At 36.3% G+C, this 115,343-nt stretch carries 108 protein-coding genes and 1 riboswitch (2 of these 109 cut by a window edge); of the genes, 61 read left to right on the top strand and 47 right to left on the bottom strand.

The features are described from left to right. From C7D53_RS19385 to C7D53_RS19355, 7 genes are all read left to right on the top strand, one after another. Positions 1-161: the 3' portion of a TonB-dependent receptor plug domain-containing protein gene (locus tag C7D53_RS19385; protein ID WP_106918049.1), read on the top strand. The gene continues 2,284 nt to the left of window position 1, outside the view; only the last 161 of its 2,445 coding nucleotides appear in the window; the start codon falls outside the window, past its left edge; its stop codon occupies positions 159-161. 7 nt (positions 162-168) lie between these two features. Next, positions 169-1,497: an APC family permease gene (locus C7D53_RS19380; RefSeq protein ID WP_106918048.1), complete on the top strand. Its 1,329-nt coding sequence runs from the start codon at positions 169-171 to the stop codon at positions 1,495-1,497. 106 nt (positions 1,498-1,603) lie between these two features. Next, a complete protein-coding gene (gene prfA / locus C7D53_RS19375) occupies positions 1,604-2,689 on the top strand; it encodes a peptide chain release factor 1 (RefSeq protein ID WP_106918047.1) in 1,086 nt (361 codons plus the stop codon). Positions 2,690-2,774: 85 nt separating this feature from the next. Further along, positions 2,775-3,440 (top strand): hypothetical protein, encoded by a 666-nt coding sequence (locus C7D53_RS19370; RefSeq protein WP_106918046.1) that lies wholly within the window; start codon positions 2,775-2,777, stop codon positions 3,438-3,440. A 105-nt stretch (positions 3,441-3,545) separates the two neighbouring features. Beyond that, positions 3,546-5,648, top strand: a complete 2,103-nt coding sequence (locus tag C7D53_RS19365) for a prolyl oligopeptidase family serine peptidase (protein ID WP_106918045.1) — start codon at positions 3,546-3,548, stop codon at positions 5,646-5,648. Positions 5,649-5,824: 176 nt separating this feature from the next. Then, positions 5,825-7,945, top strand: coding sequence for a methylmalonyl-CoA mutase (gene scpA, locus C7D53_RS19360; protein WP_106918044.1), 2,121 nt, complete (start codon positions 5,825-5,827; stop codon positions 7,943-7,945). Positions 7,946-7,991: 46 nt separating this feature from the next. Next, entirely contained in the window at positions 7,992-8,975 is a 984-nt protein-coding gene (locus tag C7D53_RS19355) for a M28 family peptidase (protein WP_106918043.1), read from the top strand. A gap of 40 nt (positions 8,976-9,015) precedes the next feature. On the opposite strand, the gene C7D53_RS19350 is transcribed toward C7D53_RS19355, so the two are convergent. Continuing rightward, positions 9,016-9,858 carry a hypothetical protein gene (locus C7D53_RS19350; RefSeq protein WP_106918042.1) on the bottom strand — a complete coding sequence of 281 codons (843 nt, stop codon included), beginning with the start codon at positions 9,856-9,858 and terminating at the stop codon, positions 9,016-9,018. A gap of 434 nt (positions 9,859-10,292) precedes the next feature. Between C7D53_RS19350 and C7D53_RS19345 the strand changes: the two genes are divergently transcribed. The 5 genes from C7D53_RS19345 to C7D53_RS19325 all read left to right on the top strand — a co-directional run bounded on the left by C7D53_RS19345 (position 10,293) and on the right by C7D53_RS19325 (position 14,274). Continuing rightward, entirely contained in the window at positions 10,293-10,889 is a 597-nt protein-coding gene (locus tag C7D53_RS19345) for a hypothetical protein (protein ID WP_106918041.1), read from the top strand. A gap of 166 nt (positions 10,890-11,055) precedes the next feature. After that, positions 11,056-12,447: an RtcB family protein gene (locus C7D53_RS19340; RefSeq protein ID WP_106918040.1), complete on the top strand. Its 1,392-nt coding sequence runs from the start codon at positions 11,056-11,058 to the stop codon at positions 12,445-12,447. 84 nt (positions 12,448-12,531) lie between these two features. Continuing rightward, a complete protein-coding gene (locus tag C7D53_RS19335; protein ID WP_106918039.1) occupies positions 12,532-13,077 on the top strand; it encodes a nucleotidyltransferase domain-containing protein in 546 nt (181 codons plus the stop codon). Between the two features lie 2 nt (positions 13,078-13,079). Further along, positions 13,080-13,778 carry a peptide chain release factor H gene (gene prfH, locus C7D53_RS19330; protein ID WP_106918038.1) on the top strand — a complete coding sequence of 233 codons (699 nt, stop codon included), beginning with the start codon at positions 13,080-13,082 and terminating at the stop codon, positions 13,776-13,778. Continuing rightward, positions 13,765-14,274, top strand: a complete 510-nt coding sequence (locus C7D53_RS19325) for a tetratricopeptide repeat protein (protein WP_106918037.1) — start codon at positions 13,765-13,767, stop codon at positions 14,272-14,274. Before prfH ends, C7D53_RS19325 begins: the two co-directional genes overlap by 14 nt. A 39-nt stretch (positions 14,275-14,313) precedes the next feature. Here C7D53_RS19325 and C7D53_RS19320 read toward each other — a convergent pair whose 3' ends face one another. Together C7D53_RS19320 and C7D53_RS19315 are read right to left on the bottom strand one after the other, a co-directional pair. Further along, complete coding sequence (locus tag C7D53_RS19320) at positions 14,314-14,601, bottom strand: c-type cytochrome (protein WP_106918105.1); 288 nt, start codon at positions 14,599-14,601, stop codon at positions 14,314-14,316. 21 nt (positions 14,602-14,622) lie between these two features. Beyond that, a complete protein-coding gene (locus C7D53_RS19315) occupies positions 14,623-14,916 on the bottom strand; it encodes a c-type cytochrome (RefSeq protein ID WP_106918036.1) in 294 nt (97 codons plus the stop codon). A gap of 197 nt (positions 14,917-15,113) precedes the next feature. Here C7D53_RS19315 and meaB point away from each other — a divergent pair, with 197 nt between their 5' ends. Further along, positions 15,114-16,106 (top strand): methylmalonyl Co-A mutase-associated GTPase MeaB, encoded by a 993-nt coding sequence (meaB, locus tag C7D53_RS19310; protein ID WP_106918035.1) that lies wholly within the window; start codon positions 15,114-15,116, stop codon positions 16,104-16,106. On the opposite strand, the gene C7D53_RS19305 is transcribed toward meaB, so the two are convergent. Then, positions 16,103-16,651: a DUF4251 domain-containing protein gene (locus C7D53_RS19305; protein WP_106918034.1), complete on the bottom strand. Its 549-nt coding sequence runs from the start codon at positions 16,649-16,651 to the stop codon at positions 16,103-16,105. The genes meaB and C7D53_RS19305 overlap by 4 nt on opposite strands. A 106-nt stretch (positions 16,652-16,757) precedes the next feature. On the opposite strand from C7D53_RS19305, the gene C7D53_RS19300 reads away from it, so the two are divergent. Together C7D53_RS19300 and C7D53_RS19295 are read left to right on the top strand one after the other, a co-directional pair. Next, positions 16,758-17,564 (top strand): M48 family metallopeptidase, encoded by an 807-nt coding sequence (locus C7D53_RS19300; RefSeq protein ID WP_076357045.1) that lies wholly within the window; start codon positions 16,758-16,760, stop codon positions 17,562-17,564. Between the two features lie 87 nt (positions 17,565-17,651). Continuing rightward, on the top strand, positions 17,652-17,963 hold the full coding sequence (locus C7D53_RS19295) for a hypothetical protein (RefSeq protein ID WP_076357043.1): 312 nt from the start codon (positions 17,652-17,654) through the stop codon (positions 17,961-17,963). A 37-nt stretch (positions 17,964-18,000) separates the two neighbouring features. On the opposite strand, the gene C7D53_RS19290 is transcribed toward C7D53_RS19295, so the two are convergent. The 12 genes from C7D53_RS19290 to C7D53_RS19235 form a co-directional block, all read right to left on the bottom strand. Then, positions 18,001-18,612: an outer membrane beta-barrel protein gene (locus tag C7D53_RS19290; protein ID WP_106918033.1), complete on the bottom strand. Its 612-nt coding sequence runs from the start codon at positions 18,610-18,612 to the stop codon at positions 18,001-18,003. Continuing rightward, complete coding sequence (locus tag C7D53_RS19285) at positions 18,596-19,405, bottom strand: ABC transporter ATP-binding protein (RefSeq protein WP_106918032.1); 810 nt, start codon at positions 19,403-19,405, stop codon at positions 18,596-18,598. The genes C7D53_RS19290 and C7D53_RS19285 overlap by 17 nt, the downstream gene beginning before the upstream one ends. Next, positions 19,405-20,157, bottom strand: a complete 753-nt coding sequence (locus tag C7D53_RS19280; RefSeq protein ID WP_076357037.1) for an MlaE family ABC transporter permease — start codon at positions 20,155-20,157, stop codon at positions 19,405-19,407. The genes C7D53_RS19285 and C7D53_RS19280 overlap by 1 nt, the downstream gene beginning before the upstream one ends. A gap of 96 nt (positions 20,158-20,253) precedes the next feature. After that, on the bottom strand, positions 20,254-21,624 hold the full coding sequence (locus C7D53_RS19275; RefSeq protein WP_106918031.1) for an exopolysaccharide biosynthesis polyprenyl glycosylphosphotransferase: 1,371 nt from the start codon (positions 21,622-21,624) through the stop codon (positions 20,254-20,256). A 43-nt stretch (positions 21,625-21,667) separates the two neighbouring features. Then, a complete protein-coding gene (locus tag C7D53_RS19270; RefSeq protein WP_106918030.1) occupies positions 21,668-22,297 on the bottom strand; it encodes a 7-carboxy-7-deazaguanine synthase QueE in 630 nt (209 codons plus the stop codon). A gap of 7 nt (positions 22,298-22,304) precedes the next feature. Next, positions 22,305-23,189 (bottom strand): bifunctional 5,10-methylenetetrahydrofolate dehydrogenase/5,10-methenyltetrahydrofolate cyclohydrolase, encoded by an 885-nt coding sequence (locus C7D53_RS19265; protein WP_076357031.1) that lies wholly within the window; start codon positions 23,187-23,189, stop codon positions 22,305-22,307. Between the two features lie 27 nt (positions 23,190-23,216). Then, positions 23,217-24,041 carry a class I SAM-dependent methyltransferase gene (locus C7D53_RS19260; protein ID WP_106918029.1) on the bottom strand — a complete coding sequence of 275 codons (825 nt, stop codon included), beginning with the start codon at positions 24,039-24,041 and terminating at the stop codon, positions 23,217-23,219. A 3-nt stretch (positions 24,042-24,044) separates the two neighbouring features. Further along, positions 24,045-25,685 (bottom strand): glucose-6-phosphate isomerase, encoded by a 1,641-nt coding sequence (gene pgi, locus C7D53_RS19255; RefSeq protein WP_106918028.1) that lies wholly within the window; start codon positions 25,683-25,685, stop codon positions 24,045-24,047. A 205-nt stretch (positions 25,686-25,890) separates the two neighbouring features. After that, positions 25,891-26,496, bottom strand: coding sequence for a hypothetical protein (locus C7D53_RS19250; RefSeq protein ID WP_106918027.1), 606 nt, complete (start codon positions 26,494-26,496; stop codon positions 25,891-25,893). Then, entirely contained in the window at positions 26,486-26,920 is a 435-nt protein-coding gene (locus C7D53_RS19245; protein ID WP_394337090.1) for an RNA polymerase sigma factor, read from the bottom strand. Before C7D53_RS19245 ends, C7D53_RS19250 begins: the two co-directional genes overlap by 11 nt. 99 nt (positions 26,921-27,019) lie before the next feature. Beyond that, entirely contained in the window at positions 27,020-27,895 is an 876-nt protein-coding gene (locus tag C7D53_RS19240) for a TraB/GumN family protein (protein WP_162926224.1), read from the bottom strand. Positions 27,896-28,047: 152 nt separating this feature from the next. Continuing rightward, complete coding sequence (locus C7D53_RS19235) at positions 28,048-28,959, bottom strand: DUF4349 domain-containing protein (protein ID WP_106918024.1); 912 nt, start codon at positions 28,957-28,959, stop codon at positions 28,048-28,050. Positions 28,960-29,168: 209 nt separating this feature from the next. Here C7D53_RS19235 and C7D53_RS19230 point away from each other — a divergent pair, with 209 nt between their 5' ends. Then, positions 29,169-30,527 (top strand): acyl-CoA dehydrogenase family protein, encoded by a 1,359-nt coding sequence (locus C7D53_RS19230; RefSeq protein WP_106918023.1) that lies wholly within the window; start codon positions 29,169-29,171, stop codon positions 30,525-30,527. A gap of 28 nt (positions 30,528-30,555) precedes the next feature. On the opposite strand, the gene C7D53_RS19225 is transcribed toward C7D53_RS19230, so the two are convergent. Beyond that, a complete protein-coding gene (locus tag C7D53_RS19225) occupies positions 30,556-30,933 on the bottom strand; it encodes a DoxX family protein (protein ID WP_106918022.1) in 378 nt (125 codons plus the stop codon). Positions 30,934-31,087: 154 nt separating this feature from the next. Between C7D53_RS19225 and C7D53_RS19220 the strand changes: the two genes are divergently transcribed. Further along, complete coding sequence (locus C7D53_RS19220) at positions 31,088-31,333, top strand: hypothetical protein (protein ID WP_106918021.1); 246 nt, start codon at positions 31,088-31,090, stop codon at positions 31,331-31,333. A 112-nt stretch (positions 31,334-31,445) separates the two neighbouring features. On the opposite strand, the gene C7D53_RS19215 is transcribed toward C7D53_RS19220, so the two are convergent. Beyond that, entirely contained in the window at positions 31,446-32,558 is a 1,113-nt protein-coding gene (locus tag C7D53_RS19215; RefSeq protein ID WP_106918020.1) for an AI-2E family transporter, read from the bottom strand. 217 nt (positions 32,559-32,775) lie between these two features. Further along, positions 32,776-35,181, bottom strand: coding sequence for an endopeptidase La (gene lon / locus C7D53_RS19210; RefSeq protein ID WP_106918019.1), 2,406 nt, complete (start codon positions 35,179-35,181; stop codon positions 32,776-32,778). A 260-nt stretch (positions 35,182-35,441) separates the two neighbouring features. On the opposite strand from lon, the gene C7D53_RS19205 reads away from it, so the two are divergent. The 11 genes from C7D53_RS19205 (at position 35,442) to serS (ending at position 47,342) form a co-directional block, all read left to right on the top strand. Next, positions 35,442-37,595 carry a peptidylprolyl isomerase gene (locus C7D53_RS19205; RefSeq protein WP_106918018.1) on the top strand — a complete coding sequence of 718 codons (2,154 nt, stop codon included), beginning with the start codon at positions 35,442-35,444 and terminating at the stop codon, positions 37,593-37,595. 128 nt (positions 37,596-37,723) lie between these two features. Then, complete coding sequence (locus C7D53_RS19200) at positions 37,724-38,674, top strand: MlaD family protein (RefSeq protein ID WP_106918017.1); 951 nt, start codon at positions 37,724-37,726, stop codon at positions 38,672-38,674. An 8-nt stretch (positions 38,675-38,682) separates the two neighbouring features. Then, entirely contained in the window at positions 38,683-40,020 is a 1,338-nt protein-coding gene (locus tag C7D53_RS19195; RefSeq protein WP_106918016.1) for a (Fe-S)-binding protein, read from the top strand. Positions 40,021-40,188: 168 nt separating this feature from the next. Further along, entirely contained in the window at positions 40,189-40,812 is a 624-nt protein-coding gene (locus tag C7D53_RS19190; protein WP_106918015.1) for a hypothetical protein, read from the top strand. Next, positions 40,802-41,581, top strand: a complete 780-nt coding sequence (locus C7D53_RS19185) for a (Fe-S)-binding protein (protein ID WP_106918014.1) — start codon at positions 40,802-40,804, stop codon at positions 41,579-41,581. The genes C7D53_RS19190 and C7D53_RS19185 overlap by 11 nt, the downstream gene beginning before the upstream one ends. Positions 41,582-41,681: 100 nt before the next feature. After that, the gene (locus C7D53_RS19180) at positions 41,682-42,497 is read left to right on the top strand and encodes an FkbM family methyltransferase (RefSeq protein ID WP_106918013.1); all 816 of its coding nucleotides are present in this window, start codon (positions 41,682-41,684) and stop codon (positions 42,495-42,497) included. Between the two features lie 82 nt (positions 42,498-42,579). Further along, a complete protein-coding gene (locus tag C7D53_RS19175; RefSeq protein ID WP_076356999.1) occupies positions 42,580-43,068 on the top strand; it encodes a hypothetical protein in 489 nt (162 codons plus the stop codon). Between the two features lie 6 nt (positions 43,069-43,074). Then, positions 43,075-44,187 (top strand): glycosyltransferase, encoded by a 1,113-nt coding sequence (locus C7D53_RS19170; protein ID WP_106918012.1) that lies wholly within the window; start codon positions 43,075-43,077, stop codon positions 44,185-44,187. 37 nt (positions 44,188-44,224) lie between these two features. Next, positions 44,225-45,472 carry an oligosaccharide flippase family protein gene (locus C7D53_RS19165; protein ID WP_106918011.1) on the top strand — a complete coding sequence of 416 codons (1,248 nt, stop codon included), beginning with the start codon at positions 44,225-44,227 and terminating at the stop codon, positions 45,470-45,472. Positions 45,473-45,486: 14 nt separating this feature from the next. Further along, the gene (locus C7D53_RS19160; protein WP_106918010.1) at positions 45,487-46,008 is read left to right on the top strand and encodes a hypothetical protein; all 522 of its coding nucleotides are present in this window, start codon (positions 45,487-45,489) and stop codon (positions 46,006-46,008) included. A gap of 65 nt (positions 46,009-46,073) precedes the next feature. Further along, positions 46,074-47,342: a serine--tRNA ligase gene (gene serS / locus C7D53_RS19155; RefSeq protein ID WP_106918009.1), complete on the top strand. Its 1,269-nt coding sequence runs from the start codon at positions 46,074-46,076 to the stop codon at positions 47,340-47,342. A 51-nt stretch (positions 47,343-47,393) separates the two neighbouring features. Here serS and C7D53_RS19150 read toward each other — a convergent pair whose 3' ends face one another. From C7D53_RS19150 to C7D53_RS19110, 9 genes are all read right to left on the bottom strand, one after another. Beyond that, positions 47,394-48,137, bottom strand: coding sequence for a hypothetical protein (locus C7D53_RS19150; RefSeq protein ID WP_106918008.1), 744 nt, complete (start codon positions 48,135-48,137; stop codon positions 47,394-47,396). Between the two features lie 22 nt (positions 48,138-48,159). After that, entirely contained in the window at positions 48,160-48,885 is a 726-nt protein-coding gene (locus tag C7D53_RS19145) for a sulfite exporter TauE/SafE family protein (protein WP_106918007.1), read from the bottom strand. Continuing rightward, positions 48,876-49,328, bottom strand: coding sequence for a FixH family protein (locus tag C7D53_RS19140; protein WP_106918006.1), 453 nt, complete (start codon positions 49,326-49,328; stop codon positions 48,876-48,878). The genes C7D53_RS19145 and C7D53_RS19140 overlap by 10 nt, the downstream gene beginning before the upstream one ends. A gap of 9 nt (positions 49,329-49,337) precedes the next feature. Further along, positions 49,338-50,792, bottom strand: coding sequence for a cytochrome c oxidase accessory protein CcoG (gene ccoG, locus C7D53_RS19135; RefSeq protein ID WP_106918005.1), 1,455 nt, complete (start codon positions 50,790-50,792; stop codon positions 49,338-49,340). 97 nt (positions 50,793-50,889) lie between these two features. Beyond that, positions 50,890-51,771 carry a cbb3-type cytochrome c oxidase N-terminal domain-containing protein gene (locus tag C7D53_RS19130; RefSeq protein ID WP_106918004.1) on the bottom strand — a complete coding sequence of 294 codons (882 nt, stop codon included), beginning with the start codon at positions 51,769-51,771 and terminating at the stop codon, positions 50,890-50,892. 9 nt (positions 51,772-51,780) lie between these two features. Next, a complete protein-coding gene (locus C7D53_RS19125; protein ID WP_027373015.1) occupies positions 51,781-51,981 on the bottom strand; it encodes a cbb3-type cytochrome oxidase subunit 3 in 201 nt (66 codons plus the stop codon). A gap of 18 nt (positions 51,982-51,999) precedes the next feature. After that, a complete protein-coding gene (ccoN, locus tag C7D53_RS19120; protein WP_106918003.1) occupies positions 52,000-54,261 on the bottom strand; it encodes a cytochrome-c oxidase, cbb3-type subunit I in 2,262 nt (753 codons plus the stop codon). 21 nt (positions 54,262-54,282) lie between these two features. Continuing rightward, positions 54,283-54,495 (bottom strand): cbb3-type cytochrome oxidase assembly protein CcoS, encoded by a 213-nt coding sequence (gene ccoS, locus C7D53_RS19115; protein WP_106918002.1) that lies wholly within the window; start codon positions 54,493-54,495, stop codon positions 54,283-54,285. Positions 54,496-54,604: 109 nt separating this feature from the next. Further along, complete coding sequence (locus tag C7D53_RS19110) at positions 54,605-56,983, bottom strand: heavy metal translocating P-type ATPase (protein ID WP_106918001.1); 2,379 nt, start codon at positions 56,981-56,983, stop codon at positions 54,605-54,607. 88 nt (positions 56,984-57,071) lie between these two features. Here C7D53_RS19110 and C7D53_RS19105 point away from each other — a divergent pair, with 88 nt between their 5' ends. From C7D53_RS19105 to C7D53_RS19050, 12 genes are all read left to right on the top strand, one after another. Then, complete coding sequence (locus C7D53_RS19105; protein WP_076356973.1) at positions 57,072-57,785, top strand: Crp/Fnr family transcriptional regulator; 714 nt, start codon at positions 57,072-57,074, stop codon at positions 57,783-57,785. A gap of 63 nt (positions 57,786-57,848) precedes the next feature. After that, on the top strand, positions 57,849-58,664 hold the full coding sequence (panB, locus tag C7D53_RS19100; protein WP_106918000.1) for a 3-methyl-2-oxobutanoate hydroxymethyltransferase: 816 nt from the start codon (positions 57,849-57,851) through the stop codon (positions 58,662-58,664). A 3-nt stretch (positions 58,665-58,667) separates the two neighbouring features. Then, complete coding sequence (locus C7D53_RS19095; protein ID WP_106917999.1) at positions 58,668-58,982, top strand: hypothetical protein; 315 nt, start codon at positions 58,668-58,670, stop codon at positions 58,980-58,982. 11 nt (positions 58,983-58,993) lie between these two features. Then, complete coding sequence (locus tag C7D53_RS19090; RefSeq protein WP_106917998.1) at positions 58,994-59,671, top strand: RluA family pseudouridine synthase; 678 nt, start codon at positions 58,994-58,996, stop codon at positions 59,669-59,671. A gap of 134 nt (positions 59,672-59,805) precedes the next feature. Further along, a riboswitch (TPP riboswitch) is annotated at positions 59,806-59,902 on the top strand. A 57-nt stretch (positions 59,903-59,959) separates the two neighbouring features. Beyond that, positions 59,960-60,166 carry a sulfur carrier protein ThiS gene (thiS, locus tag C7D53_RS19085; RefSeq protein WP_106917997.1) on the top strand — a complete coding sequence of 69 codons (207 nt, stop codon included), beginning with the start codon at positions 59,960-59,962 and terminating at the stop codon, positions 60,164-60,166. Positions 60,167-60,188: 22 nt separating this feature from the next. Continuing rightward, complete coding sequence (gene thiC / locus C7D53_RS19080; protein WP_106917996.1) at positions 60,189-62,000, top strand: phosphomethylpyrimidine synthase ThiC; 1,812 nt, start codon at positions 60,189-60,191, stop codon at positions 61,998-62,000. After that, on the top strand, positions 61,997-62,587 hold the full coding sequence (locus tag C7D53_RS19075) for a thiamine phosphate synthase (RefSeq protein WP_106917995.1): 591 nt from the start codon (positions 61,997-61,999) through the stop codon (positions 62,585-62,587). The genes thiC and C7D53_RS19075 overlap by 4 nt, the downstream gene beginning before the upstream one ends. Continuing rightward, a complete protein-coding gene (locus C7D53_RS19070) occupies positions 62,560-63,300 on the top strand; it encodes a hydroxymethylpyrimidine/phosphomethylpyrimidine kinase (RefSeq protein ID WP_106917994.1) in 741 nt (246 codons plus the stop codon). Before C7D53_RS19075 ends, C7D53_RS19070 begins: the two co-directional genes overlap by 28 nt. A gap of 5 nt (positions 63,301-63,305) precedes the next feature. Continuing rightward, positions 63,306-63,926 (top strand): thiamine phosphate synthase, encoded by a 621-nt coding sequence (locus C7D53_RS19065; protein WP_106917993.1) that lies wholly within the window; start codon positions 63,306-63,308, stop codon positions 63,924-63,926. Then, on the top strand, positions 63,919-64,695 hold the full coding sequence (locus C7D53_RS19060; RefSeq protein ID WP_106917992.1) for a thiazole synthase: 777 nt from the start codon (positions 63,919-63,921) through the stop codon (positions 64,693-64,695). Before C7D53_RS19065 ends, C7D53_RS19060 begins: the two co-directional genes overlap by 8 nt. A gap of 11 nt (positions 64,696-64,706) precedes the next feature. Next, positions 64,707-65,825, top strand: coding sequence for a 2-iminoacetate synthase ThiH (gene thiH, locus C7D53_RS19055; protein ID WP_106918104.1), 1,119 nt, complete (start codon positions 64,707-64,709; stop codon positions 65,823-65,825). 28 nt (positions 65,826-65,853) lie between these two features. Continuing rightward, positions 65,854-66,564 carry a HesA/MoeB/ThiF family protein gene (locus C7D53_RS19050; RefSeq protein ID WP_106917991.1) on the top strand — a complete coding sequence of 237 codons (711 nt, stop codon included), beginning with the start codon at positions 65,854-65,856 and terminating at the stop codon, positions 66,562-66,564. A gap of 86 nt (positions 66,565-66,650) precedes the next feature. Here the strand turns inward: C7D53_RS19050 and C7D53_RS19045 are convergent, their stop codons facing one another. Together C7D53_RS19045 and C7D53_RS19040 are read right to left on the bottom strand one after the other, a co-directional pair. Beyond that, the gene (locus C7D53_RS19045; protein ID WP_106917990.1) at positions 66,651-68,867 is read right to left on the bottom strand and encodes a TonB-dependent receptor domain-containing protein; all 2,217 of its coding nucleotides are present in this window, start codon (positions 68,865-68,867) and stop codon (positions 66,651-66,653) included. A 99-nt stretch (positions 68,868-68,966) separates the two neighbouring features. Continuing rightward, positions 68,967-71,087 (bottom strand): outer membrane beta-barrel family protein, encoded by a 2,121-nt coding sequence (locus tag C7D53_RS19040; protein ID WP_106917989.1) that lies wholly within the window; start codon positions 71,085-71,087, stop codon positions 68,967-68,969. 161 nt (positions 71,088-71,248) lie between these two features. Between C7D53_RS19040 and C7D53_RS19035 the strand changes: the two genes are divergently transcribed. Then, the gene (locus C7D53_RS19035; protein WP_106917988.1) at positions 71,249-72,256 is read left to right on the top strand and encodes a sensor histidine kinase; all 1,008 of its coding nucleotides are present in this window, start codon (positions 71,249-71,251) and stop codon (positions 72,254-72,256) included. Then, on the top strand, positions 72,253-72,930 hold the full coding sequence (locus C7D53_RS19030; protein WP_106917987.1) for a LytR/AlgR family response regulator transcription factor: 678 nt from the start codon (positions 72,253-72,255) through the stop codon (positions 72,928-72,930). Before C7D53_RS19035 ends, C7D53_RS19030 begins: the two co-directional genes overlap by 4 nt. A gap of 160 nt (positions 72,931-73,090) precedes the next feature. Here the strand turns inward: C7D53_RS19030 and C7D53_RS19025 are convergent, their stop codons facing one another. Together C7D53_RS19025 and C7D53_RS19020 are read right to left on the bottom strand one after the other, a co-directional pair. Next, entirely contained in the window at positions 73,091-75,358 is a 2,268-nt protein-coding gene (locus tag C7D53_RS19025; RefSeq protein WP_106917986.1) for an aconitate hydratase, read from the bottom strand. A gap of 318 nt (positions 75,359-75,676) precedes the next feature. Further along, positions 75,677-78,460 (bottom strand): bifunctional aconitate hydratase 2/2-methylisocitrate dehydratase, encoded by a 2,784-nt coding sequence (locus tag C7D53_RS19020; protein WP_106917985.1) that lies wholly within the window; start codon positions 78,458-78,460, stop codon positions 75,677-75,679. Positions 78,461-78,770: 310 nt separating this feature from the next. On the opposite strand from C7D53_RS19020, the gene C7D53_RS19015 reads away from it, so the two are divergent. The 8 genes from C7D53_RS19015 (at position 78,771) to C7D53_RS18980 (ending at position 88,260) form a co-directional block, all read left to right on the top strand. Continuing rightward, the gene (locus C7D53_RS19015; RefSeq protein WP_228422442.1) at positions 78,771-79,541 is read left to right on the top strand and encodes a WG repeat-containing protein; all 771 of its coding nucleotides are present in this window, start codon (positions 78,771-78,773) and stop codon (positions 79,539-79,541) included. 281 nt (positions 79,542-79,822) lie between these two features. Further along, positions 79,823-81,940 (top strand): TonB-dependent receptor, encoded by a 2,118-nt coding sequence (locus C7D53_RS19010; protein WP_106917983.1) that lies wholly within the window; start codon positions 79,823-79,825, stop codon positions 81,938-81,940. Positions 81,941-82,178: 238 nt separating this feature from the next. Then, positions 82,179-82,931 (top strand): hypothetical protein, encoded by a 753-nt coding sequence (locus C7D53_RS19005; RefSeq protein WP_106917982.1) that lies wholly within the window; start codon positions 82,179-82,181, stop codon positions 82,929-82,931. Further along, entirely contained in the window at positions 82,919-83,461 is a 543-nt protein-coding gene (locus tag C7D53_RS19000; RefSeq protein ID WP_106917981.1) for an acyl-CoA thioesterase, read from the top strand. Before C7D53_RS19005 ends, C7D53_RS19000 begins: the two co-directional genes overlap by 13 nt. A gap of 172 nt (positions 83,462-83,633) precedes the next feature. Beyond that, entirely contained in the window at positions 83,634-84,563 is a 930-nt protein-coding gene (locus tag C7D53_RS18995; protein WP_106917980.1) for a 2-hydroxyacid dehydrogenase, read from the top strand. 182 nt (positions 84,564-84,745) lie between these two features. Further along, positions 84,746-86,008: a serine hydrolase domain-containing protein gene (locus C7D53_RS18990; protein ID WP_106917979.1), complete on the top strand. Its 1,263-nt coding sequence runs from the start codon at positions 84,746-84,748 to the stop codon at positions 86,006-86,008. 25 nt (positions 86,009-86,033) lie between these two features. Continuing rightward, positions 86,034-87,797, top strand: coding sequence for an Ig-like domain-containing protein (locus C7D53_RS18985; protein ID WP_106917978.1), 1,764 nt, complete (start codon positions 86,034-86,036; stop codon positions 87,795-87,797). A gap of 4 nt (positions 87,798-87,801) precedes the next feature. Next, positions 87,802-88,260 carry a heme-binding domain-containing protein gene (locus C7D53_RS18980; protein WP_106917977.1) on the top strand — a complete coding sequence of 153 codons (459 nt, stop codon included), beginning with the start codon at positions 87,802-87,804 and terminating at the stop codon, positions 88,258-88,260. Between the two features lie 126 nt (positions 88,261-88,386). Here the strand turns inward: C7D53_RS18980 and C7D53_RS18975 are convergent, their stop codons facing one another. From C7D53_RS18975 to C7D53_RS18955, 5 genes are all read right to left on the bottom strand, one after another. Beyond that, complete coding sequence (locus C7D53_RS18975; RefSeq protein WP_106917976.1) at positions 88,387-88,899, bottom strand: NUDIX hydrolase; 513 nt, start codon at positions 88,897-88,899, stop codon at positions 88,387-88,389. Then, positions 88,896-89,810 (bottom strand): site-specific tyrosine recombinase XerD, encoded by a 915-nt coding sequence (gene xerD, locus C7D53_RS18970; RefSeq protein WP_106917975.1) that lies wholly within the window; start codon positions 89,808-89,810, stop codon positions 88,896-88,898. The genes C7D53_RS18975 and xerD overlap by 4 nt, the downstream gene beginning before the upstream one ends. Before the next feature lie 6 nt (positions 89,811-89,816). Continuing rightward, complete coding sequence (locus tag C7D53_RS18965) at positions 89,817-90,239, bottom strand: deoxycytidylate deaminase (protein WP_076356921.1); 423 nt, start codon at positions 90,237-90,239, stop codon at positions 89,817-89,819. Between the two features lie 52 nt (positions 90,240-90,291). Further along, positions 90,292-91,059 carry an enoyl-CoA hydratase/isomerase family protein gene (locus C7D53_RS18960; RefSeq protein WP_106917974.1) on the bottom strand — a complete coding sequence of 256 codons (768 nt, stop codon included), beginning with the start codon at positions 91,057-91,059 and terminating at the stop codon, positions 90,292-90,294. A 105-nt stretch (positions 91,060-91,164) separates the two neighbouring features. After that, positions 91,165-92,652 carry a catalase gene (locus C7D53_RS18955; RefSeq protein ID WP_106917973.1) on the bottom strand — a complete coding sequence of 496 codons (1,488 nt, stop codon included), beginning with the start codon at positions 92,650-92,652 and terminating at the stop codon, positions 91,165-91,167. A gap of 133 nt (positions 92,653-92,785) precedes the next feature. Here C7D53_RS18955 and C7D53_RS18950 point away from each other — a divergent pair, with 133 nt between their 5' ends. From C7D53_RS18950 to C7D53_RS18910, 8 genes are all read left to right on the top strand, one after another. Further along, positions 92,786-93,736, top strand: coding sequence for a LysR substrate-binding domain-containing protein (locus C7D53_RS18950; RefSeq protein ID WP_106917972.1), 951 nt, complete (start codon positions 92,786-92,788; stop codon positions 93,734-93,736). A gap of 233 nt (positions 93,737-93,969) precedes the next feature. Then, positions 93,970-95,250, top strand: a complete 1,281-nt coding sequence (gene metK / locus C7D53_RS18945; RefSeq protein ID WP_106917971.1) for a methionine adenosyltransferase — start codon at positions 93,970-93,972, stop codon at positions 95,248-95,250. A gap of 83 nt (positions 95,251-95,333) precedes the next feature. Then, entirely contained in the window at positions 95,334-95,825 is a 492-nt protein-coding gene (locus C7D53_RS18940; RefSeq protein ID WP_106917970.1) for a hypothetical protein, read from the top strand. Positions 95,826-96,021: 196 nt separating this feature from the next. After that, the gene (locus C7D53_RS18935; RefSeq protein ID WP_106917969.1) at positions 96,022-96,612 is read left to right on the top strand and encodes an RNA polymerase sigma factor; all 591 of its coding nucleotides are present in this window, start codon (positions 96,022-96,024) and stop codon (positions 96,610-96,612) included. A 203-nt stretch (positions 96,613-96,815) separates the two neighbouring features. Further along, positions 96,816-97,511 carry a YjjG family noncanonical pyrimidine nucleotidase gene (locus tag C7D53_RS18930; protein WP_106917968.1) on the top strand — a complete coding sequence of 232 codons (696 nt, stop codon included), beginning with the start codon at positions 96,816-96,818 and terminating at the stop codon, positions 97,509-97,511. A gap of 254 nt (positions 97,512-97,765) precedes the next feature. Beyond that, positions 97,766-98,215 carry a PepSY-like domain-containing protein gene (locus tag C7D53_RS18925; RefSeq protein ID WP_162926223.1) on the top strand — a complete coding sequence of 150 codons (450 nt, stop codon included), beginning with the start codon at positions 97,766-97,768 and terminating at the stop codon, positions 98,213-98,215. Between the two features lie 379 nt (positions 98,216-98,594). Then, entirely contained in the window at positions 98,595-99,266 is a 672-nt protein-coding gene (locus C7D53_RS18915) for a response regulator transcription factor (protein WP_106917965.1), read from the top strand. Next, positions 99,266-100,549, top strand: coding sequence for a sensor histidine kinase (locus C7D53_RS18910; protein WP_106917964.1), 1,284 nt, complete (start codon positions 99,266-99,268; stop codon positions 100,547-100,549). The genes C7D53_RS18915 and C7D53_RS18910 overlap by 1 nt, the downstream gene beginning before the upstream one ends. A gap of 86 nt (positions 100,550-100,635) precedes the next feature. Here the strand turns inward: C7D53_RS18910 and trpS are convergent, their stop codons facing one another. The 10 genes from trpS to C7D53_RS18860 all read right to left on the bottom strand — a co-directional run bounded on the left by trpS (position 100,636) and on the right by C7D53_RS18860 (position 111,606). Then, positions 100,636-101,604, bottom strand: a complete 969-nt coding sequence (gene trpS / locus C7D53_RS18905) for a tryptophan--tRNA ligase (RefSeq protein ID WP_106917963.1) — start codon at positions 101,602-101,604, stop codon at positions 100,636-100,638. Between the two features lie 50 nt (positions 101,605-101,654). Beyond that, positions 101,655-102,659 (bottom strand): hypothetical protein, encoded by a 1,005-nt coding sequence (locus C7D53_RS18900; RefSeq protein WP_106917962.1) that lies wholly within the window; start codon positions 102,657-102,659, stop codon positions 101,655-101,657. Between the two features lie 10 nt (positions 102,660-102,669). After that, positions 102,670-103,314, bottom strand: coding sequence for a SanA/YdcF family protein (locus C7D53_RS18895; protein WP_106917961.1), 645 nt, complete (start codon positions 103,312-103,314; stop codon positions 102,670-102,672). Between the two features lie 14 nt (positions 103,315-103,328). After that, positions 103,329-103,967: a lipoprotein signal peptidase gene (locus tag C7D53_RS18890; protein WP_106917960.1), complete on the bottom strand. Its 639-nt coding sequence runs from the start codon at positions 103,965-103,967 to the stop codon at positions 103,329-103,331. Then, positions 103,967-104,161, bottom strand: a complete 195-nt coding sequence (locus tag C7D53_RS18885; RefSeq protein WP_106917959.1) for a DUF2683 family protein — start codon at positions 104,159-104,161, stop codon at positions 103,967-103,969. Before C7D53_RS18885 ends, C7D53_RS18890 begins: the two co-directional genes overlap by 1 nt. A 16-nt stretch (positions 104,162-104,177) precedes the next feature. Continuing rightward, on the bottom strand, positions 104,178-104,423 hold the full coding sequence (locus C7D53_RS18880) for a DUF6576 domain-containing protein (RefSeq protein WP_106917958.1): 246 nt from the start codon (positions 104,421-104,423) through the stop codon (positions 104,178-104,180). 77 nt (positions 104,424-104,500) lie between these two features. Beyond that, positions 104,501-104,881 carry a TraR/DksA family transcriptional regulator gene (locus C7D53_RS18875; protein ID WP_045501318.1) on the bottom strand — a complete coding sequence of 127 codons (381 nt, stop codon included), beginning with the start codon at positions 104,879-104,881 and terminating at the stop codon, positions 104,501-104,503. Positions 104,882-104,939: 58 nt separating this feature from the next. Then, positions 104,940-108,335 carry an isoleucine--tRNA ligase gene (gene ileS / locus C7D53_RS18870; protein ID WP_106917957.1) on the bottom strand — a complete coding sequence of 1,132 codons (3,396 nt, stop codon included), beginning with the start codon at positions 108,333-108,335 and terminating at the stop codon, positions 104,940-104,942. Positions 108,336-108,598: 263 nt separating this feature from the next. Continuing rightward, on the bottom strand, positions 108,599-108,919 hold the full coding sequence (locus C7D53_RS18865; protein WP_106917956.1) for a hypothetical protein: 321 nt from the start codon (positions 108,917-108,919) through the stop codon (positions 108,599-108,601). An 8-nt stretch (positions 108,920-108,927) separates the two neighbouring features. Then, positions 108,928-111,606, bottom strand: coding sequence for a hypothetical protein (locus tag C7D53_RS18860; protein ID WP_162926222.1), 2,679 nt, complete (start codon positions 111,604-111,606; stop codon positions 108,928-108,930). 234 nt (positions 111,607-111,840) lie between these two features. On the opposite strand from C7D53_RS18860, the gene C7D53_RS21220 reads away from it, so the two are divergent. The 3 genes from C7D53_RS21220 to C7D53_RS18845 all read left to right on the top strand — a co-directional run. Next, a complete protein-coding gene (locus C7D53_RS21220; RefSeq protein ID WP_106917954.1) occupies positions 111,841-113,523 on the top strand; it encodes a M23 family metallopeptidase in 1,683 nt (560 codons plus the stop codon). Between the two features lie 126 nt (positions 113,524-113,649). Next, a complete protein-coding gene (locus C7D53_RS18850; protein WP_106917953.1) occupies positions 113,650-114,942 on the top strand; it encodes a phenylacetate--CoA ligase family protein in 1,293 nt (430 codons plus the stop codon). A gap of 75 nt (positions 114,943-115,017) precedes the next feature. Further along, positions 115,018-115,343, top strand: the 5' portion of a protein-coding gene (locus tag C7D53_RS18845) for a hypothetical protein (protein ID WP_106917952.1). 286 nt of this gene lie beyond the right edge of the window; the window shows 326 of its 612 coding nt (coding positions 1-326); its start codon is at positions 115,018-115,020; the stop codon falls past the right edge of the window.

The following is a 115,343-nucleotide window of genomic DNA, read 5'->3' as shown; positions in this document are numbered from 1 at the left end:
CAAAAAATATCAACTTTACCGTAGGGGCTAATAATGTATTGGACGTCTTTCCTGATCTTCAGGTCTATAAAAATTCATATTATGGAGTATTCAAATATGCGCCGGTACAAATGGGAACATTGGGAAGCTATTTCTTCGGAAGACTTAATTTTAACTTTTAATCATTAAATGAGTACTGCCTCACATCAGATCGGCTGGAAAACAGCTGCAGCCATCGTCGTTTCCAATATGATAGGAACAGGGATCTTTACCACTTTGGGATTTCAACTCTCCGATATTACTAATACCTACAGTATTTTTCTGTTATGGATTATTGGAGGAATTCTCGCTTTATTCGGAGCCTTCTGTTATGCAGAATTAGGATCCCATTTTAAGGGAAACGGTGGAGATTTTATCTATCTTAAAGAAACTTATCATCCTTTATTCGGATATTTAATAAGCTGGATTTCCCTGATCATAGGGTTTTCCTCACCTGTTGCGCTGGCAGCATTGGCAATGTCGAAATACCTTTCCGTATTTGATTTTTCCTTTGGAAACACTTTTGCCATTGCAGCCATTTTTCTGGTAGCCATTACCTTGTCATTCAGCTTAAAGACCTCAAGCCGATTCCATAATTTTTTTACTTTTATTAAAATAGCCTTTATTATTGTACTGGTTATTTTGGGAGTTGGGCTTTCAGAATCACCTCAGATAGGAAACAGCCTGAATTTTAGTGACAGCTGGCAAAATGAAATTATGCTTCCTGCCTTTGCAACTTCGTTGGTTTTTGTTACCTATTCCTATACCGGATGGAACTCTGCTTCTTATATTGCCGGAGAAATAAAAGATGTTCAAAAAAGTCTTCCTAAGTCCTTGATCATAGGAACCTTATTTGTGACAGTAAGCTATATTCTTGTCAATTATATTATGCTGAAACATGCGCCCATAAGCCAGTTAGCAGGAAAAGAAGATGTAATGGGAGAGGCTGCGGTTAATATGCTGGGGCTTTCCTTTGGGAAGATTGTCAATATTTTTATTGCATTACAGCTTATTGCAACCATCAGCGGTTACTTATGGGTAGGATCAAGGCTTACACAGGCCTTTGCAAAAGATACTTACCTTTGGAAACCTCTTGCCGCGGGGAATAAAAAAGGAATTCCGGTAAGAGCTATTTTTGCCCACGCTGTGATTGCTACCGTTATTATTTTAACAGGAAGCTTTAAAGAGATCTTCGTTTATACGGCATTTATTCTTCAGCTGTTTGCAAGTCTGGCAATTTCTACGGTATATTTCCTTAAAAAGAAAGACCGAAAAATCTTTAAATCTAATGCCTTTTATATTTTTCCAACTGTTTTCTTGCTGTTCAGTGTATACATTCTCTATTTTACATTTATCCATAATCCAAAAGAAAGCCTGATTGGCCTGGCCATTATAGCGGTAGGTATTGTTTTATATTTAATAGACAGAAAGCTTTCAAAAGGAAATAAAGAAGAAATTAATAACACTAAAAGTGAATAAGCTCATTCATAAATTCCCTTTTTTAGACTTTTACCCTACTGCTCAAAAATTTATACTTTAATTTTGAATTAATAATTCTTATCTTTGCACCCACAAAAATCCCACAATGTCTAAATCATTAATTCCAAAATTAGAAGCTATAAAACAAAGATATAATGAGGTTGCAGACCTTATTATACAGCCTGATGTTATTTCAGACCAAAAAAGATATTCTTCTTTGAACAAAGAATATAGTGATTTGGGAAAAATTGTTAGAGTTTATGACCAGTACAAAGGTGCTTTAGACAGTATCCAAGAATCTGATGAAATCATTGCTGACGGATCAGACAGAGATCTGGTAGATTTGGCAAAAGAAGAAAAGCTGGATGCACAATCTAAAATTCCAGGCCTTGAAGAAGAGCTTAAAGTTCTTTTGATTCCTAAAGATCCTGCAGATGATAAAAACGTTATCGTAGAACTACGTGCCGGAACCGGAGGTGATGAAGCAGCTATCTTTGTGGAAGATGTTTACAGAATGTACACCATGTACTTCAAAACTAAAGGATGGAGACATGAAGTGACAGATTCCAATGAAGCAGCAAAAGGCTACAAGGAATTGATCATGAAAGTAGAAGGAGAAGGTGTTTATGGAGTCATGAAGTTCGAATCAGGGGTTCACCGTGTACAACGTGTGCCTGAAACAGAATCTCAAGGGAGAGTTCACACTTCAGCCATCACAATTGCAGTTCTGCCGGAAGCAGAAGAAGTAGACTTCGAACTGAATCCTGCAGATATTGAAATGCAGACTTCACGTTCAGGAGGTGCCGGTGGTCAGAACGTAAACAAGGTTGAAACTAAAGTTCAGCTTACTCACAAACCATCAGGGCTTGTAGTAGTTTGCCAACAGGCTCGTTCTCAGCTAGCAAACCGTGAATTGGCAATGGAAATGCTTAGAACAAAACTATATGATATCGAATTACAAAAAGTACAGGGAGATATTGCTGCACAACGTAAGTCGATGGTTTCTACAGGAGACCGTTCTGCAAAGATCAAAACCTACAACTATCCACAGGGAAGAGTAACAGATCACAGAATCAATAAATCCATGTATAATCTGGATGCTTATATGAACGGGGATATTTCTGAAATGATTGACGCTGTAATCATGGCAGAAAATGCAGAAAAAATGAAAGGAGAAGAAGAAAACTACTAAAGTTTTTTAAAAATAAAAATAAAGCCTCTGATTCTTTCAGGGGCTTTTCTTTTTAAACCATATCATAATTAACAAAATATAAACTATGAAAAACTACAAAATTATTTTACTGTTGTTCCTTACCATGATGGGGCAGCACCTTACAGCACAAACAGAAGTAAAGAAACCTAAAGAGGTTTTTGAACTGTTTTTTGGTTCCTTTTTGAATAATGATGAATCCACTCATCTAAAACTTAATGATTACCTAAGACCAACAGTAGAGGGTAAAGATGCTTTTGAGGTAGATTTTAAAGGTACCTCTGAGAGCGTGGTAAAAAGCAGTGCAGAAGCTTTCTTATCAGTATTTCCCAAAGCGGCCGCTAATGCATGTAAAAAAGAAGCAGAAGACTATTTTAGGGTCTTATTTGCAAATTTCAGAAATGGAAAACTTAATATTAAAGAGGTAAAGGTGGTTCCTAATGAATATGTTGAAGGTCAGAAAATTGCTGAGGTAACCTATTCTGTAAGCTTTAAAGTACCCGCGAATATAACACCAGAGCCAGTAGCAGATCCAAAAAAAATAAAGGCTGATGAGCTGAAAAAATATCTGTTACAATTGACTCAGGATTTTAAAACTGCGGACAAAACAGTAACTGTAGATCAGGAATTTAGTTTATATGAATTGAAAGAGGGTGACAAAATATATTACTGGAATGGTAGCCCGGATGAGATTGTAACGAACCTTACAGATTTCTACTTCGATAATTTTTAATCAATGAAACGTTGATTAATAAACAATTAAAATAAAAAAAGCTCTGATTTTTCAGGGCTTTTTTTATTTCACTTACTTTACGTATTTTTGAGAAAACCGTTCAGTATGAATTTTAAACCTATGTTATTAACTGCTGGAGTACTGTTTTCAGCATCTTTTTATTCTCAAACAATGAATTATCCAAAAGCATTAAAGGGAAGTCAATCCGACACCTATTTTGGAACTGCTGTTTCTGACCCGTTCAGGGATCTGGAACATGACTCTGATGCTACCAAAAAATGGGTAGATGAAGAAGTAGCTTATAGCCAGAATTATCTTTCAAAGATTCCTTTCAGGGATAAAATAAAAAATCAGCTGAAGGATATTTGGAATTACGAGAAAATATCAGCTCCATTCAAAGAAGGAGACTATACGTATTTCTATAAAAATGATGGTTTACAGGCACAATCTGTTTTGTACAGAACAAGCAATAAAACCAAAGCTACAGAAGTGTTTTTAGATCCGAATAAATTTTCAGAAAAAGGAACTACATCACTTTCTAATCTTTCATTCAACAAAAAAGGAAACCTTGCTGCTTACTCTATTTCTGAGGGAGGAAGTGACTGGAATAAAATTATCATCATTGATGCTATTACCAAAAAGCAGATTGATGAAACTTTATTGGATGTAAAATTCAGTGGAATTTCATGGCAAGGAGACGAAGGCTTCTACTACTCAAGCTATGACAAGCCGAAAGAAGGAACCGTACTTTCTGGAATGACAGATAAGCATAAGGTGTACTTTCACAAGCTGGGAACAAAACAGTCTGAAGATAAATTGATCTTTGGTGGTGAAAAAACTCCAAGAAGATATCTGGGAGCATACGTTTCAGAAGATCAAAGATACCTGATCGTTTCTGCAGCCAATGCAACCAATGGAAATGAACTGTACATAAAAGACCTGAAAAAAGGAGGAGATTTTGTACAGATTGTAAAAGGATTTGACATCAATGCAGGAATTGTAGATACAGAAGGAGACGATCTTTTCATTTCTACCGATAAAGATGCTCCGAATATGCGTCTTGTGAAAACAACCATCAGCAATCCGGCTCCTGAAACCTGGAAAGATGTAATTCCACAAACGGAAAACGTATTAGGAATCTCTTCAGGAGGAGGATACTTCTTTGCAACGTATATGGTTGATGCAATAGACAAAGTGAAGCAGTTTGACAAAACAGGAAAATTGATCAGAGAAATCAGCCTTCCTGGGAAAGGGAACGTTTCCGGATTTGGAGGAAAGGAAAAAGAAAAAGATATTTATTATTCTTTCAGTAACTATATCACGCCGGGAACTACCTATAAGTTTAATGTAGATTCCGGAAAATCAGAAGTATACCAAAAGCCAAAAGTGAAATTTAATCCGGATGATTATGTTTCTGAGCAGGTATTCTATACTTCAAAAGACGGAACAAAGGTTCCTATGATGATCAATTATAAAAAAGGGACTAAGCTTAATGGTAAAAACCCTACAATTCTATATTCTTACGGAGGATTCAATATTAGCCTACAGCCATCCTTCTCAGTAGTAAATGCGATCTGGATGGAAAATGGCGGGATCTATGCCGTTCCAAACATCCGTGGTGGTGGCGAATACGGTAAAAAATGGCACGATGCAGGAACAAAAATGCAGAAAAGAAACGTTTTTGAAGACTTTATCGCAGCTGGAGAATACCTGCAAAGCAAGGGCTATACTTCAAAAGAATATATGGCACTTTCAGGAAGATCAAACGGAGGTCTATTGGTAGGAGCTACCATGACTTTACGTCCTGATCTGGCGAGAGTTGCTTTTCCTGGGGTTGGGGTGTTGGATATGCTAAGATATAACAAGTTTACAGCAGGAGCAGGTTGGTCTTATGACTACGGAACAGCAGAAGACAGCAAGGAAATGTTTGAATACCTGAAATCATATTCTCCGGTACACAACGTAAAAGCGGGAACATGCTATCCATCCACAATGATCATTACCAGTGATCATGATGACAGGGTAGTTCCGGCTCACTCATTCAAATTTGGAGCAGAACTTCAGGAAAAACAGGCTTGTAAAAACCCTATTCTATTAAGAATTGAAAAGAATGCAGGTCACGGTGCCGGAAGAGCAACGGATCAAGTAATCGGTGAAAATGCAGACCTTCTGTCATTTGCATTGTATGAAATGGGCGTAAAACTTTAATTATAAAAGGTAAAAATCTGACTTGTCTCAAAAGATGAGCAGACCCAATAAATTGAATATAGGCCGGGCATTTGTCCGGCCTTTTTCTTTCACTAAACGGCAGAGAAACTGAATGTTAACAGAAGTTTCATGTTTCGTTCAAAAAAATTAACTTTACGGAGACAAAAATTATTGGAATGCGAAAGACAATTTCTGTGAAAAAGCCTGATTTTAATGTATTGCCTCTGGAAAGAGAGATTTACAATTTTGAAAAAGACGGGCTGGAACTTAAATCATCTTATGAAAAAAAAGATGTAAAAGATGAATCATTAACACAGACTTCTCCAGGAATTGAACCCTATCTGAGAGGGCCGTATTCCACCATGTATGTTCAAAAGCCATGGACCATCCGTCAGTATGCCGGTTTTTCCACAGCAGAAGAATCCAATGCTTTTTACAGAAGAAATCTTGCCGCAGGACAAAAAGGACTTTCAGTAGCATTTGACCTTGCTACTCACAGAGGATATGATTCTGACCATGCAAGAGTAGTAGGTGACGTAGGAAAAGCAGGAGTTGCTATTGACTCCGTAGAGGATATGAAAATCCTTTTCAATGAAATACCACTGGATCAGATCTCAGTTTCCATGACAATGAATGGGGCTGTACTTCCTATTTTGTCTTTCTATATCGTAGCAGCTGAAGAACAGGGAGTGAAACAGGAATTACTTTCAGGAACTATTCAAAATGATATTCTGAAAGAGTTCATGGTAAGAAATACCTACATCTATCCACCTGCACCATCCATGAAGATCATTGCAGATATTTTTGAATATACTTCGCAAAACATTCCAAAATTTAACTCTATTTCCATTTCAGGATACCATATGCAAGAAGCAGGTGCTACTCCCGTACTGGAAATGGCTTATACCCTGGCAGACGGTTTAGAGTACGTAAGAACAGGAATTAAAGCAGGAATGAATGTAGATGACTTTGCTCCAAGATTATCGTTTTTCTGGGCCATCGGAATGAATCATTTCATGGAAATTGCTAAAATGCGTGCCGCAAGATATATCTGGGCAACCCTTTTGAAGCAGTTCAATCCACAGAATCAAAAATCTCTTGCGCTAAGAACCCACTCGCAGACCTCAGGATGGTCATTGACAGAGCAGGAGCCTTTTAATAATATCACAAGAACGGCCATTGAAGCCTTATCTTCCGCATTGGGAGGAACCCAATCACTGCACACCAATGCATTGGATGAAGCCATTGCACTTCCTACAGATTATTCAGCAAAAATTGCAAGGAATACACAGATCATTCTTCAGCAGGAAAGCAGAATATGTGATGTAGTAGATCCAATGGGAGGAAGTAACCTGGTAGAAAGCCTTACCCAACAGATGATTGAAGAAGCCATGAGGTACATTGATGAGGTAGAGCAGGAAGGAGGAATGACCAAAGCCATTGAAGCAGGGATTCCAAAGATGAGGATTGAAGAAGCCGCAGCTAAAAAACAGGCTAAAATTGATAGCGGCGAAGAATTCATTATCGGAGTGAATTCATTCAAATCATCATTAAAACAGGATGCAATAGAGATCCTTGATATTGATAACACAGAAGTTCGTAGAAAGCAGATCGAAAGACTGAACAACATAAAGGCAGAAAGAAATGGAGAAGCGGTAGAGCAGATTTTAAATGAGATCCGTGAAAGTGCAAAAACAGGAAAAGGAAACCTATTGGCGTTATGCATCGAGGCTGCAAGAAGAAGAGTTACCCTCGGGGAAATGAGTGATGCCATGGAGGAAACTTTCGGTAGATATAAAGCAAATATTAAAACAATCTCTGGAGTATATGCTATGAATGCAGGCAAAAATGAATACTTTGAAAAAGCCCTTAACCTTACTCAGAAATTTGAAGAAGAAGAAGGACGTCGCCCAAGAATCATGGTAGCCAAAATGGGTCAAGATGGACATGACAGAGGCGCTAAAGTAGTGGCAACAGCATTCGCAGATATGGGATTTGACGTAGATGTAGCACCATTATTTCAAACTCCTGAAGAAGTTGCAAAACAAGCTGTAGAGAACGATATTCATATCTTGGGAGTGTCTTCACTTGCTGCAGGGCACAAAACACTGGTTCCTCAGGTAGTGGAAGAACTGAAAAAACTAGGAGCAGATGACGTTACTATCGTAGTGGGAGGAGTTATTCCACAACAGGATTATGAATTCCTTTATGCAAACGGAGCTGACTTTATTTTTGGTCCCGGAACCAATCTTCCAAAGTGTGCCGTTGAAATTTTAGAGAGATTTTTAGAAAACTAATCCCAAAAAGCTTTAATTTTCAGTAAAGAAATTAAAAGCTTATCCTATGGATTTTAAAAATATAATAAAGCCTACGAAGAAGAAGTTGATTCTTTTTGTAGGCTTATTTTTTATAGGCGTTTTTCTTTTTAATTCTGGAGAAAAAGATAAACCTGCACAAAAATCTCCCGTTCCTGCTGATGTAGAATCAGTCAAAAAACATCTAACGGCACTTACCCAGACTCCACAGTTTAGAAATCATAAAAATGTAGACCAGCTGAATGCCGTTGCGGACTATATTCATCAAACTTTTCGTACATATGGTGATAGTACAAACTTTCAGGAGTATAAGGTAGACGGAAAAATATATAAAAACGTGATTACCTCGTTCGGTTCAGAAAATAAAAAAAGAATTATCATAGGTGGCCATTACGACGTTTGCGGTGACCAGCAGGGAGCAGACGACAATGCTACAGGTGTTACAGCCCTGTTGGAATTGGCAAGAATGCTTAAGGGGCAAAAGCTTAACTATCGGGTGGATCTGGTGGCCTATACCTTAGAAGAACCACCTTATTTCAGAACCGAAAATATGGGCAGCTACATCCATGCAAAATATCTAAAAGATAACAATATGGATGTTTACGGTATGGTAAGTGTAGAAATGATCGGTTATTTCAAGGATGAAAAAGGATCTCAGGACTTCCCTATGGGGGTTCTCTCCTGGATTTATGGTGATAAAGGAGATTTTATTACTTTGGTGAAAAAGCTCAGCGGAGCAGGCCCATTCGTTGGAAATTTTATAGATCATTTTAAAAATGCAAATCAGGTAAAAACAGAAACATTTCCAGCGCCTAAATTTGTAGGTGGTGTAGATTATTCCGATCATTTAAACTATTGGAAATTTGATTTCCCCGCTCTTATGATTACCGATACTTCCTTCTTTAGAAACAAAAATTATCATCAATCTACAGATACTTTAGAAACATTGGATATCGAACGGATGACAAAAGTTATTGATGCTATTTTTCTAAGCATTATTCACCTCAAGTGAAAAAACAAAGGCTGTTTCAACTTCTGAAACAGCCTTTGTTTTATTTTTTCTGAACGATTTTACCATCATCCATAATTTGATAATGCGTTTTAGTTATCTTTTGGCTATTTCCATCAATCTTATGATCTGTTGTTACAATGATTTCTCCTGCTTTATTGATTTCATAGCTGCTGAACTCCTCTTTCTTATCCTCCTTTCCGGGATCAAACCAAATACCTTCTACATAGGCTTCGCCAACGATGCTGTTATTCAGTACAGTAAGCAGATAATATCGGTAGTCAAAATCTCCGCAATCCATCGGAACAAGAATTAGTTCAACATCCTTATATCGAGCTAAAGGAAAATATCGGAATGTAGGTTCTCCACAGCTGTACTTTTCTGAACCTTCCACCGTAAAATCTGTTTCTATAAACTTTACATCTACCTGAGGAAGACTTTCAATAGGTAAGCTATAAAGCCCTGTTTTTAATAAAGATTCCATTGGGGTAGGAGTATCTTTATTTTTTCTCCACTCCTCAAGAGAAATATATTCTCCGGACGGAGGGTCTAAAATGGTTAAGGTATTACACTGATCACTTGATGCATGAAAAATATGATAGGTTTCAAAACGATCCGGACCATTATATCCAACAGAAATAGAATAATCCCAGCCATTATTTACTTTTGTACTGTCTACAAGAAAACCGATCCTACCTTTTCCTTTGGTCTCTGATTCGAGAAACTTAGCCTGGGTTTTCATTTCTTCCAAATCCAGAATTTTTTCCATGAAATGGGAAGAAAAACAACCTTTCTCTACTACTTTTACCTCTTCTTTTTTTACAGGTTCCTCTTTCTTACAACCTATTAAAAGTAATGGAAGTAAGGCCAATAAAAATTTATGCATAAAACACTTTTTTCACAAAAATAAGATTTAAATAATAGATGATTAAAAAAATAATTCTATATTTGCACCTGAAAATCAAGTTTAACCAATAAAAAACAACGAAGCAATGTTCAGAACTAATCAGAATTCTACAGTTGGATTACCCCTTATGGTGGTAAGGCTTCGCGGTTTGGTACATTCTTAGAATAATAGTACAATACAATATCAAAACCCGAAGTCGTAGAGATTTCGGGTTTTTTATTGCGCAATATTTCAAACTCACGTTTCCCCGAAATCTTTTTAAGTGTTTTTAAGAACAAAATAGTTGAAGTTTTATACTCCAAACTATTGCGTTCATCATTATTAAACCACTCAACTAGTAATTTAGTTGAAATATAAAACAGATAGATGGCAAACCCATTTTAGGGTCTTGTTCTTGATATCTTGTGTTTTACATGGAAAATGATAACATTCTGTTCTCTCGCCTAAGAAGCGTAAGAACCAGAAAAAGAACAATAAAAAAAGATGTAATAAAACAGATAAGAAAAAAGTATCAACGTAGTGACGTTCTTTGGGAAGCCAAAAGAAGTGTTCAATGGATTCCATTAGAAAAACCATATCAGAAAGGATTTGTAAGATTCTTCACCGTAAGAGAGGAGGTATTGAGATCCGAAGATGGAGAGTTTTTTGAAGGAATTTTGAAAAAAATCAATAGCTATATGTATTCCGATAGCCGACAGTTTCTAAAAAAGAAAAGAAAATCCGAAAGAAAAATATATGTAGAAAAAGAGCAGAAGCTCAACAACATTTCTTTATGCTCCTGGAGTAACCCCAAATTTGAACTAACCCCAAGAGAAAGACAGTACTTTTTAAAGCAAGAAGAATATTGTCCTATACGGAAAATTTATAAAACGTACTACGAGTTTATTGAGCCATGGAGATTTACCCTACGGATAAGACCTCATATGATTACTCATTATAAGCCCATAGACTCTGAACTTGAAAAAGAATATGCAGAGCTGGATCTTATCTGGGACACCATAAAATTGTAGGAATTATCCACAAAACAATTGATGGTAAATCAAATTCATGGAAAACAAAAAAAGAAGATCCTAATCTTATCAAAAGCAGGAGGTATTTTACCTGCACAATGTCTGCAACAGAGATTGCAGAGTGTTTTGAGGACGTATAACTCCTCTATTATTTAAAACAAAAACAATGGGAAATTTAAAACTAAAAGGAAAAGATATATTAAAACTGGGCTATCCCAATAACCAAAGTGTCAACGTAGCTTTGGAAGTAATGAAGAGAAATTTTGCAACTAAAAATATCCATTATGTGAAATCTCTTTTAAAAGAAATTCTGATTCACCCGGAGAATTTTGAGAAAGATCTAACCTTCGGGCAGATTGCAGAAACCTTGCTTTCTTCCAAGAAAACAGAAAAAAGAATGTTGAATTCACAACGTGCCGCTTTTCAGGTTTTCGGAAATAATATTTCAGATGAAGCTAAAAACCAGCTGTACACAGCTCTGAAATTGCCAATCTCCATTCAGGGAGCTTTAATGCCAGATGCTCATAGCGGTTATGGCCTTCCGATAGGTGGGGTTCTTGCTGTAGAAAATGCTGTGATTCCTTATGGAGTAGGGATGGATATTGGCTGCAGAATGAGCTTAAGTATTTTGGATACACCAGTTTCATATCTTAACGGTGCAAGGAATAAATATGAAAAAGCCCTTGCAGAACATACAAAATTTGGAATGTATGAGACATACAAATCTCATATAGACCATGAAATCTTCGATAGGGACACATTCGATTTGATCCCGATCCTTAGAAGATTAAAAGGAAAAGCCATTAAGCAGATGGGATCCTCAGGAGGGGGAAATCATTTTGTTGAATTCGGAGAAGTGGAAATCACAGAAGAAGATAAGCAAATTGGTTTGCCAAAAGGAAAATATCTGGGAATCCTTTCACACAGTGGTTCCAGAGGTATGGGAGCAGAAATTGCCCAGTATTACTCAAGGGTGGCTATTGAACAATGTCCATTACCAAAAGAAGCACAACAATTTGCTTGGCTTGATTTGAGTACTCATCTTGGTTTGGAATACTGGACGGCCATGAATCTTGCGGGAGACTATGCTTCAGCTTGTCATGATGATATTCATAGAAGATTGGTGAAAGCCGTTGGCGGAAGAGTGAAGGCCAGAATTGAAAACCATCACAATTTTGCATGGAAAGAAACCCATAACGGAAAGGAAGTGATTGTTCACAGAAAAGGAGCCACTCCGGCCAGTGAAAATGAGCTGGGAATGATTCCCGGGTCCATGACGGCAAAAGGTTTTATCGTTCGTGGAAAAGGAAACCCTGAATCCCTTAGCTCAGCATCACATGGAGCTGGAAGAGCACACTCAAGAGGTGAGTGCAGGAGTCTTTTCACAGAGCATGATATAAAAAAGGAGCTGAAACTTAAAAATGTTACCCTAATGGGTGGCAATACGGAAGAAGCACCAATGGCCTATAAGGATATTCATGAAGTGATGAATGCACAAAGTGAATTGGTAGACATTCTTGGAACATTTCAGCCAAGAATTGTGAGAATGGATAGATAAATTAAGTTGGAGGTTTATAGTTGCGGATTGAGAACATATAATGCGCAGCTATAAATACTCAACACCCAATTAAAAATCAAAAAAATGGGCGCACCACATAACATAAAAAGATATGGTGAAGTCTGGCCGGAATTTAGAATCCGTTTCGGACTTGAAATATTAAATAAATTAAAAGATAAAGTAATCATATCCGGCGGATGGGCATGGCATTTTATGTCAGAAACAGGGCATACAGAATATAAACATGCACATGATCACAAGGATATTGATGTATTTGTAAGAAAAGAAAACGTAGCAGAGGTTGTGATGATTCTTCAGCAGGAAGGATTTCAGAAAGTCTGGACACGTTATGATCATCTGCCAAGTGAAGAAAATTTTCGCAGATATGAAAAAACAGTAGAATGGGAAAATGATAAATTCCATAGAATAACCATTGATTTTTTTGAAAAAGATAATCTAGAAACGGTAATAGCCAATGGATTTACTGTTGTGGAACCTAATGTTTTGCTTTCATTCTACAAAAATATCCACTCCAGTGATAAATGCTGGGCAGTAATGGCTGCAAAAGATTTAATACAAAAGGGAATTGATCCGGTGGGACATTTCTTACTAAGCAAAATGCCGAAATAACAATGGAAAAATTAATACAAATAACTTCAGGAAGAGGGCCTTTAGAGTGTCAGTGGGTAGTTTCCAAGGTTCTGAAGACCTTTCTTGAAGAAGTAAAAGAAAATAATATAGAATATGAAATCATTCATCGGGAAAACGGTGATGAAAATCTGACATTGAAATCCGTAACCGTGCTTTTAAAAGGAAAAGAGATAAAAGAATTCTTAAAAACATGGCTGGGAAGTATTTGTTGGATAGGTAAAAGTACATTCAGAAAACTGCATAAAAGAAGCAACTGGTTCATTGGTATTTTCGAATTGGAAAATCTAAAAACCATAGACTTTAAGGAAAGAGATGTCAAATTTCAGACAGCCAGAAGCCAGGGAAGCGGAGGGCAGAATGTCAATAAAGTGAATACTGCCGTCAGGGCCACTCACTTTCCAAGTAAACAGTCTGTATTTGTGCAGGATTCAAGATCACAATTGGAAAATAAAAAACTTTCCATTATCAGATTAAAAGAAAAGGTAATGGGAGTCTATATTCAACAACTGGAAGATAAAATGAAAGATACTTGGAGTCTTAATCTCCAAGTTCAGCGCGGAAACCCTGTCCGTACATTTACCGGAACAGATTTTAAGAAAAATTATCAGGATAAATCCTATAAAAGACAAAGGAATATCCTTAAAATTGAATTAAAAAATTACAGCAATGACCTTAACTAAAAATAAATACTATTTTGAAGCTCTGGACTATTTTCCTTATAATATGGCTGAGTGTCTGGATGCCCTGAATTACGCCCTTTCCTACGAACCTGAAGATGCAGATAGCCTGTGCCTGATGGGTAGAGTGTATTCTGAGGTTTTAAAGGACTATGAAACCGGGAAGAAATATTTCGAAGAAGCTATGCAAAGCAACATTGGAAACGTGAATACACCCAGATATTACATCGAATGCCTTTTAAGCAATGAAGATTATGAAGAAGCAGAAAAATTGATTGGATATGCTTTGAGAATGAAAGGTATTGATAAATCGGAGATTCTAAACTGTAAATCTCTCTTAATGGAAAGAAAAGGTGAATATAAACAAGCTCTGGAGGAACTTAAAGAAGCCAGAAAGTTCAGCTATTGCAGGAGCTCTCTAGAAATATTAGAAGATAGAGAAAAGCTGGTGAAAGGTAAGATGCCTACACCAAGAACACGAAAAAAGACAACTGTTTAATCAATGTATAATTAAAAAAATAAGCTTTCAATGGAAAGCTTATTTTTTATTGACAGAGATCAGATAATCATATACCATTTGATGCTGATCATCATTAAGCTTAGCCTTGGGAGCCATTCTGCTTAAAGTATTAATCCATCCCTGATTATCGTGCTTTGTAGGTTCTGGCAGTTTGTGACATTTTGCACAGGAATTTTCAAAGATTGTTTTTCCCTGAGCCAACTGTTCAGATGAGGTATACTTCGGCCCTGTTACAGCCGTACTTTTTGGACCACAAGACACCAGAAATGCTGATGCTGCAATGCCGCTTAAGATTAACTTTTTCATACCCATATTTTTGTTTGGTGATTACTTCTTTACAGAAACAATATAATCATAAACCCACTTGTGCTGATCATCCGTAAGTTTTGCCTTAGGAGCCATTGCATTCATAATTCCCACCCATTGTACAGAATTGTGTGACGTAGGATCCGGGAGTTTATGGCACTTTCCACAAGAATTCTCAAAAATAGTTTTCCCCTGAGCAATCTCTTCAGCCGTAGAAGCAGCACTTCCTGTAACAGCAGTAGAGGTTGAAGCTTTCGGAGTACAGGAAACTAAAAGGATAGCAGTGAATGATGCCGCAGCAATGAGTTTTTTCATGTTTCTTATTTTGATAGATAACAAATGTAATAAATTCCGGAACCCTTTGATACAGTGGGTTCTAGTTTTAATTTAGAAGAAATAAAAATTAAAATAGTGTGAATAATAAAATGTGAATTGACCCATAATCAACCTTTTGTTTAGACATTGGTACCGAACTCTTGACCATTCACTTTTTAATTATTATTTTTGAATCAATGAAATTTTCTACAGAAGAATTAATTGAGGGAATACAATCAGGAAACAAACGCCTGATTGCAAAAGCAATTACCTTAGTTGAAAGTAAAAAGGCAGAGCACAGAATACAGGCAGAGGAACTTCTGAAAAGAATTATGCCCTTTACAGGAAAGTCAATAAGAGTAGGAGTTACAGGAGTTCCGGGTGCCGGAAAATCCACCTTTATTGAAAGCTTCGGGAGACTGGCTATTGCCCAGGGTAAAAAAGTAGCCGTTCTTGCTATTGATCCCAGTTCTTCCATTAATAAAGGAAGTATTTTGGGAGATAAAACCCGAATGGAAGAGTTAGCCAAAGAAGAAAACGCTTTCATCCGTCCGTCCCCAAGCTCGGGATTTTTAGGAGGGGTTGCCAATACTACTTTTGAAACCATGATGATCTGTGAAGCAGCAGGTTATGATTATATTTTGATTGAAACCGTTGGAGTGGGACAGTCAGAAGTTTTGGTTGCTGATATTACCGATGTTTTTCTATTTCTTAAAATTATTGGAGGTGGAGATGAGCTTCAGGGCATAAAACGCGGTATTATGGAAATGGTAGACGTTATTTTCATTAATAAAGTAGATCAGGATAATTTTCAAAAAGCAAAAAATACAAGGCTGGAGTTAAAAAGAGCATTAGATTTTATCCCACCAAAAGAGAAAGGATGGAAAATTCCTGTTTTATTGGGATCAGCTCTGCATAATGAGGGTCTACAGGAAATCTATGATAAGATCTCCGAATTTATTGACTTGAAAAAAAATGCAGGACGCTTCGAGGAAATTCGTACCCAGCAGGCAGAGAAACGCTTTGAATATTGGGTGCAGGAATATATTTTATCTCTGATGAAAAAAAGCAATGCAGTAGAAGAGGCTTACCTTATGCATAAAAAAAATGCTTCAGAGATGGTTTCTAATCCAAGTACTGAAGCAAAATTATTTGTTGAAAAATTTTTATTGAGTGAAAACAGGGATTAAAGTTTTTGCTTTTCCTGTTTTACTTCACTTTTAGAAACATACCCGTCATAAGTGATTGGTTGTCTGTCATTACTTCTTATAGAAACGAATGCTTTACCGTTTTTAAAGATTTCAATATTGATTTCATCCACCGTTTTTACATCGTTAGGTTTGATTCTAAACAGCCACGTGCCTTTTTTATTTTGAGATTTATTAATAGAGAAGTCTTTTGATGTAAACCTGTAGCTGTTATTGTCTGTATTTCCGTAAGTTGGGTTAAATAATCTTCCAAAGTAAGGCAATACTACCTCCACGGTACTTTTCGTTACATCAATGGTGTAGTCTCCATCCAGATTCAACATTCTGGTAGAGGTGGTGTTCGGCAGCGAATTCATTACGTTTATTACATCATAATTCGTTGGATTAGCCCTTTGTGCATGGAAAGTAAACTCCTGAGAATCCACCAGCGTATTTACTATTTTTGGATCTGATGAACCCTGTGAGGCACAGCTCTGAAAGAAGAACAGAAACCCAAAGATCATCAGAAGAGAAATATACTTTTTCATAATAAATATAATTATTACATTTAAACAGCAAAATGTATGCAAATATATTCCATCTTCAATATTTTGGAATAAAAATTGTTAAGGTTGAATTATTAACACTCAAACTATGAAAGTTACACATCTATTTGGAATTGGAGCAATCGCTCTGTCGATCACAGCTTGTACGACCAACCCTATTACAGGGAGGTCATCTTTACAGCTGGCCAATAATTCAGAAATTTTAACAATGTCTGCACAAGAATACAAAACGACATTGTCTAAAGGTAAAGTAATTACCGGAACATCAGATGCTAAGAGAGTGGTAAATGTAGGAAACAGAATAAAAAATGCTGCAGAAAGATATTATCAAAATATAGGAAGATCAGCAGATCTTGCCAGCTATAGTTGGGAATTTAATCTTCTGCAAAGCAATGAGTTGAATGCATGGTGTATGCCTGGAGGTAAGGTAGCTGTTTATACAGGAATCCTGCCAGTTACAAAGGATGACAACGGACTTGCTGTGGTAATGGGACATGAAGTTTCGCACGCATTGGCAGGACATGGAAACGAAAGAATTTCTCAAGCTATGATGGCTCAGTACGGAGGAGCTATTCTTGGCGGAGCAATTTCAAATGCACAATGGGCAAACGTTTTCCAGAAAGTATATCCTATTGGTTCTCAGGTAGCCTTATTGAAGTATGGAAGAGGACAGGAGTCTGAAGCTGATGAAATGGGACTTTACCTGATGTCTATGGCCGGATATGACCCAAGAGCAGCTATCCCTTTCTGGAACAGAATGGAAGGTGCTTCTTCAGGAGCAAGACAACCTGAGTTTTTATCCACTCACCCGAATCCTGAGACAAGAATCTCGGATATCAATAAAGATTTACCAAAAGCTTTAGAATATTATAAGGCTGCAGGAGGAAAAATGTAATTAGAATTTTAATCTTGAGTAGAGCCTTATTAAATTTTTAGTAAATTTGGTAAGGCTTTTTTAATGTAACCACCTAAACACAATATTATGAAGAGTTTATCAATTACCGGACTTATCCTCTTAGCAGTTTCTGCTTTACTTTTTTATCTTACCACAGATTTTGCTGTTGAACAGATTAAAATCTCTCATATCATGGGTATGATGGCCGGTGTCGGAATAGGATTAATCATTGGAGGAATGGTAGGATACCTGAGCAAAGGAAGTGCGATGAAGGCAGAACAAAAGAAAAAAGAGTTTAAGCAGCTTCAAAAAGAAAAAGAAGAACTTGAAAAGCAGGCTGCAGAAATTGCAAAACGCCAGGCGGAGCTTGAAAACCAAAATAAAAATCCTCAAATATAAAATTTGAGGATTTTAAGTTGTTATTTTCAATCGTTGATTAAAATTTATATCCTAAACCTACCATAAATAAGTTGGGTCTGTTGTCGTATCTGATCTCAGAACCGGAAACCTTATTGATGAAATTTCTTTCATCCTTACTGAATGCCCCTTCATATTTTGCATTCACAATAAGCTTTTTGATTTCAAGCTGTGCCCCGAATTGGTAGCCAACTGTAAAATTATTTTTAGCATTTTCCTTGAAGTCATTGTAGGTATTGTCTTTGCTTAGATTAAAGCTTCCGACAGGTCCTACGAAAACCCCCAACATATTACCCAAAACATTATATCCTAAAAGAACAGGAACATCAATACGGTTGCTTTTAACATCAAAAGTAGTGTTCTCTGTAGTAAACTCATTTTTGAAGTGAGTATAGTAAATTTCCGGCATTAAAAAGAATGCAGTAGGTAACCCTACTTTTAAGGAAAGTCCTGCATTGAATCCTACATTGTTTTTTCCTGTTCCTTCAATAGCATCATTCACGGTTCCTTTAATGTTTGACCATGATGGTGAGCCTGTAGGAAATATTAAGTTAGCTTTAGCTGCCAGTGATATCTGTGCAGAAGCCCACATTGAAAACCCTACTAATGCTATACTAAGTACCTTTTTCATTATCGTCTATTTTTGTATTTTCAATCGTTTTATTATTCTCAAGTAAGTATTCTCTCAGCTCTTTAAACAGTTCTGAAGAATAAACGAAATCAATCAGATTTTTATTGCCTGCAGTAATCAGGATATCCTTATTACCTTCCCATTCCTTGATTCCAAGTCTTAGGTATACAATTTTCTCGCCAATCGTCATTACAGAGTTCATATCGTGGGTATTGATGATGGTTGTGGTATTGTATTCTTTGGTGATTTCATAAAGAAGATCATCAATTACCTTAGAGGTATAAGGGTCAAGACCTGAATTGGGTTCATCACAGAATAAATATTTAGGATTGTTCACAATTGCTCTTGCAATGGCAACTCTTTTTTGCATTCCTCCTGAGATCTCAGAGGGATACTTTTTGTCGGCCTTGTCAAGGTGAACTCTTCCTATTACTTCGAAAACTCTTTTCTTCTTTTCTCTGTAGGTAAGATTGGTGAACATATCCAGCGGGAACATAATATTTTCCTCTACCGTTAATGAGTCAAACAAAGCACTTCCCTGGAATACGGTTCCAATTTCTGATCGGAGATGTTGTTTCTCTTCTCTGTTCATCGTATTTACATCTCTACCGTCAAACAAGATTTCTCCTGATGATGGCATATAAACATTCAATAAACTTTTAAGAAAAACTGTTTTTCCGGAACCACTCTGCCCAATGATTAAGTTTACTTTTCCTTTATCAAATGAAGTTGAAATTCCCTTAAGTACTTCAACATCATCAAAACTTTTCTTAAGATCCTTTACCTCAATCATTAGCTTAATATTAATTGGGTTAAAATTAATTCAGAAATGATAATAAATACCATTGTCCATACCACGGCCTGGGTACTGGCTCTACCTACTTCAAGGGATCCTCCTTTTACAAAATATCCGAAGTAAGAAGGCACCGTTGCAATAATAAATGCAAAAACAGTGGTTTTAGTAAATGCATAATAAATAAAAATATTAGGCATATACATCTGAATACCAGTAATATAATCGTTAGGAGTCCAGTTTCCTGTTAAAAGCCCTGCAATATATCCACCGCCAATACCAAATACAATACTGATAGCGATAAGAAGAGGATTGAAAAGCATACAAGCGATGATTTTTGGAAATATCAAAAAGTTGGGTGAATTTACTCCCATAATATCCAAGGCATCAATCTGTTCAGAAACCCTCATTGTTCCAATACTGGAGGCAATATAGGAACCTACTTTACCGGCCAAAATTAAGCTGATAATAGTAGGGGCAAATTCCAGAATAAGTACTGCTTTTGTGGCATATCCTACGAATGCGGGAGGAATAGGAAAAGAAGATGCATCAAAGTTATTAAACATTTGAATGGCTACAACTGCTCCTACGAATATAGACGTGAAGATGACAAGTCCGAAAGAATTTACTCCCAAATCATTAATTTCTCTCATGAACAGCTTCCAAAAAACTTTCATTTTCTGGGGTTTCTGCAGGGATTTTCCTAGAAGGATCATATATTCCCCTACTGCTGTGAAAAACTTTTTTAACATACTGCTAAATTAGACTTTTTTATTGAATTAGGCTACGGTTGAAGTGAAGACAAAAGCCTAGAAAATGTTAAAATTATCCTCACCCTAAGTTCATCTTTATTTTGCGTTTTTATCACCGCCAATGACTAGTAAAACGGTTTTTAAAATAATGACCATATCCAGTACAAAACTCCAGTTTCTTACATAAAATGCATCGGCCAGAATTCTTTTTTTCATTTCTACTTCTACATTGCCGGAATCCCCACGCAGCCCATTTACCTGTGCCAGACCTGTAATTCCGGGGCTTACCATGCTCCTTAAACTATATCTGCCGATTTTTGGTTTGTAGTAATTATCTACAGCCAGCATATGAGGCCGTGGTCCTACAACAGACATTTCTCCCTTTAATACATTCAGGAATTGTGGAAGCTCATCAAGACTTGTTTTCCGTAAAAATTTACCTATTGTGGTAATTCTTGAATCATTTTCTTTGGTGGTCTGGGTGGTAGATTCGTCATTTACCACCATGGTTCTGAATTTGATACAGTTAAATACTTCCTCATGGAAACCATATCTTTTTTGAAGGAAAAAAACAGGTCCTTTGGATGTTGTCTTAATTAATATGGCTATAATCGGAAATACCCATGAGCAAATAGTAATTAATACAATGATTGAAAAAACAATATCAAATGCTCTTTTCATCAGGAAGTTGGAATAATAGTCCAGTGGATATCTTGCCTGATTAAGAACGGGCTGGGTCTGTATATATCCAAGATCATACAAGAAGAAATCACTTTGTTTGATGCTTGGTATCAAGGAAATATGAACCTTGTTTTCCTCTGCCAGTTTGAATATTTTAGACTCTGCCTCTTCGGTGTAGGAGTTTTCTGTAGATAAAAATAAGGTATGAATTCCATTGCTTTTCCAAAAGTCAACTAGTTCACCTGCATTGATATCTTTACTATTATATTCAAACATTTTGTATCCATAGTCTTTACGGTCTTTAAATATATTCTTCAGGATCTCAGTAGAATCATTATCTCCTAAAAACATTACATTTCTGTAGTTAGCTCCTAAAGACCTGAAATACTTAATGGAAAAATAAATAAGTGATTTTGCCAAAAAGATAAATGCAAACAAATAGAAAGACAACCAATAAATATCCGAATTGAAGAATACATTTTTACTTACCTTTCCGATAAGCAGAACACCAAGTATAAAAGATATAAAATGAATTAAAAGGCGTTCCAGAAATAGGGTATAGGTAAGGTTCCTCGGGATATTGTATATTTTTGTTCTACCGCTTAATAACACCCAGAACAAAAATATCAAAATCAACGAAAAAGCGTTCTGATACCAGGTTTCCTTATGATACTTTAAATCTTCGTTTCTGCTTATAAAAAAGAATATAAAGATAGATGCAATAACCATAAGGTCAAGCAAAATGATGATCGATTTCAGGTATCTAGAGTATCGAATTCTCTGCATCTATCGGGGTTATATCGGATACGGCTAGCTAATGTACGTATTTTTAAGGGATATTCAGATATTTATGTGTCTGAACTGATGCCTGCCATTCCGGATGCTCCAGAATGAAATCCGTAATCTTAGGATACATATCATCTCGTTTACTCCATTCGCTTTGAAGATAAAGCTTACAGTTTTCGGAAACTTTTGCTGCCTGTTCCTGTGCAAATTCAAAGTCATGATTGTTGAAAACGATCACTTTAAGCTCGTTTGCCTTTTGATAAATTTCTTCTTTTGGCAGCCCTGTTTTCTTTGGCGAAAGGGTGATCCAATCCAAATGTCCGCTCATAGGATAGGCTCCTGAAGTTTCAATATGAATGGTGCATCCAAGTTCTTTTAATTTGGATGTTAGTATTTCAAGATTCCAGGTTAGAGGTTCTCCTCCAGTAAGAACTATTGTTTTACAATGTTTAGCTGCTGTTTCTGCAATTTCTGCTGCATCCATTAGCGGATGAAGTTCAGGGTCCCAGCTTTCCTTTACATCACACCAGTGGCACCCTACGTCACAACCACCTAACCTGATAAAGTAAGCGGCTTTTCCGGTGTGTGCTCCTTCTCCTTGTAAAGTGTAAAAATGCTCCATTACAGGGAGCATTTTACCTTCTTTTAATAAAATATCTTGTTCTTTATTCATTTTAAAATTAGTCGTTATAGACCGAAGTTTTATAAGCAATAATGGTGTTTTTCATCAACATTGCTCTTGTCATTGGGCCTACTCCTCCGGGAACCGGTGTAATCCAGCTTGCCTTTGCTGCGCAGCTATCAAAATCTACGTCACCAGCAAGGTAATATCCTTTAGGAGAATCATTATCTACTCTTGTAATACCTACATCAACAATTACAGCTCCTTCTTTAATCATTTCACCTTTCAAAAAGTGAGGATCTCCCAAAGCAGTAATCACAATGTCAGCTTTTTTAGTATATTCTTCGATGTCTTTAGTGTAAGAGTGGGTAAGTGTTACGGTAGAGTTTCCCGGGAAATCTTTTCTTCCCATCAGGATACTCATTGGTCTTCCTACAATTTTACTTCTTCCAATAATTACACAATCTTTTCCTTTCGTCTCAATATTATATCTTTCCAATAATGTTAAGATTCCGAAAGGAGTAGCCGGTAAGAATGTATCCATTTCCAATGCCATTTTTCCGAAGTTTTCAGGGTGAAATCCATCCACATCTTTTCTTGGATCAATAGCATTAATGATTTTTTCCTGATCAACCTGATCCGGTAGAGGCAACTGAACAATAAACCCATCTACAGATTTAGATTTGTTTAGTTCGTCAATTTTCTCCAATAATTCAGATTCAGAAACAGTGCTTGGGAATTTAATTAAGCTGGATTGAAATCCTACTTCCTCACAATCTTTTACCTTCGCATTTACATAGGCCTTGCTAGCACCATTATTTCCTACAAGAATAGCCACCAAATGGGGTGCTCTTCTTTTGCTTGCAAGGATCTTCTCCACTTCAACCTTGATCTCTGCTTTTATTTCCTTGGATACTTTAAGTCCGTCAAGAATTTCTGCCATTTTTACTTTTTTTACTTTTATTTAGATTTAGATTTTTTCGAATACCACAATATCCTGAAACTCGTCGGCGTTTTCTTTTGCTATATCATTTCTCCAGAATCCTCCTTGTATGGTGGCTACTTTCAAGCCTGCATCATGAGCCATTTGGTTCAGTAGGGGAATGCTTACTGCAATATTTGCAGCCGTTACCTTATCGTCCATCAGCCTGTATCCATCATACTGATGTGGGAAACTCATGCTGCCTCTTTCGGTTTTAGATTCATCATACAGAAAAAAAGTAGCCAGACATTGTCCGTTACCTTTTAATACCCTGCTGATTTCATTCAGGTACTGCTTGATCTCAGGGATTTGCATATGCGTAAATACTGAGAATAGAAACGCCTTGTCAAATTGAGCATTGTCATAAGGAAATGTAAAGCTTTCAGCTTTTTGACTGAAAGTATTGTACAGGTCATTATAAATAGGCGTAAACTTAAAATTGAAGTTCGGATATTTTTGATGGATGTGCTTGTCACACCACTTAATTCCTTTCTCCACAGCATCAAAGCCATCATAAGTTCCTTTATCAATGAATCCGGATAGGGCAACGGCTGTTCTTCCTATTCCGCATCCTACATCCAGAACATGATCTGTGTTTTTAAGAGCGACATATTTTTTCAGAACGTTCATCTGGCGAATTCCATGAGGGATAAAGTCACTGCTTCCCACATAGATATCACCTTTTTTAGGTTCATTTTTAGCTCTTTTGCCGGTAAGTCCTTCATAAAGATCTATAGGAAAATAATAAATTTTTCTTCCTAAAAGTCGAAGTCCGGGCGGCAGTTTATAATAATATGATCTTAATGCAGACATCTGCTATTTGTTTCCTTTATAGTAATTAATCAATCCATTGGTAGAGCTGTCGTGAGAGCTTACCGCTTCCTTGCTTTCAAGTTCCGGTAAGATTTTGTTGGCTAAAACCTTTCCTAGCTCCACCCCAAACTGGTCAAAGCTAAAGATATTCCAGATAACACCCTGAACAAATATTTTATGCTCATACATAGCAATTAATTGTCCTAATGAAAAAGGAGTTAATTCTTTGAATATCATTGAGTTGGTAGGAGTGTTTCCGTGGAAGACCTTATAGTTTAATAATCTGTCGATTTCTTCATCAGATTTTCCTGCATTTGTAAGTTCTTCCTCAACTTCTTCTTCAGATTTTCCAAAGGCAAGTGCTTCAGTCTGAGCAAAAAAGTTGGCTAATAATTTATCCTGATGGTCAGAAACTTCATTACAGCTTTTCGCATACGCAATAAAGTCTGCAGGAATCAATTCTGTACCCTGATGAATCAGTTGGTAAAATGCGTGTTGTCCATTAGTACCTGGTTCTCCCCAAATGATTGGGCCTGTTTCGTATTCTACAAATTCACCATTTCTATCTACACATTTTCCATTGCTTTCCATATCTCCCTGTTGAAGGTAAGCTGCAAATCTATCTAAATATTGAGAGTAGGGAAGAATTGCATAGCTTGTTGCTGCATAGAAGTTACGATACCAAATTCCTAAAAGCCCCATTAAAACGGGAACGTTTTCCGAGAAGTCTTCAGTCTGGAAGTGCTGATCTGTATCAAACGCACCTCTTAGTAGTTGTTCAAAATTTTCATATCCTACTGCTAATACAATACTTAGCCCGATAGCACTCCAAAGAGAGTACCTTCCACCAACCCAGTCCCAGAATTCAAAAATATTTTCTTCTGCAATTCCGAAGCCTTTAACTGCTTCAATATTAGTGGATAAGGCTACAAAGTGTTTAGCGACATCTTCTTGTTTTCCAGCTTGAAGAAACCAGTCTTTTGCTGAATTTGCATTTGTCATGGTCTCCTGAGTTGTAAATGTCTTGGAGGCGATGATAAATAAAGTGGTTTCAGGATTTAGGTTTTTAACAACCTCTGCAATATGATTTCCGTCCACATTGGAAACAAAGTGAACATTTAATCTTGTTTTGAAATGCTTCAAAGCCGAACAAACCATTACAGGTCCCAAATCTGAACCTCCAATTCCGATGTTGACTACATCTGTGATCTCTTTTCCGCTGAATCCTTTGTGATTTCCTGAAATGATTTCTTCAGAAAATGATTTCATATGATCAAGAACACTTTTGATTTGTGGCTTGATATTTTCCCCATCCACAAGAATTTCACGGTCAGAAAAATCTCTCAAAGCAGTATGCAGCACTGCTCTTCCCTCTGTTTCATTGATTTTATCACCAGAAAACATTTTGGAAATGGCATCCTTTAACTGGCATTCTTCTGCCAATTGTAATAAAAGAGCCTTTGTTTTGGAATCGATTAGGTTTTTAGAATAATCAAAAAGAAAATTGTCCTTTTGTAAAGAGAATTCTTCAAAACGGTTAGGGTTATACTGGAAGAGACTTCTTAAGTCTAAATCTGTTGATGCGAAATGTTCGTCAAGGGCTTTCCAGCTGTTGGTTTGTATAGGATTTATTTTTGATAGCATGCTTAGAGAATTATTTGATTCAGAAAATAATGGCAAGGATCAAAATTTACTAGAAATCCATAACGCTTTATTTCTGATCTGCAAATTTAAGGAAAAATAAAACCTCAAATAAATTTGAAGATGATAAATAACAATTTTTTAAAAAACAAAACCTCAGAAAGGCTCCGAGGTTCATTTTTATGGTTGTAAAAGATCCTTTTAAATGTTATTCATCCATTTCGTTTAGAATGTTTTCCAGTTGCTTGGCGTGGCGACCATAGATGTATTTCGTCCATAAAACAATACTTACCACGAATGAAAGGGTTCCGATTAAAACAGCAATTATTAAAGAAGCCTGATTTGCGTTGGTTAGTTCTGATAAATCCTTGCCTTTCTGTTCCAAAGTATTATAAATAAATAATCCAATAGTGATAAGGAGGTGAGGCAATAATAAAAATCCAAATGATTGATACCTTTCCATATTTAAACGGAGTTCGTGATAGATTTTCCAAAGACTGTTCTTAGTGTTTCCTGTATAAAGTTCGGTTTGTTTGTAGAATTTATAAAATCCAAAGAGATAATAGGACGAGATGACGACCATCATTGTATAGGATATATAATAAATAATATACTGTGAAGCTGGAAATCCGAACTGAAACGGAAAGAATCCAATAAGAATGATGGCAAGAACCTGCATTGGAAACTCTTTCTTCATACTCTTTTGAATTTTTTCTATAGGATGTTTGCTTTCCTTTAATTGCTCTATGTTGTCAGGAATATTGACGTTACCGTCTTCATTATTCCACTGTTCTTTCAATTGATCAAAGTTCATAACCTGATTTTTTTATGATTTGTTGTATTTTTTCTTTTGTTCTGTTGAGTTTTACACGGGCATTGCCCTCACTAAGCCCGAGATTACTTCCTATTTCTTTGTGTGACATTCCTTCCATGAAATAAAATATGACAGCTTTCTCCAGAGAGTTTAATTCTTGGACAGCACTATAAAAGATTTCTAACTGCTTGTCTTTTGTTGGATTATAATCCTCCTGCTGTACTTCAAAATGACGTGGAGGGTCTGTGTGATTGCCGGATCTCTGCTTTTCCTTTTTCAAATAAGTAATGGCTGTATTAATGGCAACACGATACATCCAGGTAGAAAACTCACTGTTTCCTTTGAAATTCTGATAAGATTTCCATAGCTGGATAAGGATTTCCTGCTGGAGATCTTCCCGATCCTCTATAGAATCGGCGTAGATCCGGGAAGCTTTATATAGAATACCTTTATGCTGATTGACAAGCTTTAGAAAGGTAATTTCAGTTGGATTACTCACAATCGTTTCATGGTTTAATTATCACTATAAGCTTGATACAGGTTTTACGGTGTATCCTTTTTCTTTCAAAAGATTGATGAGCCCGTTCTTACCCCAAAGATGACCGCCTCCAACAGCAAAGAAAGAACTTTGTTTCTTCATCATCTCGGGCATTTTTTCTGCCCATTTTGTATTTCGGTCTGTTAATATGAGCTTTTCCTGTTTCTTATTCATGAACTTTGGATCTTTGATAAGCTGATCCAGGTTTTTTAAATTTTCGTTTTTAAAGGCTTCCGTCATTTTTTGTGAAGCAATTGTATATTCATTGCTTAATTTCAGCTGGGATATTACTTCCCTTAGATTGTATGCTTCGCCAATTGCATAGGCTTGGTCATCAACCTTTTCTAAGCCACTCACACTTTTCTTGTTTTTTAAAGCTGTTTTAAGAAGCTCAATTTCATACATCTTTACTTCATTCGGTGGACACGGAATTGCCTTGGTTGCTACAAGAGCGTAAAGAGCTTGCGGGCTATGATTATCCACCTTTTTAAGGTCTGTTCCATAATTGGCAAGTACCTTATCCAGCTCTTTTGCTTCTTCAGAAGTCAGTTGCTCAGATATTTTTTTATCTGCAGACATCATTTTTTGCATGGCACCCATTTCGTTTTGGTCTGTGTAGTTGATCTCCATAACAAAGCTCTCCGATTGATTAAGTGCATTCCAAACCTTAGGTTTTATATCAAAATCTTTGTTGCATAAGATATGAAATGTTCCGGCAATATAAGATGGCTTAGAAAGTCCGTTTCCGGATACTTCCCACAACAGGCTGTTGTCATTGTCCGTTTTTTTATCCTGCGCTGTTGCAGTTGTAAAGTTTATTGATAATAATGCTGCGACACCAAGTTTTACTAAATTTTTCATATTATTTATTTTTGATTTTCTTTTCTTTAAACAGTAGGTAAGGGCAGTACGATAATCGTTACAGTTTTTTTTCAAAAAAATAAAAACCTCCCGTAAACAGGAGGTTGTAAAATCTAAAATTATGATGATAACCAATTGGTTAGGTGTGTTTTTTATTCCTGATTTTTAGGTTGTTCAGGTCTTGTTGCTTTTCTTTTTCTAAAAAAGTAAATCAGTCCGCCGGCAATTAATAAGAGTGGCCAGATATTAATAAGCGCAACAAAAATTCTTTGAATCAGGTAGAACCCATACACGAAGCCATCTTTCGCATCATATATAAAATTGTATCTGTACTTATTATCAATGCTGTTTGTATTGGTAACAGCAATTTCTGCAATACGTAATTTAGGCTCCCTGATGTAGATGTCAACAGTGCTGTATTTCAGATTGTCTGCCATAGTCATAGTCGTTAGCTTTTGAAGATTTCCTTCAGACATATTATTATCTCCCAATGCTACTTTGTCTTTATTGGCCTTTATATTATCTATATTTTCAGCAGTTTTTTGGTTTCTTTTTGCCTCAAGTTCAGAATATTTAATATTAGCCGTTACATCTTCTGCATTAATGGTTCTTGAGTTGAGAAATAACTTGTTCGTATTGATGGATGTCAAAAATTCTCCCAGCTTTTCAGTAGGTACCCGAACCTGTATTGTATTTTCACTTTTGTATTTTTTAATGAGCATGGCTTCTGTATCAGAAGTATTGTAGGTGTCTTCAGAAACGACATTACTCTGAAGATTGCTTTTAGTAACAAAACCTCCAAGCTCCTGAACCGATTTTTCAATGGCAATGGTAGCATTATACACATCTTTTACATCCATATTGACATCCGCAGTTTTAATAAACTGTTTGTCCTTTACTTCCATGCTGGCAGCTGAGGAAACATTGTCTGGCGCAGTCACTGCTGCAGAATCTGCAACTGCATAATTACTTAGTTCATTAGCACTGGCTTCACCCTTTTTACATGAGTAAATTCCCAATAGAAGAACTGCAGATAATGATAATTTAATGTAAGTCGTTTTCATAGTATATTATTTTTGAGATTTTGCTTGAGTCAAAGTTCAGGCAGGATCCTTTGTAATGCTTGAAAATTAAAAGTAAAAAGTTTGTAAACGGAATTTTCTAATGTAATTTACTGAATGTTAGATTTTTGTAAAATAGAATAGGGGAGGGTAACTTGCTTTCGGAGTAATTTTTGCTTATCTTTTTACAAACCAAATCACAATATATCATTATGTCAAATACCTTTTCCAAAATCAGAAACGCAATAGGACTGTTTACATCCATAGATTTCGACCAGTTAAGTACCATCTCTAAAAAAGTAGACCTGCCCAAATTGATGCATAACTTCTCAAAACTAGATGATAAACAGCTTTCAGGACTTATGAAAATGCTTGATCCCGAAAAGAAAAAGAAAGAACTTCCTCCCATTGATGGTGATTTTTATGACATCTACCATACACTGTCTCCTGAACAACGTGAAATTCAGTTGAAAGTAAGGGCTTTTATGGAAAAAGAAGTAAAACCTCTGGTGAATCATTATTGGCTAAGGGATGAATTTCCATTTGAATTAATCCCGAAATTCCAAAAACTGGACATCTGTGGCGTTACCTACGAAGGGTATGGATGTCCGGGGATGCCATTTCTGATGGAAGGAGTCATTGCCATGGAAATGGCGAGAATTGATGCTTCCATAGCTACCTTTTTTGGAGTGCAATCCGGATTAGCAATGGGGTCCATATATATTTGTGGCTCAGAAGAACAAAAGCAGAAATGGCTCCCACAGATGCAAAAGTTTGAAAAAATAGGAGCATTTGGTTTAACAGAACCTGAAGTCGGCTCCGGAGCGGCAGGAGGTTTAACGGTAACCTGCAAAAAAACAGAAGAAGGCTGGGTGTTGAATGGACAGAAAAAATGGATTGGAAATGCAACCTTTGCGGATCTTGTTATTATCTGGGCAAGAGACTTAGACAGTGGAGAAGTAAAAGGGTTTATTGTAGAAAAAGATAACCCCGGATATTCTGTTGAAAAAATCAAAGGAAAAATGGCACTCCGAATAGTTCAGAACGGATTAATTACACTAAAAGACTGCCTGATTACAGAAGAAAACCGCTTGCAGAATGCCAATTCATTTAAAGATACAGGAAAAGTCCTGAGAATGACAAGGGCAGGAGTTGCCTGGATGGCAACAGGTTGTGCAAGAGGAGCCTATGAAAGTGCACTGGCATATACCAGAACAAGAGAACAGTTCGGAAAACCAATTGCTTCATTTCAAATGATTCAGGGGCATTTGGTGGAAATGTTATCCAATCTTACTGCTATGCAGACTATGGTTTTCAGATTGTCTGAAATGCAGGATGAGGGAATCTTAAAAGATGAGCACGCCTCACTTGCCAAGGTCTTTTGTACCCTTAGAACAAGAGACATTGTTTCCAGAGCAAGAGAAGTGATGGGAGGTAACGGTATTCTGTTGGAGTATGACGTGGCCCGTTTCGTAGCAGATGCTGAAGCAATCTATTCTTACGAAGGAACAAAAGAAATCAATTCGCTCATCGTGGGACGATCGATTACAGGGTTTAGTGCATTTGTGTAAATGGTTGTAGAATAGGAGGTGATATCCTTTATCCTACCAGATTTTTATACTTCTCTTTGTTGTCAATTATAATCCAGATATTAATAATGAACAATACAGCAGAAATCGTAATGCCAACATTTGATGGATCTCTGAACAAGTTATGGATTAAAATTCCCACTAATACCGGAAGTATAATGATAGCGCCTAATGCTCTTGTTTTGGGAAAGATGAATAATAGCCCTCCAATTACTTCTACAGCTCCCACTAAAGGCAATAGCCAGCCTATTTCGCCAAATGCAGCGTAAATTTTCATTTGTGCTTCAGTAAGTTGTGGGGTTGGATTGTAATGAAAAAACTTGTCTAATCCTGCATTGATAAACATTATTCCGAATAAGAGACAAAGAATGAATTTTACAATTTTCATGATTGAATATTTTATATCTAATGTAAAATAAAAATATTATTTTATTTATTATTTTCTAAATAAAATGAATGTAGTTGTGTTAATGATAGGTTAATGTTGATTTCTGTGTAATTTTATTTTTTATATTTGGAATACAAACTAAACTAATAATGATATGTTGAAAAATCACAAAAAATTAAACCGAACTGCTTTAAGAGAAATTCAAGGTGGAATAGGAATTGGAAAATGCGATATCGGTCCTGTAGGGTGCCCTTGTAAAATTCCTCCTGGTGATCCTTGTTTAGGAGGAGGCCCTGGAGGTGGAGGAGAAGACTATGGATATTGTCCTGATATACAATCTAATATCCGCTGTACAGAAACCTGTCCAAATGGAATGAGCCCTTATTGCGCTCTTCCTTAATAAAATAAAAAAGACTGTCTTGTTTCAAGGCAGTCTTTTTATTTAAAGTGTATTATTATTTAATTGGAATGATTTCAATCAAATTAATGTTTTAATTATTTATTACTCTTGATCAATCCATTTCTTTTAATGTAATATTCTTTGAAATTTTATAACTTTTCTTCTTTTTATGAGGTTTTTCCTCTTCTCCAAGCAATTTGCCCCAAGGTCTCAGGTCTTCAACTCTTTCGCAGATGATCTTAATGATGGCAATGGCCGGGATACAAAGAAACATTCCTGCAATACCCCAAAGATGTTCGCCCAAAAGAATTCCTACAAATGAAAATAAAGCATTAATCTTCACCTTAGAACCAACAACGAATGGCAGAACAATATTTCCATCCACAGCATGTACAGCAATATAGCCCATAGCTACATAAATACAGGTAGACGGGCTGGAAGTGGCAAATGCGATGAAACATGAAATCACCAAAGAAATAAAAATTCCTAAATAAGGGATTACATTCAGCAGACCCGTTAAAACGGCCAGAAGAATGGCATATTTTACCCCTAAAACAGTAAGAACGATTGAAGTAAGAATAGATACAATGATAACCTGAAGAAAAAGTCCGAAAATATATTTCTTGGTCATAATACGAATTTCATTCACTGCTTCCCGTACACTTGACTTGTGTCTTTCATTAAAAACAGTAACAATGAAGTTGTTTAAAAGCCTTCTATAGTTTAAAATAAAAATGAAAAATATGGTGAAGAATATGATAAAGCCAAACCCTGTAGAAAATATTCCAAATGTAAAACCTAGAATTGCTCCTGAGGAAGAAAGAAGTTTATTCAATCCCTGGTTGATATAATCTACCTGTTCATCCACTTTTACATTGAATGTCTTCGATATCCAGTGCTGAAATCCATTGAATACCGTGGTGAATTGCTCCCTCAAATGGGGAAGATCCTTGCTGAAATCTGATAATTGTGAACTGAAAAAATAGATTAACCCGCTTAAAATCATCAACATGATAAAAACAGAAGTCATTGTTGACATAGATCTTGGGAATCTTAGTTTTCTCTCCATGAACGTTGCTGCAGGTAAAAACAGCATTGCCATTAGAAAAGCAAGAAAAAATGGAGCTAAAATGCTCTGCCCTAATGCCAAAAGGTAGCCAAGCCCGATGATAGAAATAATAACGAGCGTAAGTTTGACAAGGAAAGGAAGTCTAAGAAAATTCATAATCTAAAATCTACAGTATGGAATAAAAATAAGAAAAACCCATTGAATTAATGAAGTTTTTATTCAATCAATGTGGATTTTTTCTTTCTGAATATCAAATTTTATTCCACCTGATGAAATAATAGAAAGCTTTGATATATAAAAACAAGAAACACGTTCCGATAATCAGAACGTGTTTCCTTATTGAGAAGTTAATATGTTATGTTGATAAGTTGTCTTATTTTTCAATGGCGATGTCAATGACTTCCTCCATTCTGTTTACGTAGTGAACATTCAGGTTCTTTAAGTAGTCTTTTTTGATCTCCTCTACATCCTTTCTGTTAGCTTCACAAAGAATTACATCCTTTACGCCGGCTCTTGTTGCAGCTAGAAGTTTTTCCTTGATTCCGCCTACCGGAAGCACTTTTCCTCTCAAAGTAATTTCTCCGGTCATAGCAAGATGGGGCTTTATCTTTTTGTTTTTAAAAGAAGAAACCATAGATGTAAGCATTGCTATCCCGGCAGATGGCCCGTCTTTAGGAGTTGCCCCTTCAGGAACGTGAACGTGAATGTTTTTCTTATCCAGATCTTCCTGAGCAATTCCCAGTTCATCATGCTTAGCTTTAATGTACTCTAAGGCAATGGTTGCAGATTCTTTCATAACGGTTCCCAGATTTCCGGTCATCGTTAGCATTCCTTTCCCGTTGCTTAAAATACTTTCAATATATAGAATGTCTCCGCCTACACTTGTCCAGGCTAAACCTGTTACTACGCCGGGAACTCCTGTAATTTCAGATAAGCTCTTTGGTCTTGGAACTCCAAGGATTTCATCTACCTTTTCAAGAGATATTTTCGGATCATATTCCTTTACCAAGGCAGTTTGTAATGCTACCCATCTTGCAACGGAAGCAATCCTTTTTTCCAAAGATCTCACGCCACTTTCCGAAGTGTGTGCTTCTATAATATGCTTAAGTTCAGGATTTCCAAGCTTGAATGACTTAGTATCTAAACCATTTTCCTCTTGCTGTTTCTTGATTAAGTGTCTTTTAGCAATTTCAATCTTCTCCTCAAGAGTATATCCCGCAATTTGAATAACTTCCGTTCTGTCCAAAAGAGGAGTTTGAATGGTGGAAAGAGAATTGGCTGTTGCAATAAACATTACCCTTGATAAATCATATCCCATTTCAAGGAAGTTGTCATAGAATGATTTATTTTGTTCAGGATCAAGGACTTCTAATAGTGCAGAACTTGGATCTCCATGAAGTCCCTGTCCAATTTTATCAATCTCATCCAAAACAATTACGGGATTGGAAGTTCCTGATTTTTTAATGGATTGCAGGATTCTTCCGGCCATCGCGCCAATATATGTTTTTCTGTGTCCACGGATTTCACTTTCATCATGAAGTCCACCCAGAGATAATCTCACGTATTTTCTGCCTAAAGAGTCAGCAATAGATTTTCCTAAAGACGTTTTACCTACTCCCGGAGGGCCTACCAACAATAGGATAGGAGATTTCATGTTGTTCTTTAATTTTAAAACAGCCATGTGTTCCAGGATTCTTTTCTTGATATCCTCCAGCCCAAAGTGTGCTTTGTCTAATACTTTTTCAGCTTTTGCAATGTCAAAAATATCTTTGGTATAGGTATCCCACGGAAGATCCGTAAAGAAGTCCAGATAGTTTCTCTGTACATTGTAATCCGGAGAATTAGGATTTTGACGCTGTAATCTGCCAATTTCCTTTTGGAAATGTTCTTCAACTTCCTTACTCCATTTTTTTGTTTTTGCTTTGACAATAAGATCTTCCACATCACTTTCAGGTCCACCACCCAATTCTTCCTGGATGGTTCTGATCTGCTGATTCAGAAAATATTCTCTTTGCTGCTTGTCAAGATCCTTGGAGGTTTTCTGATGAATTTGGTTTCTAAGCTCAAGCTTTCTGAAGTCCTCATGCATCATTTCATAGCATTTATTTGCTCTCTCCATCATGCTTCTTTCCTCTAATAATCTCTGTTTCTCAAGAGAAGGGAAGCTTGCATTGGTACAGATGAAGTTCAGTAGATCATCATTATTGTTGATGTTCTTAATGGCAAAATTTGCGGCATTAGGAATATTAGGATCAAGTTCAATGATTTTTAAAGCCAGATCCTTAATGTTTTCCAATAAGGCATCATATTCCTCTCCGTTTTTAGGCTTTGTATCCTTTAGTTTTGAAATTTCAGCTTTGAAATAAGGCTGATTATCGGTGATTTTTTTGATTTTGAACCTGTGGAACCCTTTTGTAATTGCCGTGATATTACCTTCAGGCAGCTTTATGATCTTAATGATCTTCGCCAGGGTACCGGTGGTATAAATATCTTTCTCAGTAGGCTGTTCAAGATCAGAATTTTTCTGGCTTATAATTCCAATAAAATCCCCATTCTTTTGTGCTTCTTCAATAAGCTGTATTGATGTTTTTCTTCCAGCAGTAATAGGAATCACCACATTCGGGAACATAACCATATTTCTTACGGGAAGTATCGGGAATATTTTCTGTTCGGAATTCTTATCAGTTTCTGCAAAGTCGGAAAGATTGATTTCCTCAGCCACAATATCGAAACCGTCGCTGATCATTTCCTCTAAACTCATATCTTCAAATTCTGTCATAATGAATCAAATGACAAATTGTCATTTTCGTTTTTAATCGTTAAATAGATTTTTTATAATATCGCCTGAAAACGTGCAGTATATTATAATGTTTTAAAATGCACAATACTTATGCCATTTGTTTTTTGCTAAAAAATATGGTCAAAATTTCCTTTTTTATGTAATCTTTACGATTTAAAGTTAAAATAAGGAACTTCTATTTCTGTAATTTCTTAAAAATGTGTATTTTCGCAAACTGATAAAAAACTATAATTTATAAAATGGCAATTTTAGGACAGATTAGGAGTAAGCCTTGGCTTTTGATGGGAGTAATAGCCTTAGCGCTTTTGGCGTTCTTGGTAAACCCCGATAGTATCGACAAGGTTTTTGGAAAGAATCCTGACGTTTTAGGAAAAGTAAACGGTGAAAAAGTTACCCGCGAAGAGTTCAATGATCAACTTTTCGTGCTGCAACAACAGGCAGAGCAACAAGGTCGTCCGAAAAACGGTCTTGAAGAGCAGGCTTGGCAGTTACTTGTACAATCTAAGCTTATCAAGCAACAGTTTGAGAAATTGGGCTTTGAAATGACTGATGATTATTTCTGGAACCAGATCCAGTATGATCAGATGTTTGCCCAAAACCAACAGTTCTTTGATGAGAAAGGTAATTTTAAAACTCAAGAGCTTAAAAAAGAAATTGAAACATTACAAAGCACCAATCCTCAAGGATATGCTCAATGGTTAAAAACAAAAAAAACAATTGAGTACAGATTGATGGCTAGACAGGTGTTTTCCAATATTTCAGCAGGTATCACTACGGGTAAAAAAGAAGCTGAGGAATTGATGAAGCAAAGAGATCAGCTTGCTGATATCGACTTCGTAAAGGTAGACTATGCGGCATATCTTCAGAAAACGAAGATTAATGTTTCTACAGAAGATCTTGCGAACTACATCAAGCAGCATCCGGTAATGTTCAAGGCAGAGCCTAGCAGAAATATCGGAGTTGTATATTTCCCTTCCAAACCAAGTGCAGCAGATGACGCGGCAGCTTTAAAGGAAATTACAAAACTATACTCTGGAGGTACAGATGCTAGTGGAGGTGCAGAAAACTTCCAGAATACAAAGAACGATTCTATGTTTGTTATGGCAAACTCAGATTCTCCTTTCAATCCTCAGTACGTAAAGCCTACACAATTGCCTGCAACTATACAAGGTCAGATCGCAACAGCTGCGGTAGGACAAACATTTGGTCCTTACAAGGAGCAAAACTTCTATGTAGTTTCTAAGCTTGTAGGTAAAAAGACTTCGGATTCTACATTGTCAAGACATATTCTGATTGCTTTTAAAGGAAGCCCGGCAGGAGAAGGAGTGACAAGATCTAAAGAGCAGGCTAAAAAAATGGCAGACTCTATTGGAGCAATCGTAAAAGCAACACCAGCTAAATTTACAGAGTTCCTTAAGCTTTCAAGTGATCCTAACTCTGCTGCTCAAGGTGGTAGTTTAGGTTGGACAACTCCGGAAACACCTTTCGTTCCTGAGTTCCTTACTTATTTAGCAAACAATCCTAAAGGAGCAACAGGAGTTGTGGAAACACAATTCGGTTATCATATCATCAATATTGAAGATAAAAAATCAGGATCAATGGGGTATCAGGTTGCTAATCTTGTAAAAGAGATCAAGCCTTCAGATGCTACAGAAGCTGATACAGATAAAAAAGCGAGAAAATTCATTCAGCAGGTTCAAGGGAAATCATTCAATGATTTTGTGAATATTGCTAAAAAAGATAACTATCAGTTCTCTAATCCTAAAGCTGCAAAAAGATTTGAAGGACAGCTTCAGGGCTTAGGTACAGAAAAAGATGGAGATATCTTGGCTTGGGCTTTCGATAAGAAAAGATCCAAAGGAGATACAGAATTCTTTACTGTAGACGGAACAGGTGATAAAATTGTAGTATACTTAAACGGAAAACAGGAAGCAGGTCTTGCTGATCCGGAATCTGTAAGAGACCAGATTGAAGTTCTTGTTAAAAATAAATTGGCTGCAAAACAAATTTCTGATAAAATTGCAGGAGCAAAAGCTTCAAACTTGGATCAGATTGCTAAATTATTTGCTACTTCAAAACAAGCTGCTCAGGTTAATCTACTAAACCCTTCAATTGCTGGTTCAATGGAACCTAAAGTTGCCGGTGCCGCATTTGGTGTAGCAAAAGGAAAACTTTCTAACCCGGTTGAAGGAGGAACAGGTGTTTATGTATTGATCAAAAAATCAGAAACAGTAAACAAACAACCTGGTGACCTTAAACAGTTCACAGAGTCTATTACTCAAAGAAATGCAGGTATGTTCGGACAGGCTTGGTTAAAGAGTCTTCAGGATAATTCTGATATTGAGGATTACAGAATTGAGATCTGGAATAAGGTAGGAAACCAACAACAATAAGAGATTCATCTTATCAATATAAAAGCGACAAAATTTTTTGTCGCTTTTTTTTGTATTTAACGCAGAATAATAAAGGAAAAGATTTATTTAAAATGTACTATATTTGCTTATTAGAAAAAATTTAGCAAGTGAAGTTCAGTAAAGAATTAAAAGCTGGTGTGATCACACTTCTAGCTATCGTAGGCTTTGTGTTGTTGTTTCAATTTATGAAAGGGAAGAGCCTTTTTACTACCGACAATATATTTTACGCAAAATATGACAATGTAGAGGGCCTTGCGCAATCTTCAGCTGTCTCTATTAACGGTCTGAAAGTAGGACAAGTTGATAAGATTATTCCTCGAACTGCAAAAGACGGTAAAATTAGTTTTATCGTTAAAATTACAGTGGATAACAAGTTTGAATTTTCAAAAAACTCAACTCTTGAAATTTTCGAACCCGGATTGATGTCCGGAAAGGAAATGAGAGTAAATCTTGTATATGGAGGAGTTCAGGCAAAAGACGGTGATACTCTTATGGGGGCATTTAAGCTGGGAATGATGGGAAGTCTTTCTTCTCAGGTAGGCCCGGTTAAGGATCAGTTACAGGTTGTATTGCACAGGGTAGACTCCTTAATGACGAATGCTAATCAACTCGTTGATGCACAAAACAGAGCTGAAATCAAGGCTTTGTTATCCAACCTTAACAAAACGGTAGGAGCATTAGAAACTACAGCAGGAAGTGTAAATAGTCTGGTAGGGCACAATGATCCAAAACTTCAAAAGGTACTGGATGACGCGAGTCTTACAATGCAAAGTGGTAAAGTAACTTTGGATAAATATGGAAACCTTGCACAGAGCATTGATACCAAGCAATTAAACACAACCATTGCAAACTTAGATGCTACCGTAGGAAAACTGAATCAGGTGATTGGCGGAATAGATAAGGGAGAGGGAAGTTTAGGTAAACTGATGAAGGATGAGCAGCTTTACAATAATCTGAATTCAGCATCTTCAAACTTGAATTCATTGATTGAAGATATGAAAGCGAACCCTAAGAGATATATTAATTTCTCTGTTTTCGGTAAAAACAATAAAGACTAATACGCCTTATGCAGTACATCGATAACATTATTTTCCTGATTTTATTAGTGGCAGGATTTGGACTGTTTGCCAAAAGCCTGCTAAAGATCTATAGAAATATCAGATTAGGTCACGAGATCAATAGAAACGACAGAAAAGGAGAACGTTGGGAAACGATGGCTCGTGTAGCCATGGGACAGAGTAAAATGACAGCACGTCCTGTTGCAGGAGTTTTACACCTTTTTGTATACGTAGGTTTTGTGATTATTAATATTGAATTAATAGAAATTGTTGTTGATGGAATATTTGGTACACACCGTTTTTTATCAAGTATTTTCGGGCATACATTTTATAATTTCTTTACTGCAACCTTAGAAGTTCTGGCACTTTTAGTGGTGATTGGGGTTGTCATTTTCTTTATTCGTAGAAATTTTTACGGAGTGAAGAGATTGACAATGAAAGAACTTTTCGGTTGGCCAAAAAATGATGCCAACTGGATTTTGATTATTGAATTCGCCCTAATGATGGCTTTCTTTAAAATGAATGCTTCAGATTTTATTTTACAGACAAGAGGAGTTTTACCAATGCATGGAAGCTTTCCCATCAGTGAAATGACATTGGTTCCATTCTTAGAAATCTTCAATTTTGATAACGGATTTTTGATGTTCACAGAGAAAGCTGCATGGTGGTTTCACTTTGTAGGAATTCTGTTCTTCATGAATTATCTTTATTACTCAAAACACTTACATATTATTCTTGCATTTCCAAGTACATGGTATGCCAACCTTGATAAAAAAGGAAAATTCAATAACCTTGATTCGGTAACCAAGGAAATCAAATTAATGATGGATCCTAACGCTGATCCTTATGCCGCTCCGGCAGAAGGAGGTGAGGCCGATACTCCTTCCAAATTCGGTGCAGAAGATATTTTTGACCTTAACCAGGTGCAATTGCTTAATGCCTATTCATGTACAGAATGCGGACGTTGTACCTCAGTTTGTCCGGCTAATATTACCGGTAAACAGCTTTCTCCGAGACTAATCCTGATGAAAACCAGAGATAGATTGGAAGAAGTAGGGAGAAATATTGATAAAAACGGAAAATTTGTTGATGACGGCAAAAAGCTGTTGAACGATTATATCACAAAAGAAGAACTTTGGGCTTGTACTACATGTAATGCATGTACAGATGCCTGTCCGGTATTACTAGATCCACTATCTATTATCTTCGAAATGAGAAGATTCCTGGTAATGGAACAGTCTGCCGCACCACAAGAGCTGAACCTAATGATGACGAATGTGGAAAACAATGCTGCCCCTTGGCAGTATAACCAAGCTGACCGTTTGAATTGGGCCTCAGAAAACTAGGTCAGAATTTCTAACGAACTTGATGAACAGAAACAGTGCAGAGTGCAGTAATGATAACCGCATCTCACTTACCTGAATTATATTATTCCAATTACTTTGTGATAAAGTGATTAGTAAAAAGAATGAAGATAACCCATTAGAAAAAACCATTGAACCCGCTGATTTGAAATGAAAAATATACTTTTTGCTTTTTTATTGATATGTTCCGGTTTTTTGATGGCACAATCTGCAGATCAGAAAAAAATTCTTGAGGATTCTAAAGCCTTTATGTCTTTGTTTGAAAAGAAAGACTACGAAGGAATGCTAGATCTTACCCATCCTGCAATTTTTGAAAAAGTTGACAGAAAGATGATGGCTGATAGTTTCAACAGCTTGTTTGAGGGTAACGATGAGTTCAAAATGGAACTGGTAGAAACAGATAAGAACGTATTCAATGTTTCAGATGTTTTTACCACCCAGGACAATACCAAATATGCATTCAGTACCTATCTGATGAAGATGAAAATGATCTTTCTGAAAGAGAGTTTTGATGATGAGAAAAAGAAGATGATGTTGGGATTGATGGAGGCACAAGGCATGAATGCCAAATTTTTAAACGATACAACCTTGGAAATGAGTAAGCAGAGTATGATTCTTGCCCTCAATGATAAATCAACAGGAAATGCCTGGAAGTATCTCAATTATGACGAAGCTAATCCTTTATATGTTTCCATAGTACCTGTGGAGGTCATGAAAAAGGCAAAGGAATATTATGCTAATTTATTAATTAAACAAAAAGAAAATGCAAATTAAAACAATGGCAGAATATGCTGCCGAAGGAAGATCCCCGGAAGTTTTATTTTGGGTTGGATGTGCAGGAAGTTTCGATGACCGCGCCAAAAAAATTACAAAAGCATTTTGCAAGATATTAAATAAAATAGGTGTTGAATTTGCAGTTCTGGGACAGGAAGAAAGCTGTACCGGAGATCCTGCAAAAAGAGCTGGAAATGAATTTGTCTTCCAGATGATGGCCCTTACTAATATTGAAGTTCTGAATGCTTATGAAGTAAAGAAGATTGTGACAGCTTGTCCACACTGCTTTAATACCCTTAAAAATGAATATCCAAGCCTGGGTGGCCACTTTGATGTAGTACACCATACTCAATTCCTTAAAACCTTAATGGAAGAAGGAAGATTAAAAATTGAGGGCGGAGCTTTCAAAGGGAAGAAAATCACATTCCATGATCCATGTTATCTAGGAAGAGCCAATGATGAATATGAAGCCCCAAGATTACTGCTAGAAAAGCTGGACGCAGAGCTTGTAGAAATGAAGCGTTGCAAAACAAATGGTCTTTGTTGTGGAGCAGGAGGAGCACAGATGTTTAAAGAGCCTGAAAAAGGGAATAAGGACATTAATATTGAAAGAACAGAAGAAGCACTGTCTTTTGAGCCTAAAGTAATTGCTACCGGATGTCCTTTCTGTAATACCATGATGACAGATGGAGTAAAACACTTCAATAAAAATACCGAGGTTGCTGTAAAAGATATCGTAGAACTTCTTGCTGAAGCGGAAGATTTATAAGGAGTAATCCTATATAAAAACTATAAAACTCAGGAAGCTATTCCTGAGTTTTGTTATTTTTGTTAAAAATTACAGCATCTTACAACCTATAAAAACTAATATGAGAAGTCTTTTAGCCTCATTTTTTAAATTTATTTTAAGTTTTCCTTTTTTTGGACAGAAGTATTTTGCCTTTCATAAATATATTTTCAAACCATACCACCTTTTTCGAGGGGTACAGAAAAATATTATTTATAGAGGATCAATTCAACTTGACCTAAATCTGGATGACTGGATTCAGCAGCAATTGTATTTCTTGGGTGATTATGAAAAAGCCGAAATAGATTATTTATATTCCACCTTAAAGAAAGGAGATGTCTTTATTGATGTAGGAGGAAATATTGGTTTGTTTTCCCTAAATGCCTCCGGAATTGTTGGAAATGGCGGAAAAGTGTACGCTTTTGAAGCTTTTAAGCCTAATTATGAGAAGTTCTCCAAGCATCTTACCCTTAATAATTTTAAAAATGTCACTTTGGAACATCTGGCGATTTCTGAGGAAAGAGGATATCTTGAAATTCTATACAATGATCATTATGATAATGTAGGAATGGCATCATTCTATCTAAAAGATTTTACATCTAAAGAAAAAGTGGAAAGTATAAGCTTGGACGACTATGCTAAGACTCATCAAATAACAAAAATTGATATGATTAAAATAGACATTGAAGGCGGTGAGTTTTCAGCCTTAAAAGGGATGTCAGAGATTTTAACAAATTATCAGCCTAAAATAATTATTGAAGTCAATCATATAGCGTTAAAGAGTTCTGGTCATAGTGAGGAAGACCTGATACAAATATTACACGAAAAAGGCTACACAAAAACGAAAATACTAAGCAAGAGTGAGGATTCTTATAATGCTGTATTTGAGCGTATTTAATCTTTAATAATTTTCTTGAAAGATATTCTTCATCCACTTTCTGAAGAAAAAATCGTAATTTTATACTTTAAATAGAAAGGATATGAAAATTGAAGAATCCAATATTGTAGAAACCAACGACTATAGAGTTATTATATACCCGGCATCAAGACCATTTGAAACAAAAGAAGCAAAGACCATTACTGAAAAGTTATTCGATTTTTTAGCAACCTGGGCTGCTCATGGAAAACCTCTTTCCTCATCCTTTAAAATTGAGAAAAATCAATTTATTGTTATATGTGTAGATGAGGAGAAAGAAATGGCTTCAGGATGTAGTATTGATGCTCTTGGGAAAATAATGAGAGAGATTGATGAAGAATACCAGTTGGGCTTATTCGATAGAATGAAAGCTAGTTTTATTGAAAATGGTGAAGTAAAAACGCTGAAACTTATTGATTTTAAGACAAAAATAAGAAATGGAGAATTGTCAAAAGATATTCAGGTCTTTGATTTTTCTAAAAATACCTACCTTGATTTTTTAAGTCATTTTGTTTTGCCATTTGAAAAAAGCTGGGCATCTTCCATAAAATAATCTCCATTGAAAATTCTGTTTATTTCCTCATGGTTTCCGAACAAGCTGGAGCCTACTAACGGCAACTTTGTACAGCGTCATGCAGAAGCCGTGGCCTCGTTACATGAAGTAGAAATATTGCATGCTATAGGAGATCCTGCACAAGATCAGGAATTGATCCTAGATGATCAGAAGATCAACGGGATAAGAACTCTTATTGTGTATTATAAAAACTCTAAAAATCCGGTACTGAATTTTAGAAATAGAATGCAGGCCTATCAAAAAGGATTTTTAGAGTTACAAAAACCAGATCTGGTACACGCAAATATTTTACATAACTCCATGTTTTTTGCTATTTATTTAAAGGAAAAATACAGGATTCCCTTTGTTATTTCAGAGCATTGGTCCGGTTTTCTTCCTATAAACAGGCCCAAGCTATCCTTTATGGCCACCCTTACTGCAAGATACATTGCCCGCAAAGCCTCTTGTCTGATTCCGGTGAGTACTATTCTGATGGATAACCTCAAGGAACTGAAAATTGGTAAAAACTTTAAGGTAATTGGAAATGTAGTCAATACAGAACTTTTTTCACCAGAGAAAAAGGAAAATAAAACCTTTACATTTCTTCATATTTCAAACCTTATTCCTCTTAAAAATCCAGATGCTATTATTGAAGCTGCAGTTCGGCTTAGCAAAGATTTTAAGAATTTTGAACTCCAGATTGGAGGAGATGGAGATGTAGAAAGATTGAATATGCTCATCAAAAAACATGATGGACACAAATACATCAAAACATTTGGTGAAATTTCACATGCTGAAGTTGCTGAAAAAATGAAAAAAAGTAATTGCTTTGTTCTTTTCAGTGACTACGAAAGCTTTTCATGTGTTTTGTTGGAATCTCTTTCTGCCGGTGTTCCGGTGATTGCAACCCGTGTAGGGGCAATTCCTGAAATTATTGGAGAGAATCATGGGATTATTATTGAAAAATCTGAAGAAGAGCTTTATACAGCAATGAAAAATGTACTGAACGGCAACTATAAGGCAGATTCTCCGGAAGAGCTTCATCAATATGTTGTTGAAAAGTTTTCAGTATCAGCAATAGCAAACGAATTTAACCAGGCATATAAGAATGTAATATAAGACTGTAGGGTCTTAGTGCTCCGTTGATCAGATCAAAATGAACAGTTTAAAGGATTTTATCAGGGCTTTTTTTGCCAATAAAGGACAGCATGTATTTTTATCTTTGCTGATTACAAAGATATGTGCGTTTGCCGGATCTTTATTCATGATCAGAATCTTGCCGGAAAAGGACTTTGGACTGTTGAGTATTGTAGCTTCTGTTTTTGCGATTTTTGCCCCATTTAGTGGGTTAGGAAGCTCTCAAAGTCTCATCAGATTTGGATCACTGAGCAGTTCTGAAGAGGAAAAGAAAGAACTTTCGGCTTACCTTTTTAGACAGGGCTTTTTATATCACCTTATCCTAAGTGCTGTATTTTTTTTATTGTCCTTTTTTTATGTAACTCACTATTCATACATCTTTTATATCTTTTTTTTCTTTACCATTCGTTTGATTGGAGTTTACTTTCTGAGCCACATTCAGGCTGAACGCCGTATTTATCTAAAGAATAAGGAATTTGCAATGGTGAATAATGTTGTCAATATTTCAGGATTATTGATGATGATTGTTTTCTCAATGTTTTTGGGGTTGTACGGGTATCTGATTGCCAATGCAATATCTCCGTTTCTTGCCCTTTTTTGGTTTAAAGGACCATTGCCAAAAATGACAAGCCTTTCATTAAAATTTACCATAAAGGAAATCTGGAGTTTTGCATTACACGCTTCCATAACTGCTTTATTGTCAGATGCTTTTTTTTCGGCAGATATTCTCCTACTGAATTTTTTCAAGAATGAAAATGTGGTAGCCAATTATAAGGTAGCATTGCTTATTCCTGCAAACATTACCTTTTTAGCACTTTCCTTTATGCAAAGTGATTATCCGGTTCTTGCCAAAAATCACCGTGATAAATCCTTTCTAAAAAATTATATCATCAACTACTATAAAATTTTTATCCCTATATCCTTATTGATATTAATGGTGGGATGCTTCTTCAGCAGTTTCATCATTCGTATTTTCTTTGGAGAACAATATACGGACAACTCATTTGTTTTCTCACTTCTTCTAGGGGTATTTTGTGGAAGCATGTTATTGAGAAACCTATATGGAAATCTATTATCTGCAGTTGGACTGATGAAAATGAATACTTTTTTTTCTATTCTTTCCCTGCTGCTTTTAGCCGTTCTTTCGTACTTTTTGGTTCCCCAGTCAGGGGTGGTTGGTATGGCTGTTTCATTGGGAGCTACATTAACTTTTGTCGGATTTTTAATGATGTTTTCTTTTTTCTCTTATCTTAGAAAGTTGAAATAAAGTATCTTTGCGTTATGAGAAACATTGTTTTTGGAATATTGGTTATTGTTTCTGCACTGATAAGTTGTGGTCAGGATGAAGAATCTTTACAAAGAATTGATCAGATCCTGAATATCTACATGAAGTCAGATACCAATCCGGACTTATTGAACAGTAAAAAAACGGGTTCATACACTTCTTACAGTGTAAATGATATGTTTGGAGTAAGAGATGATTCTCCGGTTAATATCCCTTTAAAAATGACGACCGATTCTGTATTTTATATGGAATATATTGGAGGAGCAAAGAGAAGAAGACTGGATTCTATAAGCCCTAGTAATCCTGGAACCGGGAATTCTTACTATTCAAGAATGACGATTACGTTAAGAAAAACAGTCAATAATATAATAGAAACTAAGGTTGATACAATGGAAATTCAATACCGTAACTCACCTACATTGTTTCAGGTTTCAAAGGTTATTTACAATGGAAAAGAAAAATTTTCCAAGGAAGCTGATGCTCCAAATTCAATAAATACGGTAACTATCGTAAAATAATTTTAAATTTGTAAAATTGTTAGCTTATATTAAGCCAAACATCTAATATTTAACATCTAAATAAAATGTTACAAGTCAATTTTTTACGCGACAATAAAGAACGCGTTTTAGAAGGTCTTAAAAAAAGACAATTCAAGAATCTTGAGTTGGTAGACGAAGCTATTGCTACTGACGAAGAAAGAAAAAGAATCCAATTTGAATTAGATTCCCAGCTTTCCGAGATCAACAAAATTTCCAAGGAAATTGGACTTTTGATGAAAGAAGGAAAGAAAGAAGAAGCGGAATCAGCAAAATCTAAAACAGCACAGTACAAAGAGTCGAGTTCAGAATTGAAATCCCAGCTAGAAGTTAAGGAAACAGAATTATTAAATATTCTGTACCAACTTCCAAACATTCCCAATGAATTGGTAAAAAATGGAGCTTCTGCTGATGATAACGAAACTATTTTCCAGTCTCATACAGTGGAGGGTCTTGGTGAAGGTGCTATCCCTCACTGGGAGCTTGCAAAAAAATATAATCTTATTGATTTTGAACTAGGAGTGAAGATTGCTGGTGCCGGATTCCCTGTTTATTTAGGAAAAGGAGCAAGATTGCAGAGAGCTTTGGTTCAATATTTCCTGGATAAAAATGTGGAAAAAGGATATACAGAAGTAAACCCGCCTCACGTTGTCAATGAAGCATCCGGTTTTGGAACTGGGCAGCTGCCTGATAAAGAAGGACAAATGTATTTTATCAACGAAGATAAACTATATCTGATCCCTACAGCAGAGGTTCCTGTAACCAACCTTTACCGTGATGTATTGCTAGAGGAAAAAGATCTTCCCATTAAGAATACAGCATTTTCTCAGTGCTACAGAAGAGAAGCTGGAAGTTATGGTGCCCACGTAAGAGGATTAAACCGTCTTCACCAGTTTGAAAAGGTAGAAATTGTAAGAATTGAAAAGCCGGAAAACTCTTATGCTGTATTAGAGGAAATGGTAGAGCATATCAAGGAAATCCTTACTGATCTTGAGCTTCCTTTCAGAGTCCTAAGACTTTGCGGTGGCGATACCGGTTTTGCGGCGGCTATGACGTATGACTTTGAGGTTTGGAGTGCTGCACAGGAAATGTGGTTAGAAGTAAGTTCTGTATCTAACTTTGAAACATTCCAGGCTAACAGGCTTAAATGCCGTTACAAGGCAGATGGAAAGTCTCAGCTGGTTCATACCTTAAACGGATCTGCAATGGCATTACCAAGAATTATGGCTGCATTGCTGGAGAATAACCAGACTGCGGAGGGAATTAAGCTTCCAAAGAAGATTGCAGAATATGCAAGATTTGATGTTATAAACTAATCTATTTAGTCTCAAATAAAAACCCACCGAAATTCGGTGGGTTTTGTTATTTTATTCTGTTACGATAATTATCTTTTTATCAGCATTTTTAAGCTTAGGATCCTTTTCGTACATGGTTTTCAAATCGTATTGTATCCTTACGGAGTAATCATCAACCTGTTTCAGCCAGTCATGTTTACCGGTGATTGATTTTATTTTATTTTCAAACCTTAAAGTAGTTCCTATATTTTTGAAAAACATCATCATCATTCCTTCCATATTGGCTGTTTCTTCTTTTGATCCTTTCGATTGGAGTGCTTCTTCAATATTTTTTAGATTGAAAACATCGGTATTAATGATGAGTGTTTTTCCATCCCAGGGATTGAGGAAATTTTGATCAAGTGGTAATTTTTCGTCTTTATTAAAGTTTTTAATTAGCTCGTAATCATTGGGAGTGAAATGATCCATTTTAAAGGAAAATCCAACAGGTACAGATTTATTATCTGCTTTTGTAGATTTCAAAAAAAACTTTTTAAGAATTCTAATAGTGTCCTGATTCTCAGTCTTTAGCTTTCCCTCTTTCTTTAGAAGATCATACATGCTTGTCCAGATAGTTGGAAACCTATCCATATCCTTAAACTTTTCCTGCTTTAATGAATCAGGTGTCATAGCTTCCATTTCTGCCATAAACTCTCTGGTATCAACATCGGTAATTACAGATGAAGCCGAGTCTTTATGATAAGTCATTTCAGTATTTATGTTACAGGATTGCAGGGTGAACAGACTTATTAAGAATAAGACAATTGTTTTCTTCATGGTATATTGTTATAATTTCTTATTAATGGCAGTTAACAGCCCCGTTCGGGTCTTTAGAAATAGTCATGGATTCTGCTTTCGGAGAAACATAAGGGATTCCAAGTTCTAGGCCTCTCAGAATGAACAAACCTCCCAGAATGATCATAATCACAGGTACGGCTTTTAAAACTTTTACTCTGAAAGCTTGATTCATGAGATTTCCGGCCAAAACTATAGCAAACATAAATGGAAGTGTTCCCAACCCGAATAAAGCCATATATAACGCTCCCTGCCATATTCCGCCACCTGCAAGACTGGCTGTAAGAGCCATATAAACCATTCCGCATGGTAAGAAACCATTCAGAATTCCTGTTGAAAATCTGGAGCGGTAATCTGCTTTTTGAAGTAATCTGCCTAGGTTTAACTTTACAGAATATAGAAATTTAGATAGAAAAGGAATTTTTGAAGCAAAATCTTTTCCTCCAAAAGAAAATACAGCCATGATGATAAGCAAAACCCCTGCAGTAATTGTCAGATATTTCTGAAATCCTGCCATCTCAAATCCCTGGCCAATAATCCCCAAAAGGGCACCCAATAGTGAATAAGTGAATATTCTCCCGAATTGATAGGTGAGATTTTGTAGGTAAAAATTGGCAGCCTGTTTTTTGGTTAATCCCATCGATAAAGCAATAGGGCCGCACATTCCGATACAGTGAAAACCGGAAGCAAAGCCTAAAGCAATAGCCGATACAATAAGTCCTATTTCCATATCACATCATAATCCATTCTATAGTCTGTCTTGTCTTTTGTCCAACTTAATCTTAGGGTGTAATTTCCCATTTTCAATACCTGTGCAGGAATCATGAATGTTTGGTTGGCATCAAGCTCTACAGATTTTTTAATGTCTAAATTCTGGTCGTCGGTTCTGTTTAAAACAAATTTTACCGTAGTATTAGAATTGTTATATTCTTTTGGAAAAGTGATTTTAATTCCATTAGTTTCCTGGCTATATACAGGTTTTTCCTGTAACTCGTCAGCTCTTTTCTTTGCATCAATTACATCCTGGTACTGTAACTCTTCTTCATAATAGTTATCCGTTACCATTTCCGAATTCTTTTGCCCGTTCGGGAAAAGAAATAACATGGATAAAATAAAAACTATGAATGCAAATAATGCAATTACAACACCGTGTCCCCAACTAAAGTTCTTCATTTTTTCTATTTAAAATTGTAGTTTGAATGGTCCTTCAAAATAAGTCTGGTAAGAATCCACAAGTTTACCTTTCATATCGTAAACGCCTATGGTAATGTTTTGTTTGGATAGCCTCATTTCATTTTCAGGGAAGCTGATATTGATGGTTCCCTTAGAAATTTTGTCTCTATCTACCTGTATCTTACTTGAAGCACTATATGTGATTTCTCCATGAGCAGGATCTATTACCTTAATGGTAACCATCTTTTTCTCATTTGTTTTATTTAGGAATGTATAATTATAAGTATTGATAATTTTTCCCTCTTTTACAAAGAAAGTACTACCTGCAGGTTTAATGAATTTGGCTTCCATTTCGCCACGGCTGTAAAGAAGATATCCCAAGAATCCTACCAATAAGAATAAGAATACTGAGAAACCTTTCATTCTTCCGGTAAACTTGAATTGAGTTTCTTTCTCAATTTCATTTTCGGAAGCATATCTTACAAGACCTTTCGGAAGTCCTACTTTCTCCATTACTTCATCACAGGCGTCAATACAGGCTGTGCAGTTTATACACTCCAGCTGTTGTCCGTCTCTGATATCAATTCCTGTAGGGCATACCACCACACACTGATGACAATCTATACAATCTCCTTTACCAGCTGCTTTTCTGTCTTCTCCTTTTCTCCATTTTGATCTGTTTTCTCCTCTCTTGAAGTCATAGAAAACATTGATTGTATCTTTATCTATAAGTACCCCCTGAAGTCTACCGTAAGGGCATACCAATGTACATACCTGTTCTCTGAACCATGCAAATACAAAGTAAAATGCAGCAGTAAGAAGAATCATTACAATAAAATTGGTAGGATGGGTAAATGGCCCTTCAGAAACAATTTTAATGACTTCTTCATAACCCACGATGTACATGAACATAAAGTGAGTAATGATTAATGAGATAACAACGTATACAGACCATTTTAAGCTTCTTTTCCAGATTTTCTCGCTGTTCCACTCTTGTCTGTCCAGCTTCATCTGCTTATTTCGGTCTCCTTCAATCAAATATTCGATTTTACGGAAGATAGATTCCATAAAAATTGTCTGAGGGCATATCCACCCGCAGAAAATTCTTCCGAATGCAATCGTAAAAACAATAATAAAGATTAAGGATGCGATGGCACCTAAAGTAAGGATAAAAAAGTCCTGTGGATAGAAAGGCTGTCCAAAGATGAAAAACTCCCTGTCTATTACATTAAACAATAATAATGGATTGCCATTGATTTTAATGAACGGCAATGAAAAGTAAATAATTAATAAAAGATAGCTTACAAGATTTCTATAGTTGGTGTATTTCCCTTTAGGTTTTCTTGGGAATACCCATCTTCTTTTACCGGATTGCTCCATTGTCCCTATAGAATCTCTGTAAGTCTCAGGGTCCAGAACCTGTCCCTGTCCGCCTCGTACTTCTATTTCTTCTATGTCTGACATATTAGTAATGTGTTTAAAAAAGAAAAAACATAATTCGTTACTATTTTTTAATCTAATAACAAATTATGTTTTTTTCATATGTTTCTAATTTTCTAAATTATTCTTTTTCCCAATGTGCTTCAGTTCCTTGAGGAGCTGCTCCTCCCTGAGCCTGAGTCACTGGTGCTACTTCCTGGTTGATGTGGTATACATAAGCTGCAATCTTTTCAATTTCAGCTCCTGAAACCTCTCCGTTTTTACCAAATGCTCTCATCGCAGGGTTAGTAGGAGAACCATTCCAGTCCATATGGAATACATTTTTGAATAAAGTCTTCTCTGGCATATTGATCCAGTAGTTATCAGTAAGGTTGGGTCCAATACCTCCACTACCGTCTTCTTTGTGACAAGATGCACAGTTAGTTTTAAATAATTCTTTACCTTCTGCAATGTTGTCAGCTGAATACTTAGCCGTTTCAATGGTTACAGGAGGCTGCTCGCTTTCATACTTCGCAATGCTTGCCATTTGCTCCTTGTATTCTTTTTCATATTCGCTTAATGGATGAGCGAAGTCTGTGAAAGAATAAGCTGCAATGTATACAATACAAAAAGCAGTCCCAAAATAGAATAAACCTACCCACCATTTTGGTAACTGGTTATCCAATTCCATGATACCATCGAAACCGTGGTCGATAAGGATATCTTTTTCTTCAGAAGCAGATTGCTTCTTGAATGCAGCATCGTACATTCTTTTTAAGAAAGGAATCTTCTTCTCAGCTAAATAAGCTGCTTTTTCTTCCGGAGATAAAGTTTTGAATTTGTTGTTTTCAATCAAATCTCCAATAGCACTGTGGATGTATGCTAGAATACCAGCAATTACAACAGTTCCCCAGAAGTAAGGCGAAGCTAGGAACGCGTAGCTCTGTACAAACAAATAATAAAAAACGATTAAAAGTCCGATTATTATTAAGATGTTTACGATAACAGGTGTTCTTTGTTTCATAAAAATAGTTTAATTTTTTAAATTAAAATCGTCATCTTCATCATCCCCAAGTGGTGCTTCTTCTTCTTCTTTGTAATATTTTTTAGGCTTGCTAAAAACATAGATTATCAAAGCTACGAAGAACAGCATAAAGAAAATCAGAGCCAGAGTCTGGTAAAACCCAGCATTTTCAGTATTGGATAATATATCTTTAAAGTTCTGAGGAATCATATGAACCTTTTAATGTTTTTAGTTATTACTTGCTGTTTTGATTTCAGTTGTCTTAATATCAGTTCCCAGTCTCTGAAGATAAGAAATAAGAGCTACAATTTCTTTTTTCTCTAATTCTCCCTGAGGTCTCTTAGCATATGCCTCTTTCAAGTCATTTGCTTCAGAGAAGATATCTTTTACAATTTTTGCCGATTGGTTGTTGGCCCATTTGTCTGCAGAATCAATTTGAGCCTTTGTATAAGGTACATCAAATGTATTCTTCATCAGCTTCATTTTATCTACCATTTTAGATCTGTCTAGGTCAGTAGCGATCAACCAAGGGTAACGAGGCATGATGGAACCTGCAGAAGTAGATCTTGGGTTGTACATGTGTTTGTAGTGCCAAGAACTTGGGTTTTTACCCCCTTCTCTATGTAAATCCGGTCCTGTTCTTTTAGAACCCCATAGGAATGGTCTGTCATATATAAATTCTCCTGCCTTGGAGTATTGTCCGTTTTTACCGTTGAATCTTGTAATCTCATCTCTGAACGGTCTGATCATTTGAGAGTGACAAGCGTTACAACCTTCACGAATATAGATATCTCTACCCTCTAGTTCAAGTGGAGAATAAGGTTTTACTGCAGATATAGTAGGTACACTTTTCTTAAGAGATAGGGTAGGGATAATTTCTACCATACTTCCAATTGAAATTGTAAATAATGATAATACTGTTAAAAGCATTGGCATTCTTTCCAACCAAAGGTGGAATCCTTCTCCTTCTTTACGTTTGTTTCCGATGTTAGCTAAAGCTGGTGCTTCTGCAGGAACTTCTTTTTGGAATGAACCTTGTCTTACCGTAGCAATAACGTTTACAATCATTAGGATAGCTCCTGAAATATAGAAGATACCACCTAAGAATCTCATTTTAAAGTAAGGAATAATAGCCGTTACAGTATCTAACCAGTTTTTCCATAATAGGGTTCCGTCTGGGTTGAACTGCTTCCACATTAATCCTTGTGTGAATCCAGAAATATACATTGGTACTGCATAGAAAATAATTCCTAATGTCCCTAACCAGAAATGCCAGTTAGCTAATTTTACAGACCACATTTTTGTTCTCCACATAATTGGTACCAGGTAATAGATAACCCCGAATGCCATGAAACCATTCCATCCAAGAGCTCCTAAGTGTACGTGACCGATAACCCAGTCAGTAAAGTGACCAATTTTGTTGATGTTTTTAGTTGCTAAAAGCGGTCCTTCAAACGTTGCCATACCATAACAAGTAACAGCTACTACGAAGAACTTAAGGATAGGATTTTCTCTTACTTTATCCCAAGCTCCTCTTAAGGTAAGAAGACCATTTAACATTCCTCCCCAAGACGGTGCAATAAGCATAATAGAGAAACCTGTTCCTACTGCCTGTGCCCATGCCGGAAGAGCTGTATACTGAAGGTGGTGAGGACCAGCCCAGATATATACAAAAATTAGTGACCAAAAGTGAATAATAGACAGTTTATATGAAAATACAGGTCTGTCTGCAGCCTTTGGTAAGAAATAATACATTAAACCTAAAACCGGAGTTGTCAAAACGAATGCTACCGCATTGTGACCATACCACCATTGTACAATGGCATCTTTTGCTCCTGCATATGCAGAATAAGATTTCCAGCCAGTGAAAGATAATGGAACTTCAAGATTGTTGAAGATATGAAGCATTGCTACTGCAACCCAAGTACCAAGATAGAACCAAATGGCTACATAAAGGTGTCTTACTCTTCTTTTTGAAATGGTTAGAATCATATTAACCCCGAAAATGATCCAAGATATAGCAATTAAGATATCAATTGGCCATTCATGCTCAGCATATTCCTTAGAGGTATTGATCCCCATAAAGAATGTAATGAACGTAGCTACGATCATAAACTGCCAAGTCCAAAAATGGATCCAAGATAATGTATCACTATACATTCTTGTTTTTAATAATCTTTGCGTAGAGTAATACACTCCAACATAAACAATATTACACACGAACGCAAAGATCACGGTGTTGGTGTGCAACATCCTGATTCTACCAAAACCAAATGCCCCATGAGTGTTTATTAACCCTTGAATGTTACCTGATGATAAACTACTAATGGTTGTATCATCTGTACCGAATAAGAATTCCGGTAATTCCGGGTAGAAAAGCATTAATGCCGCCGTAAGCCCGAACGTAAATCCTATGAAACCAAAGATGATGGTCGCATAGAGGAACGCACGGACAATACTATTGTCATAACTAAACTTTTGTGTTTCCATATCAACTATTCACTATTTTTCTCAATTTTTATTATTTTCTCCTATCTCTTTTTCGTCTTTATCATTGTCGCCATTTTCATCTTTTTCTTTGACTCTTTCATCATCAAAAAGGATTCTGACAGCTGGAGATTCATCATCTTCAAACTGTCCTTTTCTGGCATACACTATAAATACGACCAAGAAAATGGCAGCTAAAGAAACACTGCAGACGATCATTAAATATAGAATATCCATTGGACAACAAAATTAACCTATTTTCGGGGTTCAAATTTAGTGAAAAATAATGACATTCATCACGAAATGCCGATTTCAGCTAATTTAAAATCAGTCTAAATAAGGGCGTTTAAGCCTGTTTTTTGAAGTGTTTGCGACCCAGTATCCAAGTCGAAACTGTGGTGAAGGTAACTACCGTGATAGAACTAACTGGCATGATGATTGCCGCAAAAAGCGGATGCATGTGCCCTGTAACAGCGTAACTTAACCCAACAATATTATAAAGAAAACTGATTATAAATGTCATTTTCACAATCGTGATAGAGCCCTTGCAGACATTCAGGTAATTGTCCAGAGTGACTACTTTTTCTCCATTCATGATAACGTCAGAAGAGGGGGTAAAGCTGTTGGTATCATCTGCTATGGCAATACCTACATTGCTCTGTTTTAAGGCTCCAGCGTCATTCAAACCGTCACCTAGCATGGCTACTTTCATGTTCTGGTCCTGAAGATTTTTGATGTAATTCAGTTTGTCTTCTGGACTTTGGTTAAAGGCCATTCCTTTATAGTTAGGAATGAGTTCCTTAAGTTGAACTTCTTCTGAGGAGTTGTCACCACTCAGGATAAATATTTTGTAATGGGTAAGTTTTTTAAACAGATCTTTAAGTTTAGGGCGGTATTCATTTTTGAAGATGAATTTTCCTAAAAACTGATCATTTTTGCTGATATAAACAGCTGTTTCAAGATTCTTTGGCTCCTGATTGTTATAACGGGCAGAACCTATTTTGTAAATATTTCCTCTTATGCTCGCTTCATAACCCTTTCCGGAGATTTCCTGAAAATTCTCTACCGTAAAGTAATCGTCATTTACCTCTATGAATTCATAAAGGGATTTTGAAAGAGGGTGGTTTGAGTTTTTCAGTAATGTTTTGATATTAAGCAAATCAAACTCCTGAATCTCGGTGCCATTATATTTGATACTTGATTTTTTTCTGTGAGTAATAGTCCCTGTTTTATCAAAAACAATGGTGTCTAATTTGGCGATTTTTTCAATTGTTAAGGTATCTTTTACGTAGAATTTATTTCGACCTAAGATCCTCATAATGTGTCCGAAAGTGAACGGTGCAGACAGTGCAAGGGCACAAGGGCATGCGATAATCAGAATGGCAGAAATTACCTGGAACATTTTTTCTAAATCAATAAATGCCCAATAAATTCCGGAAACAAGTGCAATGCCTAAAATGATGAATGTGAAATACTTGCTGATGTTGTTAGTAAGGGTATCAAGACCTGTCTCATGCTTTTTAAAGGCTTCCTTGTTCCAAAGTTGAGTAAGGTAACTCTGATCTACATCTTTGATAACTTCAAGCTCTAGTGATGATCCTACTTGTTTACCTCCTGCGAAAATTTTGTCTCCCGGCTGTTTGCTGATACTTTCGCTTTCTCCGGTAATAAAGCTGTTGTCAATATTTCCCTCTCCGTTGATAAGAATAGCATCTACCGGTATGATTTCCTGGTTTCTAACCAAGATTCTGTCTCCAACTTTTATTTCAGAAAGAAGAATGTTTTCCTGCTTTCCGTCAAAGTCTACTTTGGTTACCGCAATAGGGTAAAAAGATTTGTAATCCCTGTCGTAAGAAAGTGCACTATAGGTTCTTTTCTGGAAAAGTTTACCCATCAGCATGAAAAATAACAGTCCACAAAGGGTGTCAAAATATCCGGGACCATAATCTGTAGCCACTTCATAGATACTTCTTCCAAAAAGAACAAATATTCCCAATACAATAGGGACATCAATATTAACGATCTTGTTTTTTAATCCGTACCATGCAGACTTGTAATAATCTGAAGCGGAATAAAAGACAACAGGACATGCCAGTAAGAACATCAGTACTCTGAAGAGTCCTTTATAATGCTCCATCCAATAATCTTCTCCTCCCACATATTCAGGAAATGCCAAAAACATTCCGTTTCCGAATGCAAAACCTGCGATGGCAAATTTTACAAGAAGAGATTTGTCCAGGTGGTCTACATTTTTCTCAGCGGTTTCAAGACTGATAACAGGTCTGTATCCTAAATTGGTTAGAAAATTAGCTAGTTCGCTTAATTTTAAGTCGTTATGATTGAATGAGATTTGTAGGGTCTTTCTTGTAAAGTTAACTTGTGAATACTTAATATAAGGATTCAGCGTATGAAGGCTTTCTAATAGCCAAATACAAGAAGAGCAGTGGATTACGGGGATTTTGAATGTGACAAGACTGGTGTTTCCTTCAGAGAAATCAGTTACCTTATCGAAAATTTCCGGAGTATCCAGATAATCGAACTGGGTAGAGTTTTCATCACCCGGACGAATTCCTGCCCCTTTATTAAGTTCGTAGAAATTACTTAAATTGTTCGTATTCAGGATTTCATAAACAGACTTGCAGCCATTGCAGCAGAAAGTCCTTTCATCAAACAGAATTCTCTCTTTTTCTATCTCTTGACCACAATGAAAACAGTTCTCGCTCACCCCATAAAATATTGAACTACAAAATTATAACAATTTTTTTTGTTTATCGCGTTAAAAAGTTCTATTTTTGTGATAAATATCATATAAAATGCCGCAGGAACAACAGATAGCAATTGAAGAGAGGTTCGCCAGAGTTTTTAATGATAAATCATTTAAGGAAAGACTTTCTAGCGCAGATTTTGAGAAATACATTAATGGCAAAAAAAGACTGAGTTTTCAGAAACATGATACCATCTTCGAGGATGGAGAAACTCCAAGAGGCGTTTTTGTTCTGGAAAAAGGGGCTGCCAAACTTTCAAAATCAGGGGCTTTTGGGAAAGATCAGATTTTAAGATTTATCAAAGAGGGGGATATCATCGGCTATCGTTCTTTGCTTTGCGGGGAAAATTTCCAAGCCAAAGCAGAAGCAATGACAGATATAGAGTGTGTTTTCTTACCAGCAGATATTTTCATGTATCTTTTGGAAGTAGATCCACAATTATCTTTCGTAATGCTTCAAAAAATTTCATACGAATTAGGAGAATCTTCTAACACCATTACTTTCCTTGCCCAGAAAACGGTAAGAGAAAGACTGGCGGAAATATTACTGCTTTTGGAACAGAAGCTGGGAGTAGATCCTGAGGGCTTTATCAAAATCTCTTTAACAAGAGAGGAAATTGCAAACATTATTGGTACTGCTACTGAAAGTGCCATTCGATTAATCTCCGAATTCAAACAGGATAGCCTGATTGAAGTAGACGGAAGAAATATCAAGATTCTAAATCACGATAAACTCATGAAACTCGGTCACGTAGTTTTATAAAAATCATACAAAACTTAAGTCGGCCAAAGGCCGACTTTTTAACTTTTAAAAAATAGATAAATTATGTCTGTTCACTCTGAAATTAAAAAAGTTACGACTGAAACCTTGCGTAAAATGAAATTCGACAAGGAAAAAATAACAATGCTTACAGCCTATGATTTTACCACAGCAAAAATGGTAGATGCAGGTGGGGTAGATGCTATTTTGATTGGAGATTCTGCTGCAAATGTAATGGCTGGTTTTGAAACTACATTGCCTATTACACTGGATCAGATGATCTATCATGCTCAAAGTGTGGTAAGAGGAACTGACAGAGCTTTGGTTGTGGCAGACTTACCTTTCGGAACTTATCAGAGTAATCCTGAAAAAGCATTGGAGTCTGCAGTAAGAATGATGAAAGAAGGAGGTGCTCATGCGGTAAAGATTGAAGGGGGAAAGGAAATTTCAAAATCAATCAAAAAAATTATCAACGCCGGAATCCCTGTAATGGGGCACTTGGGATTAACACCACAGTCTATTTACAAATTCGGAACCTATAAAGTAAGAGCTAAAGAAGAGGCAGAGGCTGAAAAGCTGATCGCTGATGCACAACTTTTAGAAGAATTGGGTTGTTTTTCTGTTGTACTGGAGAAAATTCCTGCAGAACTTGCCAAAAGAGTAACAGAAAGCATCTCTATTCCTACCATTGGAATTGGAGCTGGTGCAGATTGTGACGGGCAGGTTTTGGTATATCATGATATGGTGGGGATGAATAAAGGATTCAGTCCAAAGTTCCTAAGAAGATATCTTGATCTTTACACAGAAATTACAGGAGCGGTTGCTCAGTACGTAAAGGATGTAAAAACTGTTGAATTTCCAAACGAAAACGAAAGCTACTAATTTATGCAGAATCAACAATCCATCCAGGGGATGTTATCCATTGGAGCCCTAATCTGTCTTGCTGTAGGTTGGTTTAATTTATTTTCTCCGGAGGTTAATCATTTACTTTCCAGAAAAGTTTTTTATGTTCTGATAGGAGCAAGTTTCTTTGTTCAGGCACCTTTGCTTACAAACAAAAACTTTATGTATGCCATGTATGCAGCAGCAGGGATTTGTGTAGTGGGAGCATTTTTGCCGGAAGATTCAAAACTTTCTGCACTGAAAACTATTGGTCTTTTGGGAGGTATTATCCTTTCCTTGTCTAATAGAAGAAGATAGACTGAAGAGTTATGAAGGAGCAAATTGTATATGAGGACAATCATCTTCTGGTGGTTAATAAAAAAGTCGGCCAGCTTGTACAGGGTGACAAGACCGGTGATGAATCACTATTAGAATTAATAAAGAATTTTATAAAAATAAGAGATGCTAAACCGGGAAATGTTTTTCTCGGTTTAGTTCATCGTATAGACCGCCCCACTTCAGGGCTGGTAATTTATGCTAAAACTTCCAAGGCACTTTCACGTCTTACTCAAATGGTGAAAAACCGTGAGGTTAAAAAGACCTATTGGGCAGTTGTAGGAAAAGAAATGATCCCCCAGACTCAGAGATTGGTTCATTATTTAAAGAAAAACGAAAAGAACAATAAAGCTATCGTTTTTCCTAAGGTTACAGAAGGAGCAAAGGAAGCTATTCTTACTTATAATGTGATAAAGACGCTGGATAATTATTTGCTTCTTGAAATTGATCTTGAAACAGGAAGACATCATCAGATCAGGGCTCAATTATCCAAAACAGGAGTTCCGATTAAAGGAGATCTTAAATACGGATCTCCGCGTTCCAATCCGGATGGAGGAATTAATCTTCATGCCAGAAAATTGGAATTTATTCATCCTGTCACAAAAGAAAACATTGAAATTATAGCTCCCGTTCCTCAAAATGATGCGATCTGGAGGGCTTGTGAAGAATAAAAGCGTTATGACATACGGATACAAACCTTTGTATAAGTGTGTTCTTTACTAATAAACAAACCACCTCTATTTCGGGGTGGTTTATTATTTGAAAAAATCAATTTTGCCTATTCTGAAAAAATAACTAACTTCGCCCCATACTTTAGGGGTGTCTGTTATTTACAGACTGAGACTTTACCCTTTGAACCTGATCTGGATCATACCAGCGTAGGGAAAAGTAGGTGACTTTTACTGTACATTCTATTGTACAATAATGGCCATTCCTAAAGTATATTTAAAATATTAGGAATGGAACTTATAATCAACCACACCCGAAAAACATTTAATGTACTTCCTGAAAACCTGGAAGCACTATTGGCTATGGAATTACCCGGAAAAAAGCAAGGTATTGCTGTAGCCCTCAACAATCGTATCATTCCGCTGTCCGCCTGGGCAGAAACATTTCTTAAGGATCAAGATTCAGTTTTAATCATTACTGCCACTCAGGGCGGTTAATTCATATTTAATACCAATATTTATGGCTCATTCAATTACGTGTTCGCCATTTCCGAACTCAAAGAAAATTTATGTTGAAGGAAAAATTCATCCTATCAATGTAGCAATGCGCGAAATACAGCTTAGCCCTACAAAGCTTAGCAAGGGCGGTTTTGAAGAAAATGCTCCGGTAACGGTTTATGATACTTCAGGGCCTTATACTGACGAAAATGCAGAAATTGATATTCAAAAAGGTCTTCCAAGAATCAGAGAACAATGGATTCTGGATAGAAAAGATGTTAATATTCTGGACGGAATTACATCAGAATACGGAAAAGCTCGCCTGGCAGATACAAAGCTTGACGAATTACGTTTTGCCTATGATCATAAACCTAAGGTGGCACAGGAAGGAAAAGAGCTAACCCAGCTTTACTATGCAAAACAGGGAATTATTACCCCTGAAATGGAATATGTAGCCATCAGAGAGAACCAGCGTATAGAACAACTGGAAACCGTTTCAAAAGAAATGTCTTTTCAACATGCCGGAAATAGTTTTGGAGCCAACACTCCCAAGAATAAGATTACTCCAGAGTTTGTAAGAGACGAAATTGCGGCCGGTAGAGCTATTATCCCAAATAACATCAACCATCCGGAAAGCGAACCTATGATTATCGGGCGAAACTTTTTAGTGAAAATCAATGCCAATATCGGGAATAGTGCTGTTTCATCAAGTATTGACGAAGAAGTGGAGAAAGCAGTTTGGGCATGCCGATGGGGAGCAGATACCATTATGGATCTTTCAACAGGAAAGAATATTCATGAAACAAGAGAGTGGATCATCAGAAACAGTCCGGTTCCCATTGGTACAGTTCCCATTTATCAGGCATTGGAAAAGGTAAAAGGAGTGCCGGAAGACCTTACGTGGGAAGTTTTTAGAGATACATTAATAGAGCAGGCAGAGCAGGGAGTGTCTTATTTTACAATCCATGCCGGAGTTTTGTTACGATATATTCATTTAACAGCAAACAGAGTAACTGGAATTGTCTCCCGAGGAGGATCCATTATGGCAAAATGGTGTCTTTTCCATCATAAAGAAAGCTTTTTATATACTCATTTCGAAGAGATTTGCGAGATCATGAAGAAGTATGATGTAGCTTTTTCTCTGGGAGATGGTCTTCGTCCTGGTTCTATTGCTGATGCCAATGATGCCGCTCAGTTTGCAGAGCTGGAAACCTTAGGTGAGCTTACAAAAATTGCATGGAAACATAATATACAGGTCATGATTGAAGGTCCGGGACACGTTCCCATGCACATGATCAAGGAAAATATGGAAAAGCAATTGGAAGAATGCCAGGAAGCTCCATTTTATACCTTAGGTCCCTTAACTACAGATATTGCGCCGGGTTATGATCATATTACATCTGGAATTGGAGCCGCAATGATAGGATGGTTCGGATGTGCAATGCTTTGCTATGTAACCCCTAAAGAACACTTAGGGCTTCCCAATAAAGATGATGTAAAAGTAGGGGTAATTACCTATAAGTTAGCAGCCCACGCAGCAGATTTGGCAAAAGGACATCCCGGATCACAATATAGAGATAATGCATTAAGTAAAGCCAGATTTGAATTCAGATGGGAAGATCAGTTCAACCTTTCACTAGATCCCGATACGGCAAGATCTTATCATGATGAAACCCTTCCTGCTGACGGAGCAAAAATTGCCCATTTCTGTTCTATGTGCGGACCCAAATTCTGCTCCATGAAGATTACACAGGAAATTCGTGAATCTGCAGAACAGGGAATGCTGGATAAATCACAAGAGTTTATAGAAAAAGGAAAGGAAATTTATATATGATCCTCGTTATCACTCCTGAAACAATAATTCCTAATGAACCTGAGATTATTAATCAAATGTTTCATGAGGGTCTGGATTTGCTTCATATCAGAAAACCTTGGATCAATAGAGAAGAAGTGAACGGTTTTATAAACAGTATTGATGACTCTTTTTATCCTCAATTGATTTTGCATACTCATTATGAGGTTGGAAAAGATTACAATATTTCCAGATTTCATTTTAGAGAAGAGGATCGAAGGCAAGGCAAGTACAAGACATGGATGACTGAAAATATTATTTCAACCTCTGTGCATGACATTACAGCCTATAATATGTTGGAAAAAGAATGGGAATACGCCTTTATAAGTCCATTCTTTCCGAGTATTTCCAAAAAAGGATACGGTGCTGATTCAACGATAATGGATAGTGTAAGGCAAAGAAATAATCCGGAGGTAAAATTGGTTGGCCTGGGAGGAATTGATGCTGATCATATTCACGAAGCTTTTGAGGCTGGAGTAGACGGAGTGGCTTTATTAGGAGCAATTTGGGAAAGTAACGAACCCTTAAAAGTTTTTAAAGAATGCAGAAAGAATATCCCTTCGTTATAAGCATTGCTGGTTTTGATCCAAGTGGAGGAGCCGGTTTGTTGTCAGATATTAAAACGCTGGAACAAATAAAAGTAATGGGATTGGGAATATGTACGGCCCTTACCTTACAGACGGATTCTCAATGTCTTAGTCTGGAATGGAGATCCATAGATGAGATTGTCAGGGAAATTAATGTATTGATGAGCCATTATCCGGTTTCCGTTGTGAAAATTGGAATTGTAAAGGATGCTGAATTTCTGATTGAAATTATCAACACAGTTAAGGCTTGTCGTGCTGATGCTAAAATTGTTTGGGATCCTGTATTGAAGAGCACGTCAGAATTTACTTTTTTCAACCTTAAAACACTTTCCTTGTTGAAAAACAGAGTAGACGAGATCAGTTTAATTACGCCTAACTATAATGAATACAGTGTTTTAAAGGATAATGATCTTCTGTCAAAAGAAAGTGCATGTTCAGTGCTTATCAAAGGAGGACATAGGGAAGACCTTTTAGGAACGGATGTTTTAGTTGAAGACGGAATTGAAACCTTGCTGGCACCAAGCAACGGAGATTTTGTATACCATCCAAAACATGGATCAGGATGCGTTTTGTCTTCAGCAATTGCAGGAGAGCTGGCTAAAGGTGAAAATCTGGAAACTGCCTGTAGAAAAGGAAAATTATATATCGAAAAATTTTTAAAAAGCAGTCCCTCTTTACTGGGAATACATGCATAGTAACTATGGAAAAACTACAATACATATCACAGGGAAATACGTTTCAGGAGCAGGAATTCAATATTCGTAAAGCTTTGGATAACGGAATAAAATGGGTACAGACCCGTTGGAAAAATGCCCCTGAAAATGAATTAATCAGTCTTTGCGAAATATCAAAACAACTTTGTTCAGAATATCAGGCAGTTTGTATCATCAATGATCATGTTCAGTTGGCAAAAAATATAGAGGCTGACGGTGTTCATTTAGGATTGAATGACGGTTCTATTGAAGAAGCAAGGCTTATTTTAGGAGGAAATAAAATTATTGGCGGAACAGCTAATACACTTTCTGACGTACTCCAAAGAATAAACGAATCATGTGATTACATAGGCTTAGGACCCTTGAGGTTTACCTCTACTAAGGAAAAACTCAGTCCTATTCTGGGATTTGAGGGATATCAGGAAATTATTAACCATTTGCAGGAAAAATTAACAGAAATCCCCAAGATATTTGCCATTGGAGGTGTTGCCCTTGAAGATATTACCCGTCTACAGCAGATTGGAATTTATGGAGTAGCTGTTTCAGGGCATATTACGACTCAGCCCTCCATCATTAATGAATTTAAAAAAGCAATGATATATGCATAATCAAAAATTAATAATAGCAGACAGAACCTTTGAATCAAGACTGTTTTTAGGGACAGGAAAGTTCGGAAGCCTTGTGGATATGGCTGCATCCGTCGTTGCATCAGAAACCGATATGGTAACGATGGCCTTGAAAAGAATCGATGCCCAGTCCGCTGAAGACGATCTTCTGGACTCATTAAGAGATACAAAAGTTCATCTTTTACCCAATACCTCAGGAGCAAGAACAGCTAAAGAAGCCGTATTGGCAGCACAATTGGCAAGAGAAGCCCTGGAAACCAACTGGGTTAAGCTTGAGATTCATCCAGACCCGAAATATTTATTGCCAGACCCTATTGAAACCCTTTATGCAACGGAAGAATTGGCAAAGCTTGGATTTGTGGTAATGCCTTACATTCATGCAGATCCGGTTTTGTGTAAACGCTTAGAAGATGCAGGAACTGCCGTGGTAATGCCTTTGGGAGCACCCATAGGAACCAATAAAGGATTAAGGACATTAGACTTTTTAGAGATTATCATCAGCCAAAGTAAAGTTCCGGTAGTAGTAGATGCAGGAATTGGAGCGCCCTCTGATGCCGCCAAAGCAATGGAAATGGGGGCTGATGCAGTTCTTGTCAATACAGCAATTGCAGTTGCCAGAAACCCCGTGAATATGGCTGTTGCCTTTAAAGAAGGAGTCATTGCAGGAAGAAGAGCATTTGAGTCAGGGTTAGGAGCCATAGCTAACCATGCAGAAGCTTCCAGCCCATTAACCTCGTTTTTATTTGAATAAAAATTAACATGATGAATAGCTTTAAAGATGTTTTTGAACAATACCAGTGGGATGAGGTAAAAGCTAGACTTGAAAAGGTAAGTATATCTGATGTTCAGAACAGTCTTCAGAAAAAGAATAAAACATTGGACGATTTTCTGATTCTGCTTTCTCCGGCTGCCTCACAGGAATTGGAACTCATGGCAAAGATGACTCGATCTCTTACCCAAAAACGCTTCGGAAAAACCATCCAGTTATATGCTCCATTGTACCTCAGCAATGAATGTCAGAACATTTGTACCTATTGCGGTTTCAGTTTGGATAATAATTTAAGGAGAAAAACCCTTACCGATTCGGAATTAATGATTGAAGCCTCCGTTTTGAAGTCAATGAGCGTTAATCATGTTTTGCTGGTGAGTGGAGAAGCCAATAAAATAGTGGGGGTTCCTTACTTTAAGAATGCTGTTCGTTTATTAAGACCTCTTTTTTCCAATATTTCCATTGAAGTTCAGCCTTTGGAAGAAGAAGAGTACAGACTTCTTCATGAAGAGGGAGTACATTCCGTATTGGTATATCAGGAAACCTATCATCAGGAAGTATATAAAGAATACCATCCAAAGGGTAAAAAATCAAACTTTCATTTTCGCCTGGATACTCCTGACAGAATTGGGAGAGCGGGAATTCATAAAATGGGCTTAGGTGTTTTGCTTGGATTGGAAGATTGGCGTGTGGATAGCTTTTTCAATGCTCTTCACATTGATTATCTCCAGAAGCAATACTGGAAAAGCAAGTTTTCGGTATCCTTTCCAAGACTTAGGCCGGCAGAAGGAATTATTGAACCTAATTTTATCATGGAAGATAAAGACTTACTGCAATTGATCTGTGCCTACAGAATTTGGAATGAAGATCTTGAAATATCAATATCTACAAGAGAAAATGAGGTATTTCGAAATCATATTGTATCACTTGGCGCTACAGCAATGAGTGCCGGTTCAAAAACCAATCCGGGTGGATACTCTGTGGATAAAGAATCTCTGGAACAATTTGAAACCAGTGATGAACGAAGCATGGAGGAGATTAGGAATATGATTAAAAAATCCGGCTATGATGCTGTAATGAAAGATTGGGATTCCGTTTACAGTGGATTTTAAACCTAAAGATTCAACGATAATATTCAAAATGCAAAGCGAAGATATTTTTAAAAGGTATAGCCGGCAGATTTTTATTGATGAAATAGGGCTGGAGGGACAAAGGAAAATAATGGCTTCAAAAGTTCTTGTTATAGGAGCAGGCGGATTGGGAAGTCCCGTGATTCAATATTTAGCAGCTGCGGGGGTTGGAACTTTAGGACTTGCTGACTTTGACCATGTAGAGCTTCATAACCTGAACCGTCAAACCATCCATAATGAGAATGGAGTGGGAATACTGAAGGTGAAAAGCGCAGAAACTTTTGTAAAAAACCTTAATCAACAAGTAAAAGTGATAGGTATTGAAGAGAAAATTAATCCAACTAACGCTTCAGAGATACTCTCTCAATATGATGTTATTGTAGATGGATCAGATAATTTTTCAACAAGATATCTAGTTAATGACACTTGTGTAACATTGCAAAAAACATTGGTCTACGGAAGTATTTTAGGATTTTCCGGACAAATGGCAGTCTTCAATCATCAAGGAAGCAAAAATTTGAGAGATCTTTTTCCTGAACCACCCTTGGATGAAGATGCTCCGGATTGTGATAGTTTGGGCGTTCTTGGGGCCTTACCGGGAATCATAGGAAGTATGATGGCACTTCAGGTCTTGAAAATAATCACAGATCTTCCTGTAACCTTAGACCAGATCACACTTGTTGATACCCTGAACTGGAGATTTCAAACCCTAGATTTTTAAGCATATATCATCAGTCATTAATCAAAATAAAAAATGAGGCCGTAAAATTATTACGGCCTCATTTTGGTTTATTTTATCATTTAAATCTATTGCCCTTGCTGCATTACGCCTCCATTATCTTCTTTCTTAGGTTGGTTTAAGATACTTGCATCTTCCTTGGCCAATTTATTCTTGGTAGGAATTTTATAATTGATCGAAATACCAAAGTTTCTTGAGTCATACTTGGTTCTAAGTAACACAGATTCACTGGCTGGCAGATTAGAATAAGCCTGCATCACCTGACTGTTGAAAATATCATTAGCAAATACAGAAACACTTAGACGCTTATCCATAAACTTTTTAGTCAATGTAATATTTAAAGAGTTATTAAATGGTTTGTCAGCGGTAAAATAGAAGTAACCTCCTTTTGCCGTTATATAACTGTAGTTTACATTCATGTTGATCCCTTTTGGAAGAATCAATTGAGTCATAAGGTTGAATATCCAGAAACCTTTATTGTTGAGGTTATCTATTTCATGCTTTTGATATCCCGCATACAGATACATGAAATTAATTTTATCAGGGTTGAAATTAAATTTCATCACCTCACTCAATGGCTTACTGAAAAGCATAAACGGAATAGGAAGTCCCACATTGAAGTTATGAATCTTCATGTTGGATATATTAACCTGCTGATTGTATAGATTATTTCCGTTTTTTCTAACAATCTGCGCAACCTGATTTGTTGCTGAACTTACGCTATAGCCGATAAATGCATAATCAAAAGCAGAAACCTTTAATTCATAATTGTCAAAAATAGTAGGCTGTAGGTTTGGGTTACCGGTTATTTGAGTATTGGGGCCACCAAATGTAGTGTTATTAGGGTTTAGAGCAGAAATACTAGGTAAGCTGATCTTTTTGTTATAATTAGCCGCTACATATACCTGATTCATCATGTTATACTGAATGCTGGCATTGGGAAAGAACTTAAATTTATTAAAAGGAAGCAAGTCAGCCTGAACCAATTTGTTATCCTTATCAAAATATCTTGTCACTCCGGAAATATCATAGTTTTCAAAACGTGACCCTAATGTGAAGTCAAATTTCTTCAGCTTAGCCTGAAACTCTAGATAAGTCGATGCAGTTTGTCTCTGATATTCAAGGTTTGTAAGTCCAAAACTCTCCGTATCATAATCCTGTCTTTCATACAATCCTCCAAGACTTACTTTTCCACCATCAAGAAGTTTTATCGGCTGAGAATAATCTACCTTAAGGTTTGCGATTCTCATATCCGATTTATTGTTGATGATGTTGCCTCTGAAATAATTAAAATCTTGATTATCACTCGTGAATTTTCCTTTTTGGTAAAAGTTGTCCTGCCCAAACTTACTGTTGGATTTTGTATAACCAAACTGGAAATCTAATTTTTGAGACTTATCAGAGAAACGTTTTTGATAAGTTACAACAGCTTCCTGTCTTACGTTGTTTGTATTTGCTGCATCATAAGCATCAAAAAGTCCCTCTTTGTATACATTAGGATTTGAGCTTACAAGAATATTAGCGATACCATTACTTAGAGTATAGTTATCATTATTGTTGTGGTAAATATCATAGTTCAATAATAACCTGTCTTGTCCAAGATCAAAGGTAGCACCTGCTTTTGCAAAATAACCTCGGGCAAATCTGTCTGAGTTGGCATCCAGTATTTTTTCCTGTTGAGAGTCCAGCATACTTTCGCGGTAGTTTTGGCCTACGTTAAGCTGCCATCCGAAAAGCTTATTTCTGGCATTCAGATTAATGGAATTAGTGGTTCTGCTTCTGAACTTCTCATAATTCGTGAATGTATAATTTCCAGAATAAGTAGCTGTTAAATATTTATTTGCATTTTTGTTGGTGATGATATTCATGATAGCACCCCCTGAAGTAGCAGGAAACTCAGCTCCCGGCTGGGTAATAACCTCAATTCTATCCACAGAGTTAGCGGGCATTCCTTCAAGAAAGGCATTTAGATCATTGGAAGTAATATTCAATGGTCTTCCGTTTAAGAAAACATCCAGAATCTTTCCCTGATACATCATTCCTGCAAGGTCAGTGGCTACCAGCCCGGGCAGTTTTTTCAATCCCTCCAGAACATTTCCATTATTCAGCTGAGGTTGTTCAGAAAAGTCGAAAATGGTACGGTCTGCCTTTTGTTCAACGGCTTTTTTAGTTTTGGTGATAACAACCCCTTCAATTTGTTTCTCATTGGTTGTATTATTGCTTTTTTCCTGTGAGAAAGCGCACACAGAGGTTATAAGCGATAAAGCGAATATAGTTTTTTTCATAATGTTTTTTACAACTATTCAGTTAGACGCACAAAATGAAAAATTGTTACGAAAGAATTTTCAAAAATTTCTTTTTTAGAAAATTTTTATTTACGAAAACTATTGTGCTCTATCTTTTTCCTCAAACTTAATTTTCTTTTTGCTGATACTCTTTTTACCAGCTCCAAAGCTGTATGTAGCACTTAGCCTGAAGCTTCTGCCGTCCCAGTAATTGTCAAAATGCTGGCTGTTGTCTTTGAAGTACATGTCGCCACGGTATCTCTGTGCAAAAATGTTAGTGACCGTTGCATTGATCTGTAATTTCTTGTCCATAAGGGAGATTTTTAATCCTGACGTCAGCTCCGGAAAGTCGTGAAAATAAGAGGTCACATTTCTGTAAGGAAGACTATGGTCATAGTTCACAAATAAAGCAAGAGTTTTATCTTTATTCAGACTAAAAGTATTATTAATAGAGTAGCTAAATGAGCTCCCCTTTCTGGGATTGGCCTCAATTCCAAATACGCTTGAATTCTGAAGAGATGCATTCATGGAAATGCTGGCTTCCCAAAACTTGAAAAAAGTATCAGTATAGGAAGCATTTACACCCCAGAAATCATTATTATAATAATTAAGATAAGTACTGATTTGTGATAGCCCGTCTACATTGGAAATCTGACCAAATGCATTTGTCATTTTCAAATAATATGCACTTACAGATAGCTTATTGTTAAAAGTATATCCGAGTTCCCAGTTGTTAATGTATGCCGGAGTAAGCAAAGGGTTTCCCGAAGAATAAGAATACGGGTTTGAATACCAACGGAACGGATTAAGATTGCTCATACTCGGACGGTTAATTCTTCTGGAATATGAAAAGCTGAAAACATTTTTATTTTCCTTATAAGAAATGTAAGCAGAAGGAAACCATTGCCCATAGCTATATTGGTTACCTGTGTTGGAAGAAGGCGTAAAACTTTCAGCATTTGTGTTTTCATAGCGAATACCGGCTTTGGTTTCCCAATGCTCTCCAAAAGACTTTGAAAAGCTCAAGTACCCGGCATAGTTTTCTTCTTTATAATGAAAAATATTCGCTCTTGAAAAGTTTGGTACATATTGTCCGGAACTCAGAGTAAGATATTGCAAGTCCGAAGTATTTTTAAACTGATTAAATTTTACTCCAGTTTCAATGGTTCCAAATGAAAACGGAAGCTCTAAATCTGCCTGCGCAGAAAAGATTTGTGGTGCAACTACAGAAAGGGTCTTAACGTCTTCTACAGATGAATTGGAGTACTTCAACGTAGAAAAATTAACCTCCGTGTCAGAATTATTTTTATAAAAATTTCCTGCAATGCTTAATTTTTTTCCCAGTGAATCTAATTTTACATCGTAATAAGCACTCAAAGTATGAGTAGGAAGTTTTTCCCGATGGAAAGTATGGGTGAGAAGGTTTTCCTCAATAGCATCAGAATCAATATTTTTCGTTGTGTTGACAATATCCATCCCTGATTTTTGATGCGCATAGATATATTCAAATCCGATTTGTGAATTTTTACTGATTTGATACGAAATATTCAGACTAGGAGTCAGTTCTTTCCACATATCTTTTCTTACCGAATTGCTGTAGTTCTTACTTGATCCTAAAATCGTATAATTTTCATCAGAACGCTTTGCAGAATCATAATACGTTAATTTCAGACTGCTGCTGAATCTTTCCGTTTGGTAATTTAACGAACCATTGGAACTGAATCCGGAATAGCTTCTTTGGATGAGATTAGAATTGATATTTCCGCTAAAACCCATATTTGGATTTTTTTTAAGTATAATATTGATGATACCACTATTTCCCTGGGCTTCATACTTTGAAGGAGGCGTTGTGATTACCTCTATTTTTGCGATATTTTCGGATCTGATGGATTTTAAGTAATTGAATAAGGCAGTCCCTGAAAGATTCAGCATTCTCCCATTTACCATTACACTTACGGTGCTTTTTCCGGTGATGGAGATTAAACCTTGATTTTCATTTACTTTCAGCAGGGGAACATTGGAAAGAGTTTCCGAAGCATCCATACCCTGTGATGCAATAGAAGCATCTACATTGAATATCAGGCGATCTGCTTTTCTTTCGATCAATTTTTTCTTCGCAAGAATATTGATTTGTTCAAGGCTTTGAATACTGTCTTTTTTGATCTGTGCTGATACAGCAGAAGAAAGAAAGCTTATGATAAAAAAGTATTTTAGTGTCATGGTTTATAATCTTGAGACAAAGATATTTTCAAACTTTCTGTACTGAAACGGCATCTAGATTTTAGAGGAAATTAATCCGCTCAAAAAAGATTCATCGGAAAAAATATAGGCTTTGTCGAAAATGTCTAGGAATTTGAAGACGTAGATTCTTACATTTGAATATGAAGCAAAAACAAATTCTTTTTCTGCACTTTTCTTATTGGTTGCTGGTTCTTATTAAAAATATATTTGGAATGATCACCTCTCAAAATATCAATATTGATATTTTGAATCTTACTATTTTTACAGCCAGTTTTCTGGGTTTCTATATTAATTATTTTTTTGTTGTTCCCCGATTTTTTAATCCTAAAAAACTCTATTTTACCATTATAGGTTTTTTTGTGGGTGTGTTTTTCTTTGCCTTATTCCGTTATTCTTTAGAAGAAGTGCTGCTTCCGAAGATGGCGGGATTTAGAAATTATGCGGAGGGTACCTCTTTTATCTATTATTTTTATGATAATGTGTATTACTCTAGCTTAACGATCTTTGTGAGCACCAGCTTGTGGCTTTTTACGTATTATTCCAAGCTGGAAAGAGAACGAACCAGGCTTATTGAAGAGAGAAAGCATGCTGAGCTTCAAGCCTTGAAAACTCAGATTAATCCCCATTTTATTTTTAATTCTTTAAATAACATTTATTCGCTTGTCTATCAAAACTCAGAAAAAGCTTTGCCGGCTATAGAAAAGCTGGGAGAGTTATTGAGATATACCACTAAGGATCTTGAAAAAGAGTTTATACTTCTTGATCAGGAGGTGGGGTATATTGAAAGTTTAATTGAGCTGGAAAAACTAAGAATCGGAAATCCTGAATTATTGATTGTAGACAAGAAGATCAGCCAATCCGGAGTTCTTATTTCACCTATGATTCTTGTTCCATTTGTAGAAAATGCTTTTAAGCATGGAGATTTCAGAGGAAAAGGCTTTGTTGTTTCTATCTCCGAAGTCAAAGGGAAGTTGGATTTTTATCTTCAGAATTTTAAAATTATTCGTGAAAAAGATAAGGTATCCGGTATAGGAATAGAGAATGTAAGAAAAAGGCTCGAAATTTTATATCCTAAAAAATATGAACTTCATATTAAGGAAACAGAGTCAGAATTTATTGTAGATTTAAGAATAGATTTGTCCGTATGAGAAAACTAAAATGCATTATTGTAGATGATGAACCACTGGCGATCTCTCTCATTGAAAATTATGTACAGAAAATTCCTTTTTTCGAGCTGGTTTTTTCTACTGAGAATCCTATTGTGGCCTTGGAGTTTCTACAGAATAACGAAGCGGATGTGATCTTTTTGGATATTCAAATGCCTGAGCTTACAGGAATTAATTTTATGAAGATCAACGGGGACAAACAAAAGTATGTTTTAACAACTGCCTATTCTGAATATGCAATGGACGGTTATGAGCATAATGTCATTGATTATCTTTTGAAGCCTATTTCTTTTGAGAGGTTTATGAAAACTGCATTAAAAGTCAAGGAACGATTTGTTTTTAATGATGAGGAAGATTCTCACTTCTTTGTAAAGTCATCAGGACAGCAGCATAGGATAAGTTTTAAAGACATTCTTTATATAGAAAGCATCAAAGATTATGTGAATATCCGAACCTCTGACGAAGAATATATCGTTCTGGATACTCTTAAATCAATGGAAAATCAACTTCCTGATAGCTTTGTAAGAATTCATAAATCTTTTATCATAAATCTGGAAAAAATCAAAAGTATAGGGGTTAAAAAGGTTATGTTACTTGAGAAGGAAATTCCAATAGGAGACAGCTACAGAGCAAACCTTTTGGATAAATTAAAATAGGAAATTAAAAATCCGGATTATTCATGAGATGGAAAATTTATTGATTTTATCACTCTAGCACACTTTGGTGAGAAAGCATATGGTTTGATTCAGGGGAAATAATAAAAAAAGACGACTTCACGTGAAGCCGTCTTTTTATTAATCGATCTAACAATTAATTTTATTTTTCTTGCTGCTTAATCAGATTCAATGCAGAACCAGCCTTAAACCACTCAATTTGTTGGTCGTTATAAGTATGATTTGCTATGATGATATCTTTAGTTCCGTCTTTATGAATGAACTCTAAAGTCAGTTGTTTTCCTGGAGCAAACTGATCAAGATCTAAGAAGTTAACAGTGTCATCTTCCAGAATTTTGTCATAATCAGCTTCATTAGCGAAAGTGATTCCCAACATACCTTGTTTTTTAAGGTTCGTTTCATGGATTCTTGCGAATGATTTTACCAATACAGCTTTCACACCAAGGTGTCTAGGTTCCATGGCGGCATGCTCTCTTGAAGAACCTTCACCATAGTTTTGGTCTCCTACCACAATGGTTGGAACTCCTGCAGCTTTGTAAGCTCTTTGTACTGCCGGAACTTCACCATATTCACCCGTTAATTCATTTTTAACGTGGTTGGTTTCCATGTTGTAAGCATTTACTGCCCCAATCAACATGTTGTTTGAAATATTATCAAGGTGACCTCTGTATTTCAGCCATGGGCCAGCCATAGAGATGTGGTCAGTAGTACATTTTCCGAAAGCTTTGATCAAAACTTTAGCGTTTTCAATGTTCTTGCCGTCCCAAGCAGGAAATTCTTCTAGCAACTGAAGTCTGTCTGAAGTAGGGCTTACGTTCACAACAACGCTTGATCCGTCCGCAGATGGAGCCTGGTATCCGTTATCATCTACTGCGAAACCTTTTGCAGGAAGTTCAAATCCTTTAGGTTCATCAAGTTTTATCTGCTCACCCGCTTCGTTGGTTAAAGTATCCGTAATCGGGTTGAAGTCTAATCTTCCTGAGATTGCAACAGCAGCCACCATTTCAGGAGAAGCTACAAATGCGTGAGTATTTGGGTTACCATCAGCTCTTTTTGCAAAGTTTCTGTTGAAAGAGTGAATGATAGAGTTTTTCTCTCCTTTTTCAGCTCCTTCTCTGTCCCATTGCCCGATACATGGTCCACATGCATTGGTAAAGATTCTTGCGTTTTCAAATTTTCTGAAAGAATCTAAGAAACCATCTCTTTCCGCTGTGAATTTTACTTGCTCAGAACCAGGGTTGATTCCCAAAATAGCCTTAGGTTTTACTCCTTTTGCTACTGCATCTTCAACAATGGAAGCAGCTCTTGATAAATCTTCATAAGAAGAGTTGGTACAAGAACCGATAAGTGCCCATTCAACTTCCAGCGGCCATCCGTTTGCTTCAGCTTTTGCTCTGAATTCAGCAACAGGAGTTGCTAAGTCTGGCGTGAAAGGTCCGTTTAAGTGAGGCGTCAGCTCAGAAAGGTTGATTTCGATTAATTGGTCGAAATATTGTTCTGGATTTGCATATACCTCAGCATCACCTGTTAAGTGTTCAGCAATTTTATCAGCGGCGTCCACTACATCCTGTCTTCCTGTAGCAGCCAAATATCTTCTCATTGAATCATCGTATCCGAAAGTAGAAGTGGTAGCTCCAATTTCAGCACCCATATTACAGATAGTACCTTTACCGGTTGCAGAAAGAGATTCTGCTCCTTCACCGAAGTATTCTACGATACATCCTGTACCTCCTTTTACGGTGAGGATTCCTGCTACTTTTAAGATGACATCTTTTGCAGAAGTCCATCCGTTCATCTTTCCGGTTAATTTTACTCCGATAAGCTTAGGCATTTTAAGCTCCCAAGCCATTCCTGCCATTACATCTACTGCATCTGCACCTCCTACACCAATAGCAACCATTCCTAGTCCTCCGGCATTTACAGTGTGAGAGTCAGTACCAATCATCATACCTCCCGGGAAAGCATAGTTTTCTAATACAACCTGGTGAATAATACCGGCACCTGGTTTCCAGAAGCCAATTCCGTACTTATCACAAACAGAGCTCAAGAAATTGAATACCTCGGAGTTTTTGTTAATACCTTCTTGTAAATCTTTGTCAGCACCTACTTTCGCCTGGATCAGGTGATCCGCGTGAGCGGTTGACGGAACAGCTACTTTAGCTTTTCCTGCCTGCATAAATTGTAAAAGTGCCATCTGCGCAGTTGCATCCTGCATGGCTACTCTGTCTGGTGCAAAGTCTACATAAGAGTTTCCTCTTTCATGTGCTTTTGTAGCATTTCCTTCCCAAAGGTGGGTGTAAAGAATTTTTTCTGAAAGGGTAAGAGGTTTTCCCACGATTTGTCTTGCTGCAGCAATTCTTTCAGGGTAACGCTCGTACACTTTTTTGATCATATCAATATCAAAAGTCATATCTTAATTTAGTTTTGTTCTTTTTCCGTTAATGCTTCTTTCTTTGATTATAGAGAAAGAAAAATCATTTTTTATACATCAAAAAACGTTCCTATAATCCATAAATAGGGCTGATTTTGAGTATAAACCAAGAGATTTTATAACTTTCAATTTAAGAAAAAATAGATTCTATTTTCTAGATTTTGTCGAAAAAAAAATGTATTTATCTTAAAATGGAAACGTTCTAAACAAAAAATTGAAAGATTTTAAATCCTAAAGGACCAAAATCTTTCAATTATATTAAGTTTCAATAGTCTTTCGACTTATCTGTTCATTGTATTAGTGAGCGCTTGTACTTGTCAATTCTTTAATTGAAGGGACAAACGTTGTAAGGTCAATACCTTCCACTGCTGCTTTGTATTCGTCAATATTAGGAATACGTCCGATAATTGCAGAAAGAACAACAACCGGTGTAGAAGCTAATAAAGATTCTCCTTTTTTACGTTCAGAGTCTTCAACAACTCTTCCCTGGAAAAGACGTGTTGATGTTGCTAATACAGTGTCTCCCTTAGCTGCTTTTTCCTGGTTACCCATACAAAGGTTACATCCAGGACGCTCTAGGTACATTACATTTTCGTATTCTGTACGAGCTTCACCTTTTGGAGAATTGTCATTAAATTCGAATCCTGAATATTTTTCTAATAATTCCCAGTCTCCTTCTGCTTTTAGCTCATCAATAATGTTATAAGTAGGTGCAGCCACTACAAGAGGGGCGTTAAATTCTACTTTACCTTGTTGTTTTTCAAGGTTTCTAAGCATTTGAGAAACAATTTTTAAATCTCCTTTGTGAACCATACAAGATCCAACAAAACCAAGATCTACTTTTTTCTCTCCTCCATAATAAGAAAGATCTCTAATGGTATCGTGAGTATATCTCTTAGAAACATCATCATTGTTTACATCCGGGTCAGCAATCATTGGTTCAACAATTACGTCAAGATCAACTACTACTTCTGCATAATATTTAGCATTAGCATCAGGTGTTAAAGCTGGTTTTTCACCAGATCTGATTTCCGCAATTCTCTTATCTGCTTTGTCGATTAATCCTTGAAGAACCTTATTATGGTTATCCATCCCTTTATCAATCATAATCTGGATTCTGCCTTTTGCAATTTCCAATGATTCAATTAGGGTATTGTCTTCAGAAATGTTGATAGAAGCTTTTGCTTTCATCTCTGCCGTCCAGTCTGTAAATGTAAACGCTTGGTCAGCAGGAAGTGTTCCGATGTGAACCTCAATGATTCTACCCTGGAATACGTTTTCACCTCCAAATTGCTTAAGCATTTGAGCTTGCGTTGCATGCACTACATCACGGAAATCCATGTGCTCTTTCATGTTTCCTTTGAAAGTAACTTTTACAGATTCCGGAATAGGCATAGATGCTTCACCGGTAGCTAATGCAAGAGCAACAGTTCCTGAGTCAGCTCCAAAAGCAACACCTTTAGACATTCTGGTGTGAGAGTCACCTCCAATGATGATTGCCCACTCGTCTACAGTAATATCGTTAAGAACCTTGTGAATAACGTCGGTCATAGAGTGGTATTCTCCTTTAGGGTCACGGGCAGTGATCAAACCGAAGTCATTCATGAATTTCATCAGCTTTGGAATATTTGCCTGAGCTTTTTTGTCCCATACTGAAGCAGTGTGACATCCTGATTGGTAAGCACCGTCCACTATTGGAGAAATTACAGTAGCGGCCATTGATTCAAGTTCCTGAGAAGTCATAAGACCTGTTGTATCCTGTGAACCAACAATATTTACCTGTACACGAACGTCTGAACCTGCGTGAAGTACTTTTCCTGGAGTTGATCCCACTGCATTTCTGTTAAAGATCTTTTCTACAGCTGTAAGACCTTGGCCTTCATGAGAAATTTCTTTTGACGGAGCAAAAACAATTGGAGCTTCAACTCCTAAAAGCTGAGCAGCAAATGTTTGTAACTTTTTACCAAATACGATAGCGTAAGATCCACCAGCCTTAATGAATTCCATTTTCTGAGGCGTAAATGCCTTAGAAATGTCAATCAGCTCCTGGTCTCCATTATATAATTTTTTTGTTTTTGTATTGATAGTAAGAACTGTTCCTGTAGCTACTGAATAAGCTTGTTCAAGAATAGGTTCCCCATTTTCATTACGAACAGGGTTTCCATCTGCATCCATTTTTTTAACCCAGTTTTTAAGGTCGATACCGATACCTCCGGTAACATCTACTGTGGTAAGGAAGATTGGAGAAATACCATTGGTTCCTCCAACAATTGGAGCAAAGTTTACAAATGGTACATATGGGCTTGCCTGCTTACCTGTCCAAAGAGCTACGTTGTTTACCCCGGACATTCTGGATGAACCTACACCCATTGTTCCTTTTTCAGCAATAAGCATCACGCTTGCATCAGGATGTTGAGCTTGTAAAGCTTTAATTTCTTCCTGTGCCTGAGGAGTAATCATACACTTACCATGAAGTTCACGGTCAGATCTGGAGTGAGCCTGGTTACCCGGAGAAAGTAAATCCGTTGAGATATCTCCTTCACCTGCAATAAATGTAACTACTTTAATTTCCTCAGCTACTTCCGGAAGTTTAGTGAAGAATTCAGCCTGTGCATAGCTTTCCAGTATTTCTTTTGCAATTTCATTACCGCTGTTGAATGCCTCCTTTAAACGGTTGGTATCCGCTTCATAAAGGTAGACTTGCGTCTTAAGGACTTTAGCCGCTTCTTTTGCAATAGCTGCATCATTACCTAAAGCAAGGTCTAACAATACTTCAATTGACGGACCTCCTTTCATGTGAGATAACAATTCAAAGGCGTAAGCTGGCGATATTTCTTCTACTACGGATTCACCTAGAATGATCTCTTTTAAAAATTTGGCTTTTACCCCCGCTGCACTTGTTGTTCCTGGTAAGGTGTTGTAAATAAAAAATTTAAGAGAGTCCGTTCGATCTGCATTACCTGAATCTTTAATTTGCGCAATAATTTCGCTTAGTAATTCAGCACCATCAATTGGCTTTGGATGAAGCCCTTGGTCTTTTCTTTCTTCAATCTCTTTGATGTAATCCTTATAAATATTCATAATAGAAGTCTTTCTCTTTTAAAAGGAGATTAATAAAAATGACTGTTCAGTCATCACCTTTCTTTTACCGGTTTGTATACAATAAATAATAACATTTTGAGCCTCCGCATTTTGGTGCGAAATAGGAACCGGATAAAGTCAGTATAATCTACGTCTTTCTTTTAAGATTTTAAAATTATTAAACAATTCAAAATGTTCCCCAAAATTACGAATTTTTAATATTTTAAGAGAATGAAATTATTTAGATTCTTTATAAATATGAATTTTATAATATCTATTTTGGTTGTATTTTTGCAAGCAAATGATGAATATGAAAAATATACTGAGTGTTTTATTCGTTTTAATTTCGATTTCCACTTTTTCGCAGACCAAATCTGTGAAGAAAATTGGGACTAAGAATACCTTGAAGACCCCTGTAAAAAAGGGGCATTTGGTATCTAAGCCCAATCCGGATCTGGTGGTTATCAATAAAGACCTTCCTGTTCTTATTCCTAAGAAGAAAGGAGATAAGTTTGGCTACATCAATCAAAACGGAAAATTCATCATTCAGCCAGAATATCATATTGCCGTTTTTTTTTATGAAGATTGTAACCTTTTAAATTCCCCTAACGAAAAAATTAGAAAATACGGAGCAAAAGAGTACGCAACTGTAGAAAAGGATATGATTTCCTATCGTGTTGATCAATCCGGAAAGCGGGTTTATCAATTTAAAGATTCAGATCTTGGTAAATGTAAGTTTGAGGAATACAAGCATCAATTGTTTCAGGCTTATATCCTGAACGGATTCTATGGGATTATTGAAAAGTCAAAATTTGTGAATGCAGCCGATTATCGACAATATCAGATTTATCCTCAGTATCAATATCTTTACATCATGGAGGGAGATGATGTAGCCGATCCCATGATTGTAGCCTCCAATAATGATAAATTTGGAGTAATTGATGTCAATAACAAAATCATTGTTCCGTTCGAATATTCCAACATAAAAAGAAACTTCAGCTGGAAGCTTGGGAAGATGTTTGAAGTAACAAAAGACGGTAAAAACTACTATTACATTGATGCGAATAACAAAACCTACTAAAAATGAATCCCGAATAGTGAATAATTGTTAGAGATATCTTCACATAACGTCACGTTCAGATATCCTGCATCTGCAAAGCTATATCCCTAAATTCAATCTTATCTCATATATTTTTTGTAATTTCGCGGCTGAAATAAAGGGGTGCTTTAACAGGCTGAGATTATACCCAATGAACCTGGAACAGGTAATGCTGTTTAGGGACGTAGACTCTACTAAAGGTCTATAACTGTATAATATCTTATCGATCCCCTTTTATTCATTAAATGTTAAAGATTTATAGAATGAAAGGATTATTTTTTTTAGGGCTTACTGTAGGCTCTGTAGCCTTTATTCAGGCTCAACAAAAGGACTCCCTGAAAATCAGGGAAATTGAAGCGGTTAATTTTACCAAGAGACTTCCTGTTGCTAAGGAGATTATCAATGTTCAGAAAGATTTAGACGGAAAAAATTTGGGACAGGATCTTCCTATTCTTTTAAAAAATCAAACTTCCATTATTTCCACTTCAGATGCGGGAAATGGGGTAGGGTATACTGGTTTTAGAATTCGTGGGGTATCAGGATCGGCAATTAATGTAATGATGAATGGTGTTCCTTATAATGATTCTGAGAGTCAGGGGACATTTTTCGTTAATGTTCCGGATTTAACAAGTTCTGCATCACAGATTGTTATTCAAAGAGGGGTAGGAACTTCCAATAACGGAGTTTCTGCGTTTGGAGCAAGTATCAATGTGATTTCAAGAGAACCGGAAGAAAAATTCTACTTCAAAACAGATGATAGCTATGGTTCTTTTAATACCTATAAATATTCAGCAGAAGTAGGTTCCGGGAAATTCTGGAAGAATCGTCTTTCTGTGATGGGAAGGTATACCCGTATTCACTCTGATGGATATATAGACAGAGCCTCATCAGATTTGCATTCTTACAACTTCACAGCTTTGTTTGAGGAGGGAAAAACGAAATTGCGGTTAATGGCTTTTGGAGGAAAAGAAAAAACCTATCAGGCCTGGAACGGAATCACGAGAGAAATGTGGGAAACAAATCCGAAATTCAACAATTCTGGTTCAATCAAGGATGCTAATGGAAATGTGACAGGTTTCTATGATAACGAAACAGATAACTACAGACAAAACCATTACCAGTTGCTTTGGGAACAAAAATTTGATGATCGCTGGAATTTAGAAACCACTGTTCATTATACCAAAGGAAAAGGATATTACGAAAACTACAAGCAGAGAAGTTCTTTCTCAAAATATAATCTGCCTGATATTATTGAGAACGGGCAAACCATTAAAAAATCAGATTTTATCAGAAAAAAATGGCTGAATAATGATTTTTACGGTGTGGTTTCAACACTTTACGGGAAGTTTGAGAACCTTGACCTGAACTTTGGAGCAGTGGCCAACCAATACTATGGAAGACATTACGGAAATGTTACCGGAGTATTTTATCCGCAGATTGATGAAAGTGAATATTACAGAAATCGTTCTGTAAAGAATGAAGTTTCCGGTTTTGCTAAGGCTTTATTCAGAATGGAAAATTTTGAATTCTTCGGAGATTTACAGCTTAGAAGTATCAACTATAATACAAAGATCTTAATGGCAGGAGATGGAGAAGGTGCTGATCTTGATAAAAGCTGGCTGTTCTTTAATCCAAAGGCTGGGGTAAATTATAAAATCAATGGCGGAAAGATATTTTTATCCTATGCCCATGCCCATAGAGAGCCAAACAGAGATGATATCATGGCCAACAATGATGTAAAGCCCGAAAAGCTGCATGATTTTGAGGCCGGTCTGGAAAAACAGTTTGGTTTTTTATCCTTAACCGCGAATGTCTATTATATGTACTATGTTAATCAATTGGTTTTGAATGGTCAGCTTAATAATGTTGGGGCATTTATCAGAACCAATTCAGGGAAGAGCTACAGAAGAGGAGTTGAAGTAGGAGCATTGGCAAAACTATCAAAACAATGGGAAGTTTCAGGAAATCTAACGTTAAGCCAGAACAGAAATCAGGATTTTAATATAGAAGTTGGGGCTGCTCCGGTAAGCTTGGGAAATACTCAGATTTCATTTTCTCCAAATATGATTGCTAATTTGGGAGTGAAATTTAATCCCAATAAAAATTTCCAGTTTGCTTTAATGAACCAATATGTTGGAAAACAGTATATAGATAATACGGAAGATAAAAACTTAGAGCTCAAAGATTATTTCCTTACAGACTTTAATGCGCAGTACCAGTTTACTATTGGTAAGAATGATATTGCGTTAAAATTGTTGGTGAATAACCTGTTCAATAAAAAATATGTGAACAACGGTTCTATTAATGATGAAGGGAATCCTTTATACTTTGCACAGGCGGGAACCAACTTTATGTTCGGAATAAGCTGGAAAATTCAGTAAGCTAAGGAAAAGAATTGCAAGAAAGTAGAAAACAACATCATGGGTACCCTTGCAAATTTGCCTTTTATGATTTTAGCTTTTTACTCTTTTCATAATAATGGCTAAGCTTAAAAAAAGAACTTTAAATAATTGTATTCATGTTTTTGTACGGAATACTCAAAAGACTGTCTCGGCAGTCTTTTTTTATATCAGTTAAATATCTTCAAAAGTCATGAAAAAGTTATAAATTTGCCACCAAATGAATATTTCAGCATACATTTTAGAATACTTAAAACAATTTGGAACTGCCACGGTTCCAGGCTTTGGTGTGTTTTCTCTGAAAAATTCTAAGGCAATTATCAATTCTGAAAACGGAAGTATTTTACCTCCGGCCAGCCAGATTGAATTTACGATTGACTATGAAGTACAGGCTGAAGATCTTACCGCTTTTATAGCCCGAGAAAAACAAATGTCTTTGGACGCTTCCAGAAGTGATCTTAAAATACAGACGGATTTCTGGAAGAAAAAGCTTCAGGCAGAACAGGTTCTTGAAATTCAGAATCTGGGAACAATCTTCATAGAAGAGGGACATACCCATTTCAAGGGAAAAAGAGTAGAAGCCGGACATCCGGATTTTTATGGATTGGAAGAAATCAGATTCTCCGATATCAATAATGGAGAAAAAGTAAATGCTTCTGAAAACCGTGAAAAGGATTATAAATTTAAAAAAACGATCCTTTGGATTTTCCTTTTAATTATTCCGGTCCTGGGTATTTTATACTTTGCATTTACCCAGCAGGAACTTCTTTTTGGAAAAAAATCTTTCAATAAGGTTTCCGTACAGACTTCTACACACAGAATTGTAAAAGATACGGTGAAGATGGTGGCACATACACCGGAAGCTCCGGTTTCCGATTCATTGAAAAAAGATTCATTGGCAAAACCTGTCGGAAAAGGAACAAAAACAGTTCCGACAGCTCCAAAAAACACTAAGAATAAATGGCAAAAATAAAAAAAGCGTCAGAATCCCTGACCATCATGACTAATATCGTTCTTCCGAACGAAACCAACTCTTTAAGAAACCTTTTTGGAGGTGAGCTTTTAGCAAAAATGGACCGTTGTGCATCTATTTCTGCGGCAAGACATTGCGAAAGAAGAGTTGTAACAGCATCTGTAAACCACGTTTCTTTCAATCACCCAATTCCTGAAGGAGGAGTGGTGGTTCTGGAATCTAAGGTTTCTAGAGCATTCTCTACTTCTATGGAAGTATATGTGGATGTGTGGTCAGACGATCCTATTAATCAGAAAAAAATTCACACTAATTCTGGGATCTATACTTTCGTTGCGGTAGATGAATTCAACCGTCCGATTCCAATTCCTGATATGGTTCCGGAAACAGAAGAGGAAAAAGAAAGATATGCGGCTGCATTCCGTAGAAAAGAACTTTCATTAATCCTTTCCGGAAGAATGAAACCTTTGGAATCTGTGGAGCTTAAGAAGTTATTCCAGGAGCCACAAGAGCCGAAGAAAGACAAAAAATAAAATAAATATTTTATAAGAAAGAATGCTTTTAAACTTTGCTGAGTGCTAACGCCTTTGCGAGCTTAGAAGCATTTGTATTTTCCATACTCTAGCGAAATGAGGGTTTAAATAAATATCCTATCATTCAGAAATAACACTTACCTATTTCTTAATTTCTAAATTTTATATTAAGATGAAAATTCTCCTTTTAGATAAAAACCATCCCCTTATTACGGAACAGCTTTTAGCACAAAACTTTATATTGGAAGAAGACTTTACGTCCTCTTATGATGAGGTTTGTCAGAAAATTGAAAATTATGACGGGATTATTATTAGAAGTAGAATTCCTTTGGATAAAAATTTTCTAGAACAAGGAAAAAATTTGAAGTTTATTGCCAGAGTAGGAGCGGGAATGGAAAATATTGATATTCCGGCTGCAGAAGCACTGGGGATTCAACTTATCAATTCTCCGGAGGGTAATAGAGACTCAGTAGCAGAACATGTTGTTGGGATGCTTTTAGTGATTATGAATCGTCTGTTTATTGCTTCTCAGGAAGTGAAAAATGGGATCTGGAAACGTGAAGAGAACAGAGGTGATGAATTGCTAGGGAAAACTGTAGGGTTGATAGGATACGGAAATATGGGGAAAGCCACGGCTAAAAGACTTTCAGGTTTTGGATGCAAGGTGATTTTCCATGATATTCTTCCTGATCTTTCTGACGAATTTGCTACACAGGTTACATTAGATGAACTAAAGCAATCTGCAGAGGTTCTGAGCTTACATATTCCGCTGACTTCAGAAACGCATTATCTTATTGATAAAAAATTCATTTCTGAAATGAAAAACGACTTCTATTTTGTGAATACAGCCAGAGGAAAAAATGTAGAAACTAAAAGTTTAGTAGAAGCAATGAAGATGGGTAAGGTAAAAAGTGCTTGTTTGGATGTTCTGGAATATGAAAAGTCTTCCTTTGAAAATCTTGAAATAGAAAATGAAGATTTAAAATATCTGCTGGAATCTGAGAAAGCAATCGTAACACCACATATTGCAGGTTGGACGCATCAGAGCAAAGAAAAGCTAGCCCAGTTTATTGTAGATAAAATTGTAGCTTCACACGGCTAGGTTAAGAATACTAATGAGGCTGAGAAATGAAAATAATGGGTAAGATTTACTTTTTCTCAGCTTTATATCTCTACTTTCTCTTTTCATTGTTTCGCTATTTATGTTAAATAATTCATAATGTCGCTCTCATATTTACTATTTACTTTCGAGTTTTATTAAATTGCCGCTCATTTTTGAATCTCATGAAGACGCGTAACTTAGTACTTATTGTAACTGTTTTTTTATCCCTTTTTTCCTGTAAAAATAAATCTGAATCCAAAGAGGCTTCTGCTGAAAACACGACCAATCTTCCCAATTATGGGAATGTAGATCTGGGTAATGTTTTTACTAAAGCAGATGGCCAGCTTTCTGATAAAGAATCATTAACCGGATATATAGATCAATACTATAAAAAAATATGGGATGGAGGCGACTTAAGCGGAGGGATCTTGGTGGCAAAAGGAGATGAAATTCTGTATGAAAATTACAGAGGTTTCGGAAGAGAAGGCCATCAAATGCCAATTGATAAGAATACCCCTTTGCATGTAGCTTCTGTGTCGAAAACCTTAACAGCTATGGCCATGATGAAATTGGTAGAAGCCGGAAAAATCAAACTTTCTGATCATCTTACTCAATTCTTTCCAGGGTTTCCTTATCCTAACGTTACAGTTCAGACTTTATTGGATCAGCGAAGTGGCCTTCCAAAATATGAATATTTCATCACGAAAATACAGCCTGCTCCGGCAGAGCTTTCCAAGCCATTCATAACCAATCAGGATGTATTGAATATGATCATCAAATATAAACCGGATTTGGCAAGAGATACCGATACCGGATTTATGTACTGTAATACTAATTTTGCCTTATTGGCTTTATTGGTTGAAAAGGTAACAAAGACTCCTTTTCCACAGGCGATGAAGGAAATGATTTTTACTCCTTTAAAAATGAATAACACTTACATTTTTCAGGAAAAAGATATTCCAACGGCTTCACAATCTTTCTATTATGGGGCAAATAAACTATATCCTTTAGATAGACTCGATCTTATCTACGGAGATAAAAACGTTTATACTACACCAAGAGATTTATATAACTTCTCAAAGGCTATGTTTTCTAAGGATTTCCTAAAACCTGAGTTGATGCAGATGGTCTTTACACCATACAGCAATGAAAAAGCAGGAATGAACAATTATGGTCTGGGCTTTAGAATGAAAATATTTGACAACGGTGAAAAGCTTACCTATCATAATGGATGGTGGCATGGAACCAATTCTGTATTTGCTCATCTTTTAAAATCTAAGGTTACCATTGTAGCCATTGGAAATAAGTATTCAAATAAAGTATATACAGCACTTGCTCTATCCGGATTATTTGAAAATTTCCCTTTACAGCAGGAGAAACTTCAAACTGTAATGAGCGGTAGTAAAGATACTTTGAATAGCGGACACGAAGTTTTTGGAGAATAATGTTTACTTTTGCTTAAACATTTTCATGAAAAGGTTTCTTTTATTATTTGTTATCAGTTTTCTTGTACACTCTTGTGCAAGAGTTGGGTCTCCAATTGGAGGACCTAAAGATACGTTGGCTCCAAGATTTTTAAGTTCAAATATTGATACCACGAGAATCAATGTGAAAAGAGATATCCACGAACTCCGTCTGGATTTTGATGAATATATTACATTAAAGGATATCAATAAAAACCTGATCATTTCTCCGCCAATCAAAAATATCAAGCGAATTCTTCCGTCCAATATTGCAAATAAATTCGTTCTGATCCAATGGACAGACACCCTTCAGGCAAATACAACCTATAATTTCAACTTTGGGAATTCAATTGTAGATAATAACGAGACTAATATTCTGCGTTATTTCAATTTTGCTTTCTCTACAGGAGATAAGCTGGATGATTTGTATATCAGCGGTGAGATAAAAGATGCCTTGGAAATCAAAAAGAAATCGGGTAACAATGAAAATAAATTGGTTGTAGGGCTGTATCAGGTAAAAGATACCATGAACTATAAACAAAAACCTTATTACATCACAAAAGTGGATGATGATGGGTATTATGAAATGAATTACCTTTCTCCCGGAAAATATAAAATGATTGCTTTTGATGATGAAAATGGAAACTCATTGTATGATCCTGGAAAAGAAAAAATAGGATTTAATAAGGAAATTATAAATGTTGAAAAATCCATTTCCGGTTTAAATCTAAAAGTCTATCCATCCAAGAAGCCTTTGAAATATTCAGAAATGAAAGAAATTGGTGGTGGAATTCTTATGACATTTGAGGGACATCCGGAAGAAGTAAAAGTTCAGTCTGTCACGGCTAAACTTAAGGATATAAAAGTAACTCATCGTCCTAAATCTGATTCTGTAAGAATTTGGTTTGATGCTGTTAAAGATAATGTTGGACAAGAGTCCAATGAGAAGCTAGAGTTTAGCTATGATATAGGCAGTAAGCAGGATACAGTTTCCGTATTCTACAAATATAATAAGAAGAATGCGATGGATATTGTCAGTGATAACGGCGGTGGTTCACTAGCTCCAAAATCTGACTTTAAAATTGCCTCTACATACATTGTTGATAAAATTGATCCATCAAAATGGGTATTGAAAAGTGATAGTTTGACAACGCAGGAATTTACAGCTGCAATATCAAAGACTAATCCCTATCAGATTATCGTGAAGTCAGACTTTGTCAGTGGAAAAAAATACCAGCTTACCATTCCAAAAGAGACTGTTTCTTCTTTCTATAATAAAAATACACAATCCAAAAGATTCGATTTTGAATTTGATAAAGTAGAGCAATTTGGAAGTCTGGAATTTACACTTCAGAATGCACCGGCTTCCAGTTATTGGATTCAGCTACTGGACTCTTCTGAAAAGATAGTATATCAAAAATATACCAAAGGGGATGTTATAAAATTTGACATTCTGAAACCCGAAGAATATATCGTAAGAATATTGGTAGATAATAATGAAAACCAGTATTGGGACGAAGCAGATTTTAGTAGTGAAATATTTGCAGAAGATGCTTACGTTTTCTATAAAAAAGCTGTGGTAAGGCCTTTATGGGAAACCCGAGAAAATTGGGACCTGAAAGATACCCGAACTCTTGATAACCCTAAAGGAACCTCTTCTTCAACAGCACCTACGGGACTTTCTGCAAATCAGGAAGAATCTGTGAAGACTGAAACAGAAGCGAAAAAAGAAATCAAGTCCAATAACGAGATTATAACTCCGGTAAAGTAGACTTATGAAGACGGCAAAGAAAATAATATTCTGGGTTTTTGTGGCTTTTGCCATCATCCAATTTGTTCCTATTGATACAGTTAATAAAGCTGTTGATTCCAAGGTGAATTTTGTTCAGGTTAAGAAGACCCCGGAAAAAGTAAGTACATTGCTTAAAAATGCATGCTATGATTGTCATTCAAATGAAACAGTCTATCCTAAATATGCTTTTATTGCACCCATTTCATGGTCCGTAAAAAGCCATGTAAATGAAGGACGCCAGCATCTTAACTTTTCTATTTGGGGAACATACAACAAAGAGCTTAAGGAAAATATGCTCGATAGGTCTATTGAAGCCCTTAAACATAAGACAATGCCGTTTCCGGGATATATAGTTTATCATAAGGAGGCCAATCTTTCAGAAGCCGAAAGATCACTGCTTATTCAGTATTTTGAAGAAATGCTGAAATCTAAGACTTATTAACTTTAGAAATTTCTAAAGCTATTTTTAATTATAAAAAATCTCTCGCAGATTTTGCAGATTCGGCAGATGATTATGATTTAATAATCCGCTTAATTTGCAAAATCTGCGAGAGAATATTTAGAAAAATTATTTCTTTAGATACCCTTCAAAAAACTTTTTCTGAGAATCAAAGGCGATATCTTCAAGCTGAAGTTCCCCTAAAGGAATCCATACCGCTTCTGAAATCTCTGAAAGTTCAAGACTTACCTCAAATTTTTCCGATACATTATACTCATAAAAGAGATCAATTGTATTGTAATCAATTTCCTTATACTGGTAAATATTAGGAAGACTTGTAAGGTATTTCAGGTTTGAAATATCAATATCAAGCTGAAGTTCTTCAAAAAGTTCTCTTTTGCAGGTTTCTTCTGCACTTTCATTTGGATCAACGAAACCTCCGGCCAAATCCAGCTTTCCTTTTTTAGGATCCCTGTTTCTTCGGGTAAGGTAGATCTCGTCTCCACATCTGATGACAACTGCTACCGCACCTGCCACATTATGATAAAGTGAAAAACCACAATCAGGACAGCTCCATTTCTTTTCGCCATCCCAATGTAAGGACTCTTTGCCACAGCTTGGGCAATATTTCAATAGCTTCATTGAGTAATATTCATATTTCTAGGGTGATAACTCAAGATAACATCCCTTAATTCTTCTGTTTTCAGGTGAGTATAGATTTCCGTTGTTGTAATGCTGGAATGACCCAGCATTTCCTGAATATAACGAAGATCAGCTCCATTCTGCAGCAAATGAGTTGCAAAAGAATGTCTGAAAGTATGGGGTGAAATCTTTTTGTTAACCCCAGCTTTATCTGTAAGTTCTTTAATGATAAGAAATACAATTACCCTAGACATGGAAGTACCACGACTGTTCAGGAATAAGGTGTCTTCATATTTCTTATTAATTTTACCCTTAGAGCGTACCTCTTTAATGTAACTTTCCAACAGTTCTGCTGTATAGTCAGCTAAAGGAACAAAACGGGTTTTGTTTCCCTTTCCGTTCACTTTAATGTACTGCTCTTTAAAGTTGATATTGGAGATCTTCAGGTCAATCAGTTCAGAAACACGGAGTCCGCAACCATATAGTACTTCAATGATACTTTGGTTTCTTTTTCCGAGATCTGTATTGACCTCAATAGCTGCAATAATTCGGTTAATGTCAGGTAAACTTAAAGTATCAGGTAGATACAGTCCCAGTTTAGGGCCTTCAAGTAAAGCCGCAGGGTTGTCTTCACGATATTCATCCTCTAGTAGAAATTTAAAGAAAGACTTTATGGAAGATATCCATCTTGCCTGAGATCTTTCGCTGAATTTCTGCTTAGAAAGATTGAAAATGTATTCCTGCAGGTTTTCGTAGCCGATAGAATCTGGACCGACGTTTTCCAGATCTTCTTCTGCGTAATCTTTTAGTTTCTTAATGTCCCGAACGTAAGCGTCGAGCGTGTTTTCTGAAAAATTTCTTTCGAAGCGAAGAAATATTTCAAAATCTTTGATCTTTTCATCCCAAGTCATTTGTGCTTATTTTTTTAGTTCACAGTCCGATATTTGTTCTATTTCAATGTTATGGTTTCTTAGGAACGATATCCCATCGTCATCCGAATACTCATTAATATACACCAGTCTTGCAATACCAGCCTGTAGGATTAGCTTACTGCATTCCTTACAGGGTGACAGCGTTAGATATAACGTTGCTCCTTTTGCTGATTGTGTAGAAGCCGCCAGTTTTAAGATAGCGTTGGCTTCTGCATGTAATACATACCAGTGCGTTTTTCCCTCCCCATCTTCACAGCAGTTTTCGAATCCCGAAGGAGTTCCGTTGTAACCATCTGAAATAATCATCCTATCTTTTACGATAAGAGCCCCTACTTGTTTTCTCTTACAGTAGGAGAGTTTTGCCCATTCCTGGGCCATTTTTAGATAAGCTTTATCAAACTTATTCATACCGCAGCATTAGTTTTTTCGAAATAATTTGGATTAAAATCTTTTAAAAAGATTAGAAGTTGGGCTTTCTTTTCTCTAGGAAAGCAGTTACTCCTTCTTTTTTATCTTCCATTTCAAAAAGCTCCCCGAAATACTTGATTTCAGTTTCAAAACCTTTATCCGTGTCAGATAAATTTACGGCGTTTATAGCCTTGGATATTGCCATTGGTGAATTATAGGCAATAGTGTTCGCTAATTCTTTCGTTTTGGTTAATAATTCTTCAATAGGGTATACTTCATTGACCAGTCCTATCTCTTTTGCTTTTTGCGCAGGGATCATTTTGGCAGAGAAGATCATTTCGTTGGCAATACCTTTTCCTACAAGCTTCGGAAGCCTTTGAGTTCCTCCGTATCCGGGAATTAATCCCAGAGTTACTTCAGGAAGCCCCAATCTTGCATTTTCCGATGCGTATCTGATGTGGCATGCCATAGCAAGCTCTAAACCTCCTCCTAATGCAAAACCGTTTACGGCTGCAATAACAGGCTTAGACATATTTTCAATTTTATTGAACAGAGAGTTTTGTCCATTTCTGGCAAGCTCTTCAGCTTTTTCCTGTCCAAAATCACTAAACTCTTTAATGTCAGCTCCAGCTACGAAAGATTTTTCTCCACTTCCTGTAAGGATAATTACTCTGCAGGAATTGTCTGAATTAAGCTCATCCAGTGCTGTACTGATTTCCTGAATCGTTTTTGCATTTAAAGCATTTAAACTTTCAGGTCTGTTTATGGTAATGATAGATAATTTATCTTCCTTTTTTAATAATATATTTTCGTAACTCATTTTTCCACTTTAAAATATCATCCTTTGCAAATTATGAATTTTTTACAAAAAAAAGGAAAAAATATTATTTTTTTTTCCTTTTTTTTTATTTATTGTTCAATATGATTATTTGGAGTGATTCATCATATTTGCATCAATATTTACGTTTAATTGTGAAGCTACTTTCATGCCAAGCTCAATGTTGGCGCGGAAAAAATGACACAATTGTCGGTTAATAATCTCATCTTTTTTCGGTCCGCTGATTCCTTTCATACTTCCTATGATATTTTGGATCAAACGGTTTCTGTCATCAGCATTCATTGCTTTTGAATAAAGAAGTCCCGGTTGAGTATAATGATCACTGTCATTATCATTTCTGTTGTAGCTGGCAACATGAGCGCTATCTAATTCATACTCATAGTTTTTGTAAGATGAATCTGCTTGAATGTCGTCGAAGCTGTTTGGATGATAGTTTGGTTTATCCTGATAATGGCTTGAATCTGCCATATAGCCGTCTCTTTGATAGTTATTGACTGCAAAAGGGCATCTGTTTACCTCCAGTTGGTGAGCATTTACTCCCACTCTGTATCGGTGAGCATCAGGATAAGAGAATAATCTTCCCTGAAGCATTTTATCCGGAGAGAAACTGATTCCGTTGATCAGGCTGCTTGGAGAGAATGTGGATTGTTCTACGTGTGCAAAATAGTTGACGGGAACTTCATTAAGCTCCATTTCTCCTACCTCAATCAATGGGAAGTCATCATGGAACCATACCTTGGTTACGTCAAAAGGATTCCATCTGAAATCTTTTGCCTGCTCCTCAGTCATCACTTGGATGTACATGGTCCATTTCGGGAAATCCCCATTTTCAATGGCGTTGCAAAGGTCTTCCTGTGCGAAGTCCGGGTTTTCTCCTGCCATTTTTACAGCTTCTTCATCGGTGAAGTTTTTTACACCTTGTTTTGTCTTAAAATGGAACTTTACCCATACTCTTTCATTTTTGTCATTGATCATGGAAAAGGCATGAGATCCAAAGCCATGCATATGTCTATAGCCATAAGGCGTTCCTCTGTCTGACATTAATATAAGAACCTGGTGAAGTGATTCCGGATTTAAACTCCAGAAATCCCACATCATAGTGGCGCTTTTTAGATTGGTCTTAGGAAGTCTTTTTTGAGTATGTATAAAATCCGGAAATTTTTTAGCATCCTTAATAAAGAATACGGGAGTGTTGTTTCCTACAAGATCCCAGTTTCCATCTTCAGTATAAAATTTTAGGGCAAAACCTCTAGGATCTCTAGCGGTATCTGCACTTCCTTTTTCGCCGCCCACTGTAGAAAAACGGGCAAACATTCTGCAAGAGTTTCCTACTTTTGAAAACAAATTAGCTTTTGTGTACTGGCTGATATCATGAGTTACGGTAAAGGTTCCGTATGCTCCGCTTCCTTTGGCATGTACAATTCTTTCAGGAATTCTTTCCCTAACGAAATGTGCAAGATTTTCCTGAAGAATAAAGTCCTGCAGCAATACCGGGCCTCTTGGTCCTACCGTCTGGGAATCCTGATGCTCAAAATAAGGTGCGCCGTTGCTTAACGTTAATTTTTTAGAATCCATATAATTGATGATTTTGAATAATTGTTTCCTTTTTCTAAATCGAAGTGTAAAGGTAGTGAATATCAAATTTACTTGAATTTTTAATTGCTAATAACAAAAACGTTATATCTTTGTAATAGATAATATTAATCAAATGAACATTCAGCAACTTGAATATCTTATCGCTGTTGATAAGTATAAACATTTTGGTAAAGCAGCTCAGGCTTGCTTCATTACCCAACCTACGTTAAGTGCCATGATACAGAAATTTGAGGACGAACTGGATGTAAAGGTTTTTGACAGAACTACCCACCCTATCCGTACCACAGATGTAGGTCTTCAGATCATTGATCAGGCCAAGGTGATTATAGAATCTGTCAATGAGCTGAAAAACAAGGCCAACCTTTTGAATAATATTTTAGGAGGAACCATCAATTTAGGAATCATTCCTACCGTTTCCTCATTTATCCTGCCTACGGAGATCTTTAAATTCCTTGAAGACAATCCGAAGATTCAGATGAATGTAAAGGAAATGACAACAGATAATATTATTAAAGCTCTAAAAGCCGGAGAATTGGATGCGGGAATTATTTCCACTCCTTATGATACTGCGGACGAGTTTTATCAGGATTTCTTATTCAATGAAGAATTGATGATCTACAGCTCCAATACTGAAGCGAACAAAAAGAATTCTTACATTATCCCTGAGGATCTGAATGTAGAAAAGGTGTGGTTACTTGAAGAAGGAAACTGTCTTAGAAATCAATTTGAAAATATCTGTCACCTTAAGGAAAATACTCTGAAGCCTAAAAATTTAGATTTCCTGGCGTCCAATATTCAAACCTTGGTACATATGGTAGATAAGGTAGGAGGGATCAGTATTCTTCCGGAATTGGCATTGAGCCAGCTTTCTGAAGAGCAGAAAAAGAACGTCTTCAGATTCAAAAAACCCTTCCCTTACAGAGAAATCAGTATCATTTATTATAAGCCAACCTTTAAGCAGAAGATTATTGATGAATTGTCACATTCTATCAAAAATTCTTTAGAACTTAAACTGAATTATCACGCAAGTCCGAAAGAATTTGTAAGCATAAAGCCTCAGTAATTGAAAGGCTTTAAAGTGATACAAATCATTAATTTAAAGAAAATTATAATTAGTAAACAAAAATTTTGAGTATTACAAAAATAGTGCTTAAATTTGCTGACGTTTACCACGAGGAAAAATTTGACCTGATTGCAACCTCTATAAAAAAATGCTAAAACAGTATTCTTTTTTCGGGCAATTTTATTCTTATTTTTCTTCGTCAATATTTTTTAATCTAAAAAACAAAGAATAATATGTCTTATTTATTTACGTCTGAATCAGTTTCAGAAGGACATCCGGATAAAATTGCAGATCAAATTTCTGATGCATTAATCGACAATTTCTTAGCGTACGATAAAAGTTCAAAAGTAGCATGTGAAACTCTGGTAACTACAGGACAGGTAGTATTGGCCGGAGAAGTAAAATCTGATGCTTATCTTGACGTTCAAACAATTGCTAGAGAAGTAATCAACGGAATTGGTTACACAAAAGGTGAATATATGTTCAACGGGGATTCTTGTGGAGTAATTTCTGCAATCCATGAGCAGTCTCCTGACATCAACCAGGGAGTTGACAGAGCTGTAAATGATGAATCTTTTGAAGCTAAAGCAAATGCACAAGGAGCAGGTGACCAGGGGATGATGTTTGGATACGCTACCAATGAAACGGCAAATTATATGCCTCTTGCTTTGGATTTAGCACATACCATCCTTAAGGAACTTTCTGCTATCAGAAGAGAAAATAAGGAGATCACTTATCTTCGTCCTGATGCAAAAAGCCAGGTTACTATTGAATATTCAGACGACCATAAGCCCATCAGAATTGATTCTATCGTAGTTTCTACTCAGCATGATGACTTCGGAGCTGAAGAAGAAATGCTGAACAAGATCCGTGAAGATATCAAGAGCATTCTTGTTCCTAGAGTGGTTGCTCAGCAGACAGAGGAAATTAAGGCTTTATTTAATGATCAGATCAAATATCACATCAACCCTACAGGGAAATTCGTTATCGGAGGACCTCACGGAGATACCGGTCTTACAGGTAGAAAAATCATTGTTGATACATATGGTGGTAAAGGAGCTCACGGTGGTGGTGCTTTCTCTGGAAAAGACCCGTCAAAAGTAGATAGAAGTGCTGCGTATGCTACAAGACACATTGCTAAGAACTTGGTAGCAGCAGGTATTGCTGACGAAGTTTTGGTGCAGGTTTCCTATGCAATTGGAGTAGCTGAGCCTTGTGGTTTATACATCAATACTTACGGAACTGCAAAAGTTGATCTTCACGATGGTGATATCGCGAAAAAAGTTTCTACAATCTTTGATTTAAGACCTTACGCTATTGAGCAGAACTTAAAGCTAAGAAATCCTATCTATCAGGAAACTGCTTCTTACGGACACATGGGTAAAGAGCACTATGTAGCTGATAAAACATTCAACAAAGGTCATAAGAATGAACTTACGTTGAAAGATCTTGAGTTCTTTACTTGGGAGAAACTAGACAAAGTAGAAGAAATTAAAGCCGCTTTTGGAATTTAATTTTTCTTTGGAATAAATATATGAACTGCTTTATCTTCTGATAAGGCAGTTTTTTTTAATTTTACATGATAATAAATAGAAAGATGATGAATTTTCGAACTGCAATTACAATCCTATCCCTGATTTTGCTAAGTACATTGGCAAAAGCTCAGTATACCATGCACAAAATGATTACGGTAGGATATACCTATCAAAATCAAAGTTTTGGAGAAGTAGGAGGTAAGTTGCTTTTTCTTAAAAATGATGATGTAATTTATAGATTGGGAGGCTCTGCCTTAATGGGTGCTACGGATTCTAAGTTTGCCATCATGCCGAAGCTTCAGGCTGATGTATTGCTTAACTTTCAAAAAAATGTGGACTTCTATCATTCCTATTACTTTTTAGTAGGAGCGGAGGGGACCAACAAGTATATAGCCCCGAAAATTGGCGTTACTTTATTTGGAATGCTGGATCTTACAGGGGGGTATGCCTTCCCTATCGGAGATACCCGATTAAACGGAAAAGAAATGAAAGGTCTAAATATTAATTTTACATTAAATATCCCTACTGTCTTTATTCATGACATGTTTAAATGATTTTTTTTAAATTTTTCTTGTGAAAATTTAATAATAGCTTAACAGTTATTAAAAAATTATTATATTTACACCATAATATAAGTGTACCGCCTATTGAAGAGACTCTACTCTAGAAAACTGTTTTGTATATACAGCAAAGGCCAGATGAAATATCTGGAGGATTACCTGTCTGCAAATATTTATATTGAGAAGAGTTATGAAATCAAAATCGGATAGTTTACTAATTTCGCTTTACCAGAAAGGTGACGAGGGAGCATTGTCTACCCTCATTCATCGCCACCAGAGAGAGCTGTTTACATTCATTTTTTACAAAATTAATGATGAAGATTTAGCCAACGATGTTTTTCAGGATACATTCATGAAAATTATTGTAATGCTAAAGGAAGGACGTTATAACGAAGAGGGTAAATTTATCCTTTGGGCCAAAAGAATCTCCCACAACCTAATCATTGACCATTTCAGATCAAAAGCCAAAAACATCAAGGTTTCAGAAACTACATTTGAAACTGATGAATATTCTATTTTTGACCTGATCAGAGAGCCTTCAGAAAATATTGAAGATCAATTGGTAACGAATCAGATTCAGGAAGACCTATTGAGAATGTTACAGTTTCTCCCACAAAATCAGCAAGAAGTAATCAAATTAAGATTCTTTGACGGGCTGAGTTTCAAGGAAATTGCAGATCACACAGATATGAGCATTAATACGACACTCGGAAGGGTAAGGTATGCGCTGATCAACCTGAGAAAAATCATGGAGGAAAATAACATAATATTAACCAGGTAGATAATATTTTGTGAAATTTTACGTTTTTAAGGAAAACATATCTCGCCTATGAAAAAAAATGATTCCTTAAAAGTGAAAACTTTGAAACCTAAGAAACAAACCATTGATTTTCTGCTCAATTTTTCTAAAAATCTTGAAATTGTGAAAAGCAAGAGCAAGAATTATCCTATCTCAAAAAATTAAAATTATTAACTTTGTGCTGTATGAGAATGCAGCACGTTTTTTTTGACCTGGACAATACGCTCTGGGATCATCGTAGAAATGCCTACCTAACCATCAAAGAACTTTTCGAAAAACAAGAAATTACTTCGAAGTATAATATCGACTTTGAAGAGTTTCATGATGTTTACCATGAGATCAATGAAGATCTTTGGGAGAAAATAAGAGATGGAATTATAGGCAAAGAGTATTTGAGAGAACACCGTTTTTATGATTCCTTCATGCATTTTGGAGTGGATAATAAAGAACTGTCACTTTATTTTGAGGAAAATTTTCTGGACAACATTGTAAGCCATAATGAATTGGTGGAGGGTGCAGAAGATATTCTTGATTATTTAAAGGCTAAGAATTATACGTTACACATTATTTCTAATGGGTTTCAGGATGTAACGGAAAGAAAATGCACCCTATCGGGTATTGCACCTTATTTTAAAACAATTACCAGTGCAGATGCCATAGGAGTAAGAAAACCTAACCCTAAAATTTTTGAATATTCTCTGGGGCTTTCTGATGCTAAAAAAGAAGAAAGTATCCTTATCGGAGATGACTGGGTTGCTGATGCTATGGGAGCAAGAGACTTCGGAATGGACTCTATTTTCTTTGATGTCTATAAGGAAGACAAACAGGGAACAGGATTGAAAGCCATTACCCATCTTCACCAGATCAAGGAATATCTGTAGTTTCCTGATCAAGCTTAAAGGCAAACTTATAATTAAACCATTAAGGCTATTGAAGCTCTTAAGAGAAAGACTTACGTCTAGGAAGGCAATAAGGATTTATTCTCTTAAAAACTTACTCTATTCTTAATGGTTTAATTATATCCTCTATTCTTGCCATTTTTATCACTTTATTTTTATCCATTAAGTTTTTCCCAATTCTTTCCTAAATTGATTTGGATCTTTGCTCTATAATAATGACAGAAAAACTTAATGTTATGAAAAATGTAAAGAAAATCACAGGAGTATTTATTTTAATTTTTATGTTAATGGGAAGCTTAATGTTTGCACAGGACAGAGCTATAAACCCAAATCAACTGCCTAAGACAGCCAAAACTTTCCTTGCAGCTCACTTTAAAGGGATTGCTGTAAGTTCAGTGATAGAAGACAGAGAAATCTATGGTGTGGATGATTATAAGGTATACCTGAGCAACGGAATGAAAATGGAATTTGACAGCAACGGAACCTGGAAAGAAGTTGATGGCAAACATCAGAAAATTCCATATGGTTTTATTCCTGCATCCATTAAAAACTATAGCACAAAGAATTTCCCGAATACCTATATCATGAAGATAGAAAAGAAAAGATGGTCTTATAAGGCTGAACTTTCCAACGGACTGGAGCTGGAATTTGATAAAAACGGAAATTTTAAAAGAATTGACGATTAGTTCTGAACTAAAGACTAACAATAAAATTTTAATACTATGGTTAATTGGAATTTAATAAACAGCAACGGGAGAAAAGCATCTTCCGGTAAGATTAGAAAAAGTATTGTGTCTTTTATGACCAAGCACCATCCGTGCAGCGTGGTTAGTTCCATTGAGAAAAAATATAATGCCTATAAAATTCATTTAATGAGCGGTTTGTGTCTTGTTTTTGATGCAGATGGACGCTTTGTAAAATCAAATTAACTTTTGAAAGAATGGGAGCCGGAGGACTAAAGAATGTTGAAATGACAAGCTTTATTCTTCTGGCTTCCAACTTTATAATTTCATATATTTGATATAAGCTTAATTGTGCCGAAAGGCATTACAAACCGCTGGTAATATGAAGATTTTAATAGTAGAAGATGAACCGGACCTAAGGGATACTGTACAGAAATTTCTGGAAGCAGAACATTTTATTGTAGAACATGCAGAGAATTACAGTTCCGGACTGGAAAAGATTATATCCTATGAATATGACTGCATTCTTCTGGATATCATGCTGCCTGACGGAAGTGGTATAGACCTGTTGAGAGAAATAAAGAAGCTGCACAAAAAAGATCCGGTAATCATTCTGTCTGCAAAAGACTCTGTGGATGATAAGGTAACAGGATTGGAAATTGGAGCAGATGATTATCTTGCAAAGCCCTTTCACCTTGCAGAGCTGATGGCTAGGATCAGATCTGTAATAAGAAGAAAAAATCAGGATGGAGAAAATATTATCAGGTATAAAAATATAAGCATTGATCCGGAAAACAGAAATGTAAAGATAGGTGCTGAGGAGCTGGTCCTGAACCGTAAGGAATATGATCTTTTGTATTACTTTTTGATTCACCCGGAAAAAACATTGCAAAAAACTACCTTGGCCGAGGCCATCTGGGGAGATTATATAGATCAGGCAGACAGCCTGGATTTTATTTACTCACAAATCAAAAATCTTCGTAAAAAACTGAAAACACTTAATGCAGAAGCAGACTTTCAGGCAGTATACGGAATAGGATATAAATTTGTCTAATGAAGGTTTCTTTAAAATATTATACCATCAAGTACCTTATCATGATCCTTCTGCTGATTATAGCAGTTTGGGCAGGGTTATTTTATGCCTATATTCTGGATGAAGTGCATGATAATGTGGATGATGGACTGAAAGATCGTAAAATACAGATCATTAAAGCGGTCTATCTTAATCCTCAGCTTTTAAAAAATAATGATTTTGGTTTCAATGAATTCAAGATGATGCCCATTAGTGCCGGAGAGTACAAAAATAAAAGCAGGCTCTACAATAAAATGTATTATATGGAGTATGATGATAAAGATCAACCTTACAGGGTTTTGGAGGCGGATTTTATTGATCAGTTCAAAAATCATCAGAGATTGGTGATCAGAACTTCTACTGTAGAGGAAGATGAGTTAATCTATGATCTTACCACTGCTTTAATTGTGCTTTATATTGTCTTGGTGATAAGTATTGTTGCTGTCAATGGATATCTCCTTAACAAGGCTATGCGTCCGTTCTATCTAATTTTGGATAAGCTTAAAAAATATCAGTTTGGAATTCCGTTTTCACAGGAAGATCAAACCTATCGTATAACTGAGTTTGAGGAATTAAATGTTGAAATCAATGAAATGATTGAACGTAATGAACTTGTTTTCTATCAACAAAAGCAATTTATCGAAAACGCATCTCATGAGCTGCAGACACCGCTTGCCATTGTTATCAATAAAATAGACCTCCTGATTCAGAATGAAGATCTTGATAAAAAGAACCTGAATTTTCTTACTGAGGTTAAAACCGATCTGAGAAGGATGGTGGGATTAAATAAATCCTTGTTGATGCTCTCCAAAATAGAGAACAGTCAGTTTAATACAATGTCAGGGGTTGACTTTAATGCCATGATTCATACTCTGATTCAAAATTATGAAGACTTTATAGAGTTTAAAAAAGTAGATGTCAATATTATTGAAAAAGGAAATTTTCAGGCAGATTTTAACAAGGACCTTGCCGATATTCTCCTGTCTAATCTTTTGAAAAATGCCATTAAGTATAATAATGAAGAAAGAACATTAAATATTATTATTGAGACAGACAGAATTACATTTCAAAATAGCGGAACATCTGCTCCTCTGGATAAATCCCAGATTTTTAATCGTTTCTATAAGCAAGGTTCAGATCATGGCTCAACCGGATTGGGGTTGTCTATCATTAAAACAATCATTAAGCAATATCCGGGTTGGGATATTCTCTATGAATTTGATGATAAAATGCATTATTTTATCCTTACGAAAAATAAGGTTTGATTGTCTAATTATTTTAAAACCAATAATATCAATACATAGAAAAGCCCTTCAATCTGAAGGGCTTTCTTATGTTGTAAAGCTTGTGGTTAAAAACCTAGGCTTGTTCTTACTCTTTTAAGAGTTTCCAGAGCAACAGGCCTTGTTTTCTCTGCTCCCTCCTGAAGTTTTGCTTCCAGCTCATCAAGGTGAGTCATATAATAATTGAATATTTCTCTTTCTTTCTCAAAACGAACCAAAATAAGATCTAATAGTTCCTTTTTAGCATGACCATAACCAAAGTTACCTGCTAAATATTTAGCTCTAAGCTCCTCTGTTTGTTCAGGAGTTGCAATAAGCTCGTAAATCTGGAATGTTTTATCTGTTTCAGGATCTTTTGCTTCTTCCAGTGATTTGGAATCCGATTCAATGCTCATTACTTGTTTCTTCAACTCCTTTTCAGGAAGGAAAATATTGATGATATTCCCCATTGATTTAGACATTTTTCTGCCATCAGTTCCGGGAACATATTTTGTATTCTCCTGAAGCTCAGATTGTGGTAAAACAAAAACCTCACCCATTTGGTTGTTAAACCTTGAAGCAACATCTCTTGCAATTTCCAAGTGTTGAAGCTGATCTTTTCCTACAGGAACAATTTCAGCATCATACAGTAAGATATCAGCAGCCATCAAGATTGGGTAGGTAAATAATCCTGCATTCACATCCTGAAGTCTATCTGCCTTATCCTTGAATGAGTGGGCCAGCGTTAATCTCTGGTAAGGAAAGAAACATGATAAATGCCAAGTAAGTTCACAGGTTTCAGGGATATCACTCTGTCTGTAAAAGAACGTTTTTTCGGTATCTAGTCCACAAGCAAGCCAAGCCGCAGCAATCTCGTAGGTATTCTGTCTTAGTACTTCCGCATCTTTAATCTGCGTAAGTGTATGAAGGTTGGCGATAAATAAGAATGACTCATTTTTGTCCTGCTTAGAAAGTTCAATAGCAGGAATAATCGCCCCAAGAAGATTTCCAAGATGTGGGGTTCCGGTGGCTTGAATGCCGGTAAGAATTCTTGACATTTGTTTAAAATTTATATTTAAAAATTAATGAATTGCAAATTTACACAAAATTACTTTCTAATTGCGTTATAGTAATGAATTCCGATTCTTTTCATCCATGTGAGCGGAATCATTTTTGATTGTTTTTTGTGAAGATCGGTAACCACGGCACCTGTGAGATAAATAAAATAGGTATACTTTCCATCATTAATGATAAGAGAATAGGAAGGGGAAACACCAAAACTGATTAAGTTTTGTGTGCTTTCAACCTTAGAATCAGATATTCTGTAATGGTGGTCTTTATAATAATCTAGACAGTTTTGGATGGTCTTGGCAGCAATAGGAGATACTATGCTTATGGAGTCTTCCTTATGAGTATATATGGAGTTATTATTTTCGAGAATGCTTTTGATACTGAAGGGTTCCTTGTATATACCATTTCTGTTAAACATTTGAAATATTTTGATGGCATCTGGAAAAGAGAGAAAATTTAAATTGTAATGTCTTCTGTCCAGATGGTTGACCTTAAACTTTGATAGAAACTCTACCACATTTTCTTTTATTTTGGAACTGTCGGAAAGAATGACGGCGGAGGAGTAGGTAACAAGATAATCCTCAGGGATTTTAGCATTAGGGTTTTTATTCAAAATACTTCCCATATTAATCAGCTTTTTCATTCCCACCATGTTGAGGTCATTTCGGTCAAACTTTGGGTTTTTAAATGTGCTGTAGAACTTTACAACTTTTGCGGTTTTATTATCTACCACTATTATTTTTTCCCTTACCCATTTATCAAAAAGAGCTTTGTCTTTTGGAATGTAATTGTCTTTTGAAGCCTGTTCAAAGACTTTCGCTCTTATAGTATCCAGATTTGTTTGATAAGAAACAGAATCCAGGGTGGTATGAATTTTTAAATTCTTTTTCTTGGGATCAATATCCAGTTTTTTTAATTCTGTATCAACAAAGCGAATGACTGTACTATCTTTAATTTCTTTATTGTTGACGTAATAATAAATATTTTCTTTCTTGCAGGAAACAAGAATACAGATTAATATAAAAAACTGAATGGCTTTCATACAACCTAAGCTAAGGAATTATTATCTTCTCTCCACCAAATTTAGGTTCTACTCCAAATAGTAAGTCCCAATATACTTTTGCCTTGGCAAGATACTCCCTCATATTGGTCTTTAGGCCTGCATATTTATTCACATCTTCAGCATTATACCCAAAGGCTTCCATTCCATTTTTTTGAGCCAGGAAAACGGCTCTTTCATTGTGGAATTTCTGGGAAATAATTACAATCTTAGTCTGTCCAAAGATATCTTTTGCTCTTACTACAGAATCCAGTGTTCGGAATCCGGCATGATCCAGTATGATCTTATCCTGTGGAACTCCCTGTTGAACCAATGCAGCTTGCATATCTTCTGGTTCATTATAATCCTTAGTGCTGTTGTCACCGCTTACAATGATGTATTGGATTTTTCCGGTTTTATATAAATCGGTAGCAGCCTTAATCCTGTTGTAGAAATAGGCATTCGGCATTCCATTGCTTAGGGTTTTTCCTGTCCCTAGTAATAATGCAGTTTTTGCTTCAGGAACATCTTGAATGTTGTATGATACAAGTGGAGCGCTTTCATTCTTGATGCTGTAGTTGGCCCAGGCAATAAAAACAATTCCTGCAACGAGAAGAAGCAGGAAAAATTTAAAAATATTTGTGATCATTTTTTTCATTTGAGATCAATCTTTTAAAACTCAAGTCCGTTAGGAAACGCTTTTTTTCTAAAGATTAGTAAGAAGGCGGCTCCTACCGTAATAGCTGAATCAGCAACATTGAAAATATATTTGAAGAACTCAAGGTGCTTTCCTCCAATTATGGGCCAGCTATCGGGAACATACCAGTCTACTAACGGGAAGTGGAACATATCCACAACACATCCTTTCATAAAGCTGGAATACCCCTGTCCAAAAGGAACAATTTTGGATATCCCTCCATAATCTAGCCATCGGTCAATACTTGGGTCATAAACGGATCCGCTATCGAAGATCATTCCATAGAACATACCGTCAATAAGATTCCCGATTGCTCCGGCAAAGATGATAGACATTGGAATTAAAAGATAGTTAGAAGCTCCTTCTTTTAACCATTTTTTAAACATGTACACCATTCCTCCGATTAAGAAAATTCTTAAAATAACGAGTAAATATTTTCCGATAATTCCTCCGAAATGAAACCCATAGGCCATTCCTGGGTTCTCTACAAAAGTTAGTTTAAAACCAGGAAAAACAGAAACACTGTCTCCTAAATTAAAATTAGTTTTAATATAAATTTTAGAAGCCTGGTCTATTAACAATACCAAAAATGTGATAGCTAATATCTTTTTCATTATTGTCCTTTAGGTTTTGAAGGTTTATTCGCCGGTTTTACATTTTTGTTATCGCTCGCTTTCTTGATCACTTTTTGCCCGTTGAATGAACTTTTAACATGAGCTTTCTCAAATTTAATGTTCATTTCTTTTAAAACACCTTTCAGTGCACTAAGCTCCATTGCATTTTTCGGATGTACGATAATAGATTCCATTTCTTATATTTAATTTTTACATTTTGGACAATTCGTCGAGTCGCTTTCTATCTCTTTCTGATAAGTCATTGACTCCGTTTTTGCCCATCTTACTCAAAAGTCTGTCAATTTCTTTTTCCCTTTCACGTTTGTCAGAATTAAACTGATCATCAATGGTGTAGTTGGTGTGCTTCTCCGGGGAAAACCTGTTTTTGATCCATTCCCTGTTGAAGAACAGTAAAACTGCTGCAACGATGATTATCAAAATTAAGACCTCGCTCATGGGTATACATTAAAAATTAGGTTTATAAAGTATCCGTAAATACTATATAAACCCAATATTATTTTAAAACCTTACGGCTATTTCTGCATATTTTTCGCTTCAATGCTCAGCGTAGCGTGAGGAACGGCTAAAAGTCTTTCCTTAGGAATCAATTTCCCTGTTACTCTGCATACACCGTATGTTTTGTTTTCGATTCTGATTAAAGCATTCTTAAGATCACGAACGAATTTTTCCTGTCTTCCTGCGAGAATAGAGTTCTGCTCTTTACTCAAAGTTTCTGCACCTTCTTCAAATGCTTTGAATGTAGGTGAAGTGTCATCTGTTCCATTATTCTGGTCATTGATGAAACTTTCTCTGATTAGCTGAAGATCTTTCTCCGCCTTTTCTATTTTTTCTTTAATGATCGCTCTAAATTCCTGTAAATCAGCATCGCTGTATCTAACTCTTTCGTCTGACATATTCTTTCTCTTTTTTAATAAAATTATGAAATGGAATTTGAAATATAATAACTACATGTTATTTTTTTTCGACATTTATCTTAAAATTAACTTCATCTATTTCGATTTCGTTAAAATTTGAAAGTGAAGATACAATTTCTATTTTATTTGACAAGACTTCAGAAGAAATATATTCCTCATTTTTCTTTACATCTTCAAGGAATGGTGAATTCTCTTCAATGAAGATATTGATCTTGTCTGTCAGTTCAAAGTCTTTCTCTTTTCGCAGGTTTTGAACTCTGTTAATGAATTCTCTTGCGATACCTTCTGATTTTAACTCATCGGTTAACGTCAAATCTAATGCCACAGTAGTTTTTCCGTCGGAAGTTACCGTCCATCCCGGGATATCTTTTGTAGAGATTTCCACGTCATCAAGCGTGATCTCATATCCCTGAACGTCAAGTTTTCCCTCTTTTTCAAGACCGGCAATCTGTTCTGTACTAAAATTACTGATTTCGGCACCTACCACCTTCATGTCTTTTCCTAATTTAGGACCAAGAGCTTTGAAGTTGGGCTTTATTTGTTTTACAATTAAATGAGATGCTTCTTCAGCATTAATTAACTGTAGTTCTTTTACGTTGACTTCCTGCTTGATAAGGTCTGCAACAGCTAAGATCTGCTGCTCTGTTTTAGCATCCAATACAGGAACCAATACCTTTTGTAAGGGCTGACGAACTTTTACATTCTCTTTCTTTCTCAAAGAAAACACCATACTGGTAATGTTCTGAGCTAAGTGTGTTTTTTCAACCAGATCTTGATCGATTAAACTTTCATCAGCTACCGGGAAGTCTGTTAAATGTACAGATTCACAGTTTTCTTTACCGGTTACTTTATTTAGGTCCTGATACAATTGATCCATAAAGAACGGAGCAATAGGAGCTGATAATTTAGCCACTACTTCAAGACAGGTATATAAAGTCTGGTAAGCAGAGATTTTATCATCTGAATATTCTCCTTTCCAGAAACGTCTTCTGCATAATCTTACATACCAGTTACTCAAGTTATCATTCACAAACGTACTGATTGCTCTTGCTACTCTTGTAGGTTCGTAATCTTCATAGAATGCCTTTACTTCCTTGATAAGAAGGTTAAGCTCGGAAAGAACCCATCTGTCAATTTCCGGACGGTTTTCCACTTCTTTTTCTGAATAGTTGAATCCATCAACGTTTGCATATAGAGAGAAGAATGAATAAGTGTTGTAAAGTGTTCCGAAGAACTTTCTTCTAACCTCATCAATTCCTTCAATATCAAACTTCAGGTTTTCCCAAGGATTGGCGTTGGAAATCATGTACCAACGGGTAGCATCAGGTCCGTATACGGATAATGTTTCGAATGGATCTACAGCATTTCCTAAACGTTTTGACATCTTTTGTCCGTTTTTATCCAAAACAAGACCGTTACTCATTACATTTTTATAAGCAACAGAATCAAAAACAGCGGTTCCTATTGCATGAAGGGTATAGAACCATCCGCGAGTCTGGTCAACCCCTTCTGCGATGAAATCTGCAGGGAAAGCTTTATTGTTATCAATTAATTCCTTATTTTCAAAAGGATAGTGTAACTGTGCATATGGCATAGAACCTGAATCGAACCAAACGTCGATCAAGTCGCTTTCACGCTTCATCGCTTTTCCTGATTCGGAAACTAAAACTACTTTGTCCACTACATTTTTGTGAAGATCTACAAGCTCATAGTTTGATTCAGACATATTGCCGATAATGAACCCTTTAAACGGGTTTTCAGTCATTAATCCTGCAGCAATTGATTTCTCAATTTCGTTGTATAGTTCTTCTACAGAGCCTATGATCTTTTCTTCTTTCAGATCATCTGTTCTCCAGATAGGCAACGGAATACCCCAGTATCTTGAACGAGATAAGTTCCAGTCGTTTACATTTTCTAACCAGTTGGCAAAACGTCCTTCTCCGGTAGCTTTTGGCTTCCAGTTGATCTCTTTGTTTAAGTTAACCAATCTGTCTTTTACAGCGGTCATCTTTACAAACCATGAATCTAACGGATAGTACAATACAGGCTTGTCTGTTCTCCAGCAGTGTGGATAAGAGTGAACATATTTCTCTACTTTGAAGGCTTTGTTTTCTATTTTTAATAAGATAGCAAGTTCTACATCCCAAGATTTCTCAGGAGCAGTTCCTTCATCATAGTATTCATTCTTGATGTATTTTCCTGAGAAAACTTCAGGAACATTTTCTCCCTGAATAAATCTACCTTGTAGATCTACCAATGGAACAAGATTGTCATTTTCGTCCTTTATCAACATTGGCGGGATCTCAGGCTGAGCCATCTTAGCTACTCTTGCATCATCTGCACCGAAAGTAGGGGCAGTGTGTACGATACCTGTACCGTCCTCTGTTGTTACGAAATCTCCTAAAATTACTCTGAATGCATTTTCAGGATTGTCGTTGGGCGTAAACCAAGGAACTAATTGTTCATATCTTGTATCAACAAGTTTTTCTCCGGTAAATTCTTTTAAAATTCTGAAAGGAATTACCTTAGTTTCTGGAGTATAGTTTGCAAAATCCTCATCTGTACCCTCAGCATATTTCTTACCGAAAACCTTAGGTAAAAGAACGCTGGATAATACAATTGTTATAGGCTCAAATGTATATTGGTTGAAAGTTTTAACCAAAACATATTCGATATCTCTACCTACTGTAAGTGCCGTATTGGAAGGCAACGTCCAAGGAGTGGTCGTCCATGCAAGGATATGTACATCCCCGTCCACATCATTGAATAAAGCAGATGAATCTTTCTTCACTTTAAACTGAGCTACCACGGTGGTATCTGAAACATCACGATACGTTCCTGGCTGGTTCAATTCGTGAGAAGAAAGCCCTGTTCCTGCTTTTGGAGAGTAGGGTTGGATGGTGTAACCTTTATACAACAAGCTTTTGTCGTATAATTGCTTCAACAACCACCAAACGGTTTCCATATATTTTGATTTGTACGTGATATACGGATCGTCAAGATCTACCCAATATCCGATTTTTTCGGTAAGGTTGTTCCAAACGTCTGTATATCGCATTACTGCTTCACGACATGCTTTATTATAATCTTCAATAGAGATTTTTTTACCAATATCTTCTTTAGTGATTCCTAATTCTTTTTCTACACCCAGTTCCACAGGAAGACCATGCGTATCCCAGCCTGCCTTACGGAAAACCTGCTTTCCGTTTTGAGTCTGGTAACGGCAGAAAATATCCTTCAATGCTCTTGCCATTACGTGGTGAATTCCAGGCATACCGTTTGCTGAAGGTGGACCTTCATAAAAAACAAACTCAGGATTACCCTGACGAATCTCAACACTCTTATTGAAAGTTTTATTTTGTTTCCAAAATTCCGCTACATTCTCTGCTACGTCAATAAGGTTGAGGTTTTTGTATTCTTTAAATTGGCTCATTGTAAATATCTCAATATTCGTTGATAAATTAAGTCTGCAAATTTACTAAATTTTGTCGGTTTATAAGATATGTTTTATTGAGGTAATTTCTATTAAAAAGTTCAATTTCAGAAATATAAATGAAGAAAGTAAGAAAAAGCGAATGATGAATAGAGAATAAGAGGATATTTCTAACTCTTTTGAGCATAAAATTGAAGCTATTTTATTTATGATATAAACTGTTTTTTATCTATAAAAAAAAGCCACCCGAAGGTGGCTGTAAATTATTGAAAGTCGCTAAGTCTGGGCATATCCGGCCATCTTCCTGCTTCATATTCTTGGATGTAATATTCTATTTCTCTTCCTGTTCCAAGCAATATAATTTTACCATTACTATTTTGAACTATGAAAGGGGCATTCCCCATTAATGTATTATCATCATCGTTTCTTGTATCATTATATTTTTTTGTATTATATCGAAATATTACCCCATAAGATTTTTTAATGCATCTATCTTCCAGAATGACGAGATCTAACCCGCTTTTTTCACTTCTTTCTTTTACATAAATTTTTGCAATCTGTATTACTTCTTGTTCTGTTAGCATTATCTTTATTAATTTTTATTGGTTTTCATGTATTTAAATTCTTTGTAAGGACCAGTCTCTATCCTTAAGTTTATGAGGCCATCAATCGTTTGCCCCTCTATAAAATCCGCATTTCTACTGCCAGCTCTTTTCACAACATTTATTACATGGTTTTCACCTCCTGCTTTTCTTATACATACGAGAATGCCTGTTTCATTATCGGCCATTCTTGCATGTAGAAGACCAACACTTTTTAGATATTCAAGACCTCTTGTAATTCCATATTGATTTTGAAACCATATACTAAGACCTGTCCACATATCTTGAGCTTCTGAAAAAGCAGCAGTATTAATTTTTCCTGTTTTAAAAAAATGATCTATAACTTTTACTACTTCTACACAGTTATGGTCAGCTATTTTTACAATAAATTTATCCCCTTTTGCATTTGCCATAATTTTATGGTTAAAATAAATTCTGGCTTCATCAATAAAATCAATTGCATTTTCGGAGGTGATTTTAGTTTCCTGAAGAGCTTTCAATCCTGCCTCAAACTTCTCTACCGTTATAATGTTTTCAGAAACGGGTACATTCTCCGCCATCCCGGCAAGCCTGCTAAACTCTTCTTCAAGCTTACCTAAATTCCCCCCAGCTCTTCTATAGAGATAATCTAAAAAAATATTGGTTCTTGCGGGAGATTTTCCCTGGGAAAGTAGTTTCCCTTTATGGATTACACCTACTTCTTTCTCCGCATTCTCCACAAAAAGCACTTTCAGCTTCTCAAAATCAGAAGAATGCTCTGTAATGCTTTTTATGCCGTCTTTTGAAAGAGCTGTTAATCCTTTTTTAGAATAATTTCTTAAAGGAAACGAATATAATGTATTTTCAATTAATTTCTTTAGACTTTTCTGCTGAGACGGATATCTGGAGGTATATAATACTTCTACTGTTGCATCCAGTGCTTTTTCTGCTTTAGGCAACATACTCACCATAGCACTTGTGGTGCCTTGGACCATATAGATATCATCCCATAACTCTAAAAGCTTTTTCCCTTTGGTGGTCATTTTAAGCTCATCTCTGAGTTGAGCCTCTATATAAAAATCTGAAAGAGCAACCCCGATATCTGCATAAGCTACATATAAAGGCAATCCTGAGACACCGGATTCTATAGTTGCAAGACTGGCTGATATAACCATCAGATCGGCTGCAACACGAAGACACCTTAGCGCATCCTCTGCCGCTTTCTTTTGTGCGATGTGATAAAGGAATAACGCAGGAACTTCAGTATCTGTTTCAATAGTTTGAATCTTACCGGAGGGAAGTTTTGCTTTTTCATAGACCTTGAGATGCAGCATATCCAATGGTCTGAACTCCCCATTTTCAATTTCATTCTCAACTTCAATTTTCTTCGTTTTTAGATTCCAGACTTTTACAGTATTAATCAGCGTTACAATATTGTCAGGATCTCCTTCCATAAAATATCCTGTAAGCTCACAATGTCTTTCTATCGTATCAGAATCTCTACTAACTCCAAATGCGAAAAGACTTCCTGTTTGTAAAGGCTGATGAGCATCATCCATTGCATGTTGAGCCTGCATGAAAGCCGTTACGTAAATAGCAAAAAGTTCTTTGTTCTCAAACATTTGCCCGTGAGCTACCTGATTGGTATCCGAAATAATACCTTTTCCCATATAGACACTCTCTCCGTCTAAAGAATGATAAATATGAAGAATGAGTTTAGGGTCGTTTTTAATTTTTTTATAAACGAATTCTCCGGAAATTGCTGTGAGAATACGGATCGCATATCGGCTTTTGTCTCTGAAGGGCTCTACTGCCAAAGCGGCGGCTTTACCAATTGAATCTACATCACGAATCAATTGAGAATCATAATTTAAAAACTGTAAAAAATGATCCCATAACATCTGATCAGAAAGTTTTTTTGCCTTTCCTTTGTAGTCCACCCCTGTCAGGGCAAAATTAGGAAGCTGATTGTAGAAAAACATCAGATCATCCATGGTAGTAAGTCCACTTCCTGCTTCTTCAAAATGAGCAATGAGACCCACTTGTGCCATTTCCCGATGATAAGGAAAAAGATAAGTGATAACATCCATATAATCTTCCACATCACTAAGATTAATTCTTATGGCGTCAGGGGATTTCGAAGCATAGCCTATCGTGGTTTCTACTTCGTTTATTACAGTTTGTGTGGCTTCCCTTTTATATTCACGATAAGGGATATTAATGGTGCATTCTATTTTTCTTTCCCTAATTCCTATCTCTGTATGATGGGTGTAGTTTTTAGGATCAATATAACCGGGACTCACATTGAGCCATACCTTTTTATCAATACGCTCTAAAAAAGAATTTTGAAACTGTTTTTCATCTATTTGAGGCTCCTGGATGACCAATTTTTCAATCATCTTGGTCTTCACTCTTACGTTGTCAATTTTAGCAGGGGGTATTTCTTTCAGGTTTACTTTTTCTACTTCTTGGGAATAGTCTATAAAATTCTTCTTTGCATCAAAGAGGTAAGTATTGAAATCTGTTGAAGAAGAAAGTAGCCTGAAAAGCTTTCTTTCATCTACCCACAGGTTGGTAAAGAAAGGTTCTACAGAATTGGTTACAATCTTTTCTCCTTTCATATCTGCCCATATTTCCCGACTTATGCTGTCAAAATCGTCCATACTTGCTAAAGGATCTTTAAAATTCATCTTTAAGGTTTTTCATTAATACTATTTTCATGTTTTGGTTGTTGGAATATAACTTCAGACAAACAGGAATTCTCCGTGAATTTTCATCTGAACCTTTATGATGCAAATATCAATGCCGGGAGCGACAGAACATGGCGTGTAAAAATAAAAGTGATTAAAAAAAAGGATAATTGTAACAATCACTTATTGGCCAGAATTTTGTACATTTAATAGACGTTTAAACCCAAATGCTGTATGAAAATCTTTTATCAACTGATGCTTTTTGCTTGTATGATCAATAGCATCCTTTTCCAGGCTCAGAATAATTATCCGCAAAATTATTTCCGTAATCCATTGAATATTCCCATGCAGCTGGCTGCCAATTTCGGAGCGGTAAGAACCAACCATTTCCATATGGGACTGGATCTGCGAACCAACAGCAGGGAAAACCTATCCGTAGTATCAGCAGCAGACGGCTATGTGAGCCGAATAAAAGTTGAACGATATGGCTTTGGAAATGCAGTTTACATTACCCATCCCAACGGATACACTACGGCCTATGCCCATTTGAACAAATATTTTGATAAACTGGATGAATATGTAAAAGAAAGACAGTACAAAGAAGAAAAGTGGGAGCAGGATATTACTTTTCAGCCCGGACAGTTTCCGGTTACGAAAGGGCAATTGATAGCCTTAAGTGGAAATACAGGAGGCTCGGCCGGCCCGCATTTACATTTTGAAATAAGGGATACCAAAACAGAAGAATGTCTTAATCCCCTGCTTTTCGGTTTTGCTATTCCCGATTCTGTAGCACCCATTATTAGTGGCTTGTATTGGTATGATCGTCGTTTCAGTACTTATGAACCCGGAGCTAACGGAGTGGCTGTCAAAAAAGCGGGTAGTACTTATACCGCAGATGTTGTGAGGGTAAATTCTCCCACAATAAGTTTTGGGATTAAAGCCGTGGATAAAGCCAATCAAGGATTTAATCTAGGTATTTATCAGGCAGAATTATTGATGGATGGAAAATTGATTTATAGTTTTTCCATTGATAAAGTCAGTTATGATGATACCCGCTATCTGAATGGCTGTATAGATTACACCAAATTTATCAGAGATAAAATAGGGATTCAGCATTTATCTGCATTGCCGGGAATGAAACTGAAAAACTATAGCATTCCTAATCTTTCAGGGGTTATTAATCTTCAGGATGAGGAAGTTCACAATATTGAAATTGTTTTAAAAGATGTAAAAGGAAATACCAGCAGATTAATCACAAAGGTTCAGCTCAATAAAGTAGGAGATCAGATTTCTTCCACCACAAAAACTGTTCTTCCCAATGATGGAAAAACTATTAGCTCTGAGAATGCAGAAATTGTTTTCAGTAAAAATGCTGTTTATGATGCCGTGAATTTTAATTTGTATGAAAAACCTGATGCAGATGCCGTTTCCAATGCGATTATATTAAATAGTCCCTACATTCCAGTTCATGATAATTACACTTTGAAAATAAAACCAACAAGAAAACTAACCAAAGAAGAGAAAGATAAAGTAGTTATTTCCCTTAATTATGGAAGTGATACCAATGTGGTAAAAGGAAAATGGAATGGTGAGCAGGCCGAAGGACAATTCAATAGATTAGGTACCGCAAAATTGATATTGGATAATGGTTTACCCTCAGTTTCTTCTGGATGGAAAGACGGTGCAGTCATTAATGGGGGCTCTTTACGTTTAAAAGGGAAGACAAAAATTGGTGATATTGTTTCATTTCGGGCAGAGCTGGATGGAAAATGGCTTCGGTTTTCTCGTGTAAAGGATGATTTTGTTTATGTTTTTGATGAAAAATGCCCAAAAGGATCGGGATCACATACTTTGAAAATAACCACAGTGAATACAGCTGGAAATACAAATACACAAACATTTACATTTCAAAGATAAAATGGTGTAATAATCCTGGATTTTCATCAGCCATGGACTTCAGTATACATTCACAACTGAAAATCATTGCCATATTTTACATCAAAACATTCTACAAATTAATAAATTTGCTTAAAATTAAAATCATTGGAATTTCATCCGTTCATCGAAAAGTCTAATCCTCAGGAAATAAAAAGCACTCAGGAAGAAAAACTCCAGAAGCTTTTGGTGTATCTTGAGGGTAATTCACCTTTTTATCAGAGGTTGTTTAAAGAACATAATATCAATATTGCAGAGATCCGCACCTTAGATGATCTGCAAAAAATCCCTACCACCACCAAGAATGACCTACAGCAGTATAATCACGATTTTTTCTGTATTCCCCCAGACAAAATTGTAGATTACAGTACCACTTCCGGAACCTTGGGGGATCCGGTGACTTTTGGTTTGTCTGACGGTGATCTTGAAAGACTGGCTTACAATGAAGCAATATCTTTTGCCTGCGCTGGAATCCGGAAAGGAGATGTGGTGCAGATGATCACTACTATTGATAAACGCTTTATGGCAGGACTTGCTTATTTTTTAGGATTAAGAAAAATGGGCGCAAGTGTAGTCAGAATGGGCCCCGGAATTCCGGAATTACAATGGGATTCTATTTTTAGGTATAAACCAAAATACCTGATTACCGTTCCATCTTTCTTACTAAAAATGATTGATTATGCCGAGAAACACGGATTGGATTATAAAAATTCAAGTGTTTACGGAGCCGTATGCATCGGAGAAAGCATCAAAAATCAGGATTTTACAGATAATATTCTTTCTCAGAAGATCAAGGAAAAGTGGAACATTAAACTCTTTTCTACCTACGCCTCTACAGAAATGAGTACAGCTTTTACTGAGTGTGAGTTTCAGAAAGGAGGGCATCATCACCCCGAACTCATTATCACAGAAATTCTGGATGATGAAGGAAATGTTGTGGAAGAAGGCGAAAGTGGTGAATTGACTATTACAACTTTGGGGGTAGAAGCAATTCCTTTATTGAGGTTTAAAACAGGAGATATTGTAAAAGCTCACTATGAGCCATGCCAATGTGGTAGAAATACAATGAGGCTTGGCCCTGTCATTGGAAGGAAACAACAAATGATCAAGTATAAGGGAACAACATTGTATCCGCCGGCAATGAACGATATTCTGAATGATTTTAATAATATTTTATGCTATCAGATCGTAATTCAGTCCAACGAAATAGGATTGGATGAGATTATTATCAAGGTAAGTACTGAACAGGAAAATGAAAATTTTGTAAGTGAAGTAAGAGACCATTTCCGTGCAAAATTAAGGGTAAGTCCAAAGATTGAAGTCATAGACTTTAATATCTTATCCAAAACAGTCTTTAATCCAAACAGCAGAAAGCCCATTACATTTATAGATTTAAGATAGGTTAAATTAAAGTAACAAAAGGGTAGAAATCACTTTTTATAATATCTTTGCCAGCTTAAATAGAAAACTATAATTATGAAAAAATTATTTCTGCTGGTGTTCATGGTTATGATGACAACTGCAGCTTTTGGACAAGAGAAAATGAGTGTTGTTTCAGGTGGTTTTGAAGTCTTAAAAGATCAGACTGAAGTCAATGTAGAATTGAAATTTGAGGATGTATTATTGATGAAGGAAAATATTACAGAAACTCAATATCTGGAAAACAGAAAAAAACAAGTCCTGGATAATCCTAAAAGAGGAGAGGAAGCATGGAAAACATGGATTACAGAATGGGAAAAGTATAAAAACGAAGAGTATATCAGATATTTTTCAAAAGGATTAAATAAAACCTATAAAGAGAG

Origin of the sequence: Chryseobacterium aurantiacum, from assembly GCF_003020585.1 — a bacterium.
Lineage (GTDB): Bacteria > Bacteroidota > Bacteroidia > Flavobacteriales > Weeksellaceae > Chryseobacterium > Chryseobacterium aurantiacum.
The sequence above is the reverse complement of the archived record's forward strand: the minus strand, read 5'-3'. Positions and strand labels throughout refer to the sequence as shown.

Coding starts and splice junctions, on each gene's coding strand:
- C7D53_RS19380 (WP_106918048.1), top strand. CDS start 169: ATGAGTACTGCCTCACATCAGATCGGCTGGAAAACAGCTGCAGCCATC.
- prfA (WP_106918047.1), top strand. CDS start 1,604: ATGTCTAAATCATTAATTCCAAAATTAGAAGCTATAAAACAAAGATAT.
- C7D53_RS19370 (WP_106918046.1), top strand. CDS start 2,775: ATGAAAAACTACAAAATTATTTTACTGTTGTTCCTTACCATGATGGGG.
- C7D53_RS19365 (WP_106918045.1), top strand. CDS start 3,546: ATGAATTTTAAACCTATGTTATTAACTGCTGGAGTACTGTTTTCAGCA.
- scpA (WP_106918044.1), top strand. CDS start 5,825: ATGCGAAAGACAATTTCTGTGAAAAAGCCTGATTTTAATGTATTGCCT.
- C7D53_RS19355 (WP_106918043.1), top strand. CDS start 7,992: ATGGATTTTAAAAATATAATAAAGCCTACGAAGAAGAAGTTGATTCTT.
- C7D53_RS19350 (WP_106918042.1), bottom strand. CDS start 9,858: ATGCATAAATTTTTATTGGCCTTACTTCCATTACTTTTAATAGGTTGT.
- C7D53_RS19345 (WP_106918041.1), top strand. CDS start 10,293: ATGGAAAATGATAACATTCTGTTCTCTCGCCTAAGAAGCGTAAGAACC.
- C7D53_RS19340 (WP_106918040.1), top strand. CDS start 11,056: ATGGGAAATTTAAAACTAAAAGGAAAAGATATATTAAAACTGGGCTAT.
- C7D53_RS19335 (WP_106918039.1), top strand. CDS start 12,532: ATGGGCGCACCACATAACATAAAAAGATATGGTGAAGTCTGGCCGGAA.
- prfH (WP_106918038.1), top strand. CDS start 13,080: ATGGAAAAATTAATACAAATAACTTCAGGAAGAGGGCCTTTAGAGTGT.
- C7D53_RS19325 (WP_106918037.1), top strand. CDS start 13,765: ATGACCTTAACTAAAAATAAATACTATTTTGAAGCTCTGGACTATTTT.
- C7D53_RS19320 (WP_106918105.1), bottom strand. CDS start 14,601: ATGAAAAAGTTAATCTTAAGCGGCATTGCAGCATCAGCATTTCTGGTG.
- C7D53_RS19315 (WP_106918036.1), bottom strand. CDS start 14,916: ATGAAAAAACTCATTGCTGCGGCATCATTCACTGCTATCCTTTTAGTT.
- meaB (WP_106918035.1), top strand. CDS start 15,114: ATGAAATTTTCTACAGAAGAATTAATTGAGGGAATACAATCAGGAAAC.
- C7D53_RS19305 (WP_106918034.1), bottom strand. CDS start 16,651: ATGAAAAAGTATATTTCTCTTCTGATGATCTTTGGGTTTCTGTTCTTC.
- C7D53_RS19300 (WP_076357045.1), top strand. CDS start 16,758: ATGAAAGTTACACATCTATTTGGAATTGGAGCAATCGCTCTGTCGATC.
- C7D53_RS19295 (WP_076357043.1), top strand. CDS start 17,652: ATGAAGAGTTTATCAATTACCGGACTTATCCTCTTAGCAGTTTCTGCT.
- C7D53_RS19290 (WP_106918033.1), bottom strand. CDS start 18,612: ATGAAAAAGGTACTTAGTATAGCATTAGTAGGGTTTTCAATGTGGGCT.
- C7D53_RS19285 (WP_106918032.1), bottom strand. CDS start 19,405: ATGATTGAGGTAAAGGATCTTAAGAAAAGTTTTGATGATGTTGAAGTA.
- C7D53_RS19280 (WP_076357037.1), bottom strand. CDS start 20,157: ATGTTAAAAAAGTTTTTCACAGCAGTAGGGGAATATATGATCCTTCTA.
- C7D53_RS19275 (WP_106918031.1), bottom strand. CDS start 21,624: ATGCAGAGAATTCGATACTCTAGATACCTGAAATCGATCATCATTTTG.
- C7D53_RS19270 (WP_106918030.1), bottom strand. CDS start 22,297: ATGAATAAAGAACAAGATATTTTATTAAAAGAAGGTAAAATGCTCCCT.
- C7D53_RS19265 (WP_076357031.1), bottom strand. CDS start 23,189: ATGGCAGAAATTCTTGACGGACTTAAAGTATCCAAGGAAATAAAAGCA.
- C7D53_RS19260 (WP_106918029.1), bottom strand. CDS start 24,041: ATGTCTGCATTAAGATCATATTATTATAAACTGCCGCCCGGACTTCGA.
- pgi (WP_106918028.1), bottom strand. CDS start 25,685: ATGCTATCAAAAATAAATCCTATACAAACCAACAGCTGGAAAGCCCTT.
- C7D53_RS19250 (WP_106918027.1), bottom strand. CDS start 26,496: ATGAACTTTGATCAATTGAAAGAACAGTGGAATAATGAAGACGGTAAC.
- C7D53_RS19240 (WP_162926224.1), bottom strand. CDS start 27,895: ATGAAAAATTTAGTAAAACTTGGTGTCGCAGCATTATTATCAATAAAC.
- C7D53_RS19235 (WP_106918024.1), bottom strand. CDS start 28,959: ATGAAAACGACTTACATTAAATTATCATTATCTGCAGTTCTTCTATTG.
- C7D53_RS19230 (WP_106918023.1), top strand. CDS start 29,169: ATGTCAAATACCTTTTCCAAAATCAGAAACGCAATAGGACTGTTTACA.
- C7D53_RS19225 (WP_106918022.1), bottom strand. CDS start 30,933: ATGAAAATTGTAAAATTCATTCTTTGTCTCTTATTCGGAATAATGTTT.
- C7D53_RS19220 (WP_106918021.1), top strand. CDS start 31,088: ATGTTGAAAAATCACAAAAAATTAAACCGAACTGCTTTAAGAGAAATT.
- C7D53_RS19215 (WP_106918020.1), bottom strand. CDS start 32,558: ATGAATTTTCTTAGACTTCCTTTCCTTGTCAAACTTACGCTCGTTATT.
- lon (WP_106918019.1), bottom strand. CDS start 35,181: ATGACAGAATTTGAAGATATGAGTTTAGAGGAAATGATCAGCGACGGT.
- C7D53_RS19205 (WP_106918018.1), top strand. CDS start 35,442: ATGGCAATTTTAGGACAGATTAGGAGTAAGCCTTGGCTTTTGATGGGA.
- C7D53_RS19195 (WP_106918016.1), top strand. CDS start 38,683: ATGCAGTACATCGATAACATTATTTTCCTGATTTTATTAGTGGCAGGA.
- C7D53_RS19190 (WP_106918015.1), top strand. CDS start 40,189: ATGAAAAATATACTTTTTGCTTTTTTATTGATATGTTCCGGTTTTTTG.
- C7D53_RS19185 (WP_106918014.1), top strand. CDS start 40,802: ATGCAAATTAAAACAATGGCAGAATATGCTGCCGAAGGAAGATCCCCG.
- C7D53_RS19180 (WP_106918013.1), top strand. CDS start 41,682: ATGAGAAGTCTTTTAGCCTCATTTTTTAAATTTATTTTAAGTTTTCCT.
- C7D53_RS19175 (WP_076356999.1), top strand. CDS start 42,580: ATGAAAATTGAAGAATCCAATATTGTAGAAACCAACGACTATAGAGTT.
- C7D53_RS19165 (WP_106918011.1), top strand. CDS start 44,225: ATGAACAGTTTAAAGGATTTTATCAGGGCTTTTTTTGCCAATAAAGGA.
- C7D53_RS19160 (WP_106918010.1), top strand. CDS start 45,487: ATGAGAAACATTGTTTTTGGAATATTGGTTATTGTTTCTGCACTGATA.
- serS (WP_106918009.1), top strand. CDS start 46,074: ATGTTACAAGTCAATTTTTTACGCGACAATAAAGAACGCGTTTTAGAA.
- C7D53_RS19150 (WP_106918008.1), bottom strand. CDS start 48,137: ATGAAGAAAACAATTGTCTTATTCTTAATAAGTCTGTTCACCCTGCAA.
- C7D53_RS19145 (WP_106918007.1), bottom strand. CDS start 48,885: ATGGAAATAGGACTTATTGTATCGGCTATTGCTTTAGGCTTTGCTTCC.
- C7D53_RS19140 (WP_106918006.1), bottom strand. CDS start 49,328: ATGAAGAACTTTAGTTGGGGACACGGTGTTGTAATTGCATTATTTGCA.
- ccoG (WP_106918005.1), bottom strand. CDS start 50,792: ATGTCAGACATAGAAGAAATAGAAGTACGAGGCGGACAGGGACAGGTT.
- C7D53_RS19130 (WP_106918004.1), bottom strand. CDS start 51,771: ATGAAACAAAGAACACCTGTTATCGTAAACATCTTAATAATAATCGGA.
- C7D53_RS19125 (WP_027373015.1), bottom strand. CDS start 51,981: ATGATTCCTCAGAACTTTAAAGATATATTATCCAATACTGAAAATGCT.
- ccoN (WP_106918003.1), bottom strand. CDS start 54,261: ATGGAAACACAAAAGTTTAGTTATGACAATAGTATTGTCCGTGCGTTC.
- ccoS (WP_106918002.1), bottom strand. CDS start 54,495: ATGGATATTCTATATTTAATGATCGTCTGCAGTGTTTCTTTAGCTGCC.
- C7D53_RS19105 (WP_076356973.1), top strand. CDS start 57,072: ATGCCGCAGGAACAACAGATAGCAATTGAAGAGAGGTTCGCCAGAGTT.
- panB (WP_106918000.1), top strand. CDS start 57,849: ATGTCTGTTCACTCTGAAATTAAAAAAGTTACGACTGAAACCTTGCGT.
- C7D53_RS19095 (WP_106917999.1), top strand. CDS start 58,668: ATGCAGAATCAACAATCCATCCAGGGGATGTTATCCATTGGAGCCCTA.
- C7D53_RS19090 (WP_106917998.1), top strand. CDS start 58,994: ATGAAGGAGCAAATTGTATATGAGGACAATCATCTTCTGGTGGTTAAT.
- thiS (WP_106917997.1), top strand. CDS start 59,960: ATGGAACTTATAATCAACCACACCCGAAAAACATTTAATGTACTTCCT.
- thiC (WP_106917996.1), top strand. CDS start 60,189: ATGGCTCATTCAATTACGTGTTCGCCATTTCCGAACTCAAAGAAAATT.
- C7D53_RS19075 (WP_106917995.1), top strand. CDS start 61,997: ATGATCCTCGTTATCACTCCTGAAACAATAATTCCTAATGAACCTGAG.
- C7D53_RS19070 (WP_106917994.1), top strand. CDS start 62,560: ATGCAGAAAGAATATCCCTTCGTTATAAGCATTGCTGGTTTTGATCCA.
- C7D53_RS19065 (WP_106917993.1), top strand. CDS start 63,306: ATGGAAAAACTACAATACATATCACAGGGAAATACGTTTCAGGAGCAG.
- C7D53_RS19060 (WP_106917992.1), top strand. CDS start 63,919: ATGCATAATCAAAAATTAATAATAGCAGACAGAACCTTTGAATCAAGA.
- thiH (WP_106918104.1), top strand. CDS start 64,707: ATGAATAGCTTTAAAGATGTTTTTGAACAATACCAGTGGGATGAGGTA.
- C7D53_RS19050 (WP_106917991.1), top strand. CDS start 65,854: ATGCAAAGCGAAGATATTTTTAAAAGGTATAGCCGGCAGATTTTTATT.
- C7D53_RS19045 (WP_106917990.1), bottom strand. CDS start 68,867: ATGAAAAAAACTATATTCGCTTTATCGCTTATAACCTCTGTGTGCGCT.
- C7D53_RS19040 (WP_106917989.1), bottom strand. CDS start 71,087: ATGACACTAAAATACTTTTTTATCATAAGCTTTCTTTCTTCTGCTGTA.
- C7D53_RS19035 (WP_106917988.1), top strand. CDS start 71,249: ATGAAGCAAAAACAAATTCTTTTTCTGCACTTTTCTTATTGGTTGCTG.
- C7D53_RS19030 (WP_106917987.1), top strand. CDS start 72,253: ATGAGAAAACTAAAATGCATTATTGTAGATGATGAACCACTGGCGATC.
- C7D53_RS19025 (WP_106917986.1), bottom strand. CDS start 75,358: ATGACTTTTGATATTGATATGATCAAAAAAGTGTACGAGCGTTACCCT.
- C7D53_RS19020 (WP_106917985.1), bottom strand. CDS start 78,460: ATGAATATTTATAAGGATTACATCAAAGAGATTGAAGAAAGAAAAGAC.
- C7D53_RS19015 (WP_228422442.1), top strand. CDS start 78,771: ATGAAAAATATACTGAGTGTTTTATTCGTTTTAATTTCGATTTCCACT.
- C7D53_RS19010 (WP_106917983.1), top strand. CDS start 79,823: ATGAAAGGATTATTTTTTTTAGGGCTTACTGTAGGCTCTGTAGCCTTT.
- C7D53_RS19005 (WP_106917982.1), top strand. CDS start 82,179: ATGAATATTTCAGCATACATTTTAGAATACTTAAAACAATTTGGAACT.
- C7D53_RS19000 (WP_106917981.1), top strand. CDS start 82,919: ATGGCAAAAATAAAAAAAGCGTCAGAATCCCTGACCATCATGACTAAT.
- C7D53_RS18995 (WP_106917980.1), top strand. CDS start 83,634: ATGAAAATTCTCCTTTTAGATAAAAACCATCCCCTTATTACGGAACAG.
- C7D53_RS18990 (WP_106917979.1), top strand. CDS start 84,746: ATGAAGACGCGTAACTTAGTACTTATTGTAACTGTTTTTTTATCCCTT.
- C7D53_RS18985 (WP_106917978.1), top strand. CDS start 86,034: ATGAAAAGGTTTCTTTTATTATTTGTTATCAGTTTTCTTGTACACTCT.
- C7D53_RS18980 (WP_106917977.1), top strand. CDS start 87,802: ATGAAGACGGCAAAGAAAATAATATTCTGGGTTTTTGTGGCTTTTGCC.
- C7D53_RS18975 (WP_106917976.1), bottom strand. CDS start 88,899: ATGAAGCTATTGAAATATTGCCCAAGCTGTGGCAAAGAGTCCTTACAT.
- xerD (WP_106917975.1), bottom strand. CDS start 89,810: ATGACTTGGGATGAAAAGATCAAAGATTTTGAAATATTTCTTCGCTTC.
- C7D53_RS18965 (WP_076356921.1), bottom strand. CDS start 90,239: ATGAATAAGTTTGATAAAGCTTATCTAAAAATGGCCCAGGAATGGGCA.
- C7D53_RS18960 (WP_106917974.1), bottom strand. CDS start 91,059: ATGAGTTACGAAAATATATTATTAAAAAAGGAAGATAAATTATCTATC.
- C7D53_RS18955 (WP_106917973.1), bottom strand. CDS start 92,652: ATGGATTCTAAAAAATTAACGTTAAGCAACGGCGCACCTTATTTTGAG.
- C7D53_RS18950 (WP_106917972.1), top strand. CDS start 92,786: ATGAACATTCAGCAACTTGAATATCTTATCGCTGTTGATAAGTATAAA.
- metK (WP_106917971.1), top strand. CDS start 93,970: ATGTCTTATTTATTTACGTCTGAATCAGTTTCAGAAGGACATCCGGAT.
- C7D53_RS18940 (WP_106917970.1), top strand. CDS start 95,334: ATGATGAATTTTCGAACTGCAATTACAATCCTATCCCTGATTTTGCTA.
- C7D53_RS18935 (WP_106917969.1), top strand. CDS start 96,022: ATGAAATCAAAATCGGATAGTTTACTAATTTCGCTTTACCAGAAAGGT.
- C7D53_RS18930 (WP_106917968.1), top strand. CDS start 96,816: ATGAGAATGCAGCACGTTTTTTTTGACCTGGACAATACGCTCTGGGAT.
- C7D53_RS18925 (WP_162926223.1), top strand. CDS start 97,766: ATGAAAAATGTAAAGAAAATCACAGGAGTATTTATTTTAATTTTTATG.
- C7D53_RS18915 (WP_106917965.1), top strand. CDS start 98,595: ATGAAGATTTTAATAGTAGAAGATGAACCGGACCTAAGGGATACTGTA.
- C7D53_RS18910 (WP_106917964.1), top strand. CDS start 99,266: ATGAAGGTTTCTTTAAAATATTATACCATCAAGTACCTTATCATGATC.
- trpS (WP_106917963.1), bottom strand. CDS start 101,604: ATGTCAAGAATTCTTACCGGCATTCAAGCCACCGGAACCCCACATCTT.
- C7D53_RS18900 (WP_106917962.1), bottom strand. CDS start 102,659: ATGAAAGCCATTCAGTTTTTTATATTAATCTGTATTCTTGTTTCCTGC.
- C7D53_RS18895 (WP_106917961.1), bottom strand. CDS start 103,314: ATGAAAAAAATGATCACAAATATTTTTAAATTTTTCCTGCTTCTTCTC.
- C7D53_RS18890 (WP_106917960.1), bottom strand. CDS start 103,967: ATGAAAAAGATATTAGCTATCACATTTTTGGTATTGTTAATAGACCAG.
- C7D53_RS18885 (WP_106917959.1), bottom strand. CDS start 104,161: ATGGAATCTATTATCGTACATCCGAAAAATGCAATGGAGCTTAGTGCA.
- C7D53_RS18880 (WP_106917958.1), bottom strand. CDS start 104,423: ATGAGCGAGGTCTTAATTTTGATAATCATCGTTGCAGCAGTTTTACTG.
- C7D53_RS18875 (WP_045501318.1), bottom strand. CDS start 104,881: ATGTCAGACGAAAGAGTTAGATACAGCGATGCTGATTTACAGGAATTT.
- ileS (WP_106917957.1), bottom strand. CDS start 108,335: ATGAGCCAATTTAAAGAATACAAAAACCTCAACCTTATTGACGTAGCA.
- C7D53_RS18865 (WP_106917956.1), bottom strand. CDS start 108,919: ATGCTAACAGAACAAGAAGTAATACAGATTGCAAAAATTTATGTAAAA.
- C7D53_RS18860 (WP_162926222.1), bottom strand. CDS start 111,606: ATGAATTTTAAAGATCCTTTAGCAAGTATGGACGATTTTGACAGCATA.
- C7D53_RS21220 (WP_106917954.1), top strand. CDS start 111,841: ATGAAAATCTTTTATCAACTGATGCTTTTTGCTTGTATGATCAATAGC.